Below are 115,343 nucleotides of genomic sequence, written 5' to 3'. Positions count from 1 at the left end.
GGTAGGTTGTGCCGGAAGTTTTGATCAAAGGGCTCAACAAGTAACCGGTGCATTTGTAAAAATATTAAACAGTATCAATATAAAATTTGCAGTACTCGGTACTGAAGAAGGGTGTACCGGTGATCCGGCAAGAAGAGCAGGAAATGAATTTTTATATCAGATGCTGGCGCAAAATAATATTGCTATTTTAAATGGATATGGTATAAAAAAAATTGTAACTACATGTCCGCATTGTTTTAATATTATCAAAAATGAATATCCACAATTAGGTGGTAATTATGAAGTAATACATCATTCGGAATTTCTACAACAATTAATAAATGAAGGCAGATTAAAAGTGCAAGGTGGTGCTTTCACAGGTAAGCGAATTACATATCATGATTCCTGTTATCTCGGCAGAGCAAATGAAATTTATGATGCTCCCCGCCAAGTATTGCAAACATTAGATGCGGAATTAATGGAAATGCGCAGTTGTAAATCCAGAGGATTATGTTGTGGTGCCGGTGGCTCTCAGGTGTTTAAAGAATCTGAATCCGGAAATAAAGAAATAAATGTGGCAAGAACAGAGCAAGCATTGGAAATTAAAGCAGATATTATTGCTTTACCTTGCCCATATTGTAATATCATGATGACAGACGGCGTGAAAAGTTTTGATAAAGAAGATGCAGTTAAAGTATTTGATATTGCCGAACTAATTGCAAAAGGAAATAATTTAATATAGAGATGAATATAGAAGAATTTAGTCCACAATCCAGAGTATGGATTTATCAAAGCGACAGACCTTTTACTGAGGAAGAAATTATTTGGTTGAATAAAGAATTAGAAGTTTTTGTAAATCGTTGGACTTCACATGATCTGCGATTAAATGGATATGGCAAAGTGTTGGAAGACAGATTTATAATTTTAATGGTGGATGAAACACATACCAGCGCAGGCGGATGTTCTATTGATTCTTCCATGATATTTATGAAGAAACTTGCGAATCATTTGCAAGTAGATTTATTCAACAGATTTTTATTTTCATATAAGACAGATGATGGTATTATTACCCATTCTGTTTCTGATGCCGCCTCGCTTTTGCATGATGGACATTTAAATGAAGATACCGAAATATTTAATTGTTTGGTATTTACAAAAGCTGAATTTGATCAGAATTTCAAAACAACATTTGCCAATAGCTGGTTACTGCAATACATAAATTAATTGCGAATTATTTTATGTGTGTATTGTGTTCCGTCGCTTGCAATTAAATGCAATAAATAGATACCACTTGCTAATGTATTGTTCCAAATAACAATGGAATTATCTACTTGAATATCCGTAATTATTCTACCGGAAAAATCAGTGATATAACATTGCTGAATTGTTCCTGCATTTAATCCGGAAAGATCTAAATACAAATAATCAGTGAATGGATTGGGATAAATTTCAATACTATTTTTATTGATATTTTCTGCTTGCAATGTAGGACAAGGAAATGTAAAAGGAATACCGGGTGAGCCAAACGGACAACCTGCAATCCAGTTTTCAGGGATATTTGGATTATCGTTTTCCTCTATAAATTCTAAAGTATAACCATCGCCATCCGCATCAATTGGCCACGGGAGTTTGTCATTATATTTTACTGAGAACTGCAATGTAAAAGCAGCATCATATAACAACACCGCATCACCGCCATTTGATAGTGAAAAAGTAAATTCACCAATCACATTATCTAATCCGGGAAATGCAGTTGTGAGTGCATCTAATGAATCGGAAACCACTAATCTTTCTCCATCATTTAAAATTGTACCGGTGGGAAAAACAAAAATATTATTTTGTTGATCACGGAATTCCCAACCGGATAAATTTATTAAAGCACCACTGCGATTATATAATTCTATCCAATCACCAACTTTAAAAAAAGAAGCGGAGTTATAATTTATTTCACTTATTACTAATGGATAATCACAAGGAAAATACGCCGTACCCGGAGTGCCTCTCACGCAACCTGCAAACCAGTTATCAGGATCATTAGGATCATCATCAAAACTTTTTATTTGAAGCGAAGGTCCCATGCCATCTGCCGCACTTGGCCATGGAAGTGAATCAACATAATTAATTTCTACAATCGGTGTATTAGATGCATCAAGCAATCGTACCTGATCAGATTTATTTCCCAAACCAAAATCAAAACTGCCAATCACATTTGTAACATCGGGATACACCATTAAAAAAGTATCCAAGCTTTGCGCAATTACAAGATATGCACCTGGATCAATTGTAGTGGATGTTGGAATTATAAATGTGTTGTCAATATTTTCATCTTTTAATTTCCATCCTGAAATATTTACAGGCGAATTGCCATAATTATATAACTCCACCCAATCATTCGAATGCGCACTCGTATCGGCATGATACATAAATTCGCTAATGCCAATTGTTTGTGCAGATAAGAAAGTTGTAAATAAAAATAGTGGGGAGAGGATTATAAAAAATATTTGACGCATGTTTTGGAATTAATTTTTTCAAAGATAACAAGTGCATCATGGAGTATTTATCGAAATGCATTTTATAACTGCCTTTAAAATTGTTATTCACCCAGATAATATAAATCAAAAAACACTTTATATGTTTTTTCATTTGATGCAGAAGGCTCTCCATAATAAATAGCCAACCTTGCAATCATATTATCATGAATCTGAAAAGATAAATCGTTGCGCAATCCGAGAGCACCGGGTTCTACTTTTATTGCAGAATAACATTTGCGAAAATCATTTGCCAACTGATCGTACATCGTTAGAGCTTGATCTTGCGATAAAGTCTCACCAAAATATTGTAACACATTAGAAAGTTTGCCATCAGCAAAATAATGTACTTCAGAACGTGTAGCTCCTTGAAAAGTAAGATTGCAATCATAATAAATCCACATATCATTTGGCCTTGCTTCTCCTTTCTTAAAACCATCAGGATCATTCACAATAGTTGCTGCTTCTTTCAGGTCGTTACATAAATCTAATTGTTCCGTTTGAGCTGTTGCTAAAACTGATATAAATAGGATGGTGAAATAAAGAAAATGCTTTTTCATAATAGTATTTTTATTACGGGGGAAAAATAAAAAAAAAGGGGAGTTGCACCCCTTTCTACAAATTATTTTTTAATAACTTTTAATAAATCCACATCAAAAATTAACACAGAGTTTGCAGGAACAGGTCCGCCACCCATTGCTCCAAAGCCTAACTCGGCAGGAATAAAAAGTTTATAAGATGCACCTTCTTTCATCATTTTCAATCCTTCGGTCCAGCCAGGAATTACTTCGTCTACATTAAAAGTAACCGGAGAATTTGTTTCAAAAGAACTTTCGAATTCAGTACCATCTATTAATGTTCCTCTGTAATTTACTGTAACAGAATCTCCATCAACAGGCATGGAACCTGTACCTTCTTTAATTACTTGATATTGCAGTCCGCTGCTTGATACTTGTACGCCGGGTTTCGTCGCATTTTCTGCTAAGAAATCTTTCCCTTCCTGAAGTTTCTTATCCATTAACGCCATTTGCTTTTTCTGAAAATAAGAATTTAGATAAGTTACGGATGCTTCATTGTCTAACAGGATAGAAGAATCGTCTGCAAATGCCTGATGAATTGCGGTAGAAATAATATCCGTATTCAAATTTTCTATTCCTTGTTTTTGTAAACTTTCACCGATGTTAATTCCCAAAGCATAACTCAGTGAATCTTCAGCAGTAAGTAATTGTGGTGTTTTCAATGATGTTTTATTGCTACATGCCATAAATGTAACGGCAAAAAACATTGGTACTAATAGTCTTTTCATTTTTATAAATTTGAGGCGCAAAGATACACGGAAATAAAAGGAAATTACAGTATGCAAATAATAGATTCACAGTCGGGTCAAACAATTTATGCAGGATTTTTATCCCGCTTTGTTGCTTATATAATTGATATGTTGATGATAGGTATTGCCCGTTCCATTCTGGCCTTGATATTTGGGTTTTCTCTATTTCATCCTTCTATGGGAATAATTTGGTTTGGAAGTATTTTCGGTTTATTGTATTTCATTATAATGGAAGGAAGTAAGTATCAGGCAACTGTAGGGAAATTATTAATGCGTATTAAAGTAGTGAATCTGCAAGGTGGTCGCATAACGTTATCAGAATCTATCATTCGAAACTTATCAAAAATTCTTTCAGCAATATTTTTATTGATAGGTTTTTTGATGGTGCTATTGGATGATCGAAAAAGAGCATTGCATGATAGGATTGCAGGAACATTTGTAATAGAAGAATAAAAATTAAGCTTCTCCACCCCAACGATATCCGTTTACTGATAATCCTGCTAATTCCAAAGCCCGGTCAATTACTGTTGCGGTGAGTTCTTCAAAATTTTTAGGCTTACTATAATAGGAAGGAGAAGCCGGACAAATAATTCCGCCCGCCATTGTTACTGTTTCCATATTGCGTATATGGATAAGATTATAGGGTGTTTCCCGGATTAAAAGTATGAGCTTTCGACGCTCTTTTAAAATTACATCCGCAGCTCTTGTAGTTAAATCATTGGAGACTCCTGTGGCAATTCGTCCCAGAGTTCCCATTGAGCAAGGGCAAATAAATAATGTATCATATTTGGCGGACCCTGAAGCAAAAGGTGCCATGAAATCATTTTTATCATAATAGTGAAAGGGATAATTTTCATAATCACGATTGTCGAGTTCATATTGCCAAACATCTTTTGCATTGTCGCTCATCACTATACCAATTTTTTCAATTTGATCATTCATTAACAAAAGTTTATCGAACAACACTTTTGCGTAAATAGCACCGCTGGCACCCGATACCGAAACTATAATTCTACGTTTATTATCCGTCATAATCTTTATATTGATTGCAATTTAACTATTATGGAATTATTTTTGTTAAATCAAGCACCAAACTAAGATTGATAAATATGCGTAAGACTCTTTTATTTTCCGGTTTAATAGTAATTAGTGGCGTTATAGTTTCATTTGTTGTTCTCAATAAATCAATTACACCTGAAGAATCTTTCGAAACTCCTGTTGTTTCCAAAATTGAAGGTGAAGAAGAATTTAAATGGTATAGCGTAGAAGAAGCTATTGAACAAAATAAAATCACCCATAAGAAAATATTTATGGATGTATATACCACATGGTGCGGGCCGTGCAAATGGTTAGATGCAAATACATTCAGCAATCCTCGCATTCGCCAACTATTAAGTACTTATTATATTCCCACAAAATTTGATGCGGAATCTTCGGATACAATTTACTTTAAGGATAAAACATTTGTAAATCCAAATCCGGGTGCTGCTGCAAGAATGAGTACCCATGAATTTACCATTTATATCGCATCTACAGAAAGAGGTATTGCATATCCAACGATGGTATTCTTAGATGAAAATCTAGATATGATTCAACCTATTTCAGGCGCTTTATCCGCAGAGCAATTAGAACCAATTTTGGATTATATCGGTCAGGATTATTTTAAGAATACTCCGTGGGAAACATATAGTCAAAGCTACATTTCAAACATTAAAAAATAAATTAATACCACCATGCTATCAACACTGTTATTTACACTGTTCATCAGTTTTATGCCAATAAGCAATGAAACTTTATCCGCTTCAGATAAATCAGAAGCTACAGAAATAAACTGGATCACCTTAGAAGAAGCAGTAGAAAAATCAAAGAAAAAAGATAAGTTAGTAATGATTGATTTCTATACTGATTGGTGTGGATGGTGTAAAAAATTAGATGCAAATACATATATGAATCCTGAAGTGGTGAAATATGTAAATGAAAATTTTTATGCGGTGAAATTTAATGCGGAACAAAAAGAAGATTTAATTTTTAACGGCAAAACTTATTCTACAAAAAGTAATGGCAGCCGGGGCACTAATGATTTTGCTGTTGCGTATGCTTCTCGCAGCGGGCGTTTAGGTTACCCCACTATATCATTTATTTCCACCAAAGGGGATAAGATAGGAGTAGAAGCCGGCTATAAAGATCCAAATGATATGATGCTAATGCTAAAGTTTTATGCAGAAGGCACTTATAAAACAATGGATTTTACAAGCTATAAAAACAAAGCGGCTCAAGAAATTAAAGCTGAGTAACTAGTCATCTATTTTATTTTTAATTCGGAAATTATATCTGTTGTCATACAGATATAAGTATATATTTGTGCGCTAAACACAATGAACGACTCCACAAATAAACTGCACAAAATATCCGCTGCAGGCGTTTTAATTACACTCGGAATTATTTATGGTGATATAGGTACATCACCTATTTATGTAATGCGGGCAATTGTTGGTGGACACACTATCAATGAAGATATCGTTCTCGGTGGATTGAGTTGTGTAATTTGGACTTTATTAATCATCACCACTTTTAAATATGTATATCTCGCATTAAATGCTGATAATAAAGGTGAAGGAGGAATATTTGCGCTCTATGCTTTGGTAAGAAGATATAAAGTAAAATGGGCAATTCTTCCGGCATTACTTGGATGCGCAGCTTTGATTGCCGATGGTTTTATTACTCCACCCATTTCAATTTCATCTGCCATAGAAGGATTAACAATTCTAAATCCTGATATTCCGACAGTACCAATCGTAATAATAATTATCAGCGCATTATTTATTTTTCAGCAATTCGGTACTCAGGTAGTCGGTTCAGTTTTCGGTCCGATCATGACTATTTGGTTTTTAATGATTGGCACACTCGGGTTTATTCAAATCGTGCAGGACCCATCCGTTTTGCGTGCAATTAATCCGATGTATGCAATTAATTTATTAGTAATGTACCCGGGAGGTTTTTGGATATTGGGTGCAGTTTTTCTTTGTACTACTGGTGCAGAAGCAATGTTTTCCGATTTAGGTCATTGTGGTAAAAAAAATATCAGAATAGGATGGGTATTTGTTTTGTCCATGTTACTACTTTGTTATTTCGGACAAGCCTCGTGGTTAATGCGAAATGAAGGCACTTTTTTTACAGAAGATACCAGTCCGTTTTATGCAATAATGCCCGAGTGGTTTTTACCAATTGGAATTATCATCGCATCTGCTGCAACAATCATTGCAAGTCAAGCGGTAATTACTGGTTGTTTTACTTTGGTGAATGAAGCCACAAAGTTGAAATTATGGACCAATTTTAAAGTAGTGTATCCAAGCAATATTAAAGGGCAGATTTATATACCTGCTATTAATTGGTTTTTATATCTGGGTTGTATTACTGTGGTTTTAGTTTTCCGTGAATCAAAAAATATGGAAGCTGCTTACGGACTTACCATTACCATAGATATGATAATGACCACTTTGCTACTTACAAAATTATTGCAATTGCATCGCCGACCTTGGTTATTTATTGTTTTATTTTTTGGTGTATTCATTACTATTGAGCTGAGTTTCCTTGCTTCCAATCTATTAAAATTATCTCATGGAGGTTGGTTTACAGTGTTGATTGCATCCATCATTTTTATGGCGACATGGTTGTTTTATAAAGGACGCATCTTGCGCAATAAGCATATCGAGTTTATAGAAATGAAGGAGTTTATTCCACTACTCAAGGAATTGATGAAAGATGAAACTGTGCCAAAGGAAGCAACTAATCTTGTTTACCTCAGCATGGTGAATGATGCTAATCATATAGACTCCAATATTTTATATTCGGTGTTTAGAAAAAAAACCCAAACGGGCAGATGTGTATTGGTTTGTGCATGTGGATATAACGAATGATCCCTATAAAGCGGAATATCAGGTACAAACTCTAATTCCGAAAACTTGCTTTTCGTTCGTTTGCGTTTTGGATTTAAAGTAGAGCATAAAGTGAATTATATGTTTTCTAAAATAGTGAGTGATTTAGTTGCAAATGGTGAGGTAGATATCCTAAGTCGTTATCCTTCTTTGCGCAAATTTGAATTGCCTGCGGATTTTAAATTCATTGTTGTTCAATCCAGAATTGCAATAGATGATAAACTTTCACCCTGGGAACAATTTGTAGTGAAGGGGTATAGAATTATTAAAAAATTAGGAATATCCACTGCGGAGGATTTTGGTTTGGAGCAAACAAATATGGTGGAAGAATCTGTTCCGATACGAGTAGGTAAAGCTTCGGCTATTGATTTGAAGCGGATACCTTAATCTTCAATATTTTCCTGTCCTATAATTTCTAATGTATCCAGATTTAAGGAAGCTAAATGTCCGCCAAAACTTCTTCCTTTATATACACATCCGCAATCAATATCAAACACTACTTTTTTTCCGGAAGCAACATCTTCACGCAATGAAACAATTGATCTTGGTGTATGACCATGGACAATTTTTTTATCTCCCAACAAACTTATTTTTATATGTTTATACCAATCTCTTATCCAAATCATACTATGGTAATCTCCAAACGGATCTTCGTCTTTAAAATTAAAACCTGCATGCACTAAATAATAATCATCTAACTCAATAAAGTATTGAAGACTTTTAAAAAAATGCAGATGTGATTCTGGAATATAATTTAAATAGTCTTCTGCAATAATTCCATAACTTTCTAATGTGGCAATGCCACCATTGCGACTTAACCAATTGTCTTTATAACCTCTTTCATAAGCGGCATTTAATAATAACCATTCATGATTTCCCAACAGACATTGCACATCAAATCCTTCCGTTTTTAAATTCAGGATTTTATCAATTACGTCTTTACTATTATTTCCTCTATCAATATAATCACCCAATAAAAACAACGTATCATTTTTTGTGAGAGCGATTTTATCAAGCAAACTATTAAATGTTTTTATACATCCGTGAATATCTGAAATTGCATATCGGGCCATAGTTATTATCTAATCGTATTTAAAGATTTATATAAAATGTTTTCTGCATCATCTGAAAAATTTCCTTCTATGTGCAGATATTTGGTTTCGCCGGGAACAAGATCAAAAAAGTTATCACTTAATTTCAGTTCTTCTGATTCAGTATAGAGATATATGCCTGAAGTAAATACATTTGTTTTTACTGAAAGCATATTATTGTTTTTTTGAAAATCAATTTCTATTTCCGGTTTTTTCAATTGCAAATCTTTTGGTGGCACTAAGTATTTGAAATAATCGCAAAGCATTTCCTCTTGATCTATCAATCGTACACGAACTACTTTTTTTTCTTTTTGAGTATATAAATTTTTACTGAGTTTAAAAAATATAAATGCAGAATCTGCCGGAATATCCAATTGCAAAGTATCTGCATTAATGATAGATCCATTAGTCATAAGTACTTCAACTATTGCAGTGATATTTTCTTTTTTGTTTCCGTTATTTATTATAAAACAATCCAAAGCATTTTTGTTCTTGGCCAAAGAAATTATCATTGGTGCAAAATTTGTTTTTGCTACATAATACAATGCTTTTCTGTTTCCATAATAATCAATTGCACTCCAGGAAGTAACTGGCCAGCAATCATTCATTTGCCAAAATAAAGTACCCATACAATAGGGCATTGATCGTCGGTGTGCTTCAATAGCCGTTGCTATTCCCTTTGCCTGTAATAGTTGCGAAGTATAAATAAATGTTTCTAATTGTGTACTGCTTTTATAATCTCTTTTTAGATAGGTAAGAATTGTTTCATAACCCACAGGATGTTTTTGATGCGCTTTCATTGTTGGTGAATTATATTTCAATTCTTTTTCCGGAGTAAATTTTTTAAATGAACGATAAGAAGGCATTCCCTGAAATCCATATTCACTCATAAATCTTCCTACTTTTTCATTGTAGTAATCAAACGATTGATTGCCCCACCACACTCCCCAATAATGTACATCACCACTTAATAAACTTTCTTTACGACCCCAACCGATAGAAGGGGATGATGGCCAATATGATCGTGTTCCATCTTCACTTGCAATTATATTTGGAATCATTGTATCAAATATTGCATTGTACCAACTCCAGATTTTATCCTGATCTTCCTGATTGTATTTTACTTGCCATCCCCAATTATTCCATGCTTCATCTATTTCATTATTGCCACACCATAATGCAATACTCGGATGATTGCGCAAGCGTTTAACCTGATAATTAATTTCATTTTTCACATTGGATATAAAATTACTATCGCCGGGATACATGGCGCAGGCAAACATAAAATCCTGCCAAACAAGAATGCCCAATGAATCACACAAATCATAAAAAATATCTTTCTCATAAATGCCTCCACCCCAAATGCGCAGCATATTCATGTTGGCATTTTTTACTTCTAATAATTGTGCGAGATAGGAACTGTCAGTTGTGCGTGGCAAAAAATTATCTGTGGGAATAAAGTTTGCTCCACGCATAAAAACAGGTTGGTTATTTAGCTTAAAATAAAAAGATGTTCCTATAGAATCCGGTGTGGTGATTAATTCTATTTTTCTGATTCCGAATTGTATTTTTTTCTTTTCTATTAGTTGATCATTTACAAATAACTGTATTGTATAATTATATAAATACGGTTCGCCAAGATCATGCGACCACCAAAGTTTTGGCGATTGAATTTGAATGGAAATTGGAATGTTATTTTCTCCTTGCCTGAGTAAATAGTTTTCTGAAAAAATTGTATTGCCTTTTTCATCTGAAATTTCTAATGTAATATCCTCAGCAGTTGTTGAAAATATATTTGAATTAAATGTTACTGTTGCAGACTCCGTTTTTATTTTATCCGTAATTACTTGTATGTTTTCTATTGAAACATCATTTTTAAATTGCAAATACACCGGTAACCAAATTCCGGATGTAACAAGTCGAGGCCCCCAATCCCAACCATAATGGTATTGTGCTTTGCGTGTGTAAACTCTTTCCTCCACAGGTAAAACAATGGATGATGCATTCGCAAGTTGTTTACTTTTTATTAAAGGAGAAGTAAAATTAATTGTCAAAATATTTTCTCCTGCTCTCAGCAAAGTATCAATTGCTGTTTCCCATTGGCGAAACATATTATCTGTTTGTAAAACGAGAATTCCATTTAAAAAAATATCTGCATAAGTATCAATGCCATCAAATACAAGTGAGGTGTTTTTATTTGCAACTTGTGATTCATTTAAATTAAATACACATCTATAATCCCAATTTTTTTCTTCCACCCATTGCACTAAACTTTCATTTGTTCCATAAAAAGGATCCGGAATTTTTCCTGCTGCCATCAAATCTGTATGCACTGTTCCGGGAACTGTTGCAGCATACCAGGTATCTGTTCCATCTTCTCTGAATTGCCAATTTGAATTGAGAGGAAAAATGCTTTGTGCTTGAATCCAATGCAGTTGAAAAATCAATGCAAGCAAAATAAAATTTCTGTTCATGAATTTGCCTTGTTGAGATATAATTGCATAGCATTAATTTCTTGAGTGTTGCACATCAGTATATCATTATTATCATACATCTCTACTTTTTCATTTGTATTTGTATTTATGATTGCACTTGAATGATACCATTTAGAATGCAACACATTATTAATAGCAGAAATATTCTCACTGCGAATTCCGCCGCCGGGCATTATTTGAATTGCAGTACCAAATGTTTGTTTTAGTTTAAGCAGTTGTTGCAAACCATGAAATACATTTTGTTTTCCTCCACTTGTTAAAACTGTTTTAAAACCACAATCTATTATTGTTTCAAATGCAGATTCGATATCCGGAACTATATCTATTGCTTTATGAAAAATACACCGCATTCCATTTGCCACTGATATTAATTCTTTACAACGATTCACATCCACTTTTTTTGATGAATCCAAAATTCCAAAAACAACTCCTGCAACTTTTATTTTTTCACATGTTTCAATATCCTTCAGTATAACTTCAAACTCTTTCTTTGAATAATTAAAATTTCCTTCACGAGGTCTTATTAATACATGCACCGGAATATTGATTGAATTACAAACAGTTTCAATAGTTCCTATAGAAGGAGTTATTCCTCCGGAAGCACCTGCACACAATTCAATTCTATTTGCACCTGCATCTGCGGCAACAATTGCACTTGTTGCATTATAACAACATATCTCAAGCGGCATGGGGTAAAGTTGCATTATTTTTTATTTAAACATGAGTGGCATTTCATCATGAATTTCATTATAAAAATTCCATTGTTTACCTATTTCTGATATAGTAACAATTCTGTTTCGAACTAATGAGAGCTTGTCGTTGTAATTTTACACTATGAGTAAGCATGGAAAAGTTTTGGTGGCGATGAGCGGCGGATTGGATAGCACTGTTACTGCGATTATGTTGCACGAGCAAGGCTATGAAGTTGTGGGAATTACTATGAAAACATGGGATTATGCCACAAGTGGTGGTTCTAAAAAAGAAACCGGATGTTGTAGCCTCGATTCAATTAATGATGCCCGTCAGGTTTCTGTTGATTTGGGGTTTCATCATTTCATTGTAGATATCCGAGAAGAATTTGGCGATTATGTTATAAATAATTTTGTGGATGAATACTTATCCGGCCGCACTCCTAATCCATGTGTGTTGTGCAATACACATATTAAATGGGAAGCCTTGTTGCGTCGTGCCGATCAAATGGATTGTGAATTTATTGCAACCGGTCATTATGCACGAGTAAATAAATCGGATGATCGCTTTTATATTTCGAAAGGAACGGATGATAATAAAGATCAATCGTATGTGCTTTGGGGACTTAGTCAGGATTGCTTGAAGCGTACTAACTTTCCCTTAGGTCATCTCAGAAAAACTGAAATTCGGCAAATGGCAAAAGACATGGGTTTGATTGAGTTGGCTAATAAAGCAGAGAGTTATGAAATATGTTTTGTACCTGATAACGATTATCGTGGATTTTTAAAACGCAGAGTAGAAGGGTTGGAAGAAAGAGTAGATGGTGGTTTGTTTGTGGATAAAAATGGAAATATTCTGGGTAAACATAAAGGCTATCCTTTTTTCACCATTGGTCAGCGCAAAGGTTTAGGTATTGCTTTGGGTCAACCGTATTTTGTTTCTGAAATCCGTCCTGATGTAAATGAAGTGGTTCTGGGATTAGAAGAAGATTTATTGCGCAATGGTGCATTTGTACACAATCTGAATTTGCAGAAATATGCCGCAATAAATGATGCAATGGAAGTTTCTACCAAAATCCGATACAAATCCCCCGGCGCATTATCCACTATTATTCCCGAAGGAAATGGAATATTGAAAGTAGAATTTGAAACTATGGTAAATGCAATTACTCCCGGGCAATCTGCAGTGTTTTATGAAGGCAATGATGTGATTGGAGGAGGAAATATTTTAAGCAATTTTTTAATTGACCACACTAATGAAAACCAATAAATTACTTGTTGTTTCTGTAATACTTTTTTTAACAGGTAGCCTGATAATTTCCTGCACTGAAGATTCGGTAAAGAATATTACGGTTTATCAGGCAATGGATTATTATCCTTTGGCAATTGGGAAGTATATCACTTATAAAACGGATAGCATTCATTATTTCGAAACTATTGCCAACGATACTGTGCATGTAGATATTAAAGAAGTGCTTACAGATACTTTCAGAGATGGCAGTAATTTTTTGAATTATAGGATTGAGCGTTTCAGCCGACCATCAGGAACTGACTCCTGGACATTAGTTGGAACCGGAACTGCGAACTATAAAGATGTATCCGTAGAAAAAGTAGAGAACAATTTGCGCTATATAAAACTTGTTTCTCCGGTGGAAAAAGATGTGGAATGGAAAGGTCATGCCTACCTCGGTGGACTGAGTTCTATACTTGTAGATCAGCAATGTAATAATCTGGTATTTTTAGAAGGATGGGAGTTCTGTTACACCAAAGTGAGAGAGCCGGAATTAGTCGGTGTTTTTAATTTTGAGGATGTAATAACAGTGGTGCAAAATGGCAGTCAGAATTTAATTGAGCTTAATCACTCGGAAGAGAAGTATGCTAAAGGAGTGGGAATGGTGTATAGATTTTTTCGTCATTATACCACTCAAAATATTTGTCCCGATTGTATTTGGGAAGAAAATACGCAGTGTGGGTATAGTGTCAGGATGACAGTTATAGATTATAACTAATTACAAATCAGATTTTTAAACTAACAATTAGATGCTATACTTGAAGCAATTTTTTATCCTCCTTTTTTTCTTTCAAATTTCTGAATTTGTATTTGGGCAAGATGAAATGCTGCCTCAAACCTATTGGGTTTATCTGACAGATAAGCAGCATTCCGAATATTCGCTTGATCGTCCTCATGAATTTTTAAGCACTCGTTCAATAGAAAAAAGAAAGCGATTTAATATTCCAATGAGCTATTCTGATTTGCCCGTGAGTGAATTTTATATCGGTCAGATTAAAGAAACCGGTGTCAAAATAATTACAGCTTCAAGGTGGTTAAATGCAATTAGTATTCAATCCTCCGACCCCGAAATTCTCGCTTCTATTTTATCACTTAATTGCGTTTCCAAAATTGAACCGGTGAGAAAAATGAAACGTCAAACGGAAATGCCTATGTTGTCAATAGAGAATTTAAAAACAACAGAAACGAATTATTATGGATTAGCAGGAAATCAATTTGGAATGATAGAAGGTCCATTTTTGCATGAGAATGGATACACAGGAAATGATATGGTAATCGCAGTTTTTGATGCGGGATTTATTGGCGTGGATACAGGAGTTGGCTTTTCTTCAGTGTGGGAAAAAGAACAAATTCTTGGTTACTGGAATTTTCCTGATGATAATGATAGCGTGTTTATTTCCAGTTATCATGGTGCCAATGTGTTTTCTATAATGGCGGCGGATGTTCCGGGAGTGTATGTTGGAGCTGCTCCGGATGCAAAATATTATTTGTTCAGAACGGAAATCGTAGATAGCGAATATGTGGCTGAGGAACATTTTTGGTTAGCCGGTGCCGAGCAAGCTGATTTTTTAGGTGTTGATATTATTAATTCTTCCTTGAGTTATACCACATTTGATAATCCTGACGAAAGTCACACCTATTCCGATTTGGATGGTAATACTACGGTAATTACGAAAGCTGCGGACATGGCTGCAAGCAAAGGAATTTTAGTTTGTACAGCAGCGGGAAATTATGGTTCTGACTCATGGCATTACATCGGTGCGCCAGCTGATGGGGATAGTGTGTTTGCTATTGGCTCTGTAGATGGTGACCGTCAGTATTCATCTTTCAGTTCCGTAGGTCCAACCGCAGATGGTAGAATAAAACCGGATATTGCAACACAAGGAGGTAATGCTGCTGTGTTAAGCTCTGAAGGTTATGTTTCTATTGGCAGTGGAACTTCTTATGCATCTCCTCTTGCTGCAGGTGCTTCGGCAATTTTATGGCAAGCGCATCCTGATAAAACCAATATGGAAATTATGCAGGCTTTGAAACAAAGTGCTTCCATTGCAAAAACTCCAAATAATAAATTGGGCTGGGGAATTCCAAACTTGTTTCTCGCTGATTTATTTCTGAAAGGTTTTGATGGTCAACAAAATGATGAGCTCTTCACAGTGTTTCCTAATCCGGTTCAAACAAACTTGTATCTAATCGTTTACGATAAAATAACTGCTGATGCTACGATTGAAATTTTTGATATCAGCGGGAAAAAAATACTTGTAGTTCAACCTGAATATTCTGACACACAAATAAATCCAATAATTATTCAAAACTTTCCGCAATACACCGCAAGTGGAATTTATTTTATTCGTGTAAATACAAACTCGAAATCCAAAACTTTAGAAATATTAGTTGCCAATCCATAAGAATTAAAGACAAAATTTTTATTTCATAATTGACAAATACTATTTAGAAAAGCATTTTACTTTATCATTGAACCAAAAATCATTTATTATGAAATTTATTAATTATCGAAATGTAGTAGCCACATTTTTATTGATACTCTCCAATGTTACCATTTTTGCACAAACAGGAAACAGACCGGTGATAGTGTATGTTACAGATGCTATGTGTGCATGGTGTTACGGTGGAAATGAAAGGGTGTCAAATGTGCAAAAACATTTTCAAAATAAAACAGACTTTACCGTTATTTCATCCGGTTTTGCAGCCAATGAAAATGCAGGTACGCTCAATACATTATTGCCTTATCTGATAGGGGATTATAAATTAGTGGAGTCAAAAACAGGAGTGACATTTGGTGAAGATTTTTTAAATGGTCTATTTAAAGATGACACTACTTTTTTAGATTCACGTAATTGTGCAGTGGCATTATATATTTTCAGTTTGTATTATCCTGAAAAATCATTGGAGTTTATGCAGTGTATGCAACACTCCATTTTTTATAATGGAATATATCCGCAGTCAAAAGAGTTGTTTGATTTATGTGCCTTACAATTTGATTTGAAACCGGAAGACTTAGAAGAAAAAATGAAACAAGATTTAAATATAAAATCTGCGGAAGCACAATTTATAGTTGCCGAAGATTTAAATGCGGATATTTTACCAGCTATCTATTTACAAATGGATGGAGAAATTTTATTAGTAAGTAAAGGTTTTGCAACTGAGGATGCGATTATTCAAACCATTGAAAAATATTTGAAAAAGCGCAAACCTTCTCAATCGGAATCGGCAGATGATTATTAATTAAGGATTCAATTTAGCAAAAATAAATCCTGCTATAGTTGCTTGAAATACTCCATAAATAAACCACATACTAACCATTACAATTGTTACATTCAATGCACTAAATGAAATCCACATAGAAGGAAGTGTTGCTATAATAGCGTACACCACACCAAATTCCACACCTCTTGCTATAAAGTTTCCATCAAATGATTTTTTAAACCTGTTCCAGAACCAGGATAAAGCAAAACTTAAAATAAATGGATGAATATAATATAACATCGCTCTATCTTCGCCCGGCCAAAACACGGGGTTGTAAAATAAATCGCTTGTGGATGGTGGCAAGAATCGAATTACTAAAAACAATGCAGCAAAACTGAATGCCAACAATGCAATACCTGCTGTTATTGCAGGAACAACAAATTTTTTCATTTGTAAAAGGTTTAAATGTTATACTTCAAAAGAACTTATACAAAGTAAAGAGTTTGATGAGTAATATCACCATACTATTAAACTTATCTCTTAAACAAGGATAATAATTGAATTTGAAAAATGAATTTGTTAAATAATTACATGTCAAAAACAGAAACGCACTTTATGGTGTTTAGGAGTGCTATGAAAATACAAGTCTCCTCGCTCTTTATTATTCTATGTCTTTGTACTCCTTCTGTTTTGTTTGCCCAAAATAAATTTACTATCAGCGGTTATATTAAAGATGCAGCCAGTGGTGAAGATCTTATTGGTGCAAGTATTTTTATTCAAAGCGAAAATCCTACAGGTACAGTTACTAATGTATATGGCTTTTATTCCATCACTTTACCCGAAGGAAATTATACTGTTAATTATTCCTTTGTAGGATACGAGGTAATAAGCCGTGAAATTGAGTTGAATGCTGATTTACGTTTAAATATAAATCTGGAATTGAAAAATATTTTGCAGGAAGTAGTGATTACCAGTGAGAAGAAAGATGCAAATATTCAAAGTACCAATATGGGAACGGTGGATTTGAGTATTGAACAAATAAAATCTGTTCCTGCATTATTTGGTGAAGTAGATATTTTAAAAACGTTGCAATTACTTCCCGGTGTTGGTGGTGCCGGAGAAGGTAACAGTGGCTTTTATGTTAGAGGTGGAGGGCCTGATCAAAATTTAATTTTATTAGATGAAGCAGTGGTTTATAATACCGGACATTTGTTCGGGTTCTTCAGTGTGTTTAATTCGGATGCTATAAAAAATGTAACACTGGTAAAAGGGGGAATGCCGGCACAATACGGTGGCAGGCTCAGCAGTGTGGTGGATGTGCAAATGAAAGATGGTAACAATCAAAATTTTCATGCAGAAGGTGGAATTGGATTAATTTCTTCACGACTTACTATTCAAGGACCGCTTGTAAAAGACAAAGCTTCATTTATTATTTCTGCCCGACGCACTTATATTGATGTATTGATTCAACCATTTATTCGCAATACAGAATTTGATGGAAATAGATATTATTTCTATGATTTAAATACTAAATTGAATTACAAATTCACAGATAAGGATAGACTGTTTTTGAGTGGATATTTTGGAAGAGATGTATTTAATTATCAATCCCCGGATGATGATTTTAATGTAGAAATTCCTTGGGGAAATGCTACTGCTACGGCTCGATGGAATCACTTGTTCAGCAATAAATTATTTATGAATGTCTCTGCGATTTACAACGATTATAATTTTGAAGTGAAAAGTGCATTCGATGATTTTGATTTTTCATTATACAGTGGTGTGCGTGATTATAATTTAAGAACCGATTTCGATTATTATCTCAATTCAAATCACACCTTAAAGTATGGACTCAATTATATCTATCATCAGTTTTCTCCTTATTCAGCACAAGGCAGTTCGGGTGATACTGAATTCAGTACGGATACACTGAATAAAAAATATGCTCATGAAGCTGCAATTTATATTCAAGATGAATTTAATGTGGGGCCGTTACTAAAAATTAATGCGGGATTACGGGCAGATTATTTTTTGCAAGTGGGTCCTTATAATTTTATTGATGTGGATCCTGTTACCCAAGTTCCTGTGGATACAATTAATTATAAAAGCGGAGAACCCATTAAAGATTATTGGGGATTTGAACCGAGAATTAGTGCGAGATATATTATTAATGAAACGTCCAGTTTAAAAGCAGGCATTGCTGTTACCAATCAATTTATTCATCTTGTAAGCAGCAGCACAAGTACACTGCCCACAGATTTATGGGTGCCTAGTACGGCAAGAGTAGCACCACAAAAAGGTATTCAATATTCGTTGGGATATTTTAAAAATTTGCAGAATAATACTTTTGAAACATCCATTGAAGTGTATTATAAAGACATGAAAAATCAAATTGAATTTGCAGATTCTTATGTGCCTGAAATAAGTACGGATATAGAAAATGATTTTGTATTTGGTATTGGAAGATCATATGGTGTAGAATTATTTTTTAAAAAAGCATTTGGAAAATTTACCGGTTGGGTGGGCTATACACTTTCTAAAACAGAACGTCAATTTCCTGATTTAACAACCGGCGATAATTGGTTTCCTACAAAATATGATCGTGTGCATGATCTGGAACTTGTAGCTGTATATGAATTAAATAAACGTTGGTCTTTCTCTTCAACCTTTGTTTATGCTACCGGTCAATCAACTACAATTGCCGAAAGTTTTTATGTGGTAGAAGGCGAATTGAGAACTGATTATGGTCCACGTAATGGTTATAGAATGGAACCCTATAACAGACTTGATGTTTCTGCAACTTTAAAAAACAAACCCGAAAAAAAGTTTGAGTCGAGTTGGAATTTTTCTGTGTATAATGTGTATTCAAGAAAAAATCCGTATTTCATTTATACAGATATTGAAGGAGAGTTGAGTACAGGAAATGTAAATGTCCAGGCAAAAAAAGTTTCCATTTTTCCGATCATACCATCAATCACATGGAATTTTAAATTTTAAATTATGCATCGCAATATATATATCATTACAATTTTTAGTTTGTTGCTTACTGCATGCGAAACAGATATTACTTTAGACTTTCCGGAACCTGAATCTAAAATTGTGGTAGAAGGTTATATTGAAAATGATTTACCACCGTTTGTAAGTCTCACGAAAACTATTCCGTTTTACGGCGAAATCAATTTCAATTCAATGAATGCTTATTTGGTGAATGGCGCTTTTGTAGAGGTAAGTGATGGTGAAAATTCTGTTGCACTTATAGAATTTTGTTTAGATGAATTACCGGATGCATTGAAACCATTGCTTGCGGAATTATTGGGTATTGCAATTGATTCCACCACCGGAGAATATGCGTATAATGCATGTTTATATACTGTTCCCGATATACTCAGTGGATCGCCGGCTTTTGTTGGTGAAGCAGGTAAAACATATTCATTACTCATCATTGCAGGTGAGGATACATTAACATCATCCACAAAAATTCCGGATTTAATTTATGTAGATAGTATTTATTATCGGCCGGCAAGCGAACAAGATCCTGAAAATGATTCTTTAGTTCGTGTGTATGGTATGCTGAATGATCCTTCTGTATTAGGAAATTATTATAGAATTTTTACCAGCAGAAATAATAATGGATTTTATCCTGATTTTAATTCGGTGGTTGATGATTTATTTTTTAATGGACAAACATTTGAATTTCCCGTAACACGAGCTCTTGCACCCGGCGAACCTTTTGATCAAAATACTTATGGATATTTTTGGAAAGGAGATACTGTTGGATTGCGCTGGACAACAATAGATTTTTTTAGTTACGATTTTTGGCGAACATTAGAAGCGGATAATGGTTCTGATGGTCCATTCACTTCGGTAACAATTGCGGCCACAAATATTAATGGTGGTTTGGGTATATGGTGTGGATATGGTGCTGTCTATTATGAATTGATTGTGCCTTTATAATTTTATTTTTACTTTAAAACAAAAAGAAATGAAGCGGTTTTTATTTAATGCGAATGCTACTTTTTTAAATTTTGGGTTATTATTCCTTCGGGTAGCAATTGGCTCTTCTTTTATTTATCATCATGGATTTCGGAAAATATCCGATCCATCAATTTGGAAAGAATTAGGAGGTGCAATGGATATTGTCGGAATTAATTTTGCTCCGGAATTTTGGGGATTTATGGCGGCTTTTGCCGAATTTTTCGGTTCAGTGTTTCTTATCTTAGGTTTGTTTACCCGACCTGCTGCATTCCTGCTTTCATTCACTATGTTTATTGTAGTGTATAGTTCTTATGTAGAAGGAGATGGATTTTCTTATCCTTTAAGTCTGTTATTTGTTTTCCTTACTTTTATAATTATTGGTCCGGGGAAATATAGCATTGATGCACAAATAACTGGATTTAAGAAATGAAAAATTGAATTATTAAAAAATAAAAAAATGAAACTTAACTTTTATAAAATTTTCGTCCCACTCGCAATTGTTTTCTTTTTTCTTTCAGCATGTTCCAATACAAATGATGAAAAAACGGAAAGTAAATCGAATGAAGATTTTAAAGGAATCACCTTGTCTGATTCCGGAACTGTAATTCCTCCAGTTAATCCACCGGCAATTACAACTACACCTATTCCGGGTGTAACCAATTCTGGCAAAGCAGGTGTGCAACATTACACTTGTCCAAATAATTGTGTAGGCAGTGGAAGTTCAGCTCAGGGAACTTGCCCTGTTTGCAGTTCTGCTTACCAGCATAATCAAGCTTATCACAATACGGGTAACCAAACTGGTGGACAGCCTCCTGCAACTACTATTCAACCCGGAATAAATCAATCTAAAACTGCTGCACAAAATTCGAAAGGTATTTATCATTACACCTGTTCCAAAGGTCATCCAGGTGGAGCTGGTTCTGCAGGATCTTGTGCAAGTTGCGGAGGAGCATTATCGCATAATCAGGCTTATCACGAATAAATAGATTTCGTTTTGAAATGGTAAGTTGTGGTATATAATCAGACTCGTAATTCGGTTTGCTTAATCTGCATTTTATTTAAGTAAATAAACGAGCAGTACCTTTGCGATGTTAATCAAAAAAAAATTTTAAGAATGAAAGAAGTATATATCGTATCTGTAGCAAGAACTCCAATCGGAGCATTTGGTGGAGGATTATTACCATTAACAGCACCGCAATTAGGAGCCGTTGCAATGAAAGCCGCAATTGAAAGAGCAGGTATTAAAAGCAGTGATATTCAAGAAGTATTAATGGGAAATGTAATTAGTGCGGGTATTGGTCAGGCGCCCGTTACACAAGCAATGTTAGCAGCAGGTGTTCCGGATACTACACCATCAACTACTATTAATAAAGTATGTGCTTCGGGTATGAAAGCAATTATGATTGGTGCGCAATCCATTCAACTCGGTATTAATGATGTGGTATTAGCCGGCGGTATGGAAAGCATGAGTAATGCTCCGTATTATTTAATGAAAGAGCGTTTCGGTGCAAAGCTTGGTCATGGCAAAGTGGAAGATGGTGTAATTAAAGATGGACTGTGGGATCCTTATGGTGATAAACACATGGGTAGCTGCGGTGAAACTTGTGCACGTGAATATAAATTCAGTCGTGAAGATCAAGATAACTATGCAATTGAAAGTTATCGTCGTGCTGCTGAAGCTTGGAAAAATGGTTGGTTTAATGATGAAGTAGTGCCTGTTTCAATTCCTCAAAGAAAAGGTGATCCAATTGTAATTTCTGAAGATGAAGATTATTCAAAAGTGAAATTTGATAAAGTGCCTACACTAGCTCCGGTGTTTGATAAGGCAGGAACAATTACCGCAGCAAATGCATCCAATATTAATGATGGGGCATCCGCAATGGTATTGATGAGTAAAGAAAAAGCAGATGCATTAGGTATTAAACCAATTGCAAAAATTATTGGATATGCAGATGCACAACAATCACCGGAATGGTTTACAACTGCACCTTCGAAAGCTATGCCTTTAGCAATTGAAAGAGCAGGATTAAAAACTTCTGATATAGATTTCTTCGAAATAAATGAAGCATTCAGTGTAGTGGCTCTTGCCAATATGAAAGAGTTGGGAATTACACATGCACGAACAAATGTATTTGGTGGTGCAGTTGCTCTTGGTCATCCACTGGGTTCTAGCGGTGCTCGCATTGTAATGACATTATTAAGTGTGTTGAAGCACAAAGGTGCACGTTATGGCTGTGCCGGAATTTGTAATGGTGGAGGTGGTGCTTCTGCAATGGTTATTGAATCAGTTTAATAGACAAGGGTTCTGTTTCCACACAATAATTACCAGCAACAATCATTTTAATGCCTGAGATTTGAATTTGCCTTCAGCATGAAAAAAATTATTGCTTCCATATTATTTTCAATGAGCCTTCTGGTTTCGAATGCGCAGATTTCAAAAATTACTCCTGCAGATCTTGTGCAAATGCGTTTGTATCAAGATACATTGCGCATGTTGGGAGATTCCTTAGCATATAGTAAAGATTGGAGCATTAGAGAACATGCTGCTGTGCAAATGGTGCGCACTCTGGTGAAAACTCTTAAACCCGATAACTCCTTTTATTATCCACTGGATTCACAAATGATGATAACGACATTGTATCCGGAGAATCAAGAATTCAGAATATTTACTTTTCCATTAAAACTGAAGGACAATACATATCGGTATTATGGAGCAATTCAAATGCGTAATGCCAGGCTTACACTATTTCCGATGATTGATATGAGTTTGTTTATTGAAAATCCGCAAACCACTTCTTTAAATTGTGATAATTGGTACGGAGCATATTACTATAATATCAAAGAAATAAAAACTAAGGAGCAGCATTATTATTTATTATTTGGATGGGATGGTGTAGATGATTTTACTACAAGAAAAATTACGGATATAATGTGGTTTAATGATGCAGGTATACCACAATTTGGATTACCTGTTTTTGCAGTTTCTGACACTGAAATAAAGCAACGTGTATTTATTGAATATAAAGATGATGCATCACCTACATTCAATTATGATGAAGAATATGAGATGATTATTTATGATTATTTGCGCCCGGAAAATCCAATGTCAGAAGGTATCTACATGACTTACATTCCGGATGGTACTTATCAGGGATATAAACTGGATAAGAAAACCAACATGTGGGTGTTCCAGGAAAAGGTATTCGATCATATATTAGACAAGCCACCTTTGAATAAACCTAAATATAAAGGGGAGGATCCGAATATGTATATTAAGCCTGACAATTAATTCAACGATTTATTTCTGCTAACAAAATACCACAAGCAACAGCAGCATTTAATGATTCACTGTTTCCTGTGCCGGGTATTGTAATTATGTAATTGCTGATTTGAAGTAACGCTTCTGAAATGCCATGTGATTCACTTCCTATAATTAAAATACCTGCTTGTGGGAAAGAAATTTTTGTTGAAGATTCGCCATTTAAACATGCTGCATAAACTGGTAGCTGTAATTCCAATAATTTTTCTTTCAGCGGAGTATAAATAATTTGCATTCTTAAAACAGAGCCCATACTTGCCTGCACTGTTTTTCCATTATAACAATCCGCACATTCTTCTGAACATAGAATTGTAGTTATGCCAAACCATTCTGCAGTGCGAATTATAGTTCCGAGATTTCCAGGGTCGTTAATATTATCAAGTGCTAATATCCAACCTGTATTCTTTTCAATTTCCACCAGCAGTTGCGGGATTTTTATTACCGCAATCACTTCCGGTGCTGTACTCAATGAAGATATTTTTTTAATTTGGTGCGGAAGTGCTTCTATCAATGAAATATCCGCAGAAAAAAGAGAGCTATGGTTTGTTATCCAATCCCTTGTTGCAACTACATGTTGTAAACCTGTTTTTAGGTGTAAAGCTTCTAACACTAACTTATGCCCTTCAATTAAAAATTCGCTATACTTTTGACGATATTTTTTAAGTTTCAGACTTTGAATTTTTTTTAATTGCGCATCACTCAACATAGCATACAAAATTACATCCTTCAAATTATATTGATAGGAATTGTAGTGATGAGTTTCAGTTGCAACAATACGATCTATCTAAAAGATGGTCAATATCTATATAAAGAATCTGTTGCTGAATTTAATGATCCAGAAAATCTTGATCCGCCATTAACAACACTTTCTTCTGATCTTGAAAATTTAAGTAAGCTGAAGCCGAATAAAAAAACATTAGGCATGTATTCTTCCAAATTATGGTTTTATAATATTGGAACAGCAGGTTTTGACTCTGTGCTGAGTTATGTAGATGACAGAAAATTTTTATTCTTCCATTTAGATGAGATCGCTGCTGATATAGGAATATTTAGCGACAGTAGCCAACTGCGAAAAACATTGACTACTAAATTAGGTGAACCTCCAAATTTAATTGATAGTACTTTAATTGAAGAAACAGTTTTAAGATTCGAAAATTATTTATTTAACAGAGGATATTTTGATAGTGAAATAACTTATACAATTGAATATAAAACAAAAAATCGCAGAGGTGTTGTAAATTATTTTGTAACGCTGAATACATTAAATAGAATGCGCAAGATTACTTATGTAATTCCTGAAAGTGAATTAAACAGAATTGTAAGCTCTATACCTGTAGAAAGTCAATTGGCAACGGGCAATCGTTTTGATGTGGATTTTTTAAAATTTGAACGCACACGAATTAGTGATTATGTAACTTCCAATGGGTATTATCAATTCATACCCGACTATGTAACCTTTCAGGTAGATACTTCTTCGGGAGTTGATTCATTTGATATCTATATCAATATCGCAAATCCGCCGGGTGAAACAAGGCATTGGCGATATAAAATCCGAGATGTATTTATTTATCCCAACGCACAAAATGACTTTAACACTGATGTTGCTGTAGATACAATTCTTTATGAAGACAGATCACGGAAAAAAGAAGTGCGTACAGAATATTCTATCATTGGTTCAAAGAAATATTACACCAATAAGAGCATTGTAAATAATATTTTTATTTATGAAACGGATTATTATTCCGTTACTGCAGTCAGACAAACCATTGGATCATTTGCGAATCTCGGTGTATTTAAGTTTGCTACAATTACTCCGTTAGAAGTGGGGCAGGATAGTAACTTCCGATATCTGGATATGATTTTGAAATTAGATCCATTAAAACGTCGTGAAGTATTTGTTGAATTAAATACAAGCACTACTTCAGATTATTTATTGGGAACATATCTAGGGTTAACGCTTACGCAGAAAAATACTTTTAAAAGAATTGATCTGTTAAGGTTTAATATCTATTCAGGTATAGAAACTGAATTTACAAATGGTATAATATCATTGAATACTACGGAGTTCAATGCAGATATCAGTTTAGTATTACCTCGTTTTTTCTGGCCGTTTAATATTTATACACCCAAAGCATATTATCCCAAAACAATCACTTCCTTAAAATTTGGATATCTGGATCGCCGTGATTTATATACCGGATTAAATACCTCTTTCCGTTATGGCAGCGAACGTTTTGAGGGCACAAAAGAAAAACAGTTACTCATTTTTCCTGTGGATATCAACTTTGTTCGAGTGCCTTATCGAACACCTGAATTTGATTCCATTTTAGATGCGAATTTTCTTTTGAAACAAAGTTATGAGGAGCAATTAATCATGGCACCGAATATTACTTACATCTATAATGAGTTTCAAATTGGCAATCAAAAATTAACAGAATATTTCAGAGGAACATTTGAATTGGCAGGTACACTATTCTTTTTAGGTAATGCAATGTTCGATCAGGAAACCACTTTCTTTGGACCTAATAGTACACCTATTCCACCATATAAAATTGCTGGCTTACCATTTTCTAATTATGTAAAATTAGCTTTGGATTATCGTCCGCTTTACAGAATTAATGAAAATAATAAATTAGCAGCTCGTGCTGATTTTGGTATTGCTGTTCCATATTGGAACTCCGTGGTAAATCCCTATGTAAAACAATTTTATGTGGGCGGCCCTTATGATATTCGTGCATTCCCAATTCGAAAAATGGGACCAGGGGCATATTTCCCTTATGATATAGTGGATAATGTTGCCACTCCGAAATTAGAAGATCAAACTGCGGATATTAAAATTGTGATGAGTTTGGAATACCGATTTAAAATTATTGCTGTTTTGCAGGGTGCATTATTTTGTGATGTAGGAAATATCTGGACAATTAATGAAGATGAATTCCGCCCGGGTTCAAAATTTAATTTCAGCACATTTTTAAATCAAATGGCTGTAGGACCTGGCGCCGGTTTAAGAGTTGATCTTAATTATTTTATTTTTCGGTTTGATTGGGCTTATCCATTGTATGATCCCGGTATTGATGGTCCGCAAGGACAGGCGTTTGCTAAAGAGGGTGTAATTCTTCCGGAGAAAAAACCCGTTTTCAACTTTGCAATTGGATATCCATTTTAACGGATATCATATTTAAGCCATAAACATTTTCTTTTCCTAATAACGCTTGTTGGGTTTAGTAAATTTACAACGATGCTACACAAATTCTTTTTATTTATCGCTTGCAGTGTTTCTTGTTTTGCATATTCTCAAAACTATGTGCACGATCCATTTACTCAGGTAAAAAATAATGCAGAGTATTCTTTATTTCCTTTTGCAGGTGGATTAAACAATCCGCAATTTTGGGAGATTGATTTAAATATAGATGGTATCAAAGATTTATTTGTATTTGATCGCACCGGGGGTAAAGTACTTACTTTTATTAATAATGGAACTCCGGGTCAAATTGATTACGAGTATGCACCTGTCTTTGAAGGATTATTTCCGGCAATGCAAAATTTTGTGGTGTTATTAGATGTGAATTGCGATGGTGTTGAAGATTTATTTACATCCTATGATAATGGTATTAAAATATTTTATTCGCAGCTATCAGCTTCCACTTTTTATTATGCGGAACAAATAGATAAATTGGAATATACATCTGCCGGATTCAATTTTGAAATATTTGTTGGCGTAATTGATATTCCCGCAATTGTAGATGTGAATATGGATGGCGATCCGGATATTTTAAACTTCAGACCTGCAGGTGGATTTGTAGATTATTTTGAGAATATGCAAATTGAAAAAGGAGAACCTTGCGGTACTTTTAGTTTGGAATTAGTTACTTCTTGCTGGGGTAATTTTTATGAAAGTGGAATTAATAAAGCAGTAACATTGGATACACTTTGTTCAGGATTTGAAGCTGAACGTTCCGGTTTACATGCAGGCTCTACTTTCTTAGCGTATGATGCAGATTTAGATAATGATATTGATATCATATTAGGAGATCTTTCTTTTAATAATTTAAATGCATTAACAAATGGTGGAGATTTAATTTCTGCATATATTATGGAACAAGATACCGCATTTCCAACTTATAATTTACCGGTGAATCTGCCTACATTTCCAGCGCCATTTTTATTAGATATAAATAATGATAACAAGAGGGATTTAATTGTAGCACCAAATAAAAAAGGATTTTCAGAAAACTTTAAAAATGTCTGGTATTATAAAAATAATTCAGCAGATGATTCTTATTTATTTACCTATCAAATGGATTCTTTTTTAGTGAGTGATATGATTGATGTAGGTGAAGGTGCACACCCTGCTTTCTTTGATTATAATCAAGATGGATTGCTTGATATTATTATTGGTAATTACGGTTATTTTCAGTCTGGTGATTTTTCTTCTTCACTTGCATTATATGAAAATACAGGAACAATAGATACACCGGAATTTAAATTAATTACCAGAGATTATGCAGGCTTAGCTTCCTATAATTTTATTAATATCAATCCTGCTTTTTACGACATGGATAATGATGGAAGTACAGATATGATTATTGGTGAGCAAACAGGATCATTACATTATTTTAGAAATACAGCAGCCTCTGGAAGTAGTGCTAATTTTATTTTACAATCCGCATTTTACAAAGGTATTGATGTGGGTATTGCATCCTCACCTTGTGTTATTGATATTTCAAATGACGGCTTACCGGATTTAATTATCGGCGAGCAAAATGGCAATTTAAATTATTATGAAAACATCGGCACTATAGAAGCGCCGGATTATAATTTAGTAAGTGAATTTTGGGGTGATGTGGATGTGCGCAATCCGGGGTTGCTTACCGGCCACAGCACACCCTATTTGTATAAAGACAGTGATGATGTTTGGAAGTTAATGGTGGGTAGCGAATCAGGAACAATATTCTATTATCAACCTACAGAAGATTGGAGTGGATCATTTACTCTTCTCACAAATAGTTTTTCAAACATTGATGATGGTGAATATACGGATGCAGTTTTTCAGGATATAAATAATGATAATATTCCTGAACTACTTACAGGGAATTACAGAGGAGGTTTATCTTTATATAGTGAGGAATCTACGGTGGACGCTATTGAAAATTTATCGTCAGAACAAATACTTATTTATCCGAATCCAACAAAAAATATTTTATTTATTGCAGCTACAAATAATATAACAGCGATTACTTTGATTTCTGTTTCGGGTACAATAATTCAGAAACAAAATATGAATAGTTCAAGAGTAGAATTAAATCTCGAAAATGTTACTTCAGGAATTTATCTTCTTTACATACAATTAAATAACGGCAACAGACAAGTGCATAAAATATTCAAGTTATAATGCGTAGTGTTTTAATTTTATTTGTATTGTTTTCATGTAATATATTCGGACAATATATTTTAAAGGATGATATTGTTTTTAACAATGAAGAAGGTACAATGCAATTGCCTTTTTGTGGTGGATTAAATACTCCTCAATTTTCTGAAATAGATATGAATCAGGATGGTAAAAATGATTTATATGTATATGATGGCAGTTCGTATAAGCATCTTGTTTTTATTAATACCGGAAGCCTTGCAGAACCTGAATTTAAATATGCTCCTGAGTACGAAAAAAATTTTCCTGCAGTAGAAGATTGGGCAGTGTTACATGATTTTAATTGCGATGATGTACCTGATTTCTTAGCCTATAAAAACGGTGGTACTATTTTATATAAAGGGGAAATTGAAGATGGCAGAATAGTTTTTAATCTCTATAAACAAAAACTTACTTATACTTCAACTATAGTAATTCCTATTTATACTGCACGTACGGATATTATGGCATTTGATGATATAGATAATGATGGCGATATGGATGTACTTGCATTCGCAGTATCGGGAACATTCCTCCGGTATTATAAAAATAAAAGTGCTGAAATGGGTTATGGTTGCGATAGTCTGATTTATATTATTGAGGATTATTGTTGGGGGCAGATTAATGAAGGAGCTGTTTGTTCCGGTGCTGAATTAGGAGTGAGTTGTATTGGTGGTTTTGAGGAAGAAATTGAAAATTCAAGAATACATGTTGGCTCTACGATACTTGTTTATGATCAGGATAATGATGGGGATAAAGATTTGATTTTAGGTGATGTCTCCTGCGATAATATTGTGTATTATGAAAATGGTGGCGGTGCAGATTTTGCAACTATAATCTGGAAGGATACACTATTTCCTGCTTATGATTTTCCGGTAAAGCTGCATACATTTCCCGCTTCTTATTTAATTGATTTTAATAACGATTCAAAAAAAGATTTACTGATAGCTCCCAATGATTTTAATAATAGTTGGAATACAGAAAATATCTGGTATTATAAAAATATCAGCACTGCAGATACCTTTAAATTTGAATATCAAACCAATACATTATTAAGCGAACATGTGGTGGATGCCGGTGCAAATTCACGACCTGTTTTTTTGATTTTAATGCGGATGGCTTGCAGGATATTTTAATTGGAGTCTCGAATACTTTCGGTCCGGATAATATTAAAAAGTATGGCTTGTGGTTGTATAAAAATATTGGAACGGCAGCTCTTCCGAAATATGAATTTTATTCGAATGATTATGCAGCAATGGATGAATATTTGTTAAGTGATTTAGCTCCCTTTCCCGCTGATATAGATGGCGATGGCGATATAGATTTATTATTGGGATTGTACGATGGCACTTTTATTTTATTGGAAAATTCTGCGGGTGCTGGCAATACTGCCACTTTTAATTCACCTGTATTTAATTATCAATCAATTGATGTAGGAGGTTATTCTGTTCCCTGTTTGTTTGATGTGAATGGTGATGGATTATTGGATTTAATTTCAGGAAAGTCATCAGGTATTTTAAGTTATTATCAAAATACGGGGACAACTTCTGCACCGGCATTTACATTAATAAGTGAAAATTGGGGTGGGGTAGATGTGAGAAAGCCCGGCAGTTTCGAAGGATATAGTGCGCCTTTTATGTTTAGAAATAGTGAAGGTTTAATGCAATTGGCAGTGGGTTCTTTTTATGGATTTATTCACTTGTATGATGAGATAGAAGAAAGTCTTGCCGGCGAATTTCATCAACGGGATACACTCTTTCTTGGATATGTTCCGGGATTCCGTTCGTCAATATTTGGATATAATATTTTTGGTGATGAGGCATTAGAATTTATAGTGGGAAATGTGCGTGGAGGCATTCAAATTTTTGAACACGATCCTGATGTTTCTGTTTCTGCAAACATAGAATTACATCCACTTAAAATATATCCAAATCCTGCCGGAGATGTTGTTCAAATATATTATCCATTAAATACAACGAGTGAAATTTTAGTGTATAATATGGAAGGGCAATTAGTGTATTCAAATACCATGATTGGTGAAAATACACTTGTGAATATTCAAGATTTATCATCCGGGTTATATATTCTACAGGTGCGCAATTCAAAGGAAATTATAACAAAAACATTTATTAAAAATTGATTGCAATCGAAGACATTCATTACAGAAGGTTAGAACAAATGTTTCTGAAAGCACCCGTAACTCAATTGTTCAAAAACAGCAGTATTGAAATAGCGCCAAATAAATGTATGATTACCTGGAATGTGGACAGCCATTTTTTTCATGCAGGAAAAAGTTTACATGGTGCAGCCTATTTTAAAATGTTGGATGATGCAGCATATTTTGCAGCCGCCAGTTTAAACGACGTTCAATTTATATTAACTAAAACCTTTCAGGTAAAATTTATTCGTCCGGTAACAGGTGGTTTAATTACAGCAGAAGGAGTGGCGAAAATGAATGCACAAGGAAATATTAAAGCAACTTCAGTTCTGCGTTCACAGGATAATAAAATTCTTGCGAGAGGTGAAGGTGAATTTGCAATCAGTAAATTATTGCTGAGTGATGTGGAAGTATACGCTCTATAGTTGTAGAATTATTATATTATTTTAGCGGTATAATTTAAAAACGTATGAAAAAGATTTTAGCAATAGTAATTTTCACAATCAGTATGGTAAGTATATCAAAAGCAACTGTATCTGAGCCGGTAAAAGCAAACATCGGAAAAGATTTTGTTATTCATTTACCTGCGGATATGCAGTTGAGTGATTCTTATATTGTAGATATTTCAGAACTGCCTTTTAAAACTGCTTCTGATGCGGAAAGGTTTTTTGATATGTTTTCTGAAAATGTAGTTAACTATAAAGTTATGCAAGCGGATAATACGATGATTCTTTATTTGAACAGCGATATTATGCCTGACTGGACTTTAACTGACTGGAATACTTATTTTGAAAACAGAGCAATGAAAATGCAGGTTGTTTACGACGAAATGTTTAAGTAATTACATATCCCAGAAATTAATCTGGTTGCGGATTTTGTCCATTACTTTTAATTCATCTTCTTTAGTCTCCATCATTAGAGTGTCCTCTGCGTTTATAACAGTATCATTGTCTGGAGCCTTTTCTGTAATTATGATTTCTACTAATTTCCCTTTTATTTCTGAAGGTACTTTTATAACCACAAAATCTTCTTGTGGGCGAACGAAACGGAATAATCTTATCATAACTTTAGGTTTTGTAACAATTGGTGATGTGAATTTAAACTGATTCCATTAGAGATTCAAATTAAAATTTAGCGAAATGCCATTTTTGAATAATAATTTACACTATGCCTGAAATTTACAGGAATGAATCATTCAAAGGGTTTACTTATGCAGTGTGGCATATTATCGAGCAGGAGGACTACTTTATTCCCAAGTTGCAATTTGGTGATTGGGAAAAAAAATATTTTGAATCTATCCGCAGCCCTAAACGGAGATTAGCATGGTTGGCAAGCAGACATTTGTTGAAGTTAGTATTGGGCACAGATGCCTTTGTTGAATTATTATTTGATACGCAGGGTAAGCCATATCTAGGTAATTATGATGTGAAAATAAGTTTATCACATACTGATAATTATGCGGCGGTTATAGTATCCAAAGATTTTGAAGTGGGAATTGATATTGAAGACCCATCAAGAGATATTAGTATTCTGCGGAATAAATTTTTATCTCAAGAAGAAAATAATCAGTTAATCCATAGTGATTTAAAATTGGAGTTGATGTTATACTGGAGCGCCAAAGAAGTGGTGTATAAAATCTATGGAAAACGTAAACTGGATTTTAAAGAAGATATGTTTATTAAACCTTTTAAAATTTCCAATTCCGGATTTATGAAAGGCTTGCTATTGAAACATGGTATGGTTGCTCAATACAATCTACATTACATGGTGAAACCAAATTACTGTGTTGTTTTCGGAACAGATACTGATATTGAAATTTTAGGAGAAATATAAAGCAGAGCGGAAAAAACTTGCTATCACCATTTCAAATCTTCATGATTATCAATTTCCGTGTTCTCCGGTGGAGTATTATCCTTAATAGTATCCTCTTGTTTCGATTCCGGTTCAGGGATTTCTTTCATTTCATCAGTAGTAGTATTTTCTGTTGAATGATTTTCTTTTTCATGATAATCCGAATGGTTATCATCCTGATCATATACATGACTGAATGAGTCGAAATCAAAATCAGGCATTTGCGATTTAATATAATTAACGGACTCCGTCATCTCTGCCAAAAATTTATTGAAGTCTTCTTTATAAATAAATACTTTATGCCTTTCGTAACCATTATTATCCATCCTTTTCTTGCTTTCAGTAATGGTTAAATAATAATCATTGGCCTTTGTAGTCTTCACATCAAAAAAATAAGTTCTTCTTCTTCCAGCCCGTATTTTTCTTGAAAATACACTATCATTTTGGTTTCTGTTTTCTTGATCCACAGTGATTTTTTTTATTGGGTTTATGATAAATTCTTCCGAAATATAATAATATTTTAAAAATTACAAAATATTTATTCCTTATCTTCTGATTTTTGGCTTTCCAATATGTCGTAATAAATACCTTTTCTTTTCACCAATTCAGCATGTGTTCCCGCTTCTTTTATGCGATGATCATCTAATACAATTATCTTGTCATAATCCATTAATGATGAAACACGATGCGTTATAATAATTGCAGTTTTAGATTTTATGAATTGATGCATATTTTCCAAAATTGTTTTTTCTGTATTGGCATCTACAGCGGAAAGACAATCATCTAAAATAATAACAGGTGCATTTATTATGAATGATCTTGCAATTGAAATGCGTTGCTTTTGTCCTCCGGATAATGTTACACCTCTTTCACCAATAAGGGTTTCATAACCTTTTGGAAACTCAGAAATTTCATTATCAATAGAAGCAAATTTTGCAAATTGACGAATGGTTTCCAAGGGAATATCTTCCAAACCAAAGGTGATATTATTGCGAATAGAATCGCCAAATAGAAATACATCTTGCGGCACATAGCTAATGTTTTCTCGCAAATTAGATAAGCCATAATCTTCAGTTGGAATATCATCAATAAGAATTTGTCCGGAGGTAGGTTTATAAAGTCGCAATATTAAATCGGCAATGGTAGTTTTTCCTGCACCCGTTCTGCCAATGATTGCCACTTTTTGTCCGGCTTCTATTGTAAAAGAAATTTCTTTCAATGCTTCTATACCCGTATCCGGATAGGTGAATGACACATTTCTAAATTCCACTTTCCCCTGCACTTTATAATCTGTTGTTGTACCTTCTTGTATTGCCGGTTCGGTATGCATAAATTCATTAATGCGTCTTTGAGAAACTGCAGCTCGTTGAATAATAGAAACTACCCAACCGAGTGAAGTAACAGGCCAGGTGAGCATATTTACATAAATTACAAACTCAGCTACATTGCCTGTTGTAATTGTTCCCTGCATCACTTGCCAACCGCCAATAAAAATTGTAATGAGTGTGCTCAGGCCAATCAGCAAAACCATTAATGGTTGAAACATGGCATCAATGCGGGCAAGATCAAGTGATCTAGTTTTATAAATTTCACTGTGCTCTTCAAAATAATTTACCTGATTACTTTCTTGTGCGTAGGCTTTTATAACCCGGATTCCTGAAAATGTTTCCTGCGCAATACTTGTGAGATGCGATAATTGCGCTTGTATCAATTCACTTCTTTTTTCAATCATATTATTTACATAATAAATTGAAATGGATAATATTGGCAATGGAATCAGCACATACATTGTTAATATCGGACTCACATCAATCATTGCCCAGATAACTAGAGTAAATAATACTAACAAATTCAAAAAATACATAATGGCAGGTCCGGCATATTGGCGCACTCTACCTACATCTTCTGCAACTCTACTCATTAAATCTCCCGTGTTATTTATTTTATAAAATGCAGGAGTGAGTTTCTGATAATGTGCATACAATGCATTCTTTTGATCGTATTCAATATGCCTGCTCATTATAATAAGTGTTTGGCGCATCAAAAACATAAATAATCCTTTGAGTAAGGATAATGCAATATATACAACAGCAAAAACTATTAATCCCGAACTTAATAATTTACCGATAGCTTCTTGAAGTGTAAAGCCTTCAAAGGATTCATACAATTTAATATTTTCAACTACCAGGTCAATTGCATTGCGAATTACCTGTGGAGATAATACACTGAAGATATTGGAAAGAGTTACGAACAGCACACCTAATAAAAAATGCCATTTGTATTTTATAAAATATTTATTGAGAGAGCGCAAGTGTTTCACCCTGCAAATTTAAAATGAATATAAGCAAAGCACTTGTTGATATTTTTATGGCTGCAATATTGGTTTATCTTTGCGCCGAAATAATCATAAGTTCATTATATCCGGAAATTAATATGCAGTTAGAAAAAGGTGAAATATTTGCATCCATGCAAGAAATGAATCATGAGCAATTAGTTTTTTGCTCAGACCCCGCATCAGGCCTCAAGGCAATTATTGGAATTCATAATACAGTGCTCGGTCCTGCTTTAGGCGGAACACGTTTTTGGAATTATACCTCTGAAGCAGATGCAATTGTAGATGTGTTGCGACTTTCTCGTGGCATGACATATAAAGCGGCAATCAGTGGTTTAAATTTAGGTGGTGGTAAAGCGGTGATTATTGGCGATTCAAAAAGTCTGCATAACAGAGAATCTTTATTTCGCAGCTATGGCAAATATGTAAACAGCATGAATGGTAAATATATCACTGCTGAAGATGTAGGAACCAGCACCGGCGATATGGAATATATTGCAATGGAAACTGAATTTGTTGCCGGCAAACCAGAACATTTAGGTGGTGGTGGCGATCCTTCTCCTGTAACTGCTTATGGAACATATTTGGGTATGAAAGCGGCGGCGAAACATCAATCTGGTAGTGATAGTCTGAAAGGTAAAAAAGTATTGGTGCAAGGTGTTGGGCATGTGGGGTTTTATCTTGTAGAAAATCTTGTGAAAGAAGGTGCAGAGATTATGATTTCTGATATTCACGACGATAGAATTAAAGCAATTACAGATAAACATAAAGTAACTGTAATTCCAATTGATCAGGTATATAAAACGGATATGGATATTTATGCGCCATGTGCTTTGGGTGCTACAATTAATGATGATACTATTGATGTAATTAAATGCAGCATCATTGCAGGTGCCGCAAACAATCAATTAAAAGATGAAGCAAAGCATGGCAAGAGATTGATTGAGCGTAATATTTTATATGCGCCTGATTTTTTAATTAATGCCGGCGGATTAATAAATTGTTATGTGGAATTAGAAGGCTATAATAGAGAACGTGCTTATCAAAAAGCAGAAGTAATTTTTGGCAGAACACTGGATATTTTTAAAGCAGCGGATGCAAAGAAAATTACAACTCAACAAGCAGCTATACAATTGGCTGAAGAACGTATTGCCGCTGTTGCAGATTTAAGTAGAAATTTATAATAATTCATTGTTTAGTAAAATAATAAAGTTTCATTGAAATGCTGAGCAGAAGAGGGTTGCGCATTAAAACGATGCAGGTGTTGTATATGTCAATGCAGTTAGGAAGTAATAACACAACTGTTGCGGTGAAGCAATTGGATGCAAGTATTTATAATGCATTCAGGGCATTGCTGTATAATTTATATTTTCTAACACAACTTGCTGAGAGGGTGGAAGCAGAGGCTAATCGCAAACGCAATAAATATTTACCTACGGAAGAGGATTTAAAATTTTCTACTGTGTTTACTCGCAATTATATTATTGAATTTCTGAATAAGGATCCTTATTTCCAACAAAAATTAAGGAAAGAAAAACTCATGACTTTATTGGATGAGGAAATTGTAAACGTGATTTACGGACAATTAAAACAAGCCGACTGGTATATAAATTATATATCTAAAGAAGAGCATACCCAACAGGAGCAATTTGCTGTAATTCAAAATTGTCTGCATAAATTTTTATTCCTGAATGAATATTTTGATCAACACATGGAAGATATTATTCCTACCTGGAATGATGATGAATTTATTGTGGTTGATTTAATTGTGGAAGTATTAAAAGCTATTCCATATTCTTCAACGGATAAGCCCGATCTATTTGAATTTAAAATCAGTGATGAAGAAAAAACGTTCTCCAATCAACTCTTGATAAAAACAATGCTGGAGGATAAGCGTTTTGATAAAATGGTGGAAGCAAAATTGGAAAATTGGGAATTGGATAGAATTTCCATGATTGACAGAATTTTGATGAAAATGGCGATAACCGAATTTATACATCTTTCCACTATTCCGGTGAAAGTTACTATTAATGAATATCTGGATATATCTAAGATTTACAGCACTCCCAAAAGCAAAGAATTTATTAATGGTGTGTTGGATAAAATAATGACCGAATTGCGCTCTTCGGGTGAAATCATAAAAACCGGAAGAGGTTTAGTTGAATAAATTTTAAATTTGCATGCTATGAATATCAAACAATTATTTATAATTATTACAATAGTGGCAAGCACACTTTTAATTTCATCCTGTAAAAATGAAAAGAACGCTCAGGATGATGACTTGCTAGATACCGACCTTATACAGAATTCAAATTCTGCGGAAGGGACTGTTAATGCCGATAAAGCACCTGTGATGCTTTTTGAAAGAGACATTCATGATTTTGGTGAAATTATTCAGGGAGAAATTGCAACAACAGAATTTAAATTTTCAAATACAGGCAAGAGTGATCTTATCATTGCTTCAGCGAGAGCAAGCTGCGGATGCACCGTTCCGGAATATCCGAAAGAGCCGATTAAACCCGGTGAAAGCGGAGTAATAAAAGTGTCGTATAATAGCGAAGGTCGCAAAGATGCTTTCAATAAAACAGTAACCATTACCGCCAATACAATACCTAACGAAAACAGAATTAAAGTGAAAGGTATTGTGGTGGTTCCAAAAGATAAACAATAAATATTATGCAATTACAATCAATGTTATTAATGGCGCCAAGTGGAGGAGAATCTTCATCAGGGTCAAGCTACACAACTATTATTTTTTTCCTGTTGTTCTTTGTGATACTTTATTTTTTTATGATTCGTCCGCAATCAAAAAAAGCAAAGGATCAGAAAAATTTTGTGAATGAAATTAAACCCGGTGACAAAATAGTTACCATAGGTGGAGTGCATGGCAAAGTATTAAAAGTAGATGACGAAACTTATTTGATAGAAGTAGATAATAATGTGAAATTACGTATTGAAAAAGCCGTGATTTCAATGGAATATACTAAGAACATGCTTAATCGCAAGGGCGTGCAAGCCTGATAATTTTTTCAGAAATATTTTACCACGTATTGGTTAATCCGATACGTGGTTTTTTTTTATGCAATTTTACAATATGGCTTTACATGTAGGAATTACCGGAGGAATTGGCAGTGGGAAAACTTTAGTGTGCCACTTGTTTGCTACTTTGGGAATACCGGTTTATTATGCGGATGAAAGGGCAAAAATAATTCTTCAGTCAAATGATGATGTAATCGCCGCTGTAAAAAACTTGCTTGGCAATAATGTATATTCAGATGAAGGAATATTAAATCGCAAATTAGTAGCAACACTTGTTTTTTCTGATTCTGATTTGCTTGCAAAATACAATGCTATTATTCATCCTGCTGTATTGCAAGATTCCAATTTATGGATGCATCAACATGCATCTTCCGCTTATATTTTAAAAGAAGCAGCGTTGCTTTTTGAAAGCGGCTCCTATAAATCCTTAGATAAAATAATTTGTGTTACCGCTCCTGAAATATTGCGCATTGAAAGAGTGATGCGTCGTGATACTATTTCAGAAAATGCAGTGAAACAAAGAATGAAAAATCAATGGAGTGAAGCGGAGAAAGCAGCCTTATCCGATTATATAATTATTAATGATGGCAACACAATGCTTATACCTCAGGTGATGAATGTGCATCAACAATTGTCTGCAATCTGTAATTAAGTTATTTCAAAAATTACTTTGTTTTGTTAGAATTACTTTTTAAATAATTAATTTTTTTTGACAGAGATATTACTTCATTACAAAATTATAGACAACTCTATTTAATGATTGTGGAAACAAATACTGTGTGTCAAATACTAAAATATGAACTTGGTCATTATACATTAATTTTACAAGCATAATCCAAACGATGGTAGATAAAATCAAACAATATATTCCCTTTGTAATTATTTTTTCGATATTCATTGGTAGCATTGCCATGATAAGCACTTATGATGGCGATTTATCAGATGCACGCACTTCTGTAATTCATGCTGTTTCTGCCGAGCCTTTGCAAATGATTTATAATATACCTGCTGATAGTGATGATGTACATTTTGAAACAGTGAAATCCGGACAAGTAATATCTGGTATGTTGGCACCATATGGAATTTCTTCTGATAAAATCCATCAGATGGCTGCTTACAATCAAATCCTTGATGCGGGTAAAATTATTTCTGGCAACACCTATTGCATTATTACAGATGATAAAGGAAGTGCTACACATTTTATTTATGAAAAAAATAAAATTGATTATGCTGTTTTCAATTTTACAGATGATAATGTAAAATGTTATGCAGGTAAAAAACCTGTTGAAACAAAAATGCGCAGTGTCGGTGGTGTAATTGAAGGGTCTGTTTATGAAACATTAGTTGCGCATGAAGCAGATCCTATATTGGCCAATGCACTTGCTGAAATATTTGCATATAATCTTGACTTCTATAAAGTAAACAGAGGAGATATTTTTAAACTCTATTATTCTGAAATTTATGTAGATGGAGAATATGTAGGAATTGATTCTGTACATGCGGCTTATATGCAACATCGTAACTCAGATTTTTATGCATTTCAATATACTCAAGATGGTGTAACAGGATATTTTGATGAGACGGGAAAAAGTTTGAAAAAAGCATTTTTACAAGCACCGTTAAAATATACACGTATCAGTTCTAAATATTCCAAGAATCGTTTTCATCCAGTTCAAAAAAGATTTAAAGCACATCTCGGAACTGATTATGCTGCACCGACAGGAACACCGATTTATACTGTAGGGGATGGGACTGTAATTGAAAAAGGATATACATCAGGTAATGGTAATTATGTGAAGATTAAACACAATGCAACCTACACTACTCAGTATTTACACATGAGCAAGTTTGCAAGTGGATTAAGTAAAGGTGATCGTGTTACTCAAGGTGAAGTGATTGGTTATGTTGGCAGCACAGGATTAGCAACCGGGCCACATTTGTGTTATCGCTTTTGGAAAAATGGTGTGCAGGTAGATCCGTTTCAGGAAAAAATTCCACCATCATTTCCAGTGAAAGCTGCTATGTTAGATACTTATCGTGCAATGGCAGGAAAAGAGATGCGCATACTGGAAAATACACCCGTAAATCTTGCACCTGAAGAAAAAGTAATACATGAATATATCGTAATGCTCGATACGTTAGGAGTGCTTCCTGCAATTCAATTTTTAATTCCTTCTTCAATCGGTATTTAAATTATGCATGCTGATACACTTGATCTTGTAAAGGATATTGTTTTAATGGTATTCTTTTTTGCAGGTACTTTATGGATGTGGAATATTGTGAGATTACCTTTCGCATCTCAACAAAAATTAGAAACACTTTTTAAGCGCAGTCGCTACCGATTCAAATGGTTATTTCTTATCGGATTTTTAATGATTACAGGATTATTTATCTGGCAGGAAATATTGAAGAAATAATATCAAATTACTACTAATCTGAATATTATTACACGAAGATTTTATTTGATTTGACCCATCACTTATCTTCCCTTAAACAGTTTACCTACCGAAGGCACGGGAAGACGTTTATGCAGTGATTCTATAGTATTTCAGGTTTAAATAATTAGTTTTTATTTATCTAAAATAGAAAGCCAAAATATCAAGATGAATCCAAATATCAAAAGAAAGATAATGTATCGCTCTCCCTTTTAAGGGAGAGTAAGGAGTGGGTCAAACCAATTATTAAGAATTAAAAAAGGAATATTAAAATGATTTCTAAATAATATCAATTTACCTCCACATCAAAATCTATATCAATCGGTTTTAAATCTACCATGTGGCATTTTTTGCAAAAATCAGGTACTTTATTTTCAAGCCACATTTTGCGAAATTCAAGATAGCCGGGTGAATTTAAACAATACATTAAACCATCGTCGAATACATTTCCGAAGTTTAGAATTTTCGGAAATGGTTTTGCGCAACATGGTGTTGCATATCCATCCCAACTAATATAAAAATGACTCCATGGAAGATGACATTTTTTAAATTCATTTTTGGATTTAATATCCCAGATAGTGAGGTGTACTTGTTTTAAACTATCTGCTTTTTTCTTTGCACGTCGCAATTCATTTTTAAATTCTTCTGTATGAAAGAAATCATAATAATCAATTGAATGTGCTGTAACTGCTGCCACATTAAAAGGTGTAATATTTACATCACTCACACCTAACTCTGCCGCCACTTCAATTACTTCTGCCATTGTGTGATAATTTTCTTTTATAGCAACAAAGTTGAACATTACATCTGCTCGTTTGTCCTTACAATGTTCAACAATAGCTTTTACATTATCATAAAATAATGTGTAATCGCTGCGCAATCTCACATTCTCATAAATATCGCCGATACCATCCATAGATATTTGTAAAGTATCCAATTTATCTGCAATTAATTTTACTAATTCAATACTGTTTGGTAAATGTGCATTGATTGAAATTGTAGTGATTATTCCTTTATTTTTTGAACGAATATATTCAAGTGCATCTGGTAATTGTTTGTATAATAATGTTTCACCCAATCCGGTTAATCCAATTGAATCCACATACGGATACGCCTGATCAATAATCTTTTTTAATTGATTGAGATCCATAAAACCTTTTGCCATCTCTTCACCAAATTGATATTCTCTGGGGCAGGTAATACATTTTAAATTACAATGATTAGTCACCTCCAACATGATTGATGATGGATGTGGAATGCGAGTACTGCCAATTGCCTTTAAATAAGAACCGTGAATTTTATTGGAAGTGTATTTAAAAAAATTAATGCCGCCGGGCAGACTACTTAATCTGCGAATTGCTTTTTGAATTCTTCTTTTATTGATGCCAAATGCCATAGTAGGTTGTAAAGTTACGAAGCCGATGATTGAATAAACCGGAATATTCCACTTGTTACATTTTTAATACGATTATAGTTCGTGATTTAAAACATTCAGCTAAAAGCGAAGTCATCTTTTTACTTATGTTATCTTTGCCGATCAATTTTTAATTATGGGTTTGAAATGTGGTATTGTCGGTTTGCCAAATGTGGGTAAATCAACTTTGTTTAATGCATTAAGCAGTGCTAAGGCACAAGCAGCTAATTTTCCATTCTGTACTATAGAACCAAATATTGGAGTGGTTACAGTGCCGGATAATCGTTTAATTCAATTGGCTGATATTGTGCAACCTCAAAATTTATTGCCTACCAATATTGAGTTTGTAGATATTGCAGGCTTAGTAAAAGGTGCAAGTAAAGGGGAGGGCTTGGGAAATAAATTCTTAGCAAACATCAGAGAAACAGATGCCATCATTCATGTGATTCGCTGTTTTGAAGATGATAATATTGTGCATGTGCATGGCAATGTAGATCCAGTGCGTGATAAAGAAATTATTGATTTTGAATTACAATTAAAGGATTTAGAAACTGTAGAAAGTCGCTTAACAAAATATGCAAGAGCTGCTAATATCGGCGATAAAGAAGCAAAGAAAATTACTGAAGTATTAACCGCCTGTAAAGCACATCTTGAACAAGGAAAAAGTGGTCGCAGTTTAGAATTGGATGAAGATGGAAAAAAAATATTAGATGATTTATTTCTGCTAACTACAAAGCCTGTAATTTATGTGTGCAATGTGCATGAAAAAGAAATTCATTCGGGTAATGCATTTGTAGATACATTGAAAGAAGCAGTGAAAGATGAGCAAGCAGAAGTGATAATTATCTCTGCAAATATTGAAGCAGAAATTGCGCAGTTAGATAGTTATGAAGACAAGCAAATGTTTTTGGAAGATATCGGTTTAAAAGAAAGTGGATTAAATCAATTAATTAGGTCGGCATATCATCTGCTTGATTTGATAACTTATTTTACAGCGGGAGAAAAAGAAGTGCGTGCATGGACAATTCATAAAGGCATGTTAGCACCACAAGCAGCGGGTGTAATTCATACAGATTTTGAAAAAGGATTTATCCGTGCAGAAGTAATTCACTTTGCCGACTACATAAAATACGGTAGTGAAGCTGCATGTAAAGAAGCCGGAAAATTAAATGTGGAAGGAAAAGAATATGTGGTGCAGGATGGTGATGTAATGCATTTCAGATTTAATGTTTAGTTTTTAAAATGGCTGTTGGTTATTAGCTATTAGCTATTGGCTATTAGCTATTGGCAGTTGGCGAAAAAAAACTTTGACTATTGACATGGAACATTGACAAAAAACTTTGACCATTGACAAAAACAATTGACATAGAACATAGACCATTGACAAAAAAACATTGACTAAAAAAACTCATCACATTTTTTTACAGTTTCATTCCAGCCGGACATATTCGCAGTCAGAACCCTGCTGAAACACAAATTGAGAAATGTATATTTGTTATCAATTCCCCAAGATTTAATACAGATGAAAAATGGATTTTTTTTTATTAGCTTTTGTTTAACTATTTTTTTTAATGAAGTAGCTGCTCAGGTTGCGGGAGACCTTGATACATCCTTTGATTTTAATGGGACTCTATTTTTGGACACCTCCGAAAATCACAATGGAGCTTCATCCTTAGTTGTTCAGCCTGATGGGAAAATTGTAGTTGGGGGATACAGTATTGCTGATGTTTTTTCTGACTTCGCTTTGGTGAGGTTCAATAATAATGGGTCTTTAGACACAACATTTGGTGATATGGGCATAGCAGTCGCTTCCATAGGATTATTTAGCGATTACTGTTCTAACCTGGTCTTACAAACCGACGGGAAAATTATTGCAATTGGATATAGTTACGTTAATAGTTTGGGTTCAGAAGCTATTTGCGCACTTGCACGATATCTTCCGGATGGCACGTTGGATCCGGATTTCGGGAGTGATGGTATAGTAACTACAGATATAGGAACAAATGAACAAATACTCCTTTCAGGCGCAATTCAAACTGATGGAAAAATTGCAGTGGCCGGATATTCCGGTGATTTGGGAAATCATGCCTTTGCTGTTTTACGTTTTTTGGAGAACGGTGTACTTGATTCTGATTTTAATGAAGATGGAATTCTAACTTTTGGATTAGGAACTGGAACAGCTTCCGCTAGCTCTATATTAATTCAAGCTGATAATAATATTTTAGTGGGCGGCACTGCTTTTAATGGTATAGATAATGATTTTGTATTATTCAGGCTGGATACTGTTGGAACTTTTGATCTGGATTTTGGTATTGACGGAATCGTTGTCTCCGATTTTTTTGAGGAATGGAATACGAATAATGCTATTGCACTGCAAACGGATGGTAAAATTGTAGCAGTAGGTTATACAGGAGAATTTCCTGAATTTGATTTTGTTGTTGCTAGATATTTTGGTGATGGAAAAATTGATAGTAGTTTTAATTTCACTGGTATAAGAAAAACGGATCTGGGGTCAGAAAACGATATTGCAGAATCAGTGATCATTCAACCTGATGGCAAAATTATAGCTGCAGGTTCCTTTTTACCTGGTGGTTATCAATATGCCTTAATAAGATATACTACTGAAGGTCTTTTAGATAATTCATTCAATGATGATGGCATTGTAACAACCAATATTCCAGGTGTTTTAAGTGAACAACTTAATATGGCAGCCTGGCAAACCGATGGCAAAATTATTTGCGCCGGCGGTGGCATAGCAAGTGGGGAGTCGTGTTTAACAATGGCCAGATATATTGGCAGACTTCAGGAATCCTGCGATTCAATTGATGGACAACCTATAGATATTGATACAATTGCAGAGAGCGATATATACTTTTATATTTCTGGTGTGAGTGATAGTACTGAATTTCAATGGCAAACAAATCTTGGCTTTGGATGGATCAATTTATTTGATGCAGGGCAATATTCCGGCGTAAACAATGATACACTTTATGTGATGGATATTAGTGATGGGAATGACAATCAATTTTTCAGATGTTTAACAAATAATTTGGATTGCAAGGATACTTCCGAGTATGCGATTTTAACTGTAGAACATCCAATTGGAATTGGAGACAATATTGCGAACGAAAATTTTTTACTATATCCAAATCCGGTTATTGAATTTGTCCAACTCGAATATTCCTTGATGCAAGAAGAAATCCTTTCGATTTATCTATACGATATTTATGGCAAATTTATTGAAACATTTATCGAAAACTATACTCAGGCAGCAGGAGTTTACAAACAAAAAATAACCTTACCTACTCAGCTATCCAATGGAAGTTATGGTATTTTAATTATTACACAAAAAGGGAAATTGATTATTCCGTTTCTTTACCTAAAACAATAAATATTAATTTTATTACAAAAAAATATTTTAACCCCATTTTTCCAAATACTACTCTTGCGAGTGCAATCCAATAATATTTCCTTCGCTATCTTCAAAAAATGCCATATAACCATTGTTTTCTCCAATAAGTGTTTTCGGCATAGTTACTTTTCCTCCGGCAGTTTCCACACGATTTAATGCGGCATTTAAATCAGGATTACCATTCAAATAAATTTTTACACCATCACTACTTGCCGTATGCATCTCACTTAATGCGATGCAGCCATTCGCTTTACCACTTTCTGGATTTGCCGGAAAAAATGCCATCTTAGTTTCTGCCATTTCCATTTCCTGCATGGTGATGTCAAACATTGTTTCATAAAATTTTTTGGCTCTGCTGAAATCTGTTACAGATATTTCGAACCAGTTGAGAGAGTTTGCGTTTGGATCCATTTTTTTTTATTTAAAAGTAATTAAAAACAATTGACAATGGACAGTTGACAATTGACAATCAAAAAAAATCATCACTCATTACTGATTATTTATTTCATTTTTTTGAGGTCTGAATTACAGATAATAAGATTACTCGGATTCAAAAGCCATCACCATTTCCAAGCGCTTTTTTCCCGATTCACCGATTCCACATTTCCCCCAACAACTTAAATATTTCTGCTTTAGCCTTCGCCATCGCCAATTGCCAATGTTTTTTTTCGATTACACGATTACACGATTCGACAATTTAACATTTTCATGTTACTCACTACTCACTACTCACTACTCACTAAAAAATCGCCCTCAACTGAAATCTCGCTACATGTACAATTGCGGCAGTTCCTGTTTTACGGCCTTCATAAGAAATAGTCAGTTGTAATATTTGCGAAAGTCTACGGTCGAAATTCAGGTTCCATAAAATATTATTTCCATTGCGCAAACCTGCAAGCATTGCATAACCCACCGGTGAATCTTCCTCACCCACAAAAGCATTTTTCACAAAAGAAAAGCGTGAAGTAATTGTACTTTTCGTAACTACATTATAGCGAATGTCTGCAGTTATTTCATTGCCTTTTAATGTTTCATTTCCTTCTATGTTTTCACTTGAATTAAATTTATAATACACTGTAATTCTGTATTTGCTTCCGCTGATAAAATTTAATCTTGGTTCGATTGTATAAAAGGGAATATTATAACTTCTTCCAACGAATGCTTCGGATATATAATCAGAATTGCCGTTGGTGAAAGTGAGATTAAACAATAATGGTTTTAGAATTTTATATCGCATTACTATCCGGTTTTCAATTCTGTCTCTGCTTTCTGGTCCGTTGGTCAACACATATTTTGTAAAATTTTGCTGATAGGTATAATCAATTCCAAATACAGATGAAGCACGATTAAAATACAACGTGTTTTGCCAAAAACTATTAGAACTCACCAATAAAGAATCGGGCACATTTGCAAATGGATTATAGCCATTTAAATCGCCATTGTCCAGTACTTTTTTTCCTAACTGTAAAGAAGAAACAACTGAAAATCTCCCGATAAATTCTTTGTACCCTTTCGAATCAAACCACACAATTTTCGGGTTGATTCCAATTGAATAATTAAACTGTGAAATATTAGATTGAATATATCCTTCAGTGGGAATTGATACTTGAATATAATTTGCCTGATCAGAAAATGCAGCTACTTCAAATTCATTTAATTCCGGTACTCCATTGTTGTTGTAATCAATCCATGTGTAACTTCCCTGACCGGGTTCTACTTCCACATAGGTGAATTCTAACAGGGGTTCCTGACCGGTTCCTAATTCATAAAAAATATCAGACGTAACCAAGCCTCTGTTAATTATTAAACTATGTTGCGCACGACCTAATATGGAAGATTCAGGTTCTAAATCTGAGAGTGCTGTATCAGAAATTTCAAGTGTGCGATAAGTTGCTTGATAAGTAAAACGACTGTTGGGATTTTTATTAAATCCACCAATTAAATTATAAGTAACACCATTATTTGCATTTACAAAATCACCGGCATAAGGTAATTTATCATTGCGCATAACTACGGATGCATTAAACGTATTTGCAACAGTATCAGAAGATTTTAAAAAATAAGTAAACTGATCGTAATAAAAACTGGAAGTAGTAAGTGAATCATTGAGTGCTTTAAAACGATTGTGTTCACCTTCATAATATACACCTGTATTTAATCCTTTTGCATTTACAAAAATGCGGGTAAGTTCTAATTTTGGGCGAAAGAAATTTGTAGAAATTGTATCGGCATTGGAAGTTAAATAGCTGCCATTTGCAAACAATAACCATTTAGGATAAATGAATTGTACAGAACCTGCTTGTTTAAATCCATTATAAATTTCTTCTTGTACAAAAGCAGTTGAATTTACATTTAATAAAACCCTATTATTTAATTGCAAAGCAAAATCAGCAACAGCATAATGCTCATTTGCTTTTTCTGAATTAATAATATTCCAATCACGATTAAATTCTACAGGGCGATATCTTTCAATTACATTAAATTCTTTTTCCTTCATTTCATACGACAGTTTTGTTTGCAATTTTGAATCTGCATTTAAATCATAAGTATTTGCATAATTAGTTTGAATTGCAATACCATCATTGTCAGCATTATCAATTTTGCTAAATGTATTTACATTTTTATTTGAATACGCAATTTCAGCACCGATAGAATTATTTGCATTTAAATCATATTGAAAACCGGAACTAATCATTTGTGTTTTTTTGGGAGTAACAAGTAGTATCACAGGTTCAAAAGATCCTTGCGGAACACCATCAATTGGCGCTACCCATTTATAAGTACGACCATTACCTAAAGTAGCTGCAACAATATAATTTCCATTGTTAATTCCGAGATCAGTAAAAGAAAGTACATATTGTGCAGAATCAGGATTTGTTGAATACACAAATACAGAATCAAAACCTAAAGAATCAATTAATTTATACATGATACGGGTTGCATCAAATGTGGTCATATCAATTCCGGTTACAAATGCATCTTGAATTGAGTCGCCCACATTTTCCATTACATTGCGTTGTGTGCTGTCGAGTGATTGATTTAAAGGTTGGTTTTTTGAATCTTGTTCTGAGTAAATATTAAAATGTAATTTGAGTTTATTATTATTTGAAGTATAAGTATTTGAATTTGTAATCAGCGATCGGAAATAATATTGATCGGAATATTCAAATTCTATAGTTACACGAATATCTTTAGTAACCATTTGATTTGGAGTAAACGTAATTTCTCCGGAATTATAATCAATTACGTAATCATTTTCAGCACCACGAATTAGCAATATACCATCTGCATACACACGCTCTGTTCCTGCAAGAATTATAATATAAGTTTCACCATTGGCACCTGTTAATTTATAAGGCCCTTGATTTCCTTCAATTACATTTAATTGTTGACGCACATATAATCCTCTTGCAGCAGTGAAACTAATTCCTGTTTTTAAAGAACCCCCACCGGGATGAAAACCACCCTGATAATATAAACCCTGCGATTTTTTATAGTAGTTCATAAAATATCCTTCGGGTTTATACAATTCGAAATCACCGATAGTAAGTGCTTGTTCATCTTTAGAAACATTGATAAATACTTTATCAAATTCTTGCAATTGTTGTGTGTTACCTTCCGGTTGAATAGGAATATTATTATCAGAAATAGAAGCAGAAACCATGACATCATTTTGCAACTTACCACTCATTTGTAAATTGAAACTGGAATTAACAACCACATCCTGATTATTGCCAAAAGAAATACCTCTTGTTAAACTTCCATTATAATCCAAACCATCTAATTCGAGATAGGGATTTACACTTTCTGATTCATAAATTAATGGAGTAAGATTAAGTTCTGCTGAATCTAATTTGGCCGGATCTTTATGAAAATATTTTTGAGTGAATAAAAATGGAAATACTTTGTAGGTAATTAAAATTGAATCTGGAATGATTGCATATTTCAATATCAGTATTGAAGAAAAATAATCTAACTCATATGTAGAAGCGGTATTTGAAACTACTTCACCGTTTAAAAATTGAATAATGCGTTCGCTGTTTTGTAAAATGCTCAATGTATCAATTACAATAGAATCATTTACTGGATACAACATTTTACTCCGTTCATTACTCATCTGGGAAAAGCCAGATGCGGTGATGAAGCAAAGCACAATTATTAGTATGCCATTGCGAAAATTGATACGAAGTATTTAGAGCGAATTTAACTGTACTCCGTTAAACGCAATCAATAAGATGTTCTTGTATTGCCGTCAGGCACGATTCATTTGGATAACACCCAGCTTTGCCAGTATTACAATTACAGGGTAAGTAGGATCAAATTCAAACCATCTCACACCGAAGTTTGCTCTTCCCATGTGTTTGTGATGATTGTTGTGATATCCTTCGCCCATCATGATAAGATCCAATGGCAGAATATTTTTTGATGTATCCTCAATGCTGAAATTTCTATAGCCATATTTATGCGCAAAATAATTAATGATAGCTCCATGTAAAGGCCCCATTACAAAAATGAAAGGAAGCAATAACCACATCCACCATGCAGTAGCAAAGAAGTAAAAGAAAACGATATATACAATTCCCCAAGTGATACGAGTTAAAATATTTGAGGCAAACAAATCAAAGCTGCGCCATTGTGGTAAATTTTTTAAATATTTTTCTTCTACCGGAAATTTGCCATTGAATATTTCCTGATATATAACTCTTGTCTTTAGCATTAATGGAAATAATCCTTTTGTATAACTTGGTGAATGCGGATCATTCTCAGTGTCTGTATGGGCATGATGGAGCCTGTGCAAAACACCATAGGCATATGGCGACAGGTAGGAAGAACCTTGAGTGATAAAAGTGAATATGTAAAAGAATTTCTCCCAGCCTTTACTCATTTTAAACATGCTATGCGCCGCATAACGATGTTGGAAAAAAGTTTGACAAAATAGGGAAAAATACCAGAGGACAATGAAGAAAATAATAACGGTCATGATAATAAAAACGATTTAATTTATTGGGTGCAAATATAAAAAAATCTTATCGCTTTTTCTCAGATAAATAATGTTGAATTTGTTGTTCGTGATGATATAAATGCGCAGAAAAGAATGTAATCATTTGAGATGCATTAATTAATCCCACTCTGGGATGACGAAAAATATTTTTATTTACAAGATTATTCGGTAATTCATCCAATAACTGTTTTAAATCGGATTGCATTGTGTTCCATTCTTTAGTTACAGTTTCTATTGTGGTTAATTGAATTGGTTCGGGCAATCCTTTGGGTGCTTTAAATTTTTTGGTAGTACGCAATTGACTGTTAAGTAAATATGACCTTACCCAGCCGGCAATGGGATTGTATTCAAATATATCGCCTTGTAATTTTTTCTTCAGATAATTTATACTTGAAATGAATGAAAAATTTAAATGCTGTAATGTTTGCACCACACTCCATTTATTTTCCTGCATCGGCTGATAAATTATTTCTGCCGGAAGTACATTTACTGTTTGCAATAATTTATCATAATCTGCAATCAGTTTACTGTAATGGTTTTGAATGGATTTATGCATTGGTATTACACTTCTTTCGCATCTAATGTAAACAAAGTTATTTCGGGTAATATACCAACACGACCAGGATAACCGATTACGCCAAATCCACGGTTTACATATAGGTAGCTGCCGTTATTTTCATATAAGCCTGCCCATTGTTTATAAAAATATTTTACGGGACTCCATTTAAAATTAAATATCTCCATACCGAATTCCATTCCATGTGTATGTCCGGCAAACATGACATCAATTTTTGCAGGATGATTTAATACTTCTGCTTCCCAATGCGAAGGGTCATGCGATAATAACAAGACAGTAAAAGTTTCGTGAATACCATTTAATGCTTGGTGTAATTTCCCATGTTTTGGAAACCTGCTGCTTGCACTCCAATTCTCAACACCTGCCACAATTATTTTCTCACCGTCCTTTTCTATTTGCACATGTTCATTTAATAATAATCGCCAACCCATTTGATTGTGTAATGCTTTCAGATGATTCAGATTTTGAACTTTAGCCTCAGGACTTTCCCATTGCATATAATCACCATAATCATGATTTCCTAAAACAGAAAAAACACCTTGTTTAGAGTGTATTCCTCTAAAAATTTCTACAAGTGGCAAAGCTTCAGTGGCAATATTATTTACAAGATCGCCGGTAAATAATACAAGATCCGGATCTAAAGCATTAATGGTGTTTACAGCTTTTTGTATTGCACTTTTATCAGATAAACTTCCGGAATGAATATCAGAAATTTGCACCACTTTTAATCCCAGAAATGCTTTGGGTAATTGCAACATCTTCAACGATACTTTGCGCACTTTATAATTATATACATTGAATACAGAACCGTAAACAAAAGCAAATAGCAGAAGAAAAGTAAAGCCTATTGCAAGCCAACTCCAAACGAAAGAACGCTCAATTCCCAAATAAAAGCTTTCATTATTAAATACATGAATCACAATTGGTTAATACCGATTTTCAGCAGTCGAATAATATCTTCCGCCAACATGAAAATGCTGATGAGAATTTTTGGAAATAATAGTAAAAAAATTAATGAAGCACTGAGTTGTTGAGGAATGTTTAGTCTTGACCTTAAATTATTATTCAAAAAAATAAATAACGCTAAAAGCAATATGCCTGTTAGTCCGAAATAACTTATGGGTAACAATATACTATTGCCGAAAATAGAAAGAAATGCCTGGTAAGCATATATGTCAATTCCAAGAATAAATACAAGAAGGAATGCGAAACGCTTTAGCATAAAAGGATAATGGGTTTAATGGATAAATTGACGATTTCAACAAAAAGATATTGTGCACTATTTATATTTTCCCAAAACCTGATTTACCGGAAAGCACAGAGTACAGATAAATAATTGCCAACACAGAACCAACAACAAGAAGATATCCCGTTTGTTTATCACCTTCCCTAAAAGCTAAGACGCAACCTGTTATAGAAGCAATAGTTAGAAAAGTACCGATTACAATACGTATCCATCTCGAAATATTATTTACATTCATTTTGCTAAAGTAGATATTGCTGATTAGATAAATTTACACCGTATGATTAACAAATTAAAAGTGATTGAGTTTGCAGGGATATTAGCAGGACCTGCGGTGGGAATGTTCTTCGCCGAAATGGGAGCGAAGGTTATTAAAATTGAAAATCCAAAAACTGGTGGTGATGCTGCAAGATTTTGGAAACTGCCCGAAGAAATTAATTCAGAAAAAACATCTGCCTATTTTAATAGTGTCAACTGGAATAAGGAACATGTATTTCTTGATTTGGAAAATTTGGATGATTATAAAGGAATGTTGGAATTAGTAAAAGATGCAGATATAATAATTTGTAATTGGAAGAAAGGTGATGCTGAAAAACTAAATGTAGATTATGAAACACTAAAAACAATAAATCCAAAAATTATTTATGGGCAAATATTTGGATTTGATGCAAACTCAGACAGAGTTGCTTTTGATATGGTGATGCAGGCAGAAACTGGATGGCTCAGCATGAATGGAATAGATAAAAATACATTGTGTAAAATTCCGGTAGCAATAATTGATTTGTTTGCAGCACATCAATTGAAAGAAGGAATTTTAATAGCCTTGTTAAACAGACAAAATTCAAATTCAGGAATGCAGGTTACTGTTTCACTCTGGGATGCGGCTATTGCATCTTTGGCTAATCAATCTTCTAACTGGTTAAATGCAGAACATTTGCCACAACCCATGGGTTTGTTGCATCCAAACATTGCCCCTTATGGAGAAGTAGTTACTACAAAAGATGAAATCCAATTTGTACTTGCAGTTGGCACAGATAAACAGTTTAAAAATTTGTGTGAACTATTAAACTTAAATCAACTTGCAAAAGAGTTATCATATAAAACCAATGTGCAGAGAGTTGTACATCGAAAAGAATTATTACCCTTATTGCAAGAAAAAATATCAGCGATTTCAAGTAAAAATTTTATGCAATCATGTGAAGAAAATAAAATTCCCGTTGGTGTAATTCGTAATGTTCAACAATTATTCGAGGTACCCGAAGCCCAAGCCTTAATATTAGAAGATGCAGAAGGCAGACGGGTAAAGTCAGCCATTTTTAAGATAGCACCTTAAAGCCCAAGATCTGGAAGTCCGCCACTCATTGCTAAGCTTCTTGCTTCAGCTTCCGATACTTTTTGCGCCTGATCCATTGCCCTGTTGATAGCAGTTAATATCAAATCTTCAATATAATCTTTATCGCCACCTTGTATTAAATCACTGCTGATGTCAATATTTTTTATCGTTTTATTTGCAGTTGCCGTAACAGTTACTTTATACTTGCCATCGCCCGCAATACCATCCACAGAAATAGAATCCAACTTGCTTTTCATCTCTTCCATTTTTTTCTTGAGCTCCATGGCTTTACTTAAATCAAACATATAATTAGAATTTAGTGCAAAGATATTTATCTTTGACCCACCATACAATTATGAAAAAAAGAGAATTAAAAAAACGAGTGAATCACAGTATTTCTGCTGCAATAGATTATGTACTATTAACTGCTGATTCAAAAAAAGTGGAAGCTAAAACTGAAAAGTTACTTGCTATCTATGAAGAAATGATTAAAGACATCAATGATTCTAAATTATTAAAGAAAGAAAAATCAATGAAGGCTCACTTTAATAATTTGAAGACTGATTTTAATAAAAAAATCAATAAGGTTTTTGAAAGCCTGTAAGCAGCAATCGCAATGGAAAAATATAGAAGCATTACTCCGCAGTCACCCGGACATTTATTGATTTCACGCACCGCCGACAGAGGGAGAGGTGTGTTCACTACAAAGAAAATATTGAAAGGAGAAACTATCGAGGTTTGTCCTATGATTGTTTTTAGTGCTAAAGACAGATTAAGTGTGAATGACACTTTTTTATATGAGTATTATTTTGAGTGGGGAAATAATGGAAAAAAAGGTGCACTTGCAATGGGATATGGTTCTTTATACAATCATGATTATACACCCAATGCGAAATATGTTCCTGACTTTGATTTCAATGTATTAGAATTTGTAAGCCTGCGTGATATTGAAGCAGGTGAAGAGATTACTGTAAACTACAATCTGGATCCGGATGATAAATCTCCTGTTTGGTGGGAACAACAATCCATTAAAAAGAAAAAGCAACATCCTTAATTAAGTCAGGTGTTTGTGTTTTAAAATCAACTTTACAACTTTTGTAATTTTGAACCGATATGACAGATTACATCGGCACAGGTATTTCAAATTTTAAAGAGCTCATCCAATTTCTGGATACCAGAGCCAAGTCAAAAGATTTAGTGCAGAATAATTTACTGCGTGAAATGCGTGATAATCTTTTGCTGTTAGAACATCGCAATAATGAAGGTGTAGATAAAAAGGAATTGACAAATGTTTTAGAAGCAAAAGCTATTGACGCTGCTTTTGAAAAAAATTTCCATTTTAATCAGCTTGTAAATAATAAAAAATTAAGTACGGAACATCTGTTAGATCCACAGCAAACAAAATATTTAGGTTGGGATGCAAAGCGATTTATTTACAGCATTGAAGGCAAGATTAAAGAATTAAAAAAATTATTTGCAATTTATCCTGACATGACTAACGCACCGGTGAATATTACACAGCGTTACAATAATTTATTTAATCAGTTACTTCAGTTCAGTGCCTTTATTTACGGCATTCGCAAATAAAAAATATTTTCTTCTGTAACTTTTTCATCGGCTATGCGCCATAAGTGTGTAAATCATTTTAAACACTTAAAAAATAAATTATGAAAAAGATTACTTTAATCCTTATGGCTTTTGCCGCTTCCACAATTGCGTTTGCACAAAATAGACAAGTGGATGAGTTCTTCAAAAAATATGAAGGCAAGGAAGGTTATACCAGCGTTATGATCTCAGAAAAATTATTTGAACTTGTAGCAAGTGCTGCACCTGAATCAGAAGCCGAAATAACAGATATGATTGGCGAACTTCAAGGAATCAGAGTTTTGGTGTATGATCAGGAAGATGCATACACAAAATCTGCAGAGTTATATAAAGAAGCTTCTTCAGCAATTTCGTTAGATGCTTTTGATGAGTTATTAACTGTGTATGATGAAGGAGATAAAGTGCGCTTGTTGGTTAGGCAAGATCCGGCAAATAAAGAAGTGATAAATGAATTGCTGATTTTAGTTTCGGGTGATGAATTTGTTTTGGTAGATATATTCGGACAAATTGATTTAAGTAAAATATCAAAGCTTGCCGACAGCATGGATATTGAAGGCTTGGATGAATTAAAAAATTTAGATAAATAATTTAACTGATTTAATCTGTAAGCAATGAAAAAATTACTAGCTATTATTATTTTGTGTTTAATATTTAATGCAAATAATCTACATGCGAACATTACGGAGAAAGAAGGAACAAAATTAAATCTGTGGATACCTGGTTTACTTATCAAAGTTTTTTCAGGAATATCAGATGATTATATCAGTGACAGTGAAATAGAGGGGCAGGCTGCGATGGAATTTGCATCAAAAATCGGAAATCTAAATCTCTGTGTAAGAGAAGGTGACTATTATAATATTTCCGATGCAAAAATCAATAGAAAATTAGCTCGGATGGAGAAGAAAGAATATGAAGAATTATTGCGAGTGATAGATGATGGGACATTAGTGAATGTGAGTATTAAACAAAAGAAAAACGGCAATATTAAAAGAGTAATTGTTTTAGTGGATGAAACTGATGAAACATTTGTGTATGCTAAAATAAATTGTAATGTGGCAATAGATGATGTTCAGCAATTAATTCAAAATATAGATATAGCGGACTTATAAAAACATACATACACCGAAGTATGGAATTAGGGTGCTGCAATCATTGGTTGCAGCGCTTTTATTTATAGCCAACGCTTGTAGCGATAATAAATTAGTTGCGCAATTACTACCACTGCCATAATTGATAATAAAATGAAGTAGCCGTTTCTGGTTTCCAGTTCAGGCATATTTGTAAAATTCATTCCATAGATACCAGCTATAAAAGAGAGTGGAATAAAGATGGTAGAAATGATAGTGAGCACCTTTATGGTTTCATTCATCTTTGTACTCTGATTGGAGAGATTGATATTAATCATGTTGGTTAAAGATTCCCGATCAGAATCAATTGTAGCAATCACTTTAATAATATGATCTTGAATATCTCTCAGATATACATATAGTTCTTCAGAGATTATATCATCCTCAATTTTAAGCATACCAGCAATTATTTCTTTTACAGGTGCAGCAGCTTTCCGTATTGCAATCATATTTTTATTTAACCGATGAATATTATGCAATTGATTTACATCGGGCTTGCCTAATATATCATCTTCCAAAGCATAAAAATCATCGTCAAATTTTTCTAATGCCTCACCATAGCTATCAATTAAAGTATCTAAGAGAGCGTAGCATAAATATCCGGTTCCTAATTTTCTAACTCTTGAATTGCCGGATTGTAATCTTTGAATTACCGGGTTAAAAATTTCGCTTTCTCTTTCTTGAAAAGTAAGCAAAATATTTTTTGATAAAATAATACTTATCTGATCTGTTTCAATTACCTGCGATTGCTCAGGCATATTAAATTCATTTAATGCAAGAAATAATATACCTGATTTCTGATGTGCATCTATTTTTGGAAATTGATACACATTTAAAATGTCTTCCATTACCAGACCATGTAAATTGAATTTTTTAGCAATAGCTTCCATCAAAGGAATATCATGCAATCCATCAATATTTACCCACACTAATTTATCATCCGGAATTTGTAATTGTTCTAATTCTTTTTGCTTAATTATTTTTTCTTCATAAGATGTTTCATCAAAAATAAATGCAGTAATTTTTACATGATCCATCTTCTGTGTGCCCGTGTAGATCAACGAGCCTGGAGGCAGGCCTACCTTTTTTTTCTTAGATCTGTTGCGTTGACGTTTAAGGCGAAGATTAGTTTTCACTGTGCTTTCTATAATTATTAAACAAACTATTCCATTTCATTTTTAATACACCGATTACTGCTTCTTTCACAATTCCTTTACTCATTTTCGAAGTTCCTTTTTCACGGTCTTTAAAAGTTATAGGAATTTCTTTGAGTTTAAAGCCACATCGCCATGCAGCAAATTTCATTTCTATTTGAAATGCATATCCGATAAATTGTATTTTATCAAGATCTATATTGTCTAACACAATACGCTTGTAACAAACAAATCCTGCAGTGGTATCATGCACCGGCATACCCGTAATCATTCTTACATAAATAGATGCACCTTTAGAAATAAAGATTCTATTCGATGGCCAATTTTCAACCTTACCTCCCTTCACATAACGAGAGCCAACTACCAGATCTGCATGATGTTGACATGCATGTAACAATCTGGAAAGATCAGCGGGATTGTGAGAAAAATCTGCATCCATTTCCATGATATATTCATAACCATGTTCTAATGCCCATTTGAATCCAAGAATATATGCAGTACCTAATCCTAACTTACCAGCACGTTTTATTAAATGCAATCTGTTTATAAATTCTGATTGTAAATTTTCAACAGTAACTGATGTACCATCCGCAGAATTATCATCAATAATCAGCACATTGAATTGTTCGGGTAATGACATTACCGCACGAATTATTCCAGCTATATTTTCCTGTTCGTTATAGGTGGGTATTATAACTATTGACTTAGTCAAACTAATTGCGTGTTTTGGATTGCTTAAATCTGAGCTTCATCATTTTTAATTTCAGTTTGGTATGCAAAGGGAAATCATTATTTATTATCCAATCAAAATACTGTGGTTCCTTCTGAAAAATTTCTTCAACTAAGCGACCATTATATTTTCCAAAATTAAAATACTCCTTACCATCTTTATAAATCATTCTTCTTCCGGTGTCCACAAAATCGCCATCCTTGCTAAACTCATGTAAAAAAGAAATATCATTTTTCAAATCATCTTTATAGCGATCTATTTGTCCGAGAAGAACTTCGTAAGTTGCTTTTACATCTGCCTCTGCACTATGTGCATTTTCCAATTCTTTATTGCAGAAAAATTTATAAGCAGCTTCAAGAGTGCGTTTTTCCATGAGTGTAAAAATGCGCATCACATCCACATATCTGCGCTCATCATCAAAGCCGATATCCGCTCTTAAAAATTCTTCAATCAATAAAGGGATATCAAACTTATTGGAATTATACCCACCCAAATCTGCATTGCCAATAAAATCACGAATTTCAGTTGCTACCTTTTCAAAACGAGGTGCGTCTTTTAAATCGGCATCCGTTATTCCATGAATTGCAGTAGAGTCAGCGGGTATCGGAATACCCGGATTAATGCGATATGTTTTTACTTCCTGATTTCCGCCAGGAAGTATCTTCAACATACTTATTTCAATAATGCGATCGGTTGCCACATTAATTCCAGTGGTTTCAAGATCTATAAAAACAAAGGGTTTATCTAAGTGGAGCATAGTTGCAAAAATCAAATTAATTGCTCAAAATTCAAATTATTAAAATTGCCCGAGCTCATAAGTAATAAACAAGTGTTGTCAGTGATTGCGTTTTTTAATGATTGTAATAAAGATTCAGAATTGTTTATCACCATTAAATCAGTGTCGTTAAAAAAGCCCTGCATGTCGGATTTACTTAATGATGGGAGTTTTTTTATGTCAAGAGTATGAGGGTTGAAATAGACAATTCGCTCATTTGCAGCAAGCATAGTATTAGCATAATTAGGCAAGAAATTTTTATTTAAACTGCTGTAAGTATGTAATTCAAGACAGGCAATTAATTTCTTTTCCGGGTATTGTTCTTTCACTGCATCAATAGTTGCTTTCACTTTAGATGGTGAATGCGCAAAATCTCTGAAAACTATTTTTGAATCAGTTTGATATAATACTTCTAATCTGCGGGCAGCACCTTCAAAGTTTTGCATGTTTTTATAAAATGTGGTTTTTCCAATATTTAATAATTCACATACTTGAGCTGCACCTGCCATATTCTCCATGTTATGTTTTCCAAATACATTTAAATTAAATGTATTGTTATCGACTTCAATTGTTGTATGATTTCCGGATACATGATATTGCGGCACGGAGTAGGGGATTGTTTTGAAATTGGGGTTTACTTCTTCTATTAACTGTAGAATATTTTTATCGTCTGCATTATAAATCAATACACTTTCTTTATTCATGCTTAATAGTAATTGCCGGAATTGATCAAGATAACTTTCCCATGTTGGAAATACATTAAAATGGTCCCAGGCAATACCGCTGAGTACAGTGATATGTGGTTTGTAATGTAAAAATTTAGGTCGCTGGTCCAAAGGTGAAGCAAAATATTCATCACCTTCAATAATTATAACAGGAGCATCACTAAGTTGTACCATCGTCTCAAAACCTTTTAATTGAGCACCAACTAAATAATCAAAATCAAAAGAAGATTGTTTTAAACAATGCATAATCATGGAAGTGATTGATGTTTTACCATGACTGCCGCACACTACCACTCTTTTTTTTGTTTCCGATTGATTGAAGATGTATTCAGGAAAACTATATACATGCAGCCCTAATTCTTTAGATTTTAGTAATTCAGGATTATCTGCCCTTGCATGCATTCCCAGAATAACTGCATCCAGACGCTGATTTATTTTTTCAGGAAACCAACCCGGTGTTTCCGGCAACAAACCATATTGTAATAATCTGGAACGGGAAGGTTCGAAAATTTCATCATCAGAACCTGAAACATTGTAGCCTTTTTTAGCTAAGGCAATTCCGAGGTTGTGCATTACCGCACCTCCAATTGCTATTAAGTGAATATTCATAGGGGGTAATTTTAGTAAAATACAGCTAATTTTTTTTACATATCTTCAAGAATAAGTAGCATATTGATAAATAATTATGACACATTTTCGTTACAGATTGAAAGTTTGAAGTTAATTTTGTCCAATCAGGTTCAGTTACTCTAAAAAAAATCAATGAAAATCGTATCATCAATTCGCAAAGTATTTGTATTAATCGCAATAGCAGGTACTATAGGTGTTTCATTAACATCTTGTCACCGGGAAGGCTGCCCAAATAAAATAACACAAGCAACAAGTCCATTCATGGAACTTGCTTCCTGAGTATGATAGATTGGAAGAATATTACATCTACCGATCAATATGAAGAACTAATTCGGGAGTCTTTTGATAAACCACTTATTATATTTAAGCACAGCCGTTCATGTGGAATCAGTTCAATGGCACTTAGAAGATTTGAAAAGGACATTCATCCTACTAATGAAATAAATCTGACAATGGTGAATGTAAGAGCTGATAGAAAAGTTTCAAATTATATAGCAGAACAACATCAGATAACCCATGAATCTCCACAACTTCTATTGATTAAAAATGGAAAAATTGTATATCATGCTTCTCATTCCCATATCAATGCAAATGAAGTATTGAATCAATTATCTATTTCAGATAATTAAAAGTAATTACCTTTTTTATATCAGGATGCAAACTCAACATAACCGGGCAGGTGGTTGCGGCATTTTCTAAAATAGCTTTTTGTTTATCAGTAAGACTGTTATCCGGGATTTGTAAAAGTGTGTGAATTTCTGAAATGCGCCGGGGATTTTCAGCCATTATTTTCTTTACTTCCACAGTAGTGCCATCCATAAAAATATGATGTGTTCTTGCAGCTATACCCATGATTGTGAGCATACAAGTGGCTAACGATGTTGACATTAAATCTGTGGGAGAAAATGCTTCACCCTTACCTTGATTATCAAGAGGGGCGTCAGTTATTAATTTAATTCCTGATTTTAGGTGAGTGGCTTCAGTTCTTAAATCTCCGGTATAGATTACTTTTGAAACAATCATGACATGTAGTAGTTTGATGAATACAAAGATTAAACATATCTTCGTAAAACAACTTAAATGAAATTAAAACCCCTTTTAATTATTCTATTATTTGCTGCATCAATTTCCAATGGGCAGCAGGATACAACTATAAAAATTTCGCAGGCAGGTAGTAAGGCTATTGTGATGAATCAAGGTAGTGCTTCCAAAGCAAAAGGATTAGTTTATAATTCAGAATTTAGTGTAGGGGCAAAATTGACAACATCCGGATGGGGAATGTTTGGAGATCTTACCAAACGGGTAAACATGGACAAAAAAAGATTATACTATTTTGAAATTATGTTTATGAAAAACCCCAAGGAATTAAAGAAAATAAACGAATATAATTTTTCACTTTCTTATAGCTCACCACGACCGTTTATTTATGGAAAGCAAAATAGCTTTTTCAATGCGAAGGTTGCTTATGGCAATAAATATCTCATTGGTCAAAAAGCAGAAAAGAGTGGATTTGAAGTAAATTTTGATTATGCAATTGGCCCATCCATTGGAATTGTAAAACCTTATTATCTGGAAGTTTTAAAAAATCAGGATGGTGCATTATATCTGTCAACAGAAAAATATTCTCCGGCAAATGAATCGTATTTTTTAGATGCTACAAGTATTTATGGTTATTCGGGGTTTATGAAAGGATTCGGAGATATTTCAATTATACCCGGAGCATTTGGTAAAGCAGGTTTAAATTTTGACTGGGCTTCTTATGATGATTATGTAAAATCGCTTGAAGTAGGAATCGGCACTGAAGTGTATATTAAGGATGTGCCGATGATGATACTTGAAACTAACAAACCTTATTTTGTGTACTTGTATCTGAGTGTGCAGTTCGGACGAAAATGGTAATAAGATTTAATTATGATTGAACTTCCTATTGTAAATAATAAAGAACAACAAACGCCAGCAGTAAATCGCAAACCACCTTGGCTAAAAGTGAAATTGCCCACAGGGGAAAACTATAAGAAGGTGCGTGGATTGGTGGATAGTTATAAGCTGCACACCATTTGTGAAAGTGGAAGCTGCCCTAACATGGGCGAATGCTGGGGTGCAGGCACAGCAACATTTATGATACTTGGCAATATTTGTACACGATCCTGTTCTTTTTGTGCCGTTGCTACCGGCAGGCCAACGGAATTAGATTTGGATGAACCGGCCAGAGTCGCCGAAGCAATTATGTTAATGGGAGTGAAGCATGCAGTTATTACTTCAGTAAATAGGGATGAACTTGCAGATCGTGGTGCATCAGTCTGGAATAGCACTGTAGTAAAAATCAAAGAATTAACTCCACTTGTAACCATTGAAACATTAATCCCCGATGTAAAAGCAAATTGGGACGCCTTAATAACAATGATTAATCCCGGACAAGATATTGTTTCTCATAATATGGAAACAGTGAAACGACTTTATAGACTTGTTAGACCGCAAGCAAAATACGAGCGCAGTCTTGAACAAATAAATCGCACCAAAGACTTTGGCAAACGGACTAAAAGTGGAATAATGGTTGGACTTGGAGAAAAAGAAGAAGAAGTTTTTTCAACAATGGATGATCTTATATCTCACGGATGCGATATTCTTACAATTGGTCAATACTTACAACCAACAAAAATGCATTTAAATGTGCAGGAGTATGTACATCCAGATATATTTTTAAAATATAAGGAAATCGGTTTGAGCAAAGGATTTAAGTATGTAGAAAGCGGTGCTTTGGTCAGATCTTCCTATCACGCAGAGCGACATTTATTGTAAATGTCTGGTCAAAAGTGAAAAACTGTTAATATTTGATTAATAAATTTATTATTTTTCACCCAAAATTTATTCTAAATGAAAAGATGGTACACGATTTCAGCATTATTTATTGCAATAGGAGCTTTTGCAGTTTGGTATTTTACTGAGTCCTTTTACTATGAAGGCAATGAAAGCGCCGAGGAACAACAAAAAGAATTGGAGGAAAAAGCCGGTATGAAAGGTTATTACGAATGGCTTTTTGAACTTCGAAAGAATCCTGCTACGGGCACTTTGACAATGGATGATATTTTAGAAGGACGTCGTCAGGTAGAAGCCTATCATGCAAACCACTCTACCCGTGGGGGAAGTTTATTAAGCCTGGATTGGGATTTTATGGGGCCAAACAATCAGGGAGGTCGCACAAGGGCTTTGGTAATTGACCCTTTAAATACTAACCGCATGTATGCAGGTGGTATTAGTGGGGGATTATTTATTTCTGATAATGCCGGGCAAGACTGGTATCCAGCTTTAGGAAATCAAGATTTAGGTTCTTTATTGGTTGGAACAATCGCATTAGCAGATAATGGAGATTTATATTTAGGAACCGGAGAAAGCAATACAGGATATTATGATGGCTCTTCATCACCTTTTACGCATGCTTTTGTAGGAAATGGAATTTATAAATCAACCGATGGTGGTACTACATTTACTTTGCTGGATGCAACTGAACCTACACCTGGAGTTATAGGAAGCACTTCTTCTGCTAGTTGGGCTTATGTATATCGATTAAGTACAAAACCTGGTGATGAAAATACTCTAGTCGCCGGACAAAATAAAGGTTTATATTATTCTACTGATAAAGGTGCTTCATGGACAGCTTGTACCTCTTTAGTTACTGGTGGATTAATGAGCTCTTCTGAAGCACAAGAAGCAATGTTTGATTCAGAAGGATATATTCATGCAATTTATTCTAATCGTTATTATCGCAGCGTATCCAATACAGACCCCTATACTTTAGATTTGTATGGTGAAGGTTTACCAATTAGTGGTTTAAGTAGAGTTACCATTGCAGTAGCACCATCTGATCCTAATTATGTATATGCCTATGCAGCGAAATCAGACCAACAACTTAAAGGTATTTATCGCTCAAAAGATAAGGGAATGAGTTTCGTTGCCATATCACCAGAAGCAAGCTCTTTGTTTAACCCACCTGGAGATCAAGGTGGATATAACCTTGTTATAGCCGTAAATCCTAATGATAAGGATAGAGTTTATATTGGTGGTTCTGTACAAGCATTCACATGGAAAGATGGAGGTAGCTGGACTGCTATGACAAGTTCTGGTTATCCTACTTACTTTTCAAAATATATGCATGCTGATCAACATGTTATCGTGTTTAATCCAAACGATGCAAATATTATGTATTACGGTAATGATGGTGGAATTTCCAGAACAACAAATGCATTGTCCTCCTATCCGGATTTTGCTACTATGAATAAAGGTTATGGAACCTATCAAGCCAATGGAGTTGCTGTTGGTTATTATGGGGAAGTTATTGGAGGATCGCAAGATAACGGCACATTTTTTACAAATTTTTTAGGAAATAGTACATTAGAAGGAATTGAAGTTGTCGGCGGTGATGGCGGACGTGCTCATGTTTCTAAAATACGTCCTGAATATCTTTTTGGATGTTATGCTTCGTTTCCGCCTACAGGAGGTGCGAATGGTGGTAATTTAAGACGCTCTGTAAATGGAGGTTTGTCCAACTCAAATATATTTGATTGTCATATAGACTACACCGGTGGCGGTGGCAGCGGTTGTAGCCAAGATGGCGCTCCAGATGGTGGGGGAGAATTTGTAGCTGAATGGAAAATTTGGGAGAATTGGAATTTGTATCACACTTTCGAAGGCATTTTAGATGAAGACGGCTCTGTGGAATATCCTTTAGGTAGTGGAAATTTCTATTCTATCGGTGATGTAGTTACCTATGAAGGAAGAGATATTGAATTATCAAAAGATAATATTCAAGAAAGCAGATTGTATTTTGCCTCAGGGGCTAATGTTTGGATTACCGATGGTGCTCTGTTGAACTCCACAGAACCAACTGTTTGGTATAAGATACAAACTGGAACTACATTAGGTACTCCTTCGGCTTTCGAATATGATAATACTGGAGACATTTTATATGTAGGTACTTCGTCTGGAAGACTGTATCGTTTTGAAGGAATACTTACAGCAGACTACGAATATATTGGTGATGTTTTTGATCCTGCTGCAGCAGGAATTACACAGTTTCTCTATCCCACATCATTTGGGTCAAGAATTACAGGCATTAGTATTAATAGAGATAATCCAAATGAATTAGCTCTATCTATTGGAGGTTATGGCGTAGATCAAAATGTGTTTCATTCAACCAATGCATTAGCTGATAGTAGCGCTGTTTTTAATGGTATTGCGAGTCAATTGCCAAACATTCCAGCATATGATGTACTTATCGAAACCTACAATAGTGATGTGATAATTGTAGCAACTGAATACGGTGTTTGGTCATATAATCTTAGTCTTGGTGGTGAATGGACTCAGGAAGCATCAGAGATTGGAAATGTTCCTGTAATGGAAATTCGTGAAGATTGGATACGTGATCTTACATGCTCTGCTATCTATATTGGCACACATGGTCGTGGTTTCTATAGAGCCATTAACCTTGCTCCAGGGACTTGTGATTTTACTAAAGCAAATGATGTGAGTTCTGATATAGGTCCTATACAAGAAGAAATTATTGCCGGTATTTCTATAGCTCCTAACCCTACAGATGAATATACAACTGCGAGTATCTATTTAAACAAGGCTACTTCAGTTAATATGAAAATCTATAGCATGGTTGGCGAATTGAAAAGTGCCTCTGGTTTTATTGCTTATCCTGCAGGACTAAATAATCTTCCTGTAAATGTTAGCGCATTAGCACCGGGTACTTATTTGGTGGTTTTTGAATCCAATGGTGGTTATCCAAAATCAGTCAAAATATCAGTGTATTAAAATTTATTTACAGAAATAATATATACCCGGCTTATTGCCGGGTTTTTTTTTATCTATCAATTTGGACGATAAACCAGAATTGTTTTCAAAGAAAATAGTAAATAATTAAACTATATATCATTGTTACTAGATACTCTTTAAGCTATGCAATTATTACACATTAGGAGTCCGTATTTCCAAAATCCTAATACCATACTATTTTTTATAACTAGATTTATAAATTCAAATCAATACTATATTGACATTTTGAGTTTCATTGAAATCAGCGAAGAACCTATGATGAAAGTGTTATAAATTGATAAAGCATAAATGTGAAGGATAGATCTGTAATTGTCAAAACAGATGCATAGACACTATATTGATATTTCAACAGATTGCCTTATGAAATATAGGAACTTCAAAAGCTATTGACAATAATTAAAAGCCAACAATCAAAAGCATTTTCATGCAACCATGGCATAAAAAAAAACCCTGCACATTGGCAGGGCTCTTTTTATAATCTCTGAAAAATTATCTAGCTATTATGAAATTTTTTGAAGTTAATTTATTGCCTTCAGCAATTTGAACCATATATAAACCATTCGATAAGCTACTCACATCAATGGTTTTGGAATAATTGGTAATGTTATCAGCATTCACTGAATAAACCGTTTGTCCCTGCGCATTGAAAATTGAAATAACTACATCACTTTGATTTGTAAAATCCAGATTAATATTTACTGCATCATTTGCAGGATTCGGATAGATAGTGAAATTACTAAGAGTTTCAAAAGATTCAAATCCGGTTCCTGAACAAAAATCAACAGTTACATTTTTGCATTGTTGGTAGGAAACAGATGCTTCTGTCGCTACTAAACATACTTGATAAGTTCCGGGTGAAGGGAATGTATGTGTAGGATTTTGCTCAAATGCACTGGTCCCATCATCAAAATCCCAGAAATAAGATGCAGAAGCTGGGGCATCAATAAAATTTGTAAAATCTATAAATTCTTTTGTAAGATCTACACAAGGTGAAGGAGTTGTAAATTGAAAATTAGCACCTTCAGGAGCCAAATGCCAATCTATATAAGCATGTTCCCAAGCAAATGAAGTAGATAGAAATGCAAAAGTGTTTACGTAATATCCATTCCATCCTGTTGTTGAGATGCCATAACGTACTTCACTTGTAGCAGCTCCTGCTTGATTATATGCTCCATCATCCATAGAGGTAGGGAAGCCATCAAAATATTCTTCATTAGTTGCAAGCCAGAATGAGTTAAGTTGATTTACAGCAAGTGGGGGATCATTAAAATCCAAAAGTGTATCTCCTGCAGCATATTCCTGACCGGGATGGTAAGAAAAAGCTATCGATATTTTGTTATTGTTTCCAGTTGGTGCCTTGGGTATTAAAATATCCAAAGGGATTTGGATTGAACCTACATTTATTGAAGCAGTATCCGCATCATTCAATAAAATATCATATGCAGTGAAAGTTCCATTAGGTCTGTTTTCTTCTTTCCAATATCTGAAATATACAGCTTGGTAAGACGGATCGCCTAACGTACTAAATTGATGTACTGTAGAACCAGGTCCCATAACAAACACCCTTAAAGTATCTGTTACTGTATTATCGTGGCGTTCGTACAAATAATAAAATCTAACGGAATCAACACGGAAAGCATGGTCCTTATTAAACCAATCAGATGAGTTGCCAGCTACAGTATAGGTATCATCTACCCAATTAGAAATGTAGAAAGAGGTTGGGTCCAACATATCAGCAAAGGAATGTACCCACCAATAAAATTCATAAGGTGTTCCGGCATCGTTACCAATTACTTTAACTGTGGAATCAGGCCACAATGGTAGGAAACTAATATTCTCTAATGTGCCACCATTAAATGCCATATCAATTGCATCATTATAGTTGATCCAATAATATGTAAGATCAGCCTCACGTGAGCTACCAGTGATATCTCCTTTAATAGCCATTATTTCTGCTTTCGTAGCTGTCTTTGCATCAGCTCTTGGTATTAAAGGATATTCTCCCGCTGCACCAGCTGAAGAGATTTGTGCCTGCATTGTATATACACCAAGTATACAAGCAAATAGTACATAAATTTTTTTCATATTTAATTTTTTCGTTTAAAAACAAATATAAAAAAACATATTTGATGGCAGGTCATAAATCGGTAACTTAACTCAATTTAAGAAAGCAATTCCTGCATCTGGGTTCATACTCCTTTTTTTCTCCTAATAAAATTTTAGCATCACTCTTTGATAACCGATATGAATAATTTGCAATATTGCCGCATTGCACACATATCGCATGCACCTTAGTAATATAATCTGCTATAGCAAGTAAATGTGGAACAGGTCCAAATGGATTTCCCTGATAGTCCATGTCTAAGCCCGCTACCACAACACGAATTCCCTTTAATGCAAGTTGGCGGCAGACATCAATAATTCCATCATCAAAAAATTGTGCTTCATCAATGCCAACAACATCCACATGATTGCTGAATAAAATAATATTTGCAGAATGTGAAACAGGTGTGGACACTATTAAATTTTCATCGTGGGAAACAATATTCTCACTATCATATCTTGTATCAATGGAAGGTTTAAAAATTTCAACACGCAAATTAGCAATACGGGCACGTTTTAATCTGCGTATCAGCTCTTCTGTTTTTCCCGAAAACATACTTCCGGTAATCACTTCAATCCATCCCCTTTTTTCTCCTGTTAATTGTGGTTCAATAAACATATTTTGGATAATATAACTTTGAAGCGAATATACGTTAATGAGAAATTAGTTTAATAAAAATAAATATGTCAAATTCACTTTCTGAAGCAAAGATTCTTCTGCAAAAAATTCAATCACTTATAGATAATCTGGATATAACTAATCCGAACTCCGCAATTGAAACAGATCTGATAAAAGATCATTTGCGCAAATTATATGATATCACTTTGAATTTAAAAATTGAAAAAGAAGTGCAAGTGCCAAATGAAAAACCTGAGCCAGATATTGTTACTAAAATTGAGTCACATGCATTTCCACCTGAAACAATCAGCAGCGAAGAAATTATAGTAGAAGAAACTCCATTGGAAGAAGCTGCGATTAAAAATAAGCGTATTGAAGAAATTATAAACACAATTTCGCACATACCTCAAAGTATTCTTCATTTTGAAGAAACTCCACTTCCCATAGAGAATCAATTAGAAGTGAGTATAATACATGAGTCAAAAAATTTTCTGAATGAAAAATTAGCAACAGAAAAAGAAACACTTGCCGATAAAATAAAACCTAAAAAAACTAATGACCTACGCACTGCAATTGATCTGAATGCAAAATTCTTTTTCATAAAGGAGTTATTTAAAAGTGATGCGCTTGCTTATGAGAAAGCAATTCGTTTTTTAAATGGATTAACATCTATGCAGGATGCTGAAGTGTATATTAATAAAGAGTTGGCCATTAATTATAACTGGCAAAATAAAGATGCTGCCATGCATAAATTTTTGGAAGCAATTAAAATAAAATTTCAAGATTAGTTTATTAGCCGAGTTGTTTTACCATTGCTGTAAATACTTTGCTCGCACCGCCTAAATTATTTTCAACATAGGTTTTTGCGGCTGTAGAAGATGCGTTGTATTTTTTTTCATCAGATTCTAACATCTTCAATAATTCTATAAGTTGATCTGCATTTTCAATAGAGAATGCTGCACCTGCTTTTTGTAACTCAACTGCTTCATTAAACTTTTGATAGTTATCTCCAAAAAAAACAGGCTTACCATATACACTTGCTTCGAGTACATTATGCAATCCTTTTCCAAACGCACCTCCTATAAAAACATATTTTGCATGTCGGTATATTTCTGCAAGTTTGCCTATTGAATTTACGATCAACACCGATTTGTTTTTATCCATTGTTTCTGATAATAGACCACAATCATTTCCGAAAAAGGATTGTAATCTTTCAATGTTTTTTAAAGACACATCATGTGGTGCTATTACAAGTTTAAAATTTTTGGGTCTTAGAAATACATTAAATACTTCAATAATTATTTTCTCATCTACCGGCCAGGTGCTTCCGCCAATAAACAAAGGAGAATCTCCTTTAAACTCTTGCAGTTTATTATCTGATTCAGGTAAATTAGAAATGGTGTAAACTCTATCAAACCTTGTATCAGAAGCAACTTCTGCAATTATATGTATTGATTGTAATAATTCTTTTGATGCAGTTGTCTGCACAAATATCTGATCAAAATAAACCAGCATTTTTCTGAATAACATGCCGTACCATTTAAAGAATATTTGTTCTTTACGGAAAATTGATGAAAATAATAGGATAGGAATTTCTTGTTTGTGTAAAGTATTGAGATAATGAAACCAGAATTCATATTTTACAAATAATGCAATTTGTGGATTTACAATTTCTATAAATTTTTTTGCATTGCGTTTTGTATCCACGGGCAAATAACTGATTACATCCGCACCTGAATAATTTTTTCGCAATTCATATCCGCTGGGTGAAAAGAATGTGAGTACAATACAATAATCAGGATATGATTTTCTAAATGATTCAAGCACAGGTCTGCCTTGTTCAAACTCACCGAGTGAAGCGCAATGCATCCAAATCCGTTGAGAAGATTTATTATTTAATTGAGAGGATAATTTTTTAAATATATTTTTTCTTCCGCTTGTCCATTGTTTTGCTTTTGGATTAAATAGTGATGCAATATGAATTGCAGCATTGTAACTAGCATTAAACAGATTGTAAAAAATAGTACTGATGAATAGCATATCAGGGGATGTAGAATCTCCGTTTTGGTTTTTCAAATATGCACAAATTCCAACTGAGTTTCAATGTAATCATCATATCAAAATGCGTTTCATCATCAGTTTGCTGTGTATCAAAATCAATTCCTCTACGATTTTTTGTAAAGGCTTCCTGAAATTCCACACCCGCACGAAAGTTTACAAAGTTTTTATTGTTGAACACATAATAACCAATATATTGATTGAGCATAAATCCATTGCTTAATCTGTCATAACCCTTTTGATATTCACTGGATAATTGAGGTACAAATGGTTTATCAATATAAATAGAAATTGCATGTTCTAACATACCAATTCCTACAAGCCAAGTAACTCCGGTATTTGGATTTGTCGAAAATAATTTTGTAATCTGTCCAATCTGCACCGAAAAATCAAAACCCTGTTCGCCGGCAATAGGTGTATATAATAATCCATCATTGCCAATTACATATTTATCATCAATAAGCATATTGCTTAATAAATCTTCCTGAGTAACTGTGTTTCCAAATATGTAATGCGCAGAACCGCCGAGTAATACATTGTTCTCAAACTTATACTGATAACCACCGCCAACAATTAAATGCGGTCCAAATCTGTCCGCAAGATCTCCCGCAGGTAAACCTATACCCAAATCAATATTTACAATACTGGCTTTCACAATAGAGTCCTTTAAACTGATTTGTGCAGAAGCCTGAATTGCAAATGCAGATAATAGAAATAAGAAAATATATTGTCTGAACATCGCACCAAATCTATTAATATTATTTGGTTCGGGATTGCTTCGCACTGTGTTGATTATCTTTGCCGCTGAAAATTACAGATGCATGAAAAAAATACAGATGGTGGATCTCCACAGTCAATACCTGAAAATAAAATCGGATGTGGATGCAGGATTGCAACAGGTTATTGATACCACTGAATTCGTAAATGGTTCTGCCACAAGAAATTTTTCTACTGCATTAGGTAAGTATGTAGGTGCAAAACATTGTCTGCCTTGTGCCAATGGAACCGATGCTTTACAGATTGCTTTGATGGCATTAAATTGTGAACCAGGTGATGAAGTGATTACTGTTCCATTTACGTTTGTAGCAACCGTTGAAGTAGTTGCTCTTTTGAAAATGAAACCGGTATTTGTAGATATTGATCCGGAAACTTTTAATATTGATGTAACTCAAATTGAATCAAAAATAACATCACGAACTAAGGCAATTATCCCGGTGCATTTATTTGGTCAGGCTGCGAATATGGAAGCAATTATGCAAATAGCTGCGAAACATAATTTAATTGTGATTGAAGATAATGCACAGGCAATAGGTTGTAATTATACATTTACAAACGGCACAAAAAAGAAACTCGGTTCTATCGGACATATCGGAACAACATCTTTTTATCCCACTAAAAATTTAGGTGGTTATGGTGATGGTGGTGCGTTGTTTACTGATGATGATACATTAGCTGCGAAAATGAAAATTGTTACCGATCATGGTTCATCAGTAAAATATTATTATGATTCTATCGGTGTAAATTCCAGATTGGATAGTATGCAGGCTGCGATATTGCAAGTGAAATTACCGCTGTTGGATGCCTATAATAAAATGCGTCAACAAGCTGCGGCATATTATGATTTGCAATTGAAAGATGTACCGGGAATTACAATTCCAAAACGCAATACTTTTTCTGATCATGTATTTCATCAATATACAATTTTAGTTGAAAACAACCGTGATGCATTGAAAGACCATCTTGCATCAAAAGGAATTCCTTCTATGATTTATTATCCTGTTCCATTACATCTTAGCAGCGCATATAAAGGGTATGGTTATAATGATGGTGATTTTCCTGTAAGTGAAAAAGCTGCTGCACAAGTGTTGTCATTGCCTATGCATACTGAATTGGATGCAGAGCAAATGGATTTTATTACAAAAGCAATTATTGAATTTCAAACAATTTAATCTGTGAAGAATATTTTAGTTACCGGCGGTGCCGGATTTATAGGCTCGCATGTAGTGAGAAGATTGATAAATAATTATCCTGATTATAACATTATAAATCTGGATAATCTCACTTATGCAGGCAATCTGGATAATCTGCGTGATATCGAAAATGCAGCGAATTATAAATTTATAAAAGGTGATATTGTAGATGCACAATTTATTCAAAGTCTGTTTGCCGATTATAATTTTGAAGCAGTAATTCATCTTGCTGCGGAATCGCATGTGGACAGAAGTATTTCTAATCCAATTGAGTTTGTAATGACTAATGTGGTGGGTACTGTGAATTTATTAAATGCAGCTCGTCATCAATGGAAAGAAAATATGGAAGGCAAATTATTTTATCATATTTCTACCGATGAAGTGTATGGTACTTTAGGTGAAGATGGATTGTTTGTAGAATCTACTTCTTATGATCCGCACAGTCCGTATTCTGCATCCAAAGCATCGAGCGATCATTTTGTAAGAGCGTATGCGGATACTTATAAATTGCCTGTGGTTATTTCTAATTGTTCTAATAATTATGGTTCGCATCAATTTCCTGAAAAATTAATTCCGCTCGCAATTCATAATATAAAAAACAACATTGCAATTCCTGTTTACGGTAAAGGAGAAAATGTAAGAGACTGGTTATGGGTAGAAGATCATGCTGCGGCAATTGATTTAATTTTTCATAAAGGTGTGCATGGTGAAACTTATAATATCGGTGGATTTAATGAATGGAAAAATATTGACTTGATTCATGTGTTATGTAAAATCATGGATAAAAAATTAAACCGCCCGGAAGGTACAAGTGTGAAATTAATTACCTATGTAACCGACAGAGCAGGTCATGATATGCGCTATGCAATTGATGCATCAAAACTGAATAAAGAATTAGGATGGAAACCGAGTTTGCAATTTGAAGAGGGATTGGAAAAAACAGTGGATTGGTATCTTGCCAATGCAGAATGGTTGCAAAATGTTACCAGTGGTGCATATAAAAATTATTACTCAGCACAATATGCAAATCGTTAATTGCATCAATTAATTTAAACTTACATGCCAATAATAGATACACATATTCCGGGACTATTTGTGTTTGAACCAAAAGTGTTTGAAGATGAAAGAGGATATTTTTATGAGAGTTATAATGCAAATATTTTTGCAGAAAAAAATATCAATTTAAATTTTGTGCAGGATAATCAGAGCAAATCTTCTTACGGTGTTTTGCGTGGATTGCATTTTCAATTAGAACCCATGGCACAAGCAAAATTGGTGCGTGTAATTTCGGGTGAAGTGTTGGATGTGGCTGTTGATTTGCGTTTGGGTTCTCCAACTTATAAAGAACATTACAGTATTGCACTGAGTGCTGATAATCGCAAGCAATTATATATTCCCAAAGGTTTTGCGCATGGCTTTGTTGTGTTAAGTGAAACAGCAGAATTTTTTTATAAGTGTGATAATTTTTATTCTAAAGAACATGATGGTGGAATCGCATTTAACGATCCCACATTAAATATTGATTGGCAATTACCGGATGATGTTTTAGTGATTTCTGAAAAAGATAAAAATCTTCCTTTATTAAATGAAGCTACTTTAAATTTCAAGTTTTAATGATGCGTAAAATATTAGTTACAGGTGCAAATGGGCAGTTGGGAAATGAACTTCGTGTGGTATCAAAATTTCATAGCGAAGCTGATTTTGTTTTTGTGGATGTAGCTGAATTGGATATTACAAATGCAAAAGCAGTTCAAGATTTTTTTACAGAAAATAATTTTACTGATTGTATTAATTGTGCTGCATACACTGCCGTTGATAAAGCGGAAAGTGATTCTACTATAGCATATGCAGTAAATGTTACAGGCGTGGAAAATCTTGCAAAGGCTTGCGAAAAACACAATGCAGTTTTAGTACATATCAGTACGGATTTTGTTTTTAATGGAAGTGCAAAAATGCCTTACGAAACAAATACAACAACAGATCCTTTGAGTGTGTATGGACAAACAAAAGCAGATGGTGAATATCGTGCGCTTACACTCAATAGCAAAACATATTTAGTAAGAACATCGTGGGTGTATTCTTCTTATGGAAATAATTTTGTGAAGACGATGATCAGGTTGGGTAATGAGAAAGATGCATTAAATGTGGTGAGTGATCAAACAGGCAGACCAACTTATGCAGCAGATTTAGCAGAGTGTATTTTTAAAATTGTGTTTGCAGAAAAAGAATTACCATTTGGGATTTATCATTTTGCAAATACTGGTGAAGTAAGTTGGTATCAATTTGCACAAAGTATAATGGAAGAATACGGATTGAATTGTAAAGTTAATCCCATTCCTACAACACAATATCCAACACCTGCTACACGACCTTCGTATTCTGTGTTGAGTTTAAAATCTGCAGAAGCAATTCCAAATTTGCAATTACAAGATTGGAAAAAGAGTTTAAAAAAATGTATTCAATTAATAAAAGAAAATATGATGTTAGAAAAAATTGACGTAAAAAAAATTATTGCTATCACTCGTGAAGCAGGAGAGAAGATCATGGAAATTTATGATACCGATGATTTTGCGGTGGTGGATAAAAGTGATAAGTCGCCGTTAACAAAAGCCGATAAAGCAGCCAATGAAATTATTATTAAAAGATTACAAGAATCCTATCCGGAAATTCCAATTATCTCCGAAGAAAATAAAGCTATTGATTACAGCACAAGAAAAGATTGGGATTGGTTTTGGTTGGTGGATCCATTAGATGGCACCAAAGAATTCATTAAAAAGAATGGTGAGTTCACAGTAAATATTGCGTTGATTCATAATGGAAAACCTGTGATGGGAGTGGTGGGTGTACCTGCACAAAATAAAATGTATTATGCAGTGCAAGGAAGTGGTGCTTTTAAAATTGATGAACAAAATAATGAAACAACATTGCGCATTAATACACCTCGTGCAGATACGATTGCATTAATTGGAAGTCGCTCACATCCTTCACCAGAATTTGATGCATACTTAAAAGATATGGAATCAAAATATGCAAGAGTAGATTTTGTTCCTGCCGGAAGTTCATTAAAATTTTGTTTGGTTGCCGAAGGGAAAGCAGATGTCTATCCTCGCCTGGGACCTACAATGGAATGGGACACCGCCGCCGGACATGCAGTAGTGTTAGAAGCAGGCGCAAGAGTAAAAATATTTAATGCTGAAAATGATTTGAGTTACAACAAAGAAAATTTATTGAATCCATTTTTTATTGTTGAGAAAGCATAAACGCACTTAATCAAATTTTTAAAGAGCACCGGAAGTTTCGGTGCTTTTTTGTTTGGTAAAAATTGCCTGCAAAAATGTTTATAGCATAATAAAGTATCAGTACATTTTGCATTTTGCATTTTCATAAGAAATGTTATCATGAAAAATCTTCCATAATTCAGCCTGTATTTTACGGAAGCCAGAGATCGCATTACGCAAGCCGAACTCCAGATTAGGGAAACCCAAGACCGGATTACGGAAGCTAGAGTCTGAATTAGGGAAGCCGAAGTCCGGATTACGGAATCCCACCACCAAACTACGGAAGCCAAAGGTCGGATTACGGAAGCCGGAGGCTGGATTAGGGAAAAAACTGCCCGGATTAGTTAAGATTTTCATTTTCTTCAGTAAGAAAATCATTTTCTTACTCTCAAAACAACATTGTTTAATGGAAAAATGGTGTTATTTGCCTGATTTTCAGGCTAATATACTATTGTCACGAACTTTCATACACTTTAATACGCTTTAATACGCTTTTGCGGATTTTGCCATACGTTTGATTATTCAACTCACAATCTAAACCCATTAACATGGCACAAGTAAAACTTGAACTAAGTTCAATGACCAATGAGGAGGTTATAGCCTTTGCTCAAACCATTGTAACCAGTATGACCGGAAATGCAAACTTTGCAACTCCCAACCCTTCACTTGCTAACCTTGCCGCAGCAATTACCAATGCGCAAACCAAGGTGAATAACGCCAATAATAAGCGGCAGCAAAGTGAAAACGCCACCATACAGGCAAACGTGGCTATTGGTTCTCTTAAAGACGGGCTCACTTTAGAAGGCAGTTATGTACAAAATGAATCCGGTGGCGATCCGGATATTATTACAAGCTCGGGAATACCTATAAGAGACGAACGAGCTCCTAAGCCGGTTCCTGCCAAAGTTTCTGACCTGAGCCTTACACAGGGCGACGACGAAGGCGAAGTAGATATTCACTGGCATCCGCAAGTAAAAATAGTAGCATCATATAGTATCCGCTATACTTATGGCGACATTAATACACCCGACTGGCACAATGCCCCTGAAAGTCCTACAAAAAGTAAATACACTTTAGCCGGACTCACAAAAGGTCAACAGGTTTGGATAGAAGTAGCCGGCAATAATGCACAGGGAAAAGGCGGCTGGAGCGATCCTGCAGTGATTTTTGTTCCCTGAAATTTTTAATTTTTGTATTTTTCCATATATTAAACACTGCTCCGGATGTTTATTCGGGGCAGTTTTTTTTGGGGGATAGAATGCAGATACGGCTTATTGAAGATTTAGCAGAATTTGTATTTTTCTTTTTTTTACAAACATCATCATCTTATCTTTTAAAGAATCCACTTATTTTTAACAAAATTTTTTTTATGAAACACTTTACACTCTTTATAATTCTTTGTTTCTATTCAGTTTTTATTTCAGCCCAAATAGTAGGCACCAATGCATTCATGAAAGGCAACTATGTGCAGGCCGGTATAAGTTCAAGTGGTTGTTTTGTAACCGATAGCCTTCCCCCGGCAGGTTATGAAGTAACTGGCTTAACAGGTTTAGGATTTATCGCAGATCCTGATGGTGATGGCTGGGATGTTGGTACTCCAAATTATTGTGGCGATTATTCTAACGCTGGTGCACCAGTAGAATCTTGGGGTGTGCAGATAAACGAAGTTTCTTATTTTAATGATCTATATACTAGTTATTTTGATATTTCGGGTGCTTTAACTTCTTATACAGCAGCGGGCGATTCTATTATTGTGATTTGGCAAGGTTCGATAGCAGGGGTGGATATTATTCAACGCACTGTGCTGTACAGCAATAATTTCTTTATCACTACAGAAGTAACTTTTATAAACTTAAGTGGTGCAGACATTAATAACATTTATTATGTAAGAAATATTGACCCGGATAATGAGATCCTTTCCACCGGTTCTTATGTAACAATTAATTCCATAGATTCACTTCCTTACCCGGGTGATTTAGATGCTGTGGTTACAGCCGTAGGTACTACATATGGTTGTTATCTTGGCCTTGCTGCACGTCACCCTAATGCAAGAGGTTCTTTTGGAACCTTTTTGATTGGATATAATGGTACTTTATCAAATGCTTATTATGGCATAGAGCCTTATACATCAAGTGGCACAACAATAATGGACTTTGGTATTCAATTATCCTTTTATATTCCTTTTCTTGCTAATGATGAACAAACAACAGTTGCATTTGCCTATGTTTTTCGTGAGGAAGATTTAGAGGATGCATTAGCGTTCTATAATCCTGTATATGATTGTACAGGTGTTCCTGAAGTTTTCCCTGCCGAATCTACTGCAAGTACGACATGTGCTTCTGAAGAGTTTACAGTATCTGTTACTCCATTGGTTGCGGAGGTGGTGGGAAATATTTATCAGTGGCAGAGGTCGACTGATGGAGTGGTTTTTACCAATATTAGTGGTGCAAGTTCTATAAGCTATACAACCACACAAACTGAGGCTACTTGGTACCGGTGCAAAGTGAAATGTACTATAAGCAGCGAATCAACTATTTCTGAGCCTGTATTTGTAGATACCATTTGCTATGGATGTATGGACCCATTGGCATTAAATTATAACCCCGAGGCAAATTCGGATAATGGAAGTTGTGCTTATCCATGTCTGGAAATCGATTGGGATAATACGATCGGTGGGGGAGACGATGATTATTTTAGTGCTATTCAACAAACTACTGACGGCGGATATATTATAGGCGGATATTCTCAATCGGGAATTTCATACGACAAAACAGAAATCAGCAGGGGAGGTTATGATTATTGGGTTTTAAAACTGGATAATAGCGGTTCTATAGAATGGCAAAAAACAATTGGAGGTAGTGGTGATGATATACTTGTATCTTTTCATCAAACTACAGACGGTGGATATATTCTTGGTGGAAATTCCAATTCGGAAATTTCCGGCGATAAGACTGAAGCATCACAATCCAGTTTTAGAGCTGACTACTGGGTAGTTAAACTTGATTCTGTAGGCAATATTGAATGGCAAAATACAATAGGGGGAAATTTATATGATTACCTCTCTTCTGTCCAACAAACTGCAGATGGTGGATATATTATTGGTGGAAAGTCTTCATCTGACATATCCGGAGATAAAACAGAACCCAACCAAGGGGATTGGAATACTTATGACTACTGGGTAGTTAAACTTGATTCTATTGGCAATATTGAATGGCAGAATACAATAGGTGGCAATGCCTATGATAACGTAGGAATAACTTCTCAGACCACAGATGGAGGATATATTGTTGGTGGTGAATCCGGCTCGGGCATTTCAGGCGACAAGACGGAAGAGAATATAGGAAATGTTGATTTTTGGATTGTAAAACTTGACGAAAGCGGTATTATAGAATGGCAAAAAACTATTGGAGGAACGAGTTCTGAAGTACTTACATCGATTCAGCCAACCTCAGATAATGGATATATTATTGGCGGATCTTCGTGGTCCGATATTTCAGGAGATAAATCTGAGAATTCGTTAGGTGATAATGATTATTGGGTTGTAAAGCTCAATAGCAGCGGTACCATAGAATGGGATAATACAATAGGAGGATCCGCTTCGGATTTTCAACCTACTGTTCAACAATCGTCAGATGGTGGATATTTTGTTGGTGGACAAACTTATTCATTAATTTCCGGCGATAAAACTGAAGACTCTTATTTTAAAGATTATTGGGTGATTAAACTGAAGAGCGATGGATCGGTAATTTGTCAGAATACAATCGGTGGGAGTTCTAACGATCACCTCTATGCCATTTATCCTACATACGATGGCGGGGTTATACTGGGGGGGCATTCAGAATCTCATAGTTCCGGTGACAAATCAGAAGATAATAATGTATATCATGATAATGATTTTTGGATAGTTAAATTAGGCTGCTCATCTTACAATACTTATTATGCTGATGCTGATGCAGATGGATATGGAGGTATGTCAGATTCCTTAACCGGCGGTTGTAATACTCCTCCGGGTTATTCGCTGCTGAGTGGGGATTGCGATGATGCAGATAATACTATTCATCCGGATGCAACAGAAATCTGCGATGGCTTAGACAATGATTGCGATGGAGATATTGATGAAGATGTTGTAGAAACTATTTCTATTTCTGCTGATGGTCCCACTACTTTTTGTCAGGGAGATAATGTTGAACTCACTGCAACTTATTCAGGTACTTCAATACAATGGAAAAAAAATGGATCAAATATTCCCGGTGCTACAAGTGCCACATTGAGTGTAAATTCCAAAGGCTATTATTCTTGTATAACTACAAGCGCATGCGGCACGGCTATATCCGATACTATACAGGTAATAATAAAGAAAAATCCGAATGCTTTTATAACTGCAGGCGGATCCACATCATTCTGTGCCGGTGACAGTGTAACCTTATCTGTTGCTCCTGTGGCAGGCAGTACTTACCAATGGCTTAAGGGGGGCATAATTGCAGGTGCAACATCCACTACTTATGTTGCTACCACTTCAGGAAATTATAAATGCCAGGTTACAAAAACATCAACAGGATGTTTTAAAAATTCGAATGTAATTACTGTATCCATAGTTTGCCGTGAAGCAAATATTGAAGCCGAAAATACATTTACATTATATCCGAATCCGGCAAAGGATATTATAACTATTGAAACAAATTACTCTACCGAAAAAACATTTTATATAACTGATGCATTAGGCAAACTTATTCAGACAATTCATACCTCAGAAAATACTATTACTATCGAATTAAATCATTATTCAAGTGGTATATATTTTATAAAAATGGATGATGGATATAATTCGGTTACACAAAAATTTGTAAAGGAATAGGGAATGTTTTATTACAATGAAGAATATAGATAAATTAAGTTTGGAAAATGCATATCACTTATTCGAATCTGGTGATATAAATAATATTGAAGTTGGGACAACTAAAGGTCTTCAAGAAATACATAAATATCTATTAGATAAGCTATATGATTTTGCAGGACAAATACGCACAAAAAATATAACCAAGGGTAATTTCCGATTTGCAAATGCTTTATATCTGAATGAAATATTATTAAAAATTGAGCAAATGCCTGAGAATACTTTAGAAGAAATTATTGCCAAATATGTTGAAATGAATATTGCTCATCCTTTTATGGAAGGCAACGGCAGAACAATGCGCATTTGGTTAGATATGATTCTGAGATTAAGATTGAAAAAAGTAATTAACTGGCAACATATTGATAAAGCACTTTATCTGCAAGCAATGGAAAGAAGTCCGATTAATGATTTGGAATTGCGCACTTTGCTTTCCACTAATGTAACCCATGAAGTAGATAATAAAGAAGTGATTTTTAAGGGCATAGATCAATCTTATTATTATGAAGGATATGAGAAGGTTAGCGATGATGAATAATAATTTCAATAATTAATTTATAATAGTTGCATTGAATTCCTTCTATAGGTTGATATCCTTACCAAACAAAAGGGTCACGCTATCTACGGAACAAATGCCAAATGCGGGGAGTCTACTGCAATAGATTAGTAATACCTGCTTACAGAAATAATTATATTAAATTTGATAAAAGATTACATGTCAAATCAGGAATTAAAAAAATTATTAATAGATAAGATTCATTCAACTGAAGATAGTGCGCTTTTAGAAGAAGCGATAAGATTGTTGGATATTGAAATTAATGATAGTGAAATATACATACTTTCCGAGTCAGAATTAGATGCGATTTCAGAGGCAAGGCAGCAAATTAAAAACGGAGAATGCTTAACTAATGAGGAAGCCTCTCAACTCATAAATAAATGGCTAAAGAAATAATTTGGTCAAAACGAGCTCTTAAAGACAGATTTCAAATTCTAGAATATTGGATAAATAGGAATCAATCCTCAAGTTTTAGCAAAAAACTTGATCTTATTTTTTTACAAAAAATTAAACTTCTCTCTTTATATCCTCATATCGGCAAAAAAACCAATTTTGATAGTATCAGAATTAAAGTAGTAAATAACTATTTAATTTTTTATGAAATTTCTGAAACACATATATATATTCTGTCTATAAAAGATGGTAGACAAAATCCTATGGAATTTAAAAATATTTAATCTAGAATTTATTAGAATTTCATTTCTGGAACAGAATATTTGTATTTCTTGCAATCTTTAGCAGTTGTCAAGGATTTCTTGACAACTGAACCCGCCTCTAACTCTTTTTCTCTAAAAACAATTATTGATGTGCAAACTTATATTTTGTCTGGTTTGGGCAAAAAGTGTTACCATTTGTGTCTGATTAAGCCAAACTGTATTATCATCGATTCTTACTTCAATATGCTCGGGCAGTTCATCCATCCGTTGATTTATAGCGTAGCCTTTTAATAAGTACTCTTTCAACGCTCCATTTGCCCAAACACGAAATTGTGTACCTCTTTTGGAATTAACCCTGTAACCCACCGAAAGTATTGCATCTAAATTATAATATTCAATTTCTCTTGTTACTTCTCTTCCAGCCTCCATTTGAACTGTTGCATTTTTTGCAACAGTTGCTTCTTGGTTCAGCTCTCCTTCCTTAAAAATATTTTTAAGGTGTCGTGAAATAACAGATTTATTCCTTTCAAAAAGTTGAGCTATTTGATTCAGCGAAAGCCAGAAAGTTTCATTTTCTTCATCAATTTGAACTTCAATATGTAGTGGCAATTCATCTAATTGATATAGAATAATTTCGTTTTTCATAATACCGCAAATTTGAATTTATTTACCTTTCCAATTATAGTAAATATTGAATTCAAATTTAATATGTTTATTAGTTCGTTGGCTGAGAATGATTTTTGTTTTTAGCAAAAAAGAGATAAATGATTTTTTATGCATACATTTTAAATTGTTTTTGAGGTGTGTAATGCGCCTTAAAATACGAGATACTTCAATCCATATTTTATTAATTAATTTATTTTCTCTTTAAATATCTAATAAGTTTTAATTGAAGAGTAATCTGTTTAGATTCCTTCCCACCATATACCCCTTCCATGCCAGCAGGTTCCTCAAAACTTAGCATTGTGTATTTGTCTGAATCACTGATTTACACGGATTAGAGGATTACACAGATTTGTTATGTCTTTGGATTTAGAAATCAGTGTAATCAGTGTCAGCTATATAATTCCTGCCTGCCGGTATGCAAGCATGATTCAGACAAAAAATAATTGCACATATAACTCAGTTTTAAAAGTAAAAATACTATGAACAAGTTGACAGAAATTATTAAATTTGATATAAGCTAAAATCATGACACGTAAAACGATTATTGATAGAACACTTAAAGTAATTAATCAACTGCCTGAAGAAAAGGCAGAAGAAATATCCATTTTTGCAGACTTTGTAATGAAACGATTTGAAGAACAACAACTAAATGAGCAATTGTTACAAATTAATCAAAAGAGCAATGCTTATGAATTTCTAAATGATGAAGAAGACATTTATTCAGTCGCTGATTTAAAGGAGATATATTAAGTTTAAAAGTATAAACAGAATAATCACTCTATCCATCAAGTTTTTTCATTTCAGAGTTTCCCCAAAGAATCTTTTCAGAACAATTCCCCCATTCCTACCACTACTTTTTTTATTTTCGTGAGATAACACTTTATTTATGAAGAAGAATATAATCATTATCACATTAAGCATTGCATTATTAATGCAATCCATTGCAATTGCACAAGTAAAATCAACATCAGCAAACGATAGAATTAATAGTTTGAAAACTGTAGAAGATTTAAAAGAAAAGTCACTTGTAAAAAATTTACAGTTTCAAAATATCGGTCCAACAATTATGAGTGGAAGAGTTACAGATTTAGATGTGAATCCCGATAACCCATTTGAGTTTTATGTGGCGTATGCTTCCGGTGGTTTGTGGTACACAAATAATAACGGACTTTCATTCACACCGGTTTTTGATAATGAAGAAGTAATGACCATTGGCGATATAGCAGTGCATTGGAAATCAGGAACTATCTATGTTGGTACAGGAGAAGTAAATTCCAGTCGTTCATCGTATGCCGGAATTGGTATTTATAAATCAACCGATAAAGGCAACACATGGAAAAATATTGGCTTACCTGAATCACATCATATTGGTGCTATTTTAATTCATCCCGATAATCCGGATATAGTTTGGGTGGCTGCATTAGGCCATTTATATTCTGCAAATAAAGAACGTGGAATTTATAAAACTATAGATGGCGGAAATTCATGGAAACAAGTATTGTATGTGGATGAAAATACCGGGGGTGTTGAATTAAGTATGCAGGCAAATAATCCGAATATTATTTATGCTGCTATGTGGAATCGTGAACGCAGAGCCTGGGATTTGGTGGAATCAGGTAAGGGTTCCGGAATTTATAAATCAACTGATGGCGGTGATAATTGGAATAAACTCAACACCGAATTTTCGGGATTTCCAAGTGGTGCAGGTGCAGGTAGAATTGGTATTGCAGTAGCTCCAACTAATTCAAATATAGTGTATGCAATTATTGATAATCAATTTCCAAGAGAAGAAGAGAAAGAAGAAGATATTGATACTAGTATTTATACCATAAACGATTTTAAAAATATTACTAAAGAAAAATTTCTTGATTTAAATAATATAAAGTTGGATGCATTTTTAACCGACAATTATTTTCCTGAAAAATATACTGCTGATGTATTAAAACAAAAAGTAGCATCTGGAGAATTCAGACCAACAGTTGTAAATGAATATTTGAGTCTGGGCGATTATGTATTTAATTCTCCCATTAAAGGATGTGAAGTTTACAGAAGTGATGATGCAGGAATAACATGGAAGAAAACCTATGAAGGATATTTGGATGATGTGTATTATACCTATGGATATTATTTTGGAAAAATTCATGTGTCACCACAAAATGCCGATAAAATAATTATCTACGGTGTGCCTATTTTAAAAAGTGTAGATGGCGGAAAAAGTTGGAACAGTATAGATGCCGATAATATGCATGGTGATTTTCATGCACTGTGGTTTAATCCAAAAAATGATGATGAAATAATTGTTGGCAATGACGGCGGAATTAATATTACTTACGACGGGGGTAAAAATTGGATAAAGCCTGCTTCACCTCCTGTCGGTCAGTTTTATTCTGTAGAAGTGGATAATGCAACACCCTATAATGTGTATGGTGGATTGCAGGATAATGGTGTTTGGTTTGGTCCATCGGATTATTCAGAATCTACAAATTGGCAATCATCCGGAAAATATCCGTATGAATTTATTAATGGGGGAGATGGTATGCAAGTGCAAGTGGATAGCAGAGATAATAGCACTATTTATAGCGGATTTCAATTCGGCTATTATTCACGAATTAATATTAAAGAAAATGATGAATTGGAAATTCGTCCTCGGCAAGATGTAGGTGAATATCCATTGCGATTTAATTGGCAAACACCCATTTGGTTAAGTCGCCATAATCGTGATATTTTATATTATGGCTCAAATCGTTTTCATCGTTCTTTAAATAAAGGAGCTGATTTGGAAACATTAAGTCCAGATCTTACTACAAATCCCAAACAAGGTGATGTGCCTTATGGTACAATTACAACTATCCATGAATCACCATTAAAATTTGGATTATTATACTGCGGAACTGATGATGGCAAAATACATTTTAGCAATGATGGAGGATATAGTTGGAAAGAAATTAGTAAGGCTTTGCCACAAGGTTTATGGGTGAGTCGTGTTTGGGCTTCGGCACATAAAGAAGGCAGATTATATGTTTCATTGAATGGCTATCGTTCCGATAATTTTCAACCATATATTTTCGTAACAGAAGATAATGGAATCACATGGACAAATATTTCTTCAAACCTTCCATACGAACCGGTAAATGTAATTAAGGAAGGTCCGGCCAATGAAAACTTATTATTTGTTGGTACTGATAATGGGTTATATGTTTCATTAGACAGAGGCAAAACATATATGGCATTTTCCGGTGGATTACCCAGAGTAGCAGTGCACGATTTGGTGATTCAGGAACGTGAAAAAGATTTAGTGGTAGGCACACATGGCAGAAGTATTTATCGTGCTGATTTAGAAGAATTATCATTGATGTATGCAGAGGTATTGAATTCTGAATTATATGCTTTTCCTGTAGAGAAAATGCGTTACAACAAACGACAAGGAAATAAGTATTGGAATTTTGGCGAACCAGTTGAACAATCTATAACGCTACCTTATTTTTCTTCTGAAAATACAAATATGAAAGCGGAGATATATAATTCCGGCGATACACTGATGATTGCATTAACGGATACAACAGAAGCCGGACTTAATTATTTTATTTACCCATTAACTATTGATGATAGAATTGCAAATTCATTTAATGCATCGCAAGTGAAGGGGGCAAAAAATTATAAGAAAGCAGATAACGGCAAATATTATTTAAAGCCGGGGGATTATTACTGCCTTTGGACAAAACCCGATGGAACCACAATGAAGCAAACGTTTACAATATCAGAATAGCGATAAAATCTTTGGGTTATATCATTGAAATATCTGGCAATCCACATTACTATGTTGGCATAATCCACAGGTTTCTTGTTTGGTTTGGTAAAAATTCCGATATTTGCAGTCCATTTTCAGAAAAATATTTTCATGGCACGTGTTTGCGAATTAACAGGAAAGAGAACTATTTCAGGGAACAATGTTTCCAAGTCAAATAGAAAAACAAAGCGCAAGTTCTATCCGAACTTACAGAAAAAGCGTTTTTATTTAGAAGAGGAAGATCGTTGGATTACTTTAAAAGTAGCGACTACCACTTTGAAAACAATAAATAAGAAAGGGATAACCGCTTATTTAAATGAATGGAAAAAAGAAAACAAACTTAATTAAATCCTAAGTAATGGCTAAGAAAAGCAAAGGAAATAGAATACAGGTAATACTGGAGTGCACTGAGCAAAAGACTACGAATGTGCCCGGAGTATCAAGATATATTACTACTAAGAATAGACGTAATACACCTGACAGGATTGAACAAAGAAAGTATAACAAACTTTTAAAGAAAGTAACAGTTCACAAAGAAATTAAATAATCATGGGAAAAGTATCAAAAAACGCCCGGGTAGGTAAAGGAAAAATTTCCGGTGGCGGAAAAGAAATGGTGAAAGTTATTGTAACAGAGAAATCTGCAAAAACAGGAGCCTATATTTTTAAAGAAAAAATAGTACATAAAGATAAAGTGCAGGAAATGCTGAAAGGCAACTCCTGAAACGTTTCAATAAAATAACTGAACAGCTTCTATGCAACATAGGGGCTTTTTTTATTTATAATATATCAATATCACATGGCATTTTTTGGATTATTTAATAAAGAGAAAAAGGAAGATCTCGATAAAGGTTTGGAAAAAACCCGTACAGGAATTCTTTCACGTATTACAAAAGCTATTGCAGGAAAAACTAAAATTGATGATGAATTTCTGGATGAGTTGGAAAATATTCTTGTTAGCAGTGATGTGGGAATTAGTACGACAGTAAAAATTATTGATAGAATTGAAAAGCGTGCTGCCCGTGATAAATATATGGGTGAAGAACAATTGAATGAAATGCTGAAAGAGGAAATTGTTGGTTTGCTCACAGAGAATAATGTTGCTGATTATACAGATTTTGAAATACCAGTAAAAACTCGCCCGTATATCATGCTAATCGTTGGTGTGAATGGTGTTGGAAAAACTACTACCATTGGCAAATTAGCGTATCAATTTAAAGCCAAAGGATTTAAAGTATTATTGGGTGCGGCAGATACATTTCGTGCAGCAGCGGTTGATCAATTAACTATCTGGGCAAAACGTGTTGATGTGCCTATTGTGCAAAAAGGAATGGGTGCTGATCCCGCAGCCGTGGCTTTCGATACAGTGAATTCTGCAAAAGCACAAAATGCGGATGTGGTGTTGATTGATACCGCAGGAAGATTACACAATAAAGTCCACCTGATGAATGAACTGAGTAAAATAAAACGGGTAATAGAAAAAGTATATCCTGATGCACCTCATGATGTGTTATTGGTGTTGGATGCTTCTACCGGACAAAATGCCTTTGAACAAGCTCGTCAGTTTATTGCTGCTACAGAAGTTACTGCCTTAGCACTTACAAAATTAGATGGCACTGCAAAAGGTGGTGTTGTACTTGGTATTGCGGATCAATTTAAAATTCCTGTAAAATATATTGGTGTAGGAGAGAAGATGGAACAACTTCAGGTGTTTAATAAAGAAGCATTTGTAGATGCATTGTTCAAATAAAAAAATAATTCGTTGAAGACAAAACATTCAAATAAAGACAAAGTAAATATCATCACACTTGGCTGCTCAAAAAATATTGTTGACAGCGAAGTGATATTATCTCAATTGAAGGGAAATGATATTGATGCTTATCATGAACGACCAAAAGATGATTGCAATATCGTTGTAATTAATACTTGTGGATTTATTGAAAATGCGAAGCAGGAAAGTATCAATACTATTTTAAATTATGCGGATGCAAAGGCAAATGGTGAGATAGAAAAGTTATATGTTACCGGTTGTTTATCGCAGCGTTATCGAGAAGAATTGCAATTGGAAATTCCGCAAGTAGATGCATGGTTTGGAACAATGGAATTGCCCGGTTTATTGCAAAAATTTAATGCAGATTATAAACATGAATTAATTGGTGAGCGTAGTCTTTCCACACCAAAACATTATGCGTATTTAAAAATTTCAGAAGGTTGTAATCGCACTTGTGCATTTTGTGCAATTCCTTTAATGCGAGGCGCACATCGTTCCAAAACAATAGAAGAAATAATTACAGAAGCAAAACATCTTGCATCCATTGGTGTGAAAGAAATAATGCTTATTGCGCAAGAGCTTACTTATTACGGATTAGATATTTATAAGAAAAGAGCTTTATCGGAATTGCTGTATAAATTAAATGCTGTGGAAGGCATTGAATGGATTCGATTACACTATGCATATCCTTCTAAATTTCCAATGGAAATTATTGATGCAATTGCCGATTGTGAAAAGGTTTGTAATTATCTCGACATCCCTTTACAACATAGCAGTAATAATGTGTTGGAAAGAATGCGTCGTCAAATTACTGCTGAAGAAACAAAAGAACTTATAGCTGCAATCAGGAATAAAATTCCGGACATTACATTGCGCACAACAATGTTGGTTGGATTCCCCGGCGAAACAGAAGAAGACATAGAAAATTTATTGGAGTTTATTAAAGAAACTCGCTTCGATAGATTAGGTGTTTTTACATATTCTCACGAAGATGGCACAAGTGGTTTTACATTAGATGATGATGTTCCTGAAGAAATTAAACAGGAAAGATTAGCAAGGGTTATGGAATTGCAAGCAACGATTTCTTTGGAAATTAATCAAACCAAAGTGGGTAAAATTTTCAAAACTATTATTGATAGAAAAGAAGGTGGTTATTTTATTGGTAGAACAGAAGGGGATAGTCCGGAAGTGGATAATGAAGTGCTGATTGATGCTGCAAAACATTTTTTGCGTGTTGGAGATTTTGCAGAAATAAAAATTACTTCTTCCGAAAATTTTGATTTGTTTGGTGAACCTGTTTAATTAAAACTTGTAATGCAAAAAATAAATATTTCACATACACAATCCGGATATCTGAATCGGTTAATGCTTGACTATATTGCGGATAGTGAATTGACAAAATCTTTTTACAATAAAAGAGTTTCCATTTCCAATCTTATTGAAGCTGCAAAGCCAGAATCATTTCAACATATTGACAGAGCTGTATTAGAAAAAGTATTATTGGATCAAAATAAGGATTTGAATTTAAGTGATGCCACAAAAAATAATATTCTTTTATTTAAAGAAGAATATTCTTTTTGCATTGTAACTGCACATCAACTCAATATTTATACAGGACCACTTTATGTAATTTATAAAATTGTTTCTACTATAATTGCTTGCAGAGAATTACAATTACAAACGCCGGAGAAAAACTTTATTCCCGTATTTGTTCTTGGCTCTGAAGATCATGATTTAGCGGAAATAAATCACTTTAATTTATTCGGTAAAACATATACATGGAATTCTGATTCAACCGGTGTTTGTGGTAGAATGCCGACAACAGATTTGCAGGAAATAACAAATTCATTGTCTTCTTTATTCAAAGGCAATACAATGATTGATGAATTGCTTACAATTTTTAATAAAGCATATAACGGCACTTATACTTTAGCGCATGCAACAAGAATTATTTTAAATGCATTGTTCGGGAAATACGGACTTGTAATAATTGATAGCGATGACGCAAGATTGAAGGCAAAGACTATTGATATTATCACCGAAGAGTTATTGAATCAATCTTCTTTTAAATTGGTGTCGGCAACAAATGAAAAATTACAACAACATTATAAAGAGCAGGCACATGCCCGTGAAATAAATTTGTTTTATGTGGTTGATGGTATTCGTGAGCGCATCGTTTATGATTTAGAAAACGAATTGTATTCGGTGTTAAATACTGATTTACAATTTACTAAAGAATCTATTTTGCAAATAGTGAATGATAATCCCGAACGGTTTAGTCCGAATGTGATTTTACGACCATTATTTCAACAGAGAATATTACCTGCATTAGCGTATGTGGGTGGAGGAGGAGAATTATCTTATTGGTTACAATTAAAAAGTGTTTTCGAATTATATCGTATTCCATTTCCTGCATTGATGTTGCGCAATTCCGTTCTATTAATTGATAAGAATACGCAAAAGAAATTACAAAAATTAAATCTGGAATTAACTGATTTTTTTGAAGAAGAAGATTCGCTCATTAAAAAATATATATTAGAGAATACAGATAAGGAGATTTCTTTAGAACAAGAGAAGTTATCCATTGAGGAGTTGTATAAACAACTGCGTGAAAAAGTAAATGCGATAGATACTACACTCGAAAAATCGGTATCGGCAGAAATGCAGAATGCGATAAATGCATTGCAAAAGTTAGAGGCAAAGCTTTTAAAATCTCAAAAGAATAAATCAGAAACTGAAATAAATCAGATACGTGCTGTGCGTGAAAAGTTATTTCCCGGCGGTATTCCACAAGAAAGATTTGATAATGTAATATCACGGTATTCAATTTTTGGAGATGATTTTTTTGAAATTCTAATTGATAATTTGAATCCGTTTAGCCCTTATTTGACTGTTCTTTTCGAGGATTAGTAACAATTCCTGTTATCGGTTTCATATCCTAATTTGTACTTTTATAATTGAATCCCTTTTATTTAACTCAGGTGGCTGTCACATTTGTTTTTTAATTAATTGTTATATGCGGAATAAATCGGAGATTTTTGTTTCAACAACATGGAATCACCAATAGACTCAAGAATTTTAACGGAGAAATTCAAAGGGCTGGACTACCTCAATATATCGGTGGCTCTGGTAGATTCTGCTTTTAATGTATTGCATTTCAATGTTGCCTTCGTTCGTTTATTTCAATCAGCAAATGATGGCAACCCTCCAAAAGATTTTTATAAACTCTTTGAAAATTTTCAAGATAAAATTGAGTCACTGAAACAAGTTGGTCTGGCATCCGGTCATCTATTGAACTTTGTAATCCCTACTTTAAAACTTCGCAACTATGAACGGTTTTTTGATTTGCATGTAAATAAACTTGCACAAGAGACAAATGGTATAGAAGGATTTTCTATAACTTGTATTGAAGTAACAGACAGAGCAAAAGAATTAAAGCGATTGGATGAAATTGCTTCTCGACATCACAAGTTTTTAGAGTTTACCAATTCCGCAGTTATCGTTCACATGAATGGGAAAATTATCTATGCTAATCATCAAGCGCATACTATGATTGGTGCTGTAGATGGCGATAGTTTATTGGGTATGGAGATAATGAATTTTGTTTCCCCGGAATTTAAAAATGTGGTTTTTGAAAGAATAAAATTATTGTCAGAAGGGGGAAATATTGTAAAACCTATTGAAGAAAAACTCATCAAGTTAGATGGTAATATTCTGGATACCGAAGTTTTTGCATTCCCTATTGAGTTTGATGGAAAGTCTGCAATCCAAACTATAATTACTGATATTACCGAAAGGAAATATGCAGAAAGAGAATTAAGAGCAAGTGAAAATAAATATCAAAATCTGGTAGAAAATTCAGAGGATATTATTTTTAAAATTGATAATCAATTTCGATTAACATATTTAAACCCTGCTTGGAATATAATTTCCGGTTTTGAAAATTCTTCTTCTATTCATACTTCGTTATTAGATTACTTTGATGATGTAACGCATAAAGAAAAATTAAAAGCAGCGCTTCAAAAACTTGATCTTATAGGCGTAAAGGAAGAAATGAATGAGTTTTTTATGCAGACACAGGATGGTGCAGGAAAATACGTACGGTTACAGCTTTTTCCTGTGTTTGATGAATTTTCAAAGCACGATCAATATGGCGGTTTAATAATAGATGTACATGAAGCAACATTAGCAAAAAAACAATTGCAACAGGTAGAGGAAGTTTTAAAAAAGCAGCAAACTATTTTAGTTGATCTTGCACGAAGTAAGGATGTGGTAAATGGGGACTTAAACAATGCCATGAAAAAAATTGCAAAGGTTGCCGCAGAAACTTTGAATGTGAGTCGTGTGAATATCTGGCAAATGAAACCGGAAGCAGATGGATTTATTAATCTGGTAAATTATGATAATATACAACATCGGTTTGAGGATGTAGAAGGAGTTACATTAGAAAATTGTCCGGTGTATTTGAAAGCATTGATAGATGAAAAATTTATTGTTGGTGATGATTGTAGAAATGATAGCCGTTACAGTGAGTTTTTAGAAAATTATATTCTGCCAAACAATATATTTTCAATGATGGATAGTTGTATTATCAGTGAGGATATCGTTTGGGGTGCGCTCTGTTTTGACCAGATAAATGAAAAAAGAAAATGGTCAGTAGAAGAACAATTGTTTGTAAATTCATTGGCTGGATTTATTGCATTTGCTTATGAGTCCAGTCAGAAAAAAGAAGCACAACTTGCATTAAATCACAGCGAAGAACTCTATCAATACATAGTTGAAAATGCAGGTGAAGCAATCTTTATTATCAATCCTTCAGATTCAATTATAGAATCCAATAAACTAACTGAAGAGTTAACAGGATATCTGCGTACAGAAATTGAAAGTATTTCATTGAATCAGGTTTTTTATCCTTTGGATAATGGTGAAGAATTAGTAACAAGTATTCGCAAAGTTGGCGCATTCAGAGGCACTGTAAAGTTTATACGTAAAAATGGTGATAAGGGAATTGCAGATATACATGCCAACATTTTTCCCGATGGGAATATTCAAGTAATTGCACGAGATATCACTGAACAACATAAACAAGCGCTTGCATTAAAAGAAAGTGAAACACGTCTTGAACTTGCATTGAAAGGAGCAGATCTGGGTACCTGGGATTTTATAATTCGTGAAGATAAAATGATTCACAATAAACGCTGGGCAGAAATGCTGGGTTATAATTTTGAATTCACTGTTGTGAATGAGCAGTTCTGGGAAAAGTTTGTTCATCCTGAAGATATTGAAACTTCAAATTCCGCTTTTCAAAAACATTTAAAAGGTGAGATACCGTACTATGAAGCAACTATTCGCATGCTTGCAAGCAATGGTGAATGGCGTTGGATAATGGATAAGGGCAGAGTAGTGGAGTGGGATGAAAACGGCGAGCCGGTGCGGGCTTCCGGCATTCATCAGGACATTAATGAATTGAAAATTTATGAAAGAGAATTACAACAACAGCGATTGTTTTTACAACAGATTTTAAATATAATTCCATATCCTATTTACGTGAGAAATTTAAACAATGAATTTGTTTTAATCAATAAAGCCTTTGCAGAAATGCTGGGCTATTCCAAGAATGAAATTCTACAATATCAATTCTTGAAAAAATAGAATTAGATGATTCCCTGCGTGAATTATTGGAAACAGATAATGATATTTTCTTATCTAAATTACCTATCCATTATTCTGAAATAAAATATAAAAGCGAAAAAACAGGAAGCACGCATTGGTTGCAAACAATAAAGGTTCCTTTAAAAGATTCTGAAGGTAATCTCACAGAATTACTTTCAGTTTCTACCGATATTACGGAATTAAAAAAGAAGGAAAAAGAGCTTGCAAATTTAAATGAAGAACTGGAAGGGAAAGTGAATAAACGTACTGCGTTGTTAGAGGCTGCTAATAAAGAATTGGAAACTTTTAATTATTCCGTTTCACACGATTTGCGCACACCACTGCGCACCATAGATATTTTTGCATACTTTCTGGAGAAAAATTATAAAGATATTTTAGATGAAGAGGGAGGCGCAAACATCGTACAGATACGTCAAAGTATTATGAAGATGAGTTCACTGATTGACAACTTGTTGATTTATTCTAAGATGGGTAGAATGGATATTCATAATACCACATTTAATTTGGAAGATTTATTACGTGAATCAGTTGTTGAAGTTTCCAAACAAATGGAAACAGAAAAAGTGGAATTTAAATTTGAAGATTTACCGGATATAAGTACAGATTATAATTTATTAAAACAAGCAATCGTCAATTTAATTTCCAATGCAGTAAAATTCAGTGCAACACGAAAATTACCTATCATAGAATTCTCCGGTGAAACACAGGGACGCACAATCACTTTCAGTATAAAAGATAATGGCGTTGGATTTAGCATGGAGTTCAAAGAGAAATTATTTAAAGCATTTAAGCGATTACACAGTGAAGAGCATTTTGAAGGCAGTGGCGTTGGCCTTGCCATTGTCGAAAAAATTGTGAAACGATTAAATGGTAGAATCTGGGCTGAAAGCGAAGAAAATACAGGTACAACTTTCTTTATCAGTCTTCCCCGATAATCAATTTTAAATTTTCCTAAATTTGCCACCGCATATTTTGCCGAGATGGTGAAACTGGTAGACACGCACGTTTCAGAGGCGTGTGGCCGCAAGGCTGTGTGGGTTCGACTCCCATTCTCGGCACAAATAAACGCTGCTTTATTTAAGTGGCGTTTTTTAATTTTAACCGCAAAGGCCGCAAAGTTTTTCGCAAAGAGCACAAAGTTTTTAGGGTAATTGACAATTGACAATGAAAAATACTCAGCTCTGATTACTCATCACTGATTTTTTTACTTACTACTCACTACTCACTTTTTTCCTTAGCGTTCTTTGCGGTTAAGAATATTTCATATCATCCAATAATTACTTCATCTATATGATTTGTTCCAAACGCATAAGGCATGTAAGCAATATTTTTCATAGGCTTTGTGATAATTAAATTGGCTCGTTTACCGACTGCAATAGTGCCTACTTCATTTTCTAATTCCATCGCTTTTGCACCATTAATTGTAACTGCATTAATAGCTTCCTCAGGAGTTAGTTTCATGCGAATACATGCAAGAGAAACTACAAAAGGAATATTTCCCGAAGGCGTACTTCCGGGATTAAAATCTGTAGCTAAAACGAAAGGTAATCCTGCATCAATAATTTTTCTGCCGGGAGAATAAGGAATTCCCAAAAAGAAACTACAAGATGGTAAAGCAACAGGAAGGGTTTTACTGTTTAATAAACTTTGAATTTCTGCTTCACCGATTTCTTCTAAATGATCAACAGAAATCGCATTATTTTTTACACCAATTTGCACACCACCACTATTGGAAAGTTGATTCGCATGGATTTTTGGTTTTAATCCAAACTTAGCCGCTGCTTGTAAAATTGTATCTGTTTCATCAACACTAAAAAAGCCTTTTTCACAAAATGTATCGCAATAATCTGCAAGCCCTTCTGCTGCAATTTTCGGCAACATTTCTTCAATCAATAATTTTATATATCCCTGTCGATTTGATTTATATTCCAACGGAATTGCATGTGCTCCCAGAAAAGTTGCTTTAATAGGTATTGCATAATTTTCTTTCAATTTGCGGATTACTTTCAGCATTTTAATTTCACTTTCTGTAGTTAATCCATAACCGCTTTTTATTTCGATAGCACCCGTTCCATACGACATCACTTCTTCTAAACGTTGTGCTGTTTTTTCATACAGCAATTCAAAATCCATTGCTTGTAATTTGCGTGCAGAATTTAAAATTCCACCGCCGGCTTCTGCAATTTGCTCATAAGTTTTTCCTTGAATGCGCATTACAAATTCTTCTTCACGACTATCTGCAAACACAAGATGTGTATGACTATCACACCATGCGGGTAACACAAATTTTCCGGTAGCATCTTTATAATTATCTGCTCTTTCCGGAACTGTATCCATTGTTCCAAATGAATGAATGTGATTATTTTCAATTAATAACCATGCAGTATCAATGGAAGGAATTACTGCCATATCTTTTCCTGAAACTAATTTGCGACTGCCATCATCTGTTTGCAGCAGCGATTTAATATTTGTAATTAATGTAGTGCTCATCTCTGCAAAATAACTGATTATTTATGGTTATAGTTTTTTAATATTTACATTTTAAATGCGCATTATATTTTTTTACAACAGATATTAATCGGAAAAAATAATTCAATATCAAATCCCTTAACTTAGCGCAATGCCGGGAAGTAGTTTTGGAAAAATATTCAGAATACACACATTTGGTGAATCGCATGGTGTTGCCATTGGTGTAATTATAGATGGCTGTCCTCCGGGATTGCAATTAGATATGTCGTTCATGGAAAATGAAATGCAGCGACGCAAACCTGGTCAATCAAAAATTACAACGCAGCGCAAAGAAGCAGATGCATTAGAAATTTTAAGCGGTGTATTTGAAGGTGTAACTACCGGAACTCCAATCGCAATTATTATTCGCAATGAAGATCAACGCTCAAAGGATTATTCGCATATTGCCAATGCATACAGACCATCTCATGCGGATTATACTTACGATGTGAAATATGGATTCAGAGATTATCGTGGTGGTGGTCGTTCATCTGCAAGAGAAACTGCAGCAAGAGTTGCAGCGGGAAGTATTGCAAAACAATTGTTGCAGAAAATAGGTGTGGAAGTGTATGCGTATGTGCATGCAGTAGGCGATATTGTTTTACAAAAAAAATATCAGGAATTAGATCTTACAAAAACCGATGATAATATTATGCGATGTCCGGATGAAGACACGGCGAATAAAATGATTGCATTAGTTTCTGAAATAAAAAAACAAGGAGATACAATTGGTGGAGTGATTACCGGTGTTGTAAAAAATTATCCTGCAGGAATGGGTGAACCAGTTTTTGATAAATTACATGCGGATATTGGTAAAGCAATGTTGAGTATTAATGCAGTAAAAGCATTTGAAATAGGAAGTGGATTTGAGGGAACAAAACAACAGGGAAGTACACATAACGATATCTTTGAAAATATAGATGGAAAAATATTTACCCGCACTAATAATTCTGGAGGAATTCAAGGTGGTATCAGCAATGGAATGGATATTTATTTCAACGTTGGATTTAAACCAGTTGCTACTATTTTACGTCCCCAGGATTCTGTAAATAAAGAAGGTGATTCCGTTACTGTGGAGGGAAAAGGCAGACATGATCCTTGTGTGTTGCCTCGTGCTGTTCCAATTGTTGAGGCAATGACTGCACTAGTATTAATTGATCATTTATTATTGCAGAATGCAATGCAACTACCAAAAATAATGCATGAAAAAAATTGCTCTTCACTGGAAAATACTAATCGGTTTAATACTCGGAATTATCTGGGCAATTATCAGCAGTTTTTTAAAATGGAGCAGTTTTACTAATGATTGGATTACACCTTTCGGAAGTATGTTTATTAATCTATTGAAATTAATTGCAGTACCTCTTGTATTGTTTTCTATCATTAAAGGAATAGCAGAATTAAAAGATATTTCTAAGCTGCGCAGAATTGGTTTAAAAACCTTAGGCTTGTATTTAATTACAACAGTACTTGCAATTACCGTAGGATTAGTTTTAGCAAATATTATTCGTCCCGGCGAAAGGGTTCCTGAAGAGCAGCGACTAAAAAATCATGCGAGTTATGAGGCGTTTTTAAATGCAGGTAACGATGCATCTCAAACTATAGAAGCAACACCTGATCCACTAAATGATAAAATTCAAACAGCAAAAAAATAAAAGATGCATCGCCGTTACAATTTCTGGTTGACATCGTTCCTTCTAATATTTTCTCTTCATTAATGGATATTACAAAGATGTTGCAAGTAATATTTTTTGCAATACTTTTTGGTGCAGTGTTGATGATGTTGCCTGAAGAAAAATCTGCGCCTATGGCAGCATTTATTGATTCGGGTAATGAAGTATTCTTAAAAATGGTGGATGTGATTATGCAAAGCGCACCTTTCTTTGTGTTTTGTTTGATGGCAGGAAATATGGCAGCTTTAGCAGGAGATGATCCCGCAAACATGATGAATTATTTTCAAGGATTAGGAATATATTCTCTCACAGTAATTCTTGGATTAGCAGTTTCCTTATTTATTACTTATCCTTTGATATTGCGTTTGTTTACAAAACAGATTCCTTATAAAGATTTATATCGTGCTATTGGTCCTGCGCAAATACTTGCATTTTCATCAAGTAGCAGCGCAGCAACTTTACCAGTGACCATGGATTGTGTAACAGAAAATCTTGGAGTATCAAAACGTATTGCAAGTTTTACTCTACCGATTGGTGCAACAGTAAATATGGATGGTACCAGTTTATATCAGGCAGTTGCAGTTATTTTTCTTGCGCAATTTCACATGGTTGATCTCACATTGGGAAATCAATTAACGATTGTATTAATGGCAACTTTAATGAGTATAGGCACCGCTCCTGTTCCGGGTGTAGGAATAATTATGCTCATAATTGTTTTGGAATCTGTTGGTCTCGATCCGGGTTGGATAGCAATTATTTTACCCATAGATAGAATTCTTGATATGTGTCGCACTGTAGTAAATGTTACTGGTGATGCAGCAGTTACTGCCGCCATAGCATCTACAGAAAACGAATTGAACTATGTATCTAAAAAACCGTTTGAAAATTTTGATTTATAAATTATGCGATATTGGATTATTACGGGCACCAGCAAAGGTTTAGGAAAAGCTTTAGCAGAAATATTGTTAAAGGATAGCAACAACGTAGTGTTTGGAATTTCTCGTACAAATACTTTTGATCATCCCAACTTTCATTTTATTAAAACAGATCTTTCAGATGTCAATCAATTATTAGATTTTCAATTTCCTGATTTAATATTTCCTGAATTAATTGTATTGATTAATAATGCAGCAACATTAGGAGCTATAAAATATACAGGAGATTTGGAGAATTCTACAATTATCAATGCACAAACTTTAAATACTATTGCACCGCATGTGTTGATGAATGGATTTATAAAAAATATCATGACGATAATGAAATTTCGAAAGTGATTTTAAATATAACTTCCGGAGCAGCGAGTTCACCTTATGATGGATGGAGTATTTATGGTTCCGGAAAAGCAGCGATGGATATGATTACTCAGATTGCTGCAAAAGAAACTGAATTGCGCAAACAAAATTTTAAAATAGTTGCTATTTCTCCCGGTGTTATGGATACTGGAATGCAAAATCAAGTGCGGAATGCCGAGCCAGATCATTTTAGTCGCTTAGCGAAATTTGAGAATCTGGCCTCAGAAAACAAATTAGTCTCTCCTTCTATTGCTGCAGAAAAATTGATTGATTTAATATTAAATCCCTATTTACTTACAGAAACAATTTCAAGATTATGATGCAATTACTTTTTTTGCTTTTAGGGTTTACAAATGCTATTGAAAAAACAACTGTTGATTTTATTTTATACAACGGAAAAATTTATACCGTTGACGAATCTTTTTCTATTCAAACTGCAGTTGCAATTAATGGAGATAAAATTGTAGCAACAGGAAATGATGCAGAAATTCAACAACTATATTCTGCAAAAAATACAATTGATTTAAAAGGTAAATCTGTATATCCCGGTTTCATTGATGCGCATTGTCATTTTCTCGGCTATGGTAGAAATTTGATGTATTCAAATCTGCGCAATGCTTCCTCCTTCGATGAAATTTTAGAGCGATTAAAAACATTTGATCCAACAGCAACCAATGGATGGATTATCGGCAGAGGTTGGGATCAGAATTTATGGACCGAAAAAGTATTTCCTGATTGCAAAGTATTGGATAGTTTATTCCCAAATAATCCGGTGTATTTAATTCGCATTGATGGACATGCGGTGCTTGCAAATACATATGCATTAAATCTTGCAGGAATAAATAATGCAACAAATGTGAATGGTGGATTAGTGGTTACTGAAAATAATAAGTGTACAGGTTTATTGATTGACAATGCGATAACTCCGCTTCAGAATTTATTGCCGGTAAATGATCCTGCTTTTATTCAAACGGCATTGTTGCGTGCGCAGGATAGTTGTTTTAGTGTAGGATTAACTTCTGTTCAGGATGCAGGTCTGGAGAAAATTGAAATTGATGAAATTCAACATTTGCAAGATGCAGAAAAATTGAAGATGCGTATTTATGCAATGCTTTCTTCAAAAAAAGAAACACTTGATTATTATTTTTCACGAGATCAAATTCATACCGATTATTTATTTATTGGAGCAGTAAAATATTATATGGATGGTGCATTAGGTTCAAGAGGTGCTGCTTTATTAGAACCCTATTCGGATGATCCTGATAATAGTGGTTTATTATTTTATACTTACGACTCATTAAAAGCTGCTGCGGAAATTGTGCATGAAATGAATTATCAGATGTGTACACATGCTATTGGTGATGCCGCAAATCGTATGGTGTTAAATGTGTATGCAGATGTATTATTAAGTACAAATGACAGAAGATGGAGAATAGAACATTGCCAGATAGTAAATCCCGACGCCTGGAAATTTTTAAGAAGTATGATATAATTCCTTCTATACAAACTACACATGCAACAAGTGATATGTATTGGGCAGAAGAACGATTAGGTGCCACAAGAATTCATGATGCGTATGCGTATAAAAGTTTACTACAACAAAATGGATGGCTTGCAAACGGCAGTGATTTTCCGGTAGAATATATAAATCCATTGTTTGGTTTTTTATGCAGCAGTTGCACGCAAAGATCAAAACGGATATCCCGAAAATGGATTTCAAAAAGGAGAAGCATTAACACGAAAGGAAGCATTACAAGCCACCACTATCTGGGCAGCAAAAGCAGCCTGGGAAGATTATGAAAAGGGAAGTATTGAAGCCGGGAAATTTGCTGATCTTGTAATACTCGAAAACGATATTATGCAAATTCCCGAAGAAGAAATTTTTAATTCAAAAGTGATTATGACCATTTCGGCAGGTAAGATTGTGTATCAGAAGGTGAATGGTGAATAGTGTGTAGTGAGTGGTGAAAATCAGTAATGAGTAATCAGTAATGAGTTTAATGTCTATGGCAAAGTAACATTTGCACATTTGCACATTCTCACATTTGCACATTCCTTCATCCGCTAATCCACAAATTTGCTAATCATAAATCAGCTAATCGGCTAATCATCCAATTGGCTAATCATTTGCACATTTGCACATTCTCAAATCTCACATTTTTTCATCAGCTAATTTGCTAATCATTCCTCATCCTCTTCCAAACCTAATTGCAACAATTTTTCTGGAATTTCTTTCTTGGCTTTAGCTCCCAATGTTTTCATTTTCTCCACCTGCGAAATAATATTTCCTTTGCCGGATGTCAATTGTTTTATGGCCTCTTCATAACTGTTGTGTGAGCGGTTGATATGCATTCCTAAATCACGAAGTGTATCAGTAAACGAAACAAACTTATCGTACAATGCGCCACTTCTATCTGCTATATCCATTGCATTGCGATTTTGTTTTTCCCGTTGCCATAAATCGGAAATTAATTTCATTGCCGATAATAAATTGTAAGGTGACACCAACACAATGCCTTTGTTATATGCATACGCCCAAAGCTCCGGATCGTGATGCATGGCAGTGATGTGCGCAGGTTCTATGGGTACAAACATCAGTACAAGATCAAGACTTGCATCTCCCAATAAATCCTGATAATTTTTTTAGCAAGTAAATCAATATGACTGTAAATTGAATCCAGATGTTTCTTTAAATAAATTGCTTGTTCTGTTTCGTTGTCCGCAGAAATAAATCTTTCATAAGCAGTAAGCGACACTTTTGAATCAATAATTATTTTTCTGTTATTGGGTAATGCAACAATTACATCCGGACGAAATAAATTGCCCTCCGTATCTCTGTAACTATCCTGAATAAAATATTCTCTACCGGGTTGTTAATCCACTTCTTTGTAAAATACTTTCTAAAATAATTTCTCCCCAATCGCCTTGTGTTTTTGTATCACCTTTTAGTGCTTTGGTTAAGTTATGTGCATCATCGCTGAGTTTAATATTTAATGCATTCAGTTTATTGATTTCATTTTTAATGAAAATCTTTCTTTCTTTCATTGATATAAACTTCCTCTACTTTTTGTTTGAAATTTTTAATATCCAATCCCAATGGATCAAGCAACAGTTTTAGATTATCTGAATTTGCTTTTGTAAACTTTTCACTCTTTCTTCCAAAATTTTATTTGCTAATACTTCAAACTGATCGCTGAATTTTTTACCAATGGATTCCATTTCTTCTTTCAATGCTTTTTCTTTTTCTTCAAGAGAAATATATCTTTCTCGGAAAGCAGCTATTTCAATTTGCAATTGTTGAATTTCACCAGATGCAGATAACAATGCAGATTCTGTTTTTGCTTTTTCTATTTTTATATCTTCTATTGTTTTTGCAAAATGATCGGCAGAAGTTTTTGCAGAAATTAATTGCTGATTCACATTATCCAATGCATTGCGACTCACCATATTTTTCCAATAAACAAAGAGTGAATTATCCACCGAGTATTCCACCAACTATTATTGCAATGATTATATAAATAATTTGTGTGTCCATATTTTAGTATGTAAATTAAATAATAAAGCCGAATTCAAATTGAATCCGGCTGTTGTAGCGGGAAGGGAATTGAACCTGGCCTTAGGGTTATGAATCCTACGCTCTAACCACCTGAAGTACCCCGCCAAAAAGAGAGCGCAAATTTAAGGATTTCAGTTTGGGTAAACAACTAAGAAATATCGGAGATTTTTCCGGAGCACATTATGGCGTATTCCTTTTTCGGTCATTTGCAGTGTACATGTTTCATTTGTGCATCATGTTCGAAAATAAGATGATAGTTATTTTTAAGTGCAGTATTCAGAAATAATTCTTTTTCTTTTAAGGTTTGCAGTGGCCTCACATCATAACCCATTACATAAGGCAAGGTATATGTGCATACGATGGAATTAGGTCAGCTACATACACAACAGTTTTACCATCGAATTCCAATTTCGGCAACATCATAGATTCAGTGTGGTATGTACTAAAATAGTGCTGAAGCCCGGCAATAATTCTTCCTCTTCTTTTAAAAATTTCAATACACCATGTTCACGCAGCGGAATAAAGTTTTCTTTAAGGAAAGATGCTTTCTCTCTTGCATTGGAAATTCAGCCCATTGAAATGTTGTTCATTACTCAATAAGTGGCATTTGGAAATGTGGGAATTAATTTTCCATTCGCATCCATTTCAACAGCACCACTCACAATGATCGAAATGCAAATTGTAAGAAACACATCTGTTATTTCTTCTTTGCTTAAATGTAAATCTTGTAATGAATCATGAATGGCAATATTACCTGCGGGTTCATAATGACTAAAAATTTTGGGTCCTGTTTAGTACCCATATACCGCAATTAATTAATATTTTTCTGTTGTCGGTTTCTACTAACTAAACAGAAGCGCATGCTCCATGTACATAAATTATTCTCATTGGCAGGAATTAATTTATTCCATATTTTTTGGCACCACACCAAACATAGCACCACCATCTAACTTAAAAGTGCCGCAATCAAATGAAGTAAGTTTCATTGTGCAAAGCTAAAGGAATAGAAATAAAATTAATTCGATGTACAAATTCAGATTGATAAGATAGCTGAACGAGGCAGGGTTTTGCGGATTATTTATTTTTTAATGATGCAAGAATCCTGCGGAAACGGTAAGGATGCAAAACAAAATGAGTAAATGTATCTTCATAGTATGTAGTTTTTAGTCAGGGCAAATCTTTTGCAATTTGTAAAAAATTACCATCCTCAAAGAAGTATAAACTTCCTAAAAATTCTCTTTGCTTTCTTCTTGATTTAATCCCATTAATTCATTTTCAAAATATCTGAATACTTTCTTGTATATAATTGTTTCGTAGTAATTAGCATCCATCGCAAATAAAGGACTTGAAATATCTTGGACCAACGCTTTATCAATATATCAACCAAAACCATTCATTACTAAGAATAATGAATACCCATTTTTTAGCATAATCTTCTTAGACATAAATAGGTTTACATGCTTCTGCTGAACATCCATTTGTAAAATATAGGCCAGACTTCTTTCATGTTTTTTTTAATTCATCTTTTAATTGCATTGCATTAATAGTATAAACTTCTCGGATATTTAAATTTTGAAAGTTTTCAAGAGGCTTTATTAAATTTTTCTGGTTTTCATTTAACTTATCATAGTCATTTGTAATTCCAATTATTTGAATTTGGCAAGATTGTAAGATTATTAAAATAAAAATTATGGAAATATTTTCATAGTATTTAATTTTGAATGGACACTATTATCATTCGAACTAAAAATCTCTCATTCTATTTTAAAGATAATAAATTTGGATTTTAAATACTCTTCTGTTGAATAAACTCCGTTGTATAGCATTCTTTACTTTCAAAAATGATATAAATACATTAACGACGTGAATGCTTTAACCACGCAGGGTTTTACAAATTATTTATTTTTAATGGAGGCAAGAACCCTGCTGAAACAGGAATTATAATTTAGGAAAAAGTTAGGATAGCTATTTCAAATTAACTTCCTCCTTAACGCTGCCATTTTCAAAGCAGTAATTGCAGACTCTGTTCCTTTGTTGCCATGTTTGCCACCAGCACGTTCTTGTGCTTGTAATAAATTATCTGTTGTGAGTACTCCAAATATTACAGGCGTGGAATAATCCACACTAATCATCATTATTCCTTGTGCCGGGTTGGCAATATATTGATCGTGTTGGGTTTCACCCTTAATAATGCAGCCAAGACAAATCACTGCATCCAACTCCATTCCTTCCATCAGCATTTGGGCGGCGGAGGGTAATTCAAAACTGCCGGAACATGAATGGTGAAAATATTTTCCGGAAGTGTTTTGTTTTGAGTTAATGTTTCAACACAACTATTTAGCAATACATCAGTGATGTCATTATTCCATTCGGAAACAATACTGCCAATGCGCATTTCTTCACCGGAAGGTATTTGTTCTTCACGGTAAAAGGAAAGATTTTATGCCGGGTGGCCATTATTTTCCGCTAAGCTTTGTTTGTGTGTAGGCAATTTCTTTATCAATGTTTTGTCCTTCTTCTGACAATGGATAATCTTTTTAATTATCTCATACACAGATTTTGCATCTGCATATTTTTCCTGCACTGTAAGTAAATCACCAGCCATTTTATAATAGTAAGGACTGAAGAAATCGCTCTTGGATTCTACTGCTGCTTTTTGTAAAGAGCTCACTGCTTTGTTCAAATCGCCTTTTGTCGGCATACGCATGACCTAACTCCATATAAGTTAAGCCAGCCAGTTCATCTGTTTTAGGTTTATATTTTTCCAGATGTAAGATTGCATTATCTAAATCTTTTTGCTTCAGATAAATTATTCCTGCATAATAATGTGCAAGATTTCCTGTAGCAGTATTTCCATAGCTATTAATGATTGCAAGAAAGCCGGGATTAATTCCATCGCCATTTAATGCAAGCATCAACGAATCTTTTGAAATTGCTTTGTGGTGTAGAAATTTTTTCACGGGCATCCATTTCTTTTGGCTCCAGAATAAATTTCTGATAACCGAAATATCCAACAATGGCCAACGCAATTACTACGATTCCACCAACTATCATATTCTGTTTTGCAGGAAAAATTCTCCACCTTGCGGTATGTATCCGGTTCCTGAACTTGCTCTATTGTTTTTTATTTTCAGCCATGCTTGCTTTTTGTTAATCAGTAATAAACGGGTAATCTTTTTTGTAAATAAATATTTTCATACACAGCAGCATCATCAGGGTAGGGAGATTCTTCAGCAAATTTTACAATACTGCAATTTTCACTCTTCTATCTTTTGATCTATCTGTTCAATTTCTTTTCAGTAGGTATTTATAATCCAATAATTTCCCTGACGAGTATAGTTTCTATCGGATCACGCATTTTATATTCTTCCACTTCTTCCTTCGAACGGTATTTTCCGGGATCACTCGTGGAATGTCCTTTATAACGATAAGTACGAATTTCAAGGAATGTAGGTCCTTCACCCAATCGTGCTTTTTTCAACAGCTTCATAAATTGCATTATGCACTGATTCAGGATTCATTCCATCCACAGGATAAGAAGGCATATCATTATGCAGCACCTATTTTATATAAATCCAATTGATTGAAGACGCTTACGGAAGTACCCATTGCATAACCATTATTTTCTACAATAAATACCAGCAAATTCCAAAGCATTACATATTAAAAGTTTCGTGTAATGCACCTTGTCTTTGCACCATCACCAAAAAAATAAGACAAACATTATCGGTATTCCTTTATTTTTTTCTGCAAATGCGATTCCTGCACCAAGTGGAATTTGGCGCTCGCAATTCCATGTCCGCCAAAGAAATTATGCTCTTTAGAAAAAAAAGTGCATTGAGGCTACACTTTTCCTTTGTGCAACCTGTAACTTTTCCAAACAACTCGAGCCATACCTTCATTACAGGTATTGCCTTTCGCAATTCCAAGACCGATGATCTCTATGTGCGGTAAATTAGGATCTTCTTGTCTGATTGCAGATATAGCACCTGCTGCAACTGCCTCTTGTCCAATATAAAATGGCAGAAACCTCTGATTTTCTGCATACCATAAAGTTGACCGGCTTTTTCTTCCAAAGCGACGAATACGCTGCATTAAAACATACCAATTCAGGTATGTTTCTTTGTTATTTTTGAGCGGTCTGTCAGTAACTCTGTTTGCATAATATTTACCCTGCATTTACAAGGAGAGGCGCAAAATTAAGAAATCAACCACACAATTAAAATCTAAGCATTGCTGCGATCAGTTAATATCCGCAACTATAAAAATTATCGTGAGGAATTCATTGAATTTTCCGAGCGATTTGCTCTAATCAATGGAGATATTGGTTCAGGAAAAACAAATCTGATTGATTCTATTTATTATATATGTATGTGTAAAAGTTATTTTACAGAAGTGATGGTTTAGTAATGCGTGCAGATGAAACTTATTTTCGTTTGATGCAGTATTTGAAAATGATACAGAAAAGATGGAGGTTGTTTGCAAATATGTGCTGGGTAAACAAAAGGAATTTATTGCAGATGGAATTACTTACGACAGACTTTCAGAACATATTGGTCGCTTCCCGTGGTAATTATTACACCCAACGATATTGATCTGATTTACAAAGCAAGTGATGAGCGCCGACGATTTTTAGATATCGCTATTTCACAATTGGATAATGTGTATTTACTAGCTCTTCTGGAATATAATCGTGTATTGCGTAACAGCGGAATGCATTGCTTAAAAAACTTTGATACAACATCAGATGCTATTTCTGTTTTGCAAGTATTTGACCATCAACTCAACAAAACGGGAATGGTTATATATGAAAAGCGCAAGAGTTTTATAAAAGCATTTGAGCCAATATTTTATTCTGTTTATAACAAGCTTTGTCAAAACAGAGAAACACCGGTAATAAATTATGAGAAGTCAATTACATGCAGAAAATTTTGCAACATTACTCAGCAATAATGAAGCAGAGACATTGAGTCTCAACGAAGTACTGTCGGAATTCATAGAGATGATCTGGAATTTTCATTGAATGGATTATCAGTGAAAGAATCCGCATCCCAAGGACAAGTGAAATCTGTATTGGTTGCATTAAAACTTGCACAATTTCTTATCATAGTTGAACAAACCGGCAAACATCCTATTTTACTATTGGATGATGTATTTGAAAAATTAGATACACATCGTTTAAAGGCATTATTTCAATTATTGAAGAGTGAGAAATTTTATCAGGTGTTAATTACTGATGCAGATGCAGAACGCAGCAAACGTATTTTATCAGAGAGATGGAAATTATTTATGATCATTTTAACGTAAGCAACGGACAAATTGTGTAATTTTAGAATATGAAGAATCAGCCGGAACAAGATATGAAAGGAGCAATAAAATCCTTTCTTAAAACCTATCATTTAGATTCAAAATAAATGAAGTACAAGTGAAGGATATGTGGATGAAGGTGATGGGAAGTACAATGGCAAAATATACAGAAGAGATAAAAATTGAAAAATGGAAAATTGATTGCGCATATTTTATCTGCGCATTTAAAAAATGAAATTCATTATAACAAAGAAAAAAATAAAGAGGATAAATGATGAGTTTGGAGAAATAGTAATACAAGAATTAGAAGTGATAATCAATTCAAATTAATTGTTAGAAATAATATGACGGAAATTACTTAAAACAACAGCAGTTCAGGTTATAGTAAATATGAACTTGAACATTTTAAAGTTTGGGAAATACTTTTTGATCGACAAATGGCAATATTAAAAGACCGTGCTGCAGAAGTATTTATGAACGGCATTCAGCAAATCCATTTTACAGCAGATAAGATTCAAAAGTTTGCTGAATTTAATATTCGGCTCGGATACAATTACCGGTTGGCAAGAGTGGTAGTTCCGGTGATTAATTGACAATAAAGATTTTTTGAATTGTTGTTGAACAGAAGATTTCCCCATCCACATGGTTGAGAAGAATGGAGCACTGGATTATCTGGAAGGACCCGATATGTTTCATGATGTATTTGGTCATTTACCATTATTAGTGAATAAAACCTATTGCGCTTATTTATGTGGTTTAAGTAAAATTGCGTTGAGTTATATTGATAATGATATGGCAGTAGAATTAATATCCCGCATCTATTGGTACACTGTTGAATTTGGGTTAATTCGTGATAATGGTTTGTTGCGTATTTATGGTTCAGGAATTTTATCATCCACCGGCGAAAGTGTGTATTGTTTAAAATCAGGAATTCCATCAAAAAAACGCATTGATTACAACGTTGAAAAAATATTGGATACACCTTATATAAAAGATAAATTTCAACTGCAATATTTTGTTATTGAAAATTGTCTTGAATTATTTGAAAGTTTGCCGGACATTGAGCAAGGGATCAAAATCGTATAGAAAATCCGGATCTATTATATACCGGTGACTGCTTGAAAATTATTTAATTCTATATACCGCTAAAACCTATTCGGAGATTATCATCACCCATCTTTGGAAAAGGATCTTTAGCGGTATTTTATTTATTACAAAAAACGCATTTTTAAAATGCAAAACATTCCACTTGCAGAAAGACTTCGTCCTAAAACATTAGATGAATTTGAAGGTCAGCAACATTTAGTTGGTGAAGAAAAGTATTGCGAAAAATGATTAAGGACCGGCAATCCATCTTCAATGATTTTATGGGGCCACCGGGAGTTGGAAAAAACTACTTTGGCAAATATTATTGCAGGTGCTACCGAATATTCCCTTCGTTGCATTGAGTGCAATTTCATCCTGAGTAAAAGATGTAAAACAAGTAATAGAAACTGCAGGTAAAAGCGGAAAAATTTTTTGTTTATTGATGAAATTCACCGATTCAATAAAAGCACAACAAGATTCATTGTTGGGAGCTGTAGAAAAGGAAAATTATTTTAATTGGAGCAACAACAGAGAACCCATCGTTCGAAGTGATTTTGCATTGTTATCCTGATGTCATGTCTATATTCTTAAAGAATTTTCTAAAATAGAATTAGAAGCCCTTTTAAATAAAGCATTGAAAACAGATGTAGTGTTAAGAAACGAAGTATTGTATTGTAGGAAATTGAAGCAATCATTCACTTTTTCCGGTGGCGATGCACGTAAATTATTAAACATAGTAGAACTTGTTTGCGATTCGGAAGATGCGAATGAATTAATTATCACTGATGCATTAGTAATGGAAGTATTGCAGACGAAAACTGCTCCTATATGATAAGCAAGGTGAAATGCATTATGATATAATTTCTGCTTTTATAAAATCTATTCGAGGTAGCGATCCGAATGCGGCGGTGTATTATTTAACACGGATGATGGAAGGGGAGAGGATCCGAAATTTGTTGCCCGACGATTATTAATTTCTTGCCAGCGAAGATATTGGTAATGCAAATCCTAATGCATTGTTACTTGCAACAGCATGTTTTCAAGCGGTGAATATGGTGGGATATCCTGAATGTAGTCTTACACTTTCGCAGACAACAATTTATCTCGCTACTTCAGTAAAAGTAATTCAGCATAGCGCTGCTTTGCAAAACAGCAAAAAAAAATATATCGGGAAACAGGTGACTTATCCGTGCCTCTGCATTTGCGCAATGCACCTACTTCATGATGAAAAAATGGATTATGGAAAAGATTATAAGTATGCGCATTCCTACGATAATAATTTTATTGAGCAAGAATTTTTACCTGAAGAAATTAAAGCTAAAACAATATATGAACCCGGGAAAAATCCGAAGGAAATGAAATTAGAAATTTTTTGAAGGAGAGATGGAAAGGGAAGTATGGGTATTGAAATTTCTGTAATAGTAGAACTGTCGAATTGTGTAATCGTTGGAAAAGCGAAAGCAAAAGGCGAATGCAATAGCTTGTTGTGTATTAATGAAAAGTTCAATTGGAGACCTGTAGACTAATACATAAACATGAAATTATTTTTTTCCATTAGATTAAAGGGTTAAGCCCTTGATTTGTTAAGGTTGTTGTATTTAAGCTTTAATTCTTTTCTTCAACCAGTTATTTTACAATTAGAAATACTTCAATTCAAAACCCATATTTCCTATCTTTAAAAAAAAATATTCAACTATGAACCGAAAACTTGATAAGAAAATTGGAAGATGGCCGAGGAGCGCATTGCTTTTTAAACGCCATCTGTTTGCTTATATCGTAGTAAATATTTTCCTTGTCGGATTGTGGTATTTCCAAATTACAAGCAAGGGAAACTGCGGGTTATTGGTTCATCTATCCATTGTTCGGTTGGGGTATTGGATTGGCTTTAATTATTGGTCTGCTTACCGTGATGATAGAGTGCCGTTGACACAGAATACAATAAGATTAAAGCAGTCATGGTAAGGAAAAACAAGATTCCGACACAATCTTATAATGGTTTTCTATTCTCATACATTCTCACCTTACGACAGATTTGCTCATGCATTAAGACTATAATTTACTCTCGCTGCAAAAATGTCCGATAAAATCCGGTGGCATAGTAATCGAACAGCGGGGGCTGACGTCAGACTTTTTATGACTCGCCAAAAATTAAAACTCAATATGGCAAAAGCTAAAATCAACTTTTCAGCCTTTGGCTGATCGTGCAGTAATTCAGGCTGCTGCTGCAGAAAGCACCACTAAAAAGTGGTTTTGCTTATATTCCTGAATCTGCAAAAGAAAACCAGAAAGGAATAGTGTAGCCGCCGGACCGGGCAAAAAGATGAGCCTGCAACTGTGAAGGTTGGCGAACTGTCTATACCGAAAGTATGCAGGTACAGAAATCACTATTGATGGAAAAGAATATCTCATCATGCGTGAAAGCGACATCTTCGCAATCATCTAATTAAATAATTTATTAAACAAGTAATTAAATTTAAAATACTATGGCAAAATAATCTCCTTCGATACGAAGCAAGAGAAAATTAAAAATTGAAGTTGACCAATTGGCCAATGCTGTAAAAGTAACCTTAGCCCAAAAGGTCGCAATGTGGTTATTGAAAAAATATGGCGCACCGGCAGTTACTAAGGATGGTGTTACAGTTGCAAAAGAAATTGAACTTGAAGATGCAATTGAAAATATGGGTGCACAAATGGTGAAAGAAGCGGCTTCTAAAACCAGCGATGCGGCAGGTGATGGAACTACTACAGCAACAGTTTTAGCATAGGTAATGTGACCGCAGGATTAAAAAATGTAGCAGCGTGAAAACCAATGGATTTAAAAGAGGAATTGATAAAGCTGTTTTAGCTGTTGTTGAAGATTTGAAAAAACAAGCTAAAATGTTGGAAACGACAATAGCAAAATTCAACATAGCTTCCATTTCTGCAAACAATGACCCTAATAATTGGTAAATTAATTGTTGAGGCAATGGTAAAGTTTTAAGGATGGTGTTATCACTGTTGAAGAAGCAAAAAGGTACAGAAACTTATGTGGATGGTAGTAGAAGGTATGCAATTCGGATCGCGGTTATATATCGCCATACTTTATTACCAATGCAGAACAACAATGGTAGCAGAGATGGACAGACCATATATTTTGATTCATGACAAGAAGATCAGCACAATGAAAGACTTGTTGCCGATATTGTGAAAGTTGCTCAACAAGGTGCTCCTTTATTAACTGACAGGAAGATATTGATGGTGAAGCATTGACAACTTTAGTGGTAACAAAATTCGTGGTAGCACTCAAAATTTGCAAAAGTAGTAAAAGCTCCCGGTTTTGGTGTGATCGCAGAAAAGAAATGCTGGAAGATATTGCAGTGTTAACCGGAGGAACTGTTATTAGTGAGGATAAAGATCTTAAATTGGAAACTGCTGATTTGACTTCATTAGGTCGCGCAGAAAAATTTCTCTGTAGATATGGACAATACAATTATCGTAAATGGCTCAGGTAAAAAAGATGCTATTAAAGCTCTGCATTTCTCAGATAAGATCAATATCTGAATCAACTACATCTTGATTTACGATAAAGAAAATTTTGCGAAACGCCCTGCAAAATTAAGTGGTGGTGTTGCAGTGCTATGCTATGTAGGTGCTGCTACCGAAGTGGAAATGAAAGAAAAGAAAGATAGAGTGAGATGCCTTTGCTGCAACTCGTGCTGCGGTGGAAGAAGGAATTCGTTCCCGGTGGTGGTGTAGTTTATATTCGTGCAATTGAATCATTGGATAAAGTGAAAACAGCAAATGCCGATGAGAAAACAGGTGTTGCAATTGCAATGCAGAGCATTAGAAGAACCATTGCGTCAGATAGTTGCAAATGCAGGAATTGAAGGTTCTATTATTCTGCAAAAAGTGAAAGAAGGAAAAGGGGATTACGGATTTAATGCTCAAACAGAAAAATTTGAAAACTTATTGAAAGCAGGTGTTATTTATCCGGTGAAAGTAAGTCGTATTGCATTAGAAAAATGCGGCTTCAATCGCAGGATTATTATTGACTACTGAATGCACAATAGTGGACAAGCCAGAGAAGAAAGATGCCATGCCTCCAATGGGTGGGGGAATGGATGGAATGATGTAATCTATTGTTCTTATAGAATAAACCCTCACGATTTCGTGAGGTTTTTTGAATTAAATATATCATTTCCAGATACCCGCTATCCCCTCCACTAATGGCGAGAAATATCTGATAGGCTGAATCAATCAACCACAGCTTCAATGATTTTCTTTGGTAAAGCATAAGAGTACCGCAAGAGGCAGCATTAAAAAATACGCCTATCCAAAGTCCGAAAGTAATCCACTCATGAAGCTTGTACTGTGTGCTGTCATTCCAAAACAGCAAGACCAATAATCATAACTAACATAAGATAAAGCTGAAAACCGAATATTTGAAACATATTCGCATTCTTTAAATCATTATTAGTGAGGTCCAACTTTTTGCCAGTTTTACTAAATAAAACAGGACTGTACCAAAGCGCAATCATAAAAATGCAATAACTGTACATACTATTACAGCCGGATAATTGATGTTTGAATAATCAATAATTGTGGGTTTTTGTTGTTAAACAATAACTATTCTATAGCTCCTGAATTTATCCAGGAGGCAATAATTTGAATATTCTCAGCTGTTTCTAGCTTATCTGCTTTTTTGGGCATGGGTTTATACTCCCTCGGCATGTTGAATAGCGGCAAGTAAATCACCTTTGAAGATTCTCTTTCACAGATGATAGCTTAAATCAATGCCATCTTGGTTTTTTTTCTGCACTATGGCATTTGGTTCCGCAGTTTTCATCTATGATAGGTTTTACATCTGTTGTATAAGCACGCCGTCCCTACGGAAGTTGTTGTAGCTTTCTTTGTAGTAGAACAAGAATTAAAAACAGAAGTGCTATTCCAAAATAATTGTACTGAAAAATAATTTGTGCATAAAAGTTTATTGTTAGGAACTGAAAAATACAATTTTAAAAATTTAATTGAAATTCAACATTTAGTAAAAATAACTTTAGGATTTAACATACTAACCAGGTTTCTTCCTTTCACCTGGCTTGTTGGACGCCACATCGCAAAGTACAATCCTCTAATTCCACCAACTCATTATGAGTTCCGGCTTCTATGATTTTCCTTGTTCCAAAAACATAAATTCTATCGGCATGCATAATGGTACTTAACCTGTGTGCGATGGGGATGGATACTGATTTGATTTCCTAATGATGACACATCACGAATTGTGGAAGTAACTTCTTC

Annotated in this window: 110 protein-coding genes, 1 tRNA gene and 9 pseudogenes (1 of these 120 running past the window's edge); 79 read left to right on the top strand and 41 right to left on the bottom strand. The window is 34.2% G+C overall.

What is annotated here, in order from left to right; genetic code table 11:
- Positions 1–721, top strand: the 3' portion of a protein-coding gene (locus tag IPN31_12755; protein ID MBK8682742.1) for a (Fe-S)-binding protein. Its footprint begins 113 nt before the window's first position; 721 of the gene's 834 nt are visible here — the last part of the coding sequence; its start codon lies beyond the left edge, outside the window; the stop codon is at positions 719–721.
- 2 nt (positions 722–723) lie between these two features.
- The gene (locus tag IPN31_12750) at positions 724–1,203 is read left to right on the top strand and encodes a hypothetical protein (protein MBK8682741.1); all 480 of its coding nucleotides are present in this window, start codon (positions 724–726) and stop codon (positions 1,201–1,203) included.
- Here the strand turns inward: IPN31_12750 and IPN31_12745 are convergent.
- The 3 genes from IPN31_12745 to IPN31_12735 form a co-directional block, all read right to left on the bottom strand.
- Positions 1,200–2,489: a lamin tail domain-containing protein gene (locus IPN31_12745; GenBank protein ID MBK8682740.1), complete on the bottom strand. Its 1,290-nt coding sequence runs from the start codon at positions 2,487–2,489 to the stop codon at positions 1,200–1,202. The two genes, IPN31_12750 and IPN31_12745, sit on opposite strands and share 4 nt — an antisense overlap.
- A gap of 83 nt (positions 2,490–2,572) precedes the next feature.
- On the bottom strand, positions 2,573–3,067 hold the full coding sequence (locus IPN31_12740; GenBank protein MBK8682739.1) for a hypothetical protein: 495 nt from the start codon (positions 3,065–3,067) through the stop codon (positions 2,573–2,575).
- A 62-nt stretch (positions 3,068–3,129) separates the two neighbouring features.
- Complete coding sequence (locus IPN31_12735; protein MBK8682738.1) at positions 3,130–3,813, bottom strand: FKBP-type peptidyl-prolyl cis-trans isomerase; 684 nt, start codon at positions 3,811–3,813, stop codon at positions 3,130–3,132.
- 51 nt (positions 3,814–3,864) lie between these two features.
- Between IPN31_12735 and IPN31_12730 the strand changes: the two genes are divergently transcribed.
- Positions 3,865–4,287, top strand: coding sequence for an RDD family protein (locus IPN31_12730; GenBank protein MBK8682737.1), 423 nt, complete (start codon positions 3,865–3,867; stop codon positions 4,285–4,287).
- A gap of 3 nt (positions 4,288–4,290) precedes the next feature.
- On the opposite strand, the gene IPN31_12725 is transcribed toward IPN31_12730, so the two are convergent.
- Positions 4,291–4,866 carry a UbiX family flavin prenyltransferase gene (locus IPN31_12725; protein MBK8682736.1) on the bottom strand — a complete coding sequence of 192 codons (576 nt, stop codon included), beginning with the start codon at positions 4,864–4,866 and terminating at the stop codon, positions 4,291–4,293.
- A 77-nt stretch (positions 4,867–4,943) separates the two neighbouring features.
- On the opposite strand from IPN31_12725, the gene IPN31_12720 reads away from it, so the two are divergent.
- From IPN31_12720 to IPN31_12710, 3 genes and pseudogenes are all read left to right on the top strand, one after another.
- On the top strand, positions 4,944–5,555 hold the full coding sequence (locus IPN31_12720; protein ID MBK8682735.1) for a thioredoxin family protein: 612 nt from the start codon (positions 4,944–4,946) through the stop codon (positions 5,553–5,555).
- Between the two features lie 12 nt (positions 5,556–5,567).
- Entirely contained in the window at positions 5,568–6,128 is a 561-nt protein-coding gene (locus IPN31_12715; protein MBK8682734.1) for a DUF255 domain-containing protein, read from the top strand.
- An 81-nt stretch (positions 6,129–6,209) separates the two neighbouring features.
- Positions 6,210–8,156, top strand: a pseudogene (locus IPN31_12710) (KUP/HAK/KT family potassium transporter).
- Here IPN31_12710 and IPN31_12705 read toward each other — a convergent pair.
- The 3 genes from IPN31_12705 to IPN31_12695 are packed head-to-tail and all read right to left on the bottom strand — an operon-like array spanning position 8,153 to position 12,059.
- Positions 8,153–8,842: a serine/threonine protein phosphatase gene (locus IPN31_12705; GenBank protein MBK8682733.1), complete on the bottom strand. Its 690-nt coding sequence runs from the start codon at positions 8,840–8,842 to the stop codon at positions 8,153–8,155. The pseudogene IPN31_12710 and the gene IPN31_12705 overlap by 4 nt on opposite strands.
- 5 nt (positions 8,843–8,847) lie before the next feature.
- Positions 8,848–11,334, bottom strand: coding sequence for a glycoside hydrolase family 2 protein (locus tag IPN31_12700; GenBank protein MBK8682732.1), 2,487 nt, complete (start codon positions 11,332–11,334; stop codon positions 8,848–8,850).
- Positions 11,331–12,059 (bottom strand): copper homeostasis protein CutC, encoded by a 729-nt coding sequence (locus IPN31_12695; protein ID MBK8682731.1) that lies wholly within the window; start codon positions 12,057–12,059, stop codon positions 11,331–11,333. Before IPN31_12695 ends, IPN31_12700 begins: the two co-directional genes overlap by 4 nt.
- Positions 12,060–12,189: 130 nt before the next feature.
- Here IPN31_12695 and mnmA point away from each other — a divergent pair, with 130 nt between their 5' ends.
- The 4 genes from mnmA to IPN31_12675 all read left to right on the top strand — a co-directional run bounded on the left by mnmA (position 12,190) and on the right by IPN31_12675 (position 16,578).
- A complete protein-coding gene (mnmA, locus tag IPN31_12690; protein ID MBK8682730.1) occupies positions 12,190–13,314 on the top strand; it encodes a tRNA 2-thiouridine(34) synthase MnmA in 1,125 nt (374 codons plus the stop codon).
- Positions 13,301–14,053: a hypothetical protein gene (locus tag IPN31_12685; protein ID MBK8682729.1), complete on the top strand. Its 753-nt coding sequence runs from the start codon at positions 13,301–13,303 to the stop codon at positions 14,051–14,053. The genes mnmA and IPN31_12685 overlap by 14 nt, the downstream gene beginning before the upstream one ends.
- A gap of 31 nt (positions 14,054–14,084) precedes the next feature.
- Positions 14,085–15,740, top strand: a complete 1,656-nt coding sequence (locus IPN31_12680) for a S8 family serine peptidase (protein ID MBK8682728.1) — start codon at positions 14,085–14,087, stop codon at positions 15,738–15,740.
- Between the two features lie 88 nt (positions 15,741–15,828).
- On the top strand, positions 15,829–16,578 hold the full coding sequence (locus tag IPN31_12675; protein MBK8682727.1) for a hypothetical protein: 750 nt from the start codon (positions 15,829–15,831) through the stop codon (positions 16,576–16,578).
- Here the strand turns inward: IPN31_12675 and IPN31_12670 are convergent, their stop codons facing one another.
- Positions 16,579–16,989, bottom strand: a complete 411-nt coding sequence (locus tag IPN31_12670) for a hypothetical protein (GenBank protein ID MBK8682726.1) — start codon at positions 16,987–16,989, stop codon at positions 16,579–16,581.
- Positions 16,990–17,172: 183 nt separating this feature from the next.
- Here IPN31_12670 and IPN31_12665 point away from each other — a divergent pair, with 183 nt between their 5' ends.
- The 6 genes from IPN31_12665 (at position 17,173) to IPN31_12640 (ending at position 23,803) form a co-directional block, all read left to right on the top strand.
- A complete protein-coding gene (locus tag IPN31_12665; GenBank protein ID MBK8682725.1) occupies positions 17,173–19,536 on the top strand; it encodes a TonB-dependent receptor in 2,364 nt (787 codons plus the stop codon).
- 3 nt (positions 19,537–19,539) lie between these two features.
- Entirely contained in the window at positions 19,540–20,493 is a 954-nt protein-coding gene (locus tag IPN31_12660; GenBank protein MBK8682724.1) for a DUF4249 domain-containing protein, read from the top strand.
- Between the two features lie 28 nt (positions 20,494–20,521).
- Complete coding sequence (locus tag IPN31_12655) at positions 20,522–20,944, top strand: DoxX family protein (protein ID MBK8682723.1); 423 nt, start codon at positions 20,522–20,524, stop codon at positions 20,942–20,944.
- Positions 20,945–20,971: 27 nt separating this feature from the next.
- Complete coding sequence (locus tag IPN31_12650; GenBank protein ID MBK8682722.1) at positions 20,972–21,496, top strand: hypothetical protein; 525 nt, start codon at positions 20,972–20,974, stop codon at positions 21,494–21,496.
- Positions 21,497–21,628: 132 nt separating this feature from the next.
- Entirely contained in the window at positions 21,629–22,807 is a 1,179-nt protein-coding gene (locus IPN31_12645; protein ID MBK8682721.1) for an acetyl-CoA C-acyltransferase, read from the top strand.
- A 78-nt stretch (positions 22,808–22,885) separates the two neighbouring features.
- Positions 22,886–23,803 (top strand): hypothetical protein, encoded by a 918-nt coding sequence (locus tag IPN31_12640; protein ID MBK8682720.1) that lies wholly within the window; start codon positions 22,886–22,888, stop codon positions 23,801–23,803.
- 1 nt (position 23,804) lies between these two features.
- Here the strand turns inward: IPN31_12640 and IPN31_12635 are convergent, their stop codons facing one another.
- Positions 23,805–24,563: an RNA methyltransferase gene (locus tag IPN31_12635; GenBank protein MBK8682719.1), complete on the bottom strand. Its 759-nt coding sequence runs from the start codon at positions 24,561–24,563 to the stop codon at positions 23,805–23,807.
- A gap of 6 nt (positions 24,564–24,569) precedes the next feature.
- Between IPN31_12635 and IPN31_12630 the strand changes: the two genes are divergently transcribed.
- From IPN31_12630 to IPN31_12605, 6 genes are all read left to right on the top strand, one after another.
- Positions 24,570–26,999 (top strand): BamA/TamA family outer membrane protein, encoded by a 2,430-nt coding sequence (locus IPN31_12630; GenBank protein ID MBK8682718.1) that lies wholly within the window; start codon positions 24,570–24,572, stop codon positions 26,997–26,999.
- A 72-nt stretch (positions 27,000–27,071) separates the two neighbouring features.
- Positions 27,072–29,225, top strand: a complete 2,154-nt coding sequence (locus IPN31_12625) for a T9SS type A sorting domain-containing protein (GenBank protein MBK8682717.1) — start codon at positions 27,072–27,074, stop codon at positions 29,223–29,225.
- Positions 29,225–30,376, top strand: coding sequence for a hypothetical protein (locus tag IPN31_12620; protein MBK8682716.1), 1,152 nt, complete (start codon positions 29,225–29,227; stop codon positions 30,374–30,376). The genes IPN31_12625 and IPN31_12620 overlap by 1 nt, the downstream gene beginning before the upstream one ends.
- Positions 30,361–31,380 carry a T9SS type A sorting domain-containing protein gene (locus IPN31_12615; GenBank protein MBK8682715.1) on the top strand — a complete coding sequence of 340 codons (1,020 nt, stop codon included), beginning with the start codon at positions 30,361–30,363 and terminating at the stop codon, positions 31,378–31,380. The genes IPN31_12620 and IPN31_12615 overlap by 16 nt, the downstream gene beginning before the upstream one ends.
- Positions 31,377–31,823: a PaaI family thioesterase gene (locus tag IPN31_12610; GenBank protein MBK8682714.1), complete on the top strand. Its 447-nt coding sequence runs from the start codon at positions 31,377–31,379 to the stop codon at positions 31,821–31,823. Before IPN31_12615 ends, IPN31_12610 begins: the two co-directional genes overlap by 4 nt.
- 44 nt (positions 31,824–31,867) lie before the next feature.
- On the top strand, positions 31,868–32,239 hold the full coding sequence (locus IPN31_12605) for a hypothetical protein (GenBank protein MBK8682713.1): 372 nt from the start codon (positions 31,868–31,870) through the stop codon (positions 32,237–32,239).
- Here IPN31_12605 and IPN31_12600 read toward each other — a convergent pair whose 3' ends face one another.
- Positions 32,240–32,461, bottom strand: a complete 222-nt coding sequence (locus IPN31_12600) for a hypothetical protein (GenBank protein MBK8682712.1) — start codon at positions 32,459–32,461, stop codon at positions 32,240–32,242.
- Positions 32,462–32,565: 104 nt separating this feature from the next.
- Here IPN31_12600 and IPN31_12595 point away from each other — a divergent pair, with 104 nt between their 5' ends.
- Positions 32,566–33,231, top strand: a complete 666-nt coding sequence (locus IPN31_12595) for a 4'-phosphopantetheinyl transferase superfamily protein (protein ID MBK8682711.1) — start codon at positions 32,566–32,568, stop codon at positions 33,229–33,231.
- Positions 33,232–33,254: 23 nt separating this feature from the next.
- On the opposite strand, the gene IPN31_12590 is transcribed toward IPN31_12595, so the two are convergent.
- Entirely contained in the window at positions 33,255–33,722 is a 468-nt protein-coding gene (locus IPN31_12590; protein MBK8682710.1) for a DUF3276 family protein, read from the bottom strand.
- Positions 33,723–33,787: 65 nt separating this feature from the next.
- Complete coding sequence (locus IPN31_12585; protein MBK8682709.1) at positions 33,788–35,569, bottom strand: ABC transporter ATP-binding protein; 1,782 nt, start codon at positions 35,567–35,569, stop codon at positions 33,788–33,790.
- Positions 35,570–35,682: 113 nt separating this feature from the next.
- On the opposite strand from IPN31_12585, the gene IPN31_12580 reads away from it, so the two are divergent.
- The 7 genes from IPN31_12580 (at position 35,683) to IPN31_12550 (ending at position 41,037) form a co-directional block, all read left to right on the top strand.
- A complete protein-coding gene (locus tag IPN31_12580; protein ID MBK8682708.1) occupies positions 35,683–36,765 on the top strand; it encodes a Glu/Leu/Phe/Val dehydrogenase in 1,083 nt (360 codons plus the stop codon).
- Positions 36,766–36,803: 38 nt separating this feature from the next.
- On the top strand, positions 36,804–37,748 hold the full coding sequence (gene nusB, locus IPN31_12575) for a transcription antitermination factor NusB (GenBank protein MBK8682707.1): 945 nt from the start codon (positions 36,804–36,806) through the stop codon (positions 37,746–37,748).
- A gap of 18 nt (positions 37,749–37,766) precedes the next feature.
- On the top strand, positions 37,767–38,252 hold the full coding sequence (locus IPN31_12570; GenBank protein ID MBK8682706.1) for a DUF1573 domain-containing protein: 486 nt from the start codon (positions 37,767–37,769) through the stop codon (positions 38,250–38,252).
- Positions 38,253–38,281: 29 nt separating this feature from the next.
- Positions 38,282–38,602 (top strand): preprotein translocase subunit YajC, encoded by a 321-nt coding sequence (gene yajC / locus IPN31_12565; protein ID MBK8682705.1) that lies wholly within the window; start codon positions 38,282–38,284, stop codon positions 38,600–38,602.
- Positions 38,603–38,675: 73 nt separating this feature from the next.
- Positions 38,676–39,272 carry a dephospho-CoA kinase gene (locus IPN31_12560; protein MBK8682704.1) on the top strand — a complete coding sequence of 199 codons (597 nt, stop codon included), beginning with the start codon at positions 38,676–38,678 and terminating at the stop codon, positions 39,270–39,272.
- Positions 39,273–39,462: 190 nt separating this feature from the next.
- Entirely contained in the window at positions 39,463–40,812 is a 1,350-nt protein-coding gene (locus tag IPN31_12555) for a peptidoglycan DD-metalloendopeptidase family protein (protein MBK8682703.1), read from the top strand.
- Positions 40,813–40,815: 3 nt separating this feature from the next.
- On the top strand, positions 40,816–41,037 hold the full coding sequence (locus tag IPN31_12550) for a hypothetical protein (GenBank protein ID MBK8682702.1): 222 nt from the start codon (positions 40,816–40,818) through the stop codon (positions 41,035–41,037).
- A gap of 307 nt (positions 41,038–41,344) precedes the next feature.
- Here IPN31_12550 and IPN31_12545 read toward each other — a convergent pair whose 3' ends face one another.
- Positions 41,345–42,439 (bottom strand): SPASM domain-containing protein, encoded by a 1,095-nt coding sequence (locus tag IPN31_12545; protein ID MBK8682701.1) that lies wholly within the window; start codon positions 42,437–42,439, stop codon positions 41,345–41,347.
- A gap of 166 nt (positions 42,440–42,605) precedes the next feature.
- Here IPN31_12545 and ychF point away from each other — a divergent pair, with 166 nt between their 5' ends.
- Complete coding sequence (gene ychF, locus IPN31_12540) at positions 42,606–43,703, top strand: redox-regulated ATPase YchF (protein ID MBK8682700.1); 1,098 nt, start codon at positions 42,606–42,608, stop codon at positions 43,701–43,703.
- Between the two features lie 288 nt (positions 43,704–43,991).
- Positions 43,992–45,860 carry a hypothetical protein gene (locus IPN31_12535; protein ID MBK8682699.1) on the top strand — a complete coding sequence of 623 codons (1,869 nt, stop codon included), beginning with the start codon at positions 43,992–43,994 and terminating at the stop codon, positions 45,858–45,860.
- A gap of 48 nt (positions 45,861–45,908) precedes the next feature.
- On the opposite strand, the gene IPN31_12530 is transcribed toward IPN31_12535, so the two are convergent.
- From IPN31_12530 to IPN31_12505, 6 genes are all read right to left on the bottom strand, one after another.
- On the bottom strand, positions 45,909–46,292 hold the full coding sequence (locus IPN31_12530; protein MBK8682698.1) for a VOC family protein: 384 nt from the start codon (positions 46,290–46,292) through the stop codon (positions 45,909–45,911).
- A 328-nt stretch (positions 46,293–46,620) separates the two neighbouring features.
- Positions 46,621–49,998 (bottom strand): hypothetical protein, encoded by a 3,378-nt coding sequence (locus tag IPN31_12525; protein ID MBK8682697.1) that lies wholly within the window; start codon positions 49,996–49,998, stop codon positions 46,621–46,623.
- Between the two features lie 135 nt (positions 49,999–50,133).
- Complete coding sequence (locus tag IPN31_12520; GenBank protein MBK8682696.1) at positions 50,134–50,862, bottom strand: acyl-CoA desaturase; 729 nt, start codon at positions 50,860–50,862, stop codon at positions 50,134–50,136.
- A gap of 46 nt (positions 50,863–50,908) precedes the next feature.
- Positions 50,909–51,439 carry a DinB family protein gene (locus IPN31_12515; GenBank protein MBK8682695.1) on the bottom strand — a complete coding sequence of 177 codons (531 nt, stop codon included), beginning with the start codon at positions 51,437–51,439 and terminating at the stop codon, positions 50,909–50,911.
- Positions 51,440–51,444: 5 nt separating this feature from the next.
- Positions 51,445–52,380 (bottom strand): metallophosphoesterase, encoded by a 936-nt coding sequence (locus IPN31_12510; GenBank protein MBK8682694.1) that lies wholly within the window; start codon positions 52,378–52,380, stop codon positions 51,445–51,447.
- A gap of 363 nt (positions 52,381–52,743) precedes the next feature.
- Positions 52,744–52,941 (bottom strand): hypothetical protein, encoded by a 198-nt coding sequence (locus tag IPN31_12505; GenBank protein ID MBK8682693.1) that lies wholly within the window; start codon positions 52,939–52,941, stop codon positions 52,744–52,746.
- A 42-nt stretch (positions 52,942–52,983) separates the two neighbouring features.
- Between IPN31_12505 and IPN31_12500 the strand changes: the two genes are divergently transcribed.
- Entirely contained in the window at positions 52,984–54,036 is a 1,053-nt protein-coding gene (locus tag IPN31_12500; protein MBK8682692.1) for a CoA transferase, read from the top strand.
- On the opposite strand, the gene IPN31_12495 is transcribed toward IPN31_12500, so the two are convergent.
- Complete coding sequence (locus IPN31_12495; protein ID MBK8682691.1) at positions 54,033–54,293, bottom strand: YbaB/EbfC family nucleoid-associated protein; 261 nt, start codon at positions 54,291–54,293, stop codon at positions 54,033–54,035. The two genes, IPN31_12500 and IPN31_12495, sit on opposite strands and share 4 nt — an antisense overlap.
- A gap of 98 nt (positions 54,294–54,391) precedes the next feature.
- On the opposite strand from IPN31_12495, the gene IPN31_12490 reads away from it, so the two are divergent.
- From IPN31_12490 to IPN31_12470, 5 genes are all read left to right on the top strand, one after another.
- The gene (locus IPN31_12490) at positions 54,392–54,640 is read left to right on the top strand and encodes a hypothetical protein (protein MBK8682690.1); all 249 of its coding nucleotides are present in this window, start codon (positions 54,392–54,394) and stop codon (positions 54,638–54,640) included.
- Positions 54,641–54,652: 12 nt separating this feature from the next.
- A complete protein-coding gene (locus IPN31_12485; GenBank protein ID MBK8682689.1) occupies positions 54,653–55,090 on the top strand; it encodes an SET domain-containing protein-lysine N-methyltransferase in 438 nt (145 codons plus the stop codon).
- A gap of 59 nt (positions 55,091–55,149) precedes the next feature.
- A complete protein-coding gene (locus tag IPN31_12480; GenBank protein MBK8682688.1) occupies positions 55,150–55,623 on the top strand; it encodes a hypothetical protein in 474 nt (157 codons plus the stop codon).
- An 80-nt stretch (positions 55,624–55,703) separates the two neighbouring features.
- Positions 55,704–56,228, top strand: a complete 525-nt coding sequence (locus IPN31_12475; protein MBK8682687.1) for a DUF4252 domain-containing protein — start codon at positions 55,704–55,706, stop codon at positions 56,226–56,228.
- A 24-nt stretch (positions 56,229–56,252) separates the two neighbouring features.
- Complete coding sequence (locus IPN31_12470) at positions 56,253–56,750, top strand: DUF4252 domain-containing protein (protein ID MBK8682686.1); 498 nt, start codon at positions 56,253–56,255, stop codon at positions 56,748–56,750.
- Between the two features lie 62 nt (positions 56,751–56,812).
- Here IPN31_12470 and corA read toward each other — a convergent pair whose 3' ends face one another.
- The 4 genes from corA to IPN31_12450 are packed head-to-tail and all read right to left on the bottom strand — an operon-like array spanning position 56,813 to position 60,761.
- Positions 56,813–57,904 (bottom strand): magnesium/cobalt transporter CorA, encoded by a 1,092-nt coding sequence (gene corA / locus IPN31_12465; GenBank protein MBK8682685.1) that lies wholly within the window; start codon positions 57,902–57,904, stop codon positions 56,813–56,815.
- On the bottom strand, positions 57,894–58,640 hold the full coding sequence (locus IPN31_12460) for a polyprenol monophosphomannose synthase (GenBank protein ID MBK8682684.1): 747 nt from the start codon (positions 58,638–58,640) through the stop codon (positions 57,894–57,896). The genes corA and IPN31_12460 overlap by 11 nt, the downstream gene beginning before the upstream one ends.
- Entirely contained in the window at positions 58,636–59,409 is a 774-nt protein-coding gene (locus IPN31_12455) for a 3'-5' exonuclease (protein ID MBK8682683.1), read from the bottom strand. The genes IPN31_12460 and IPN31_12455 overlap by 5 nt, the downstream gene beginning before the upstream one ends.
- Positions 59,410–59,420: 11 nt before the next feature.
- Entirely contained in the window at positions 59,421–60,761 is a 1,341-nt protein-coding gene (locus IPN31_12450) for a peptidoglycan synthetase (GenBank protein ID MBK8682682.1), read from the bottom strand.
- 153 nt (positions 60,762–60,914) lie between these two features.
- Between IPN31_12450 and IPN31_12445 the strand changes: the two genes are divergently transcribed.
- A complete protein-coding gene (locus IPN31_12445; protein MBK8682681.1) occupies positions 60,915–61,061 on the top strand; it encodes a hypothetical protein in 147 nt (48 codons plus the stop codon).
- A 2-nt stretch (positions 61,062–61,063) separates the two neighbouring features.
- Positions 61,064–61,411, top strand: a complete 348-nt coding sequence (ytxJ, locus tag IPN31_12440) for a bacillithiol system redox-active protein YtxJ (GenBank protein MBK8682680.1) — start codon at positions 61,064–61,066, stop codon at positions 61,409–61,411.
- Here ytxJ and IPN31_12435 read toward each other — a convergent pair.
- Positions 61,395–61,805, bottom strand: coding sequence for an OsmC family protein (locus IPN31_12435; protein ID MBK8682679.1), 411 nt, complete (start codon positions 61,803–61,805; stop codon positions 61,395–61,397). The two genes, ytxJ and IPN31_12435, sit on opposite strands and share 17 nt — an antisense overlap.
- 57 nt (positions 61,806–61,862) lie before the next feature.
- Between IPN31_12435 and IPN31_12430 the strand changes: the two genes are divergently transcribed.
- From IPN31_12430 to IPN31_12420, 3 genes are all read left to right on the top strand, one after another.
- Positions 61,863–62,681: a hypothetical protein gene (locus IPN31_12430; protein MBK8682678.1), complete on the top strand. Its 819-nt coding sequence runs from the start codon at positions 61,863–61,865 to the stop codon at positions 62,679–62,681.
- Positions 62,682–62,693: 12 nt separating this feature from the next.
- A complete protein-coding gene (gene lipA, locus IPN31_12425; protein ID MBK8682677.1) occupies positions 62,694–63,581 on the top strand; it encodes a lipoyl synthase in 888 nt (295 codons plus the stop codon).
- Positions 63,582–63,656: 75 nt separating this feature from the next.
- Positions 63,657–66,596, top strand: a complete 2,940-nt coding sequence (locus IPN31_12420) for a T9SS type A sorting domain-containing protein (protein ID MBK8682676.1) — start codon at positions 63,657–63,659, stop codon at positions 66,594–66,596.
- A 510-nt stretch (positions 66,597–67,106) separates the two neighbouring features.
- On the opposite strand, the gene IPN31_12415 is transcribed toward IPN31_12420, so the two are convergent.
- The gene (locus IPN31_12415) at positions 67,107–68,702 is read right to left on the bottom strand and encodes a T9SS type A sorting domain-containing protein (GenBank protein MBK8682675.1); all 1,596 of its coding nucleotides are present in this window, start codon (positions 68,700–68,702) and stop codon (positions 67,107–67,109) included.
- Positions 68,703–68,769: 67 nt separating this feature from the next.
- On the bottom strand, positions 68,770–69,339 hold the full coding sequence (locus IPN31_12410) for a thymidine kinase (GenBank protein ID MBK8682674.1): 570 nt from the start codon (positions 69,337–69,339) through the stop codon (positions 68,770–68,772).
- Between the two features lie 65 nt (positions 69,340–69,404).
- Between IPN31_12410 and IPN31_12405 the strand changes: the two genes are divergently transcribed.
- The gene (locus tag IPN31_12405) at positions 69,405–70,127 is read left to right on the top strand and encodes a hypothetical protein (protein MBK8682673.1); all 723 of its coding nucleotides are present in this window, start codon (positions 69,405–69,407) and stop codon (positions 70,125–70,127) included.
- A gap of 4 nt (positions 70,128–70,131) precedes the next feature.
- Here IPN31_12405 and IPN31_12400 read toward each other — a convergent pair whose 3' ends face one another.
- Positions 70,132–71,415, bottom strand: a complete 1,284-nt coding sequence (locus IPN31_12400) for a 3-deoxy-D-manno-octulosonic acid transferase (GenBank protein ID MBK8682672.1) — start codon at positions 71,413–71,415, stop codon at positions 70,132–70,134.
- On the bottom strand, positions 71,381–72,181 hold the full coding sequence (locus tag IPN31_12395; protein MBK8682671.1) for a hypothetical protein: 801 nt from the start codon (positions 72,179–72,181) through the stop codon (positions 71,381–71,383). Before IPN31_12395 ends, IPN31_12400 begins: the two co-directional genes overlap by 35 nt.
- Positions 72,182–72,218: 37 nt before the next feature.
- Between IPN31_12395 and IPN31_12390 the strand changes: the two genes are divergently transcribed.
- From IPN31_12390 to cysQ, 5 genes and pseudogenes are all read left to right on the top strand, one after another.
- Entirely contained in the window at positions 72,219–73,346 is a 1,128-nt protein-coding gene (locus tag IPN31_12390) for a DegT/DnrJ/EryC1/StrS family aminotransferase (protein ID MBK8682670.1), read from the top strand.
- Between the two features lie 3 nt (positions 73,347–73,349).
- Positions 73,350–74,402, top strand: coding sequence for a dTDP-glucose 4,6-dehydratase (rfbB, locus tag IPN31_12385; protein MBK8682669.1), 1,053 nt, complete (start codon positions 73,350–73,352; stop codon positions 74,400–74,402).
- Between the two features lie 24 nt (positions 74,403–74,426).
- Complete coding sequence (gene rfbC / locus IPN31_12380) at positions 74,427–74,981, top strand: dTDP-4-dehydrorhamnose 3,5-epimerase (protein ID MBK8682668.1); 555 nt, start codon at positions 74,427–74,429, stop codon at positions 74,979–74,981.
- A 2-nt stretch (positions 74,982–74,983) separates the two neighbouring features.
- Positions 74,984–75,841 (top strand): annotated as a pseudogene (rfbD, locus tag IPN31_12375) (dTDP-4-dehydrorhamnose reductase).
- 6 nt (positions 75,842–75,847) lie between these two features.
- Positions 75,848–76,627: a 3'(2'),5'-bisphosphate nucleotidase CysQ gene (cysQ, locus tag IPN31_12370; protein MBK8682667.1), complete on the top strand. Its 780-nt coding sequence runs from the start codon at positions 75,848–75,850 to the stop codon at positions 76,625–76,627.
- 96 nt (positions 76,628–76,723) lie between these two features.
- Here cysQ and IPN31_12365 read toward each other — a convergent pair whose 3' ends face one another.
- Positions 76,724–77,002 carry a hypothetical protein gene (locus IPN31_12365; GenBank protein MBK8682666.1) on the bottom strand — a complete coding sequence of 93 codons (279 nt, stop codon included), beginning with the start codon at positions 77,000–77,002 and terminating at the stop codon, positions 76,724–76,726.
- Between the two features lie 191 nt (positions 77,003–77,193).
- Between IPN31_12365 and IPN31_12360 the strand changes: the two genes are divergently transcribed.
- The 5 genes from IPN31_12360 to IPN31_12340 all read left to right on the top strand — a co-directional run bounded on the left by IPN31_12360 (position 77,194) and on the right by IPN31_12340 (position 82,769).
- Positions 77,194–77,823: a fibronectin type III domain-containing protein gene (locus tag IPN31_12360; GenBank protein MBK8682665.1), complete on the top strand. Its 630-nt coding sequence runs from the start codon at positions 77,194–77,196 to the stop codon at positions 77,821–77,823.
- A 191-nt stretch (positions 77,824–78,014) separates the two neighbouring features.
- Positions 78,015–81,500, top strand: a complete 3,486-nt coding sequence (locus tag IPN31_12355; GenBank protein ID MBK8682664.1) for a T9SS type A sorting domain-containing protein — start codon at positions 78,015–78,017, stop codon at positions 81,498–81,500.
- A gap of 16 nt (positions 81,501–81,516) precedes the next feature.
- Positions 81,517–82,074, top strand: coding sequence for a Fic family protein (locus tag IPN31_12350; GenBank protein ID MBK8682663.1), 558 nt, complete (start codon positions 81,517–81,519; stop codon positions 82,072–82,074).
- 177 nt (positions 82,075–82,251) lie between these two features.
- Positions 82,252–82,488 (top strand): hypothetical protein, encoded by a 237-nt coding sequence (locus IPN31_12345; protein ID MBK8682662.1) that lies wholly within the window; start codon positions 82,252–82,254, stop codon positions 82,486–82,488.
- A complete protein-coding gene (locus tag IPN31_12340) occupies positions 82,473–82,769 on the top strand; it encodes a type II toxin-antitoxin system RelE/ParE family toxin (GenBank protein ID MBK8682661.1) in 297 nt (98 codons plus the stop codon). The genes IPN31_12345 and IPN31_12340 overlap by 16 nt, the downstream gene beginning before the upstream one ends.
- A gap of 111 nt (positions 82,770–82,880) precedes the next feature.
- On the opposite strand, the gene IPN31_12335 is transcribed toward IPN31_12340, so the two are convergent.
- A complete protein-coding gene (locus tag IPN31_12335) occupies positions 82,881–83,393 on the bottom strand; it encodes a virulence RhuM family protein (protein MBK8682660.1) in 513 nt (170 codons plus the stop codon).
- 546 nt (positions 83,394–83,939) lie between these two features.
- Between IPN31_12335 and IPN31_12330 the strand changes: the two genes are divergently transcribed.
- From IPN31_12330 to IPN31_12280, 11 genes are all read left to right on the top strand, one after another.
- Complete coding sequence (locus IPN31_12330) at positions 83,940–84,164, top strand: hypothetical protein (protein ID MBK8682659.1); 225 nt, start codon at positions 83,940–83,942, stop codon at positions 84,162–84,164.
- A gap of 136 nt (positions 84,165–84,300) precedes the next feature.
- Positions 84,301–87,180 carry a glycosyl hydrolase gene (locus IPN31_12325; protein MBK8682658.1) on the top strand — a complete coding sequence of 960 codons (2,880 nt, stop codon included), beginning with the start codon at positions 84,301–84,303 and terminating at the stop codon, positions 87,178–87,180.
- A gap of 132 nt (positions 87,181–87,312) precedes the next feature.
- Complete coding sequence (gene rpmB, locus IPN31_12320; GenBank protein ID MBK8682657.1) at positions 87,313–87,549, top strand: 50S ribosomal protein L28; 237 nt, start codon at positions 87,313–87,315, stop codon at positions 87,547–87,549.
- Between the two features lie 10 nt (positions 87,550–87,559).
- Positions 87,560–87,748, top strand: a complete 189-nt coding sequence (gene rpmG, locus IPN31_12315; protein ID MBK8682656.1) for a 50S ribosomal protein L33 — start codon at positions 87,560–87,562, stop codon at positions 87,746–87,748.
- Between the two features lie 2 nt (positions 87,749–87,750).
- A complete protein-coding gene (locus tag IPN31_12310) occupies positions 87,751–87,924 on the top strand; it encodes a DUF4295 family protein (protein ID MBK8682655.1) in 174 nt (57 codons plus the stop codon).
- A 75-nt stretch (positions 87,925–87,999) separates the two neighbouring features.
- Complete coding sequence (ftsY, locus tag IPN31_12305) at positions 88,000–88,950, top strand: signal recognition particle-docking protein FtsY (GenBank protein ID MBK8682654.1); 951 nt, start codon at positions 88,000–88,002, stop codon at positions 88,948–88,950.
- Positions 88,951–88,962: 12 nt separating this feature from the next.
- A complete protein-coding gene (rimO, locus tag IPN31_12300) occupies positions 88,963–90,273 on the top strand; it encodes a 30S ribosomal protein S12 methylthiotransferase RimO (protein ID MBK8682653.1) in 1,311 nt (436 codons plus the stop codon).
- Positions 90,274–90,285: 12 nt separating this feature from the next.
- The gene (bshC, locus tag IPN31_12295; protein ID MBK8682652.1) at positions 90,286–91,881 is read left to right on the top strand and encodes a bacillithiol biosynthesis cysteine-adding enzyme BshC; all 1,596 of its coding nucleotides are present in this window, start codon (positions 90,286–90,288) and stop codon (positions 91,879–91,881) included.
- Positions 91,882–92,022: 141 nt separating this feature from the next.
- Positions 92,023–94,623, top strand: coding sequence for a PAS domain S-box protein (locus tag IPN31_12290; protein ID MBK8682651.1), 2,601 nt, complete (start codon positions 92,023–92,025; stop codon positions 94,621–94,623).
- Positions 94,624–94,649: 26 nt separating this feature from the next.
- A complete protein-coding gene (locus IPN31_12285) occupies positions 94,650–95,579 on the top strand; it encodes a GHKL domain-containing protein (GenBank protein ID MBK8682650.1) in 930 nt (309 codons plus the stop codon).
- Between the two features lie 39 nt (positions 95,580–95,618).
- Positions 95,619–95,702 (top strand) — tRNA-Leu (locus IPN31_12280).
- A gap of 208 nt (positions 95,703–95,910) precedes the next feature.
- On the opposite strand, the gene IPN31_12275 is transcribed toward IPN31_12280, so the two are convergent.
- The gene (locus tag IPN31_12275; GenBank protein ID MBK8682649.1) at positions 95,911–97,134 is read right to left on the bottom strand and encodes an imidazolonepropionase; all 1,224 of its coding nucleotides are present in this window, start codon (positions 97,132–97,134) and stop codon (positions 95,911–95,913) included.
- 130 nt (positions 97,135–97,264) lie between these two features.
- Between IPN31_12275 and aroC the strand changes: the two genes are divergently transcribed.
- From aroC to IPN31_12245, 6 genes and pseudogenes are all read left to right on the top strand, one after another.
- Positions 97,265–98,455, top strand: a complete 1,191-nt coding sequence (gene aroC, locus IPN31_12270) for a chorismate synthase (GenBank protein MBK8682648.1) — start codon at positions 97,265–97,267, stop codon at positions 98,453–98,455.
- Positions 98,355–99,724, top strand: a pseudogene (locus tag IPN31_12265) (dicarboxylate/amino acid:cation symporter). The gene aroC and the pseudogene IPN31_12265 overlap by 101 nt, the downstream one beginning before the upstream one ends.
- Before the next feature lie 3 nt (positions 99,725–99,727).
- Positions 99,728–100,099: an SDR family NAD(P)-dependent oxidoreductase gene (locus IPN31_12260; GenBank protein ID MBK8682647.1), complete on the top strand. Its 372-nt coding sequence runs from the start codon at positions 99,728–99,730 to the stop codon at positions 100,097–100,099.
- The gene (locus IPN31_12255; protein ID MBK8682646.1) at positions 100,096–100,437 is read left to right on the top strand and encodes an SDR family NAD(P)-dependent oxidoreductase; all 342 of its coding nucleotides are present in this window, start codon (positions 100,096–100,098) and stop codon (positions 100,435–100,437) included. Before IPN31_12260 ends, IPN31_12255 begins: the two co-directional genes overlap by 4 nt.
- Entirely contained in the window at positions 100,434–101,609 is a 1,176-nt protein-coding gene (locus tag IPN31_12250; protein MBK8682645.1) for an amidohydrolase, read from the top strand. The genes IPN31_12255 and IPN31_12250 overlap by 4 nt, the downstream gene beginning before the upstream one ends.
- Before the next feature lie 165 nt (positions 101,610–101,774).
- Positions 101,775–102,068 (top strand): amidohydrolase family protein, encoded by a 294-nt coding sequence (locus IPN31_12245; protein MBK8682644.1) that lies wholly within the window; start codon positions 101,775–101,777, stop codon positions 102,066–102,068.
- 230 nt (positions 102,069–102,298) lie between these two features.
- On the opposite strand, the gene IPN31_12240 is transcribed toward IPN31_12245, so the two are convergent.
- The 9 genes and pseudogenes from IPN31_12240 to IPN31_12200 all read right to left on the bottom strand — a co-directional run bounded on the left by IPN31_12240 (position 102,299) and on the right by IPN31_12200 (position 107,852).
- The gene (locus IPN31_12240) at positions 102,299–102,742 is read right to left on the bottom strand and encodes a DNA recombination protein RmuC (GenBank protein MBK8682643.1); all 444 of its coding nucleotides are present in this window, start codon (positions 102,740–102,742) and stop codon (positions 102,299–102,301) included.
- The gene (gene rmuC / locus IPN31_12235) at positions 102,712–102,969 is read right to left on the bottom strand and encodes a DNA recombination protein RmuC (GenBank protein ID MBK8682642.1); all 258 of its coding nucleotides are present in this window, start codon (positions 102,967–102,969) and stop codon (positions 102,712–102,714) included. The genes IPN31_12240 and rmuC (IPN31_12235) overlap by 31 nt, the downstream gene beginning before the upstream one ends.
- 10 nt (positions 102,970–102,979) lie before the next feature.
- Complete coding sequence (rmuC, locus tag IPN31_12230; protein ID MBK8682641.1) at positions 102,980–103,162, bottom strand: DNA recombination protein RmuC; 183 nt, start codon at positions 103,160–103,162, stop codon at positions 102,980–102,982.
- Between the two features lie 69 nt (positions 103,163–103,231).
- The gene (locus IPN31_12225) at positions 103,232–103,609 is read right to left on the bottom strand and encodes a hypothetical protein (protein ID MBK8682640.1); all 378 of its coding nucleotides are present in this window, start codon (positions 103,607–103,609) and stop codon (positions 103,232–103,234) included.
- A gap of 2,034 nt (positions 103,610–105,643) precedes the next feature.
- Positions 105,644–106,068, bottom strand: a pseudogene (locus IPN31_12220) (6,7-dimethyl-8-ribityllumazine synthase).
- Between the two features lie 45 nt (positions 106,069–106,113).
- Positions 106,114–106,278: a hypothetical protein gene (locus tag IPN31_12215; GenBank protein ID MBK8682639.1), complete on the bottom strand. Its 165-nt coding sequence runs from the start codon at positions 106,276–106,278 to the stop codon at positions 106,114–106,116.
- A gap of 1 nt (position 106,279) precedes the next feature.
- Positions 106,280–106,588 carry a hypothetical protein gene (locus tag IPN31_12210; GenBank protein MBK8682638.1) on the bottom strand — a complete coding sequence of 103 codons (309 nt, stop codon included), beginning with the start codon at positions 106,586–106,588 and terminating at the stop codon, positions 106,280–106,282.
- Positions 106,560–106,727 carry a hypothetical protein gene (locus IPN31_12205; GenBank protein MBK8682637.1) on the bottom strand — a complete coding sequence of 56 codons (168 nt, stop codon included), beginning with the start codon at positions 106,725–106,727 and terminating at the stop codon, positions 106,560–106,562. The genes IPN31_12210 and IPN31_12205 overlap by 29 nt, the downstream gene beginning before the upstream one ends.
- Before the next feature lie 96 nt (positions 106,728–106,823).
- Positions 106,824–107,852 (bottom strand): annotated as a pseudogene (locus IPN31_12200) (pyruvate dehydrogenase (acetyl-transferring) E1 component subunit alpha).
- Between the two features lie 54 nt (positions 107,853–107,906).
- Here IPN31_12200 and IPN31_12195 point away from each other — a divergent pair.
- The 8 genes and pseudogenes from IPN31_12195 (at position 107,907) to groL (ending at position 114,180) form a co-directional block, all read left to right on the top strand.
- Positions 107,907–108,080: an AAA family ATPase gene (locus tag IPN31_12195; GenBank protein MBK8682636.1), complete on the top strand. Its 174-nt coding sequence runs from the start codon at positions 107,907–107,909 to the stop codon at positions 108,078–108,080.
- Between the two features lie 159 nt (positions 108,081–108,239).
- Positions 108,240–108,626: a hypothetical protein gene (locus IPN31_12190; GenBank protein MBK8682635.1), complete on the top strand. Its 387-nt coding sequence runs from the start codon at positions 108,240–108,242 to the stop codon at positions 108,624–108,626.
- 66 nt (positions 108,627–108,692) lie between these two features.
- Positions 108,693–108,980, top strand: a complete 288-nt coding sequence (locus tag IPN31_12185) for a hypothetical protein (GenBank protein MBK8682634.1) — start codon at positions 108,693–108,695, stop codon at positions 108,978–108,980.
- Positions 108,981–109,417: 437 nt separating this feature from the next.
- Positions 109,418–110,066: pseudogene (locus tag IPN31_12180) on the top strand (phenylalanine-4-hydroxylase).
- A gap of 147 nt (positions 110,067–110,213) precedes the next feature.
- A pseudogene (locus IPN31_12175) lies at positions 110,214–111,474 on the top strand (replication-associated recombination protein A).
- 287 nt (positions 111,475–111,761) lie between these two features.
- Positions 111,762–112,028, top strand: a complete 267-nt coding sequence (locus IPN31_12170; GenBank protein ID MBK8682633.1) for a 2TM domain-containing protein — start codon at positions 111,762–111,764, stop codon at positions 112,026–112,028.
- Positions 112,029–112,224: 196 nt separating this feature from the next.
- Positions 112,225–112,509: pseudogene (locus IPN31_12165) on the top strand (co-chaperone GroES).
- 40 nt (positions 112,510–112,549) lie between these two features.
- A pseudogene (groL, locus tag IPN31_12160) lies at positions 112,550–114,180 on the top strand (chaperonin GroEL).
- The last annotated feature ends 1,163 nt before the right edge of the window (positions 114,181–115,343 follow it).

Source organism: Bacteroidota bacterium (assembly GCA_016715425.1).
Lineage (GTDB): Bacteria > Bacteroidota > Bacteroidia > Chitinophagales > BACL12 > JADKAC01.
Note: the sequence above shows the minus strand (reverse complement) of the source record. Positions and strands in the feature narration are given on the sequence as shown.

Excerpts from the sequence above, each read along its gene's own strand:
- IPN31_12675 (MBK8682727.1), top strand. The coding sequence starts at position 15,829 with ATGAAATTTATTAATTATCGAAATGTAGTAGCCACATTTTTATTGATA.
- IPN31_12660 (MBK8682724.1), top strand. The coding sequence starts at position 19,540 with ATGCATCGCAATATATATATCATTACAATTTTTAGTTTGTTGCTTACT.
- IPN31_12330 (MBK8682659.1), top strand. The coding sequence starts at position 83,940 with ATGACACGTAAAACGATTATTGATAGAACACTTAAAGTAATTAATCAA.
- ytxJ (MBK8682680.1), top strand. The coding sequence starts at position 61,064 with ATGATAGATTGGAAGAATATTACATCTACCGATCAATATGAAGAACTA.
- IPN31_12215 (MBK8682639.1), bottom strand. The coding sequence starts at position 106,278 with ATGGCTGGTGATTTACTTACAGTGCAGGAAAAATATGCAGATGCAAAA.
- IPN31_12205 (MBK8682637.1), bottom strand. The coding sequence starts at position 106,727 with ATGATAGTTGGTGGAATCGTAGTAATTGCGTTGGCCATTGTTGGATAT.
- IPN31_12360 (MBK8682665.1), top strand. The coding sequence starts at position 77,194 with ATGGCACAAGTAAAACTTGAACTAAGTTCAATGACCAATGAGGAGGTT.
- IPN31_12260 (MBK8682647.1), top strand. The coding sequence starts at position 99,728 with ATGCGATATTGGATTATTACGGGCACCAGCAAAGGTTTAGGAAAAGCT.
- IPN31_12490 (MBK8682690.1), top strand. The coding sequence starts at position 54,392 with ATGAAAAAAAGAGAATTAAAAAAACGAGTGAATCACAGTATTTCTGCT.
- IPN31_12725 (MBK8682736.1), bottom strand. The coding sequence starts at position 4,866 with ATGACGGATAATAAACGTAGAATTATAGTTTCGGTATCGGGTGCCAGC.
- IPN31_12655 (MBK8682723.1), top strand. The coding sequence starts at position 20,522 with ATGAAGCGGTTTTTATTTAATGCGAATGCTACTTTTTTAAATTTTGGG.
- IPN31_12420 (MBK8682676.1), top strand. The coding sequence starts at position 63,657 with ATGAAAAGATGGTACACGATTTCAGCATTATTTATTGCAATAGGAGCT.
- IPN31_12405 (MBK8682673.1), top strand. The coding sequence starts at position 69,405 with ATGTCAAATTCACTTTCTGAAGCAAAGATTCTTCTGCAAAAAATTCAA.
- IPN31_12475 (MBK8682687.1), top strand. The coding sequence starts at position 55,704 with ATGAAAAAGATTACTTTAATCCTTATGGCTTTTGCCGCTTCCACAATT.
- IPN31_12605 (MBK8682713.1), top strand. The coding sequence starts at position 31,868 with ATGAAAAAGATTTTAGCAATAGTAATTTTCACAATCAGTATGGTAAGT.
- IPN31_12350 (MBK8682663.1), top strand. The coding sequence starts at position 81,517 with ATGAAGAATATAGATAAATTAAGTTTGGAAAATGCATATCACTTATTC.
- IPN31_12625 (MBK8682717.1), top strand. The coding sequence starts at position 27,072 with ATGCTACACAAATTCTTTTTATTTATCGCTTGCAGTGTTTCTTGTTTT.
- IPN31_12535 (MBK8682699.1), top strand. The coding sequence starts at position 43,992 with ATGAAAAATGGATTTTTTTTTATTAGCTTTTGTTTAACTATTTTTTTT.
- IPN31_12600 (MBK8682712.1), bottom strand. The coding sequence starts at position 32,461 with ATGATAAGATTATTCCGTTTCGTTCGCCCACAAGAAGATTTTGTGGTT.
- IPN31_12750 (MBK8682741.1), top strand. The coding sequence starts at position 724 with ATGAATATAGAAGAATTTAGTCCACAATCCAGAGTATGGATTTATCAA.
- IPN31_12520 (MBK8682696.1), bottom strand. The coding sequence starts at position 50,862 with ATGACCGTTATTATTTTCTTCATTGTCCTCTGGTATTTTTCCCTATTT.
- IPN31_12650 (MBK8682722.1), top strand. The coding sequence starts at position 20,972 with ATGAAACTTAACTTTTATAAAATTTTCGTCCCACTCGCAATTGTTTTC.
- IPN31_12570 (MBK8682706.1), top strand. The coding sequence starts at position 37,767 with ATGAATATCAAACAATTATTTATAATTATTACAATAGTGGCAAGCACA.
- IPN31_12415 (MBK8682675.1), bottom strand. The coding sequence starts at position 68,702 with ATGAAAAAAATTTATGTACTATTTGCTTGTATACTTGGTGTATATACA.
- IPN31_12335 (MBK8682660.1), bottom strand. The coding sequence starts at position 83,393 with ATGAAAAACGAAATTATTCTATATCAATTAGATGAATTGCCACTACAT.
- IPN31_12645 (MBK8682721.1), top strand. The coding sequence starts at position 21,629 with ATGAAAGAAGTATATATCGTATCTGTAGCAAGAACTCCAATCGGAGCA.
- bshC (MBK8682652.1), top strand. The coding sequence starts at position 90,286 with ATGCAAAAAATAAATATTTCACATACACAATCCGGATATCTGAATCGG.
- IPN31_12435 (MBK8682679.1), bottom strand. The coding sequence starts at position 61,805 with ATGATTGTTTCAAAAGTAATCTATACCGGAGATTTAAGAACTGAAGCC.
- IPN31_12485 (MBK8682689.1), top strand. The coding sequence starts at position 54,653 with ATGGAAAAATATAGAAGCATTACTCCGCAGTCACCCGGACATTTATTG.
- IPN31_12495 (MBK8682691.1), bottom strand. The coding sequence starts at position 54,293 with ATGAAAAGCAAGTTGGATTCTATTTCTGTGGATGGTATTGCGGGCGAT.
- IPN31_12745 (MBK8682740.1), bottom strand. The coding sequence starts at position 2,489 with ATGCGTCAAATATTTTTTATAATCCTCTCCCCACTATTTTTATTTACA.
- IPN31_12340 (MBK8682661.1), top strand. The coding sequence starts at position 82,473 with ATGGCTAAAGAAATAATTTGGTCAAAACGAGCTCTTAAAGACAGATTT.
- aroC (MBK8682648.1), top strand. The coding sequence starts at position 97,265 with ATGCCGGGAAGTAGTTTTGGAAAAATATTCAGAATACACACATTTGGT.
- IPN31_12670 (MBK8682726.1), bottom strand. The coding sequence starts at position 16,989 with ATGAAAAAATTTGTTGTTCCTGCAATAACAGCAGGTATTGCATTGTTG.
- IPN31_12735 (MBK8682738.1), bottom strand. The coding sequence starts at position 3,813 with ATGAAAAGACTATTAGTACCAATGTTTTTTGCCGTTACATTTATGGCA.
- rfbC (MBK8682668.1), top strand. The coding sequence starts at position 74,427 with ATGCCAATAATAGATACACATATTCCGGGACTATTTGTGTTTGAACCA.
- IPN31_12430 (MBK8682678.1), top strand. The coding sequence starts at position 61,863 with ATGAAATTAAAACCCCTTTTAATTATTCTATTATTTGCTGCATCAATT.
- rpmB (MBK8682657.1), top strand. The coding sequence starts at position 87,313 with ATGGCACGTGTTTGCGAATTAACAGGAAAGAGAACTATTTCAGGGAAC.
- IPN31_12550 (MBK8682702.1), top strand. The coding sequence starts at position 40,816 with ATGCATGCTGATACACTTGATCTTGTAAAGGATATTGTTTTAATGGTA.
- IPN31_12250 (MBK8682645.1), top strand. The coding sequence starts at position 100,434 with ATGATGCAATTACTTTTTTTGCTTTTAGGGTTTACAAATGCTATTGAA.
- IPN31_12470 (MBK8682686.1), top strand. The coding sequence starts at position 56,253 with ATGAAAAAATTACTAGCTATTATTATTTTGTGTTTAATATTTAATGCA.
- IPN31_12580 (MBK8682708.1), top strand. The coding sequence starts at position 35,683 with ATGCAGTTAGAAAAAGGTGAAATATTTGCATCCATGCAAGAAATGAAT.
- IPN31_12275 (MBK8682649.1), bottom strand. The coding sequence starts at position 97,134 with ATGAGCACTACATTAATTACAAATATTAAATCGCTGCTGCAAACAGAT.
- IPN31_12410 (MBK8682674.1), bottom strand. The coding sequence starts at position 69,339 with ATGTTTATTGAACCACAATTAACAGGAGAAAAAAGGGGATGGATTGAA.
- rpmG (MBK8682656.1), top strand. The coding sequence starts at position 87,560 with ATGGCTAAGAAAAGCAAAGGAAATAGAATACAGGTAATACTGGAGTGC.
- IPN31_12480 (MBK8682688.1), top strand. The coding sequence starts at position 55,150 with ATGACAGATTACATCGGCACAGGTATTTCAAATTTTAAAGAGCTCATC.
- IPN31_12525 (MBK8682697.1), bottom strand. The coding sequence starts at position 49,998 with ATGAGTAATGAACGGAGTAAAATGTTGTATCCAGTAAATGATTCTATT.
- rmuC (MBK8682641.1), bottom strand. The coding sequence starts at position 103,162 with ATGAAAGAAAGAAAGATTTTCATTAAAAATGAAATCAATAAACTGAAT.
- IPN31_12740 (MBK8682739.1), bottom strand. The coding sequence starts at position 3,067 with ATGAAAAAGCATTTTCTTTATTTCACCATCCTATTTATATCAGTTTTA.
- ychF (MBK8682700.1), top strand. The coding sequence starts at position 42,606 with ATGGGTTTGAAATGTGGTATTGTCGGTTTGCCAAATGTGGGTAAATCA.
- IPN31_12505 (MBK8682693.1), bottom strand. The coding sequence starts at position 52,941 with ATGAATGTAAATAATATTTCGAGATGGATACGTATTGTAATCGGTACT.
- IPN31_12450 (MBK8682682.1), bottom strand. The coding sequence starts at position 60,761 with ATGAATATTCACTTAATAGCAATTGGAGGTGCGGTAATGCACAACCTC.
- IPN31_12680 (MBK8682728.1), top strand. The coding sequence starts at position 14,085 with ATGCTATACTTGAAGCAATTTTTTATCCTCCTTTTTTTCTTTCAAATT.
- IPN31_12170 (MBK8682633.1), top strand. The coding sequence starts at position 111,762 with ATGAACCGAAAACTTGATAAGAAAATTGGAAGATGGCCGAGGAGCGCA.
- IPN31_12355 (MBK8682664.1), top strand. The coding sequence starts at position 78,015 with ATGAAACACTTTACACTCTTTATAATTCTTTGTTTCTATTCAGTTTTT.
- IPN31_12390 (MBK8682670.1), top strand. The coding sequence starts at position 72,219 with ATGAAAAAAATACAGATGGTGGATCTCCACAGTCAATACCTGAAAATA.
- IPN31_12620 (MBK8682716.1), top strand. The coding sequence starts at position 29,225 with ATGCGTAGTGTTTTAATTTTATTTGTATTGTTTTCATGTAATATATTC.
- IPN31_12640 (MBK8682720.1), top strand. The coding sequence starts at position 22,886 with ATGAAAAAAATTATTGCTTCCATATTATTTTCAATGAGCCTTCTGGTT.
- IPN31_12365 (MBK8682666.1), bottom strand. The coding sequence starts at position 77,002 with ATGAAAATCTTAACTAATCCGGGCAGTTTTTTCCCTAATCCAGCCTCC.
- ftsY (MBK8682654.1), top strand. The coding sequence starts at position 88,000 with ATGGCATTTTTTGGATTATTTAATAAAGAGAAAAAGGAAGATCTCGAT.
- IPN31_12455 (MBK8682683.1), bottom strand. The coding sequence starts at position 59,409 with ATGCTCCACTTAGATAAACCCTTTGTTTTTATAGATCTTGAAACCACT.
- IPN31_12530 (MBK8682698.1), bottom strand. The coding sequence starts at position 46,292 with ATGGATCCAAACGCAAACTCTCTCAACTGGTTCGAAATATCTGTAACA.
- IPN31_12705 (MBK8682733.1), bottom strand. The coding sequence starts at position 8,842 with ATGGCCCGATATGCAATTTCAGATATTCACGGATGTATAAAAACATTT.
- mnmA (MBK8682730.1), top strand. The coding sequence starts at position 12,190 with ATGAGTAAGCATGGAAAAGTTTTGGTGGCGATGAGCGGCGGATTGGAT.
- IPN31_12555 (MBK8682703.1), top strand. The coding sequence starts at position 39,463 with ATGGTAGATAAAATCAAACAATATATTCCCTTTGTAATTATTTTTTCG.
- IPN31_12445 (MBK8682681.1), top strand. The coding sequence starts at position 60,915 with ATGAAAATCGTATCATCAATTCGCAAAGTATTTGTATTAATCGCAATA.
- IPN31_12665 (MBK8682725.1), top strand. The coding sequence starts at position 17,173 with ATGAAAATACAAGTCTCCTCGCTCTTTATTATTCTATGTCTTTGTACT.
- IPN31_12700 (MBK8682732.1), bottom strand. The coding sequence starts at position 11,334 with ATGAACAGAAATTTTATTTTGCTTGCATTGATTTTTCAACTGCATTGG.
- cysQ (MBK8682667.1), top strand. The coding sequence starts at position 75,848 with ATGTTAGAAAAAATTGACGTAAAAAAAATTATTGCTATCACTCGTGAA.
- IPN31_12560 (MBK8682704.1), top strand. The coding sequence starts at position 38,676 with ATGGCTTTACATGTAGGAATTACCGGAGGAATTGGCAGTGGGAAAACT.
- lipA (MBK8682677.1), top strand. The coding sequence starts at position 62,694 with ATGATTGAACTTCCTATTGTAAATAATAAAGAACAACAAACGCCAGCA.
- IPN31_12595 (MBK8682711.1), top strand. The coding sequence starts at position 32,566 with ATGCCTGAAATTTACAGGAATGAATCATTCAAAGGGTTTACTTATGCA.
- IPN31_12685 (MBK8682729.1), top strand. The coding sequence starts at position 13,301 with ATGAAAACCAATAAATTACTTGTTGTTTCTGTAATACTTTTTTTAACA.
- IPN31_12500 (MBK8682692.1), top strand. The coding sequence starts at position 52,984 with ATGATTAACAAATTAAAAGTGATTGAGTTTGCAGGGATATTAGCAGGA.
- IPN31_12695 (MBK8682731.1), bottom strand. The coding sequence starts at position 12,059 with ATGCAACTTTACCCCATGCCGCTTGAGATATGTTGTTATAATGCAACA.
- nusB (MBK8682707.1), top strand. The coding sequence starts at position 36,804 with ATGCTGAGCAGAAGAGGGTTGCGCATTAAAACGATGCAGGTGTTGTAT.
- yajC (MBK8682705.1), top strand. The coding sequence starts at position 38,282 with ATGGCGCCAAGTGGAGGAGAATCTTCATCAGGGTCAAGCTACACAACT.
- IPN31_12210 (MBK8682638.1), bottom strand. The coding sequence starts at position 106,588 with ATGCTTGCATTAAATGGCGATGGAATTAATCCCGGCTTTCTTGCAATC.
- IPN31_12345 (MBK8682662.1), top strand. The coding sequence starts at position 82,252 with ATGTCAAATCAGGAATTAAAAAAATTATTAATAGATAAGATTCATTCA.
- IPN31_12720 (MBK8682735.1), top strand. The coding sequence starts at position 4,944 with ATGCGTAAGACTCTTTTATTTTCCGGTTTAATAGTAATTAGTGGCGTT.
- IPN31_12310 (MBK8682655.1), top strand. The coding sequence starts at position 87,751 with ATGGGAAAAGTATCAAAAAACGCCCGGGTAGGTAAAGGAAAAATTTCC.
- IPN31_12515 (MBK8682695.1), bottom strand. The coding sequence starts at position 51,439 with ATGCATAAATCCATTCAAAACCATTACAGTAAACTGATTGCAGATTAT.
- IPN31_12715 (MBK8682734.1), top strand. The coding sequence starts at position 5,568 with ATGCTATCAACACTGTTATTTACACTGTTCATCAGTTTTATGCCAATA.
- IPN31_12290 (MBK8682651.1), top strand. The coding sequence starts at position 92,023 with ATGGAATCACCAATAGACTCAAGAATTTTAACGGAGAAATTCAAAGGG.
- IPN31_12325 (MBK8682658.1), top strand. The coding sequence starts at position 84,301 with ATGAAGAAGAATATAATCATTATCACATTAAGCATTGCATTATTAATG.
- IPN31_12730 (MBK8682737.1), top strand. The coding sequence starts at position 3,865 with ATGCAAATAATAGATTCACAGTCGGGTCAAACAATTTATGCAGGATTT.